Below are 85,986 nucleotides of genomic sequence, written 5' to 3'. Positions count from 1 at the left end.
GCACAGACCGGATCACTTCCGTCTGGTTATGCTTCCACAGGCAGAAGTTCTCTCTGATGCGATGAAACGTATGGGAGAGTTTCTGGATGGTTATGACCAGAGAAAGTCCTTTAAAATAGGGATAAATCAGATGAATATATAAGGTTCATCTATAACAGTCGTGAAACAATGAGAACGAAGGAGGGTATTCTATGTTAAGTTCAGTATTTCAAAATCTAGTCGGGCGGGAATCGCTCATCGCAGCAGAAGATACATGGGCATTACTCGCAATCATGTGTCTTGGTGTTGCTTTTTCTATCTACTTAGAGCAAAAGTACAATTGGGCATCGAAAGTTTCCGGTGCGATCCTGGCACTGATCATTGCAATGGTACTTGCAAACTTAAGTATCATTCCTATTCACAGTGTACTGTATGACGATATTGTCTGGGGTATGATCGTACCAATGGGTATTCCGTTATTGCTTCTTCAGTGTAACCTTTCCCGTGTATGGAGAGATACCGGTAAGATGTTGATCGTATTCCTGATCGGTGCAGTTGGTACAGTATGTGGTGCAATTATTGCATTCTTTGCACTGCGTGGACCATTCGGTGATGCAAGCGGACTCGCAAAAGTAGCAAGTATGATGACCGGTTCTTATATCGGTGGTGGTGTAAACTTTGCAGCAATGGCATCACAGTATGCGGCAGGTGAAGATTTAACAGCGGCAGCAACAGTTGCAGATAACCTTTTGATGGCTGCATATTTCTTCGTATTGATTGCATTTGCAGGTATGAAATTCTTCCGTTCACACTTCGCACATCCACATATTGACGAAGTAGAAGCGGGAATTTCAAAAGACGCTGCTCAGACACAGGCTGCAGCATTTTGGAGCCGTAAAGATATCTCTTTGAAGGATATCGCTTACAATGTTGCATATTCTGTAACAATCGTATGGGTTTCACAGTTTATCGCTGGAACGATCAGCGGAGCTGTTGGTGAGAATGCAACTGGATTTATGGATTTCATCGGTAAATTCTTCGGAAGCCAGTATGTATGGATCACAACATTCTCAGTAATCGTTGCAACATTCTTCCATAAACAGGTAGAAGAGAATCTGCATGGATCACAGGAGATTGGTACTTTTTTAATCTACTTATTCCTGTTTGTAATCGGTGTTCCAGCAAACATTATCACAGTAGTTACAAAGTCACCTCTGCTTCTTGTACTTACAGCTATCATGGTTTGTGTAAACATGTTATTCTGTTTCATCGGAGCAAAGATCTTCAAATGCGATTTGGAAGATGCGATTATTGCCTCCAATGCAAATATCGGTGGACCGACAACAGCTGCCGGTATGGCTATTTCACAGGGATGGAGCCGTCTGGTTGGACCTGCAATGTTAGTAGGTACTCTCGGATATGTAATCGGTAACTACCTTGGAACTATGATTGGAGTTCTCTTAGGAGCATAAGAATTACATAATATATTGAAAGCGACTGGTAAACGGCGCGTTCCCGTAAAAGGGGACGCGCCGATTATAAAAAATGGGATTTTATAAATGTCGGAACTGAAAGCAGAATGGATTAGACAATGTAAGAAAGGATGGTAGATTATGTATTTTGACGCACATTCGGATATTTGGTGTGATGTAACCGCACGTAGATTAAAGGGCGAAACCGATGTATTACGCAGACGTCATCTGGAGAGGCTTAGAAAAGGCGGCGTAGAAGGAAGCATTTTTGTAATCTGGGTAGATCCGCCGTATGATGTAGATTATGTAAAGAGAACAAAAGAGATTATGCAATGTGCAAAAGCGGAGGCTGAGGAATGTGATGAAATCCGTATTGTACATAACTACGCAGAGATGATGCAGGCGAAAGCTGATGGCAAGATTTATGTATTTCATGGAATTGAAGGACTCGCAGCAATCGGGGAAGATATTTCTAAGATCGATGAATATTATGATTTTGGCTGCAGGCATGCAATCCTTACGTGGAATGAAGCAAATGCACTTGGCGCAGGCGCAAACTCCGGCGAATCCTACGGACTTACGGAAACAGGTAAGAAAGCTGCCAGAAAAGTACAGGATAAGGGCATGATCCTTGATATGTCACATCTGAATGAAGCTGGTTTCTGGGACTGCATGAAGCTTGCTACGAAGCCAATCATTGCTTCTCATTCAAACTGCCGTGCGCTCTGTGATGTGCCACGTAACCTGACAGATGATCAGCTTCGTGCCATCCGTGATGTAGACGGTGTTGTCGGACTTAATTCTTTCAAAGACTTCATTGATCCGAGAGGACCGGAACAGACCGTTGAGAATCTTGCAAGACATGCAGATCATATGATCAATGTAATGGGCATCGATCATGTTGGCTGTGGATTTGATTTCTTTGAGTTTATCAATGATGAGGCGATGGGAACTATGACAGAAGATTCCAGCCCGGCAGCACACGGTATGAAGGATGCTTCAGAGATTCCGAATCTCTTTAGCTGTTTCGAGAAGATGGGAATGACCAAAGAAGAGATGGATAAGATTGCCAGAGTTAATTTCCAGAATCTTGTTAAACGGACAATTGGATAATAAAAAAATTTAAAAACATGCAATTCGAAGGCTCCCTTTTCAGGGAGCCCTTTTTAGGTTACCATAATAACCAGTGAAAGCTGCCAGTGACAGGTTATGAAGTGATTTGGGAAAAAATACTTCCTATTTACCAATGTGTTCAATTTGTGGTACAATTAAACGAGTGTATGCAAAGAGAACATTTAAAAACCAAGGAGTAACCATGAGAAAATTAGCATTAACTGATGATATATTGATGAAGATCGAGAAGCCGGCGCGCTATATCGGAAACGAAGTGAATTCGGTCATGAAAGATAAGACGAAAGTCGATATCCGGTTTGCCATGTGTTTCCCGGATGTGTACGAGATTGGAATGTCACATCTTGGAATCCAGATTCTCTATGATATGTTTAACCGTAGAGAGGATGTCTGGTGTGAGAGAGTTTATTCACCGTGGACAGATCTGGATGCGGTTATGCGCGAGAAGAAGATTCCGTTGTTTGCGCTGGAATCGCAGGATCCGATCAAAAATTTTGATTTCTTAGGCATTACGATCCAGTATGAGATGTGTTATACGAACATTTTACAGATTCTGGATCTGTCCGGGATCCCGATAAAAACAAAAGACAGAACAGAAGAAGATCCGATCGTGATCGGTGGTGGTCCATGCACGTACAATCCGGAGCCACTGGCAGATTTCTTTGACCTGTTTTATATGGGTGAAGGCGAAACCGTTTATGATGAATTACTGGATCTTTACAAGAAGAATAAAGCAGCAGGAGGCTCCAGATGGGATTTCCTTGAGATGGCTGCAGAAGTAGAAGGAATATACATTCCGTCTTTTTATGATGTAGAATATAAGGAAGATGGTACCATCCTCTCTTTTACACCGAACAATGTTCATGCAAAAGAGAAGATTAAGAAGCAGGTTGTAATGGATATGTCTAGTGCGCCATATCCGGAAAAACCGGTTGTACCTTTTATTAAAGCAACACAGGATCGTGTCGTACTGGAGATCCAGCGCGGTTGTATCCGTGGCTGCCGCTTCTGCCAGGCAGGAATGCTATATCGCCCGACAAGAGAAAAAGACGTAGAAGTTTTAAAAGATTATGCATATAAGATGCTGAAAAATACAGGACACGAAGAAATCTCTCTAAGTTCTTTAAGTTCCAGTGATTATAGTCATTTAAAAGAGCTGGTCACATTTTTGATTGATGAGTTTAAGTCCAAGGGAATTAACATCAGTCTGCCATCGCTTCGAATAGATGCATTTTCGCTGGATGTAATGGGACAGGTGCAGGATATCCGCAAGAGCAGCCTGACATTTGCGCCGGAGGCTGGGTCCCAACGTATGCGTGATGTCATCAACAAAGGACTGACAGAGGAGATTATTTTAGATGGCGCAGGACAGGCTTTTGAAGGAGGCTGGAATAAGGTAAAACTTTATTTCATGCTGGGATTACCGACAGAGACCGAAGATGATATGCGTGCTATTCCAGAGCTGGCAGATAAAATTGCAAGACGTTATTACGAGATCCCGAAGGATCAGCGGAACGGAAAATGCCAGATTACGACAAGTACATCGTTCTTTATACCGAAACCGTTTACTCCGTTCCAGTGGGCGAGAATGTATACGAATGAAGAATACATCTCCAGAGCTGCGATTGTAAAACACGCATTTAACGATCAGTTGAACCGGAAGAGTCTGAAATATAACTGGCATGATGCAGAAGTAACGGTATTGGAAGGTGTTTTTGCCAGAGGAGACCGTAAGACTTCCGCAGTTATCGAAGAAGCTTATCGTCTGGGATGTCTGTATGATTCCTGGAGCGATCAGTTTGATAATAATAAATGGATGCAAGCGTTTGAAAATACAGGACTGGATATTGCATTTTATAATCACAGAGAGCGTTCACTTGAGGAAGTGTTCCCGTGGGATTTCATAGACATTGGCGTGACGAAAGATTTCCTGAAACGGGAATGGAATCATGCAATGAACGCAGAAGTCACACCGAATTGCCGGATGAAATGTTCCGGTTGTGGTGTGGCAAAATGGAAAGGAGGTGTCTGTATTGAAAGCAAGAATTAAATTCCGTAAATATGGAGTAATGCGTTTTATTGGACACCTGGATGTGATGCGTTTCTTTCAGAAAGCGATCCGCAGGGCAGAGATCCCGATTGCATTTACGAGTGGATACAGCCCACATATGATCATGTCATTTGCGCAGCCGCTTGGTGTCGGTGTGACAAGTGACGGAGAATATTTTGATATTGAGTTGACAGAAGCAATCGCCTCAGAGCAGGCAGTTGCACAGTTAAATGCTGTGATGGTCGAGGGAATTGAAGTTACCGGTTTCCGTGAGATCTCTTCGGATAAAAAAGCAAGCGGTATGACGATCGTAGCTGCGGCAGATTACAAAGTGACTCAGCCACAGACTTTTCAGCATGCGGAAGATATAAGAGTACTTTCGGAAAAATGGAAAGACAGTGTGTGTGCATTTATGAAAGAACCGCAGATCATCGTATGGAAGAAAACAAAACGAAGTGAGAAAGAAGTCGATATCAAACCGATGATTTACGATATGCATGCAGAGGATGACGGCATTTTTCTGTTCCTTGCAACAGGTAGTGAGCAGAATTTGAAACCGGATCTCGTAATGAAAGCGTTCCTGCGCTTCATCGGTGAAAATCCGGAGGAAGTACCGCTTCATTTCCACCGCTTGGAAGTATATGCGAAGAATCCGGAATCAGCAGGTGGAACAACAAAAAACGATTTCATTTCGTTGGAAGACCTGGGAAAAGACATTGTAACCACTTAAATATGTGTGCTTATACAGATATAAACATGAATGATATAAAGGAGTGAACTTCTTATGAGCAAGAAGGAATTAAAGACAAATGCCATGCGTATGCTGGACCGCATGAAGATTCCTTATGAATATGAAACTTATGAATGTGAAGACTTCACGGATGGTATTGAAACTGCAGATAAACTTGGATATGACCATGCGCTTGTATACAAGACGCTTGTGACGACCGGCAAGAGCGGTGAACATTATGTGTTTGTCATTCCAATCGAAGCAGAGATTGATTTTAAGAAGGCAGCAAAAGCGGTCGGTGAGAAATCGCTGGAGATGCTGCATTTAAAAAATCTGACAAAAGTAACCGGATATGTGCGTGGCGGCTGTACGGCAATTGGAATGAAAAAACAGTTTCCGACAGTCATACAAAAAGATGCGGAAGAACTTACGCAGATGCATGTCAGTGGCGGTAAATTAGGAATGCAGTTAAAACTTGCTCCGGCGGATCTTAAGAAGGCAGCAAAAGCACAGTTTGCAGACGTTATCCGCGATCATTAAAAATCTGCGGATATATGGGAAATATTTCCGTATACAGTTTTTGGAAACAAAGTACAATCAAGAAGAGAAGGAAGAAAAAATGATACCTGAATTAAGGGAGAATACCAATACAGTTATTTTTGATATTGGAAATGTATTAATTTATTTTGCGTGGAAAGAATATCTGGAATCATTAGGATTTTCAGAAGAGACGACCAAGCATGTGGCGGATGCTATGTTTTGTAATAAAGACTGGGATGCAGGAGATTCCGGTCTGGTAACAACCGAAGAATGGCTGGAACTTTTTATAGAAAATGATCCGGCGTATGAGAAAGAGATACGGACAACCTTTGCTGGATTCGGAGCATCTATCGTACCATTTCCTTTTATTGAAGAATGGTTTGCATATTTTCGCGAAAAAGGAATGAAGCTTTATTATCTGTCTAATTATTCGGATGAAATGTTCCGTCAGTCAGAAGAAAAGCTTGCGTTTTTAAAGAGTTTTGACGGCGGTGTGTTTTCATGGCAAGAAAAATGTATGAAACCGGATTCAAAGATTTATCAGATATTATTAGACCGATATAACATAGATCCAAAACATACAGTATTTTTTGATGACCGTGTCGCGAATGTGGAAGCTGCCGAGAAATTCGGCATACAGGGCATCCTGTTTCATACAGATATTCCATTGCAGATGATGGGAAAATAAGGTAATATAGTAGCAGCAAAAGAAAAGGCAACCTGGAGGAATACAAAAATGTTAATTAAAGTTGTTAAATTCGGAGGAAGTTCACTGGCAAGCGCCGAACAGTTTGAAAAAGTCGGTGCGATCATCAGAAAAGATTCCAGCAGACGTTATGTGATTCCGTCTGCGCCGGGAAAACGTACCTCTGACGATACAAAAGTAACGGATATGCTGTACAGTTGTTATGGACAGGCAATCCTTGCATATGACGACGAAGAAAAAGAAGAACACATGGAGAATTTTGAGAATCTTCTGACTGCGATCAAAGCACGTTATCAGTCAATTATTGACGGACTTGGACTTAAAATTTCGCTGGAGGAAGATTTCAAGATTATCCGTAAGAATTTTCTTGCCAAGATTGGAAGAGATTATGCGGCATCCCGCGGTGAATTTCTGAATGGTAAGATTATGGCTGAATATCTCGGATATACATTCATTGACGCAGCCGAAGTTGTTTTCTTTGATGAAGAAGGTAATTTTGATGCAGAAAAGACCGATGAGGTGTTGACTGCAAAACTTGCAGATATAGAACGTGCGGTAATTCCGGGATTTTACGGTTCTGAACCGGATGGAAGTGTGAAAACATTTTCCCGTGGTGGATCGGATATTACCGGATCTATCGTTGCAAAAGCGGTTCATGCAGAGATGTATGAAAACTGGACAGATGTATCCGGATTCCTGATTACGGATCCAAGAATCATTCCGAATCCGAAACCGATCGATGTGATCACATACCGCGAACTTCGTGAGCTGTCCTATATGGGCGCTACGGTTCTTCACGAAGATGCCATTTTCCCGGTGCGCAAGGAAGGTATCCCGATCAATATCCGCAATACGAATGCACCGGAGGATAAAGGAACTCTGATTGTGGAAGCAACATGTCAGAAACCACGTTTTGTTATTACCGGTATTGCAGGTAAGAAGGATTTCGCTTCTGTAACTGTGGAGAAAGCGATGATGAACTCTCAGGTTGGGTTCTGCCGTAAAGTGTTGGAAGTTTTTGAAGAGAACCATGTTTCTATCGAACATATGCCATCCGGAATTGATACGATGACAATTTTTGTTCACCAGGAAGAATTTGAAGAAAAAGAGCAGAAAGTGATCGCAGGCATTCACAGAGAAGTGGAACCGGATTATCTGGAACTGGAATCTGACCTTGCACTGATCGCAGTTGTAGGACGTGGAATGAGAGCAACCAGAGGTACTTCCGGACGTATTTTCTCTGCGCTTGCACATGCAAATATTAACGTCCGTATGATCGACCAGGGTTCCAGTGAGCTGAATATTATCATTGGTGTCAGCAACCATGATTTTGAAGGTGCGATCAAAGCAATTTATGATATTTTTGTAACTACACAAATTTAGGAGGCTGTTCAAAAGATGAATATTTTATTTTTCCTGAAGCCAAAGAGTGAACTTGCATTTATTTATGATTATCATACACTCAGACAGGCTTTGGAAATTATGGAACACTACAGATATACATGTGTCCCGATTTTGAATAAAGAGGGAAAATATGTCGGCAGTATCACAGAAGGTGATCTTTTGTGGGCTGTCAAAAAATTAAAACTATTGAATCTTAAAGATGCTGAGAATATCAGTATCATGAAAATTGACAGAAGAAATGATTACCAGTGTGTCAATGCCGAATCTAAGATGGAAGACCTGATCGGACGTGCAATGGAGCAGAACTTTGTGCCGGTTGTGGATGATCAGGAACATTTTATCGGAATGATCACAAGACGTGATATTATCAAATATTGTTACGACAAGATAAAAGAGTATGAAAAAAATGGTAATTGATTTTCATACACATATGTTTCCAGATAAGATTGCTGACAAGACGATTACATTTCTGGCAGAGGTCTGTCAGATGCCACCGCAGACAGATGGAACATACACGGGACTTTCAGAGTCTGCGAAAAAGGGTGGTGTAGACTTAAGTATTGCACTTCCGGCTATGACAAAGCCTTCCCAGTTTGATTCGGTCAATACATTTGCCGCTGCACATCAGGAAGGAAATGTCATCTCTTTCGGAGGCATCCATCCGGCGACAGAACATTACCGAGAAGAACTCCGGCATATAAAAGAACTGGGACTTAAAGGGATCAAATTACATCCGGATTATCAGGATATGTATTTTAATGATATCCGTTATAAAAGACTGGTAGATTATGCCACAGAACTTGGACTTATCATTGTCGTCCATGCGGGACTTGACCCGAAATGCCCGGATGACGTTCACTGTACACCGGAGATGGCTGCAGAAGTTATAGATGAGGTTCACCCTGCGAACCTTGTCCTTGCCCATCTCGGCGGCAATGAGATGTGGGATGATGTAGAAAAATACCTGGTCGGAAAAGATGTATATTTGGACACTGCCGTGGTACTTGATGTGATAAAAGAAGATCAGTTTCTTCGGATCGTGCGTAATCACGGTGCTGATAAGATCCTTTTCGGAACCGATGTTCCGTGGCGGGATCAGGGGGCATTTGTACATCTGTTAAATGATTCTAAACTTACACAGGAAGAAAAAAATAAGATTTTTTATAAAAATGCTTGTAAACTGCTTGATTTTCAGGGAAACATGTGCTAATATACAATAGTATGCCGCACAATGAGGTTGAAGTTCTGCCATAATTCATGTGACAGACACCGTAATTGGCGAGTAATGATAATAGGAGGTGCCATATGTACGCAATTATAGCAACAGGTGGTAAACAGTACAAAGTAGCCGAAGGCGATATCATTAAAGTAGAAAAGCTTGGTGTAGAAGCCGGAGAGACTTTTACATTTGACCAGGTGCTTGCAGTAAGTGACAACGGATTAAAGATCGGTAATCCTACAGTTGAAGGTGCAACTGTTGAAGCTTCTGTAGTTGAAAACGGAAAAGCTAAAAAAGTAATCGTTTACAAGTACAAGAGAAAAACAGGATACCACAAGAAAAATGGTCACAGACAGCAGTACACAGCAGTAAAGATTGAAAAAATCAATGCTTAATATTGGAGAATATCCATGTTTCATGTAACAGTATATGTGAATTCAGCAAAAGAATACATCGGTTTTCAGACATCAGGTCATGCAGGATATGCACCGGAGGGAAAGGACATTGTCTGTGCAGCAGCGTCGGTTCTCACGATTAATACAATAAATGCGATTGATCAGTTTACAGGTGATCGTGCAATACTTGAGGCAGAACAGACGGAAGGATACATTTCCTACCGGATTGATGGAGAAGTGTCTGCGGATGCGGAACTTCTTCTTAAGTCGATGGTTCTCGGATTGACAGAGATGTCACATGATGAAGACTATGCACAATATATTGATCTAACATTCGAGGAGGTGTAACAACCATGATGAAATTAAACCTTCAGTTTTTCGCTCATAAGAAAGGTGTTGGTTCTACAAAGAACGGTAGAGATTCTGAGTCTAAAAGACTTGGCGCCAAGAGAGCTGACGGACAGTTTGTAAAAGCTGGTAACATCCTTTACAGACAGCGCGGAACAAAGATTCACCCAGGTGTTAACGTTGGACGCGGTGGTGATGATACATTATTCGCACTTGTTGATGGTGTAGTTAAATTTGAGAGAAAAGGAAGAGATAAGAAACAGGTTTCTATCTATCCAGTTGCTCAATAATTAAGAATCAGAGGAGAGTGTTGCGATATAACTGATCACAGTTATGAGGCAGCACTCTTTTTAAATAACAGAAAATTGCATTGTAACCGATTAGACAGGTTTTTATATATTTAAGGAGAAAGATTTATGTTTGCAGACAGAGCAAAGATATTTATCAGATCAGGAAAAGGCGGAGACGGACATGTCAGCTTCCGCCGGGAGCTCTATGTCCCGAACGGCGGTCCGGATGGCGGTGATGGCGGCCGCGGTGGCGATGTCATCTTTGAAGTTGATGAAGGTCTTAACACACTTCAGGATTTCAGACATCGCAAAAAATTCTCTGCAAAAGACGGAGAACAGGGCGGCAAGAGACGCTGCCATGGAAAAGATGCTGAAGATATCATTTTAAGAGTACCGGAAGGTACTGTGATCAAAGAGTCTGAGTCCGGAAAAGTAATCGCAGATATGTCCGGAGATAATCGCAGACAGATTGTTTTAAAAGGTGGCAAAGGCGGTCTGGGAAATCAGCATTTTGCAACAGCTACAATGCAGATTCCCAAGTATGCACAGCCTGGTCAGCCTGCACAGGAGCTCTGGGTGAATCTGGAGCTGAAAGTAATTGCTGATGTGGGACTTGTCGGATTTCCAAATGTAGGCAAATCTACATTGTTATCCAGAGTAACAAATGCGCAACCGAAAATTGCAAATTATCATTTCACAACACTGAATCCAAATCTTGGTGTTGTCGATCTGGAAGGAGCAAGCGGTTTTGTAATCGCAGATATTCCAGGATTGATCGAAGGCGCTTCTGAAGGAGTCGGTCTTGGGCATGAATTCCTTCGCCACATCGAGAGAACAAAGATGATGATCCATGTAGTAGACGCTGCCGGAAGTGAAGGACGTGATCCGGTTGATGATATTCATAAGATCAATGCCGAACTTGAAGCTTACAATCCTGAGATTGCAGCTCGTCCGCAGGTTATTGCTGCAAATAAGACGGATCTGATATACAGCGAAGACGAAGATCCGGTTGCAAGATTAAAGGCCGAATTTGAACCAAAAGGAATTCGTGTATTTCCAATCTCAGGTGCAACCGGAGTCGGTATTTCAGAGCTTTTATATTATGTATCCGGCGAAATTGCCAAGCTGGATAATACACCGATTGTATTTGAACAGGAATATTTCCCTGAGGAAGAACTTTTATATATCGATCTTCCATATACCGTTGAAAAGGAAGATAATGTATATGTTGTAGAAGGGCCAAAGATTGAGAAGATGCTTGGTTATACAAACCTGGATTCTGAGAAGGGATTTGCATTCTTCCAGAAATTCCTGAAAGACACCGGTATTTTAGATGAACTGGAAGAAGCCGGTATCCAGGAAGGTGATACAGTAAGAATGTATGGATTGCAGTTTGATTATTATAAATAAATGATAACAAAATAGGAGAGAAAGCATGACAACGAAACAGAGAGCTTATTTAAAAAGTCTTGCCATGACAATGGATCCGATCTTCCAGGTCGGGAAAAACAGCATGACACCGGAATTTACAAAAGCGATTGCTGAAGCTTTGGAAGCACGCGAACTAATTAAGATCAGTGTGCTGAAAAACTGTGCAGATGATCCGAAAGAACTGGCGTCACTGCTTGCTGAACGTACACGCTCCCAGGTTGTACAGGTGATCGGCAAGAAGATAGTCCTTTACAAAGAAGGAAAAGATAAAAACAAAAAAATACAGCTTCCATAGTGAAATTGAAAAACAGCGGAACAAAGTAAGCAGGAGAGAAGCAACCATGAAAATAGGTATTATGGGTGGTACGTTTGATCCAATCCATAACGGACATTTAATGCTCGGAGATACGGCAAGAGATCAGTTCGGTCTGGACGTTATATGGTTTATGCCAAACGGACGTCCTCCGCACAAGGCATTAGATTCTATAGGATCAGACACAGATATGCGTGCAAAGATGGTGGAACTGGCTATCAAAGATCACAAATCATTTGAATTACAGGATTATGAACTAAAAAGAAAAGAAGTCTCCTATTCGTATGAGACACTGGAATATTTTCATGCAGTATATCCGGAAGATGAATTTTATTTTATTATTGGTGCGGACTCTCTTCGTGATATTGAAAAATGGGTGCATCCAGAGCGGTTGCTTGCGGTCTGCCACGTGCTGGCTGCTTACAGGGATGAGTGGAATACCAGACAGACAATGCTGGAACATATTTCTTACCTGAATGATAAATACCATGCACGTATCAAGCTTTTACAGTCTCCGCTGATTGCAATATCTTCTCACGAATTGCGTGCAAAGATAAGAGCAGGAGAGCCTATTACCGGGCTTGTTCCTGCGGAAGTGGAAGCATTTATTGCAAAGGAAGGTTTGTATGAATCATAAAGTACGTAAAATACGCAAAAAATTAAAGTCAGAACTGGACACAGACCGTTATGAACATACATTGGGCGTTATGTATACAGCTTCATCGCTCGCTATGTGCCATGGCGAAGATATTGAGAAGGCATTGCTTGCCGGACTCCTGCATGATTGCGCCAAATGCATTCCTTCAGAAACCAAGATCCGTCTCTGTGACAAATATCACCTGAGCATATCTGAAGTAGAGATGAAGAATCCAAGTCTCCTCCATGCGAAACTGGGCGCCTTTCTGGCTGCCAGAAATTATCATGTTGAGAATCGGGAGATTGTAGATGCAATTGCCTGTCATACGACAGGAAGACCGCATATGTCCCGTCTGGATAAGATTTTGTATATTGCCGACTACATTGAGCCTGGGCGCAGGGAATTGCCGAATATGGCGGATGTGCGGAAAATGGCATTTCAGGATCTTGATGAATGTCTCTACAGAATTTTAAAAGATTCGCTGGTATATTTAAACAGCCGGAATCTTCCACTGGATCCAATGACGGAAAAGACATATTTATATTATAAAGAAAAACTCGGAAAGGAGAGTTGACGATGGATCAGGCATTAGACATGGCTAAAATCGCTTATGAAGCACTTGACGAAAAAAAAGGCGAGGCGATCAAAGTAATCGATATCTCACAGATATCTGTAATTGCTGATTACTTTATCATCACAAACGGTACCAGTGACAGTCAGGTGAAGGCACTGGTCGAAAATGTACAGGAAAAACTGGCAAGAGTCGGTCATCATCCAAAGCAGACAGAAGGAAATAGAAGCGGAACTTGGGTACTGCTGGATTATGGTGATATTATCGTACATGTATTTGATAAAGAGAACCGTTCTTTCTACAATCTGGAGCGCACCTGGAGCGATGGGACAGAGGTAGAGATGTAAAATAACAATTCTTTTAAAGGATTTAAAAGGCGTTTGTGAAAATAATTATAGAATAAAGAATAGAAATGATAAAAGGCCTGCAAGTGCGTCTGTTAAAGTCAGCGCTTGCAGGCTTTTTTGTTATGACGACGCTTAAAATGCATGCACTCGTACAGATGCAGCCTCAAACCGCCAGCGAATCAATGATAAAATTATTAATCTTAGCGCATAAAGCGGAACACACCGATAACTTTACCTAAGATCGTACAGTCCGGAACAATGATTGGATCCATAAAATCATTCTCCGGCTGCAGACGAATGACACCTTCCTCTTTATAAAAGGTTTTAACTGTAGCACCATCTTCAATCATAGCAACAACCATATCACCATTGTGTGCAGTATTCTCTTCCTGAGCAAGAACATAATCCCCATTCAGAATTCCGGCATTAATCATACTTTCACCACAGACTTTTAGAAGAAATGTCTGCTTATTCGGCATAAATTCCATTGGGATAGGAAAGTATTCTTCAATATTCTGTTCTGCGAGAAGTGGTTCTCCGGCTGCGACACGCCCTACGATCGGGACGTTGACCATCTCACGTCTTGTAAAGTTAAATGCTTCATCTAAAATCTCAATCGCACGAGGCTTTGTCGAATCACGGCGGATATATCCGTTCTTCTCCAGTGTTTCTAAGTGGGAGTGTACAGAAGAAGTAGATTTTAAATGAACAGCCTCGCAGATATCACGAACGGCAGGTGGAAAACCACGTTCCAGAATCTGTGACTTAATGTAATCCAGAATCTCCTGTTGTTTTGCGCTTATCTTTCCCTGTGCCATATGTCATTGCCTCCGTATTCTATAATATATTATATAAGATATCAAAGCAAAATCCTCCGCCGTGATACCTGTAGTTCGTTATATGTCAGGAACTTTCTAATACCTAAAAATATTTTATCATAGAGATATTTAAAAAGCAAACAAATGTTTAGAAAATATGTTCGATTATTTGAAATAAATCTATTGACAACCGAACATTTGTTTTATATAATGCATTTAGAACAAATGTTCAGGAACATATATTCGAAACTGTACAGAGGGGGAATCAGTTATGCGTAAGGGAAGTAATCGTAGAACAGTAAAGAGAAGAAGAGAAGTGTTTTTGAAAAAAATATGTATTACGCTTGCACTGGCAGGTATTGTATTAACCGGTAGTATTGTCGGTGGAAGCCGGCTTGTATCAGCACATGATAACGCAGCGAAGGAATCTGTTGAATATAAGTACTACAAGAGCATTGAAGTTTCCAGAGGAGACAGTTTATGGAGCATTGCAAAAGAATATATGAGTCAGAACTATGATTCCATTTACGATTATATAGATGAATTAAAGCAGATGAATCATCTGGATTCGGATGATATTCATGCAGGACAGTATTTGACAGTATCATATTATGAGGCGAATTTCCAGTAATCAGGTAAGGATGTTTAATTGTCATAGCATCTTGAGAAAGTTGTCAGTTGCAAGTCTTGTAAGTTATTAATCCCGTGGATTTCAAAGGATTAGTAATTAGTAACCTATTTTGATATATAAGGGAAACCCTATCTTATATATATTATACTCACCAAAAGAACAGATTTTGATAATGGTATTTCGTTATCTGAATTTGTTCTTTTTTATTTTAATTTTTCAAAATGTTGTTTATTTTCGCAAAAAGATGTATAATGAATTTAGAATTTCAATACGGATATAGAGATAATAAATATACAAAACGTCAATGAAAAAAGACGTTAATATAAAAGAGGAGGAATGTTACAATGAAAAAACAACTTTTTGATGCACATGGGGATATCTGGTCAGATGTTACAATTCACAGTCTGAAAGGAGAACGCGATATTTTCAGAAAGTACCATTTGGATAAGTTCAAAGAAGGTAATGTTTTTGGTGGTACGTTTGTAATGTGGATTGATCCACCATATGATGAAGATCCAAAGAAACGTATCAAACAAATTGAAGCTGCCGTACGTCAGGAGATTGAAGACTCAAAAGATATTCTGAATATCGTTAAAAAGTATGAGGATTTTGAGAAAGGTACAGCGGAGGGTAAGATTAATGTATTGATGGGACTGGAAGGTTTATCTTACATAGGCGAAGATATTGATCAGATTAATTATTATTATGACGAATTTGGTGTACGTGATATCATGGTAACATGGAATGAAGAGAATGCTCTTGGTTCCGGATGGCCGGGGGACAAGAACAGAGGCTTAACTCCAAAAGGGAAAGAAGCAATCAAACGTATGAATGAACTTGGTATTGTTCTGGATGTTTCTCATCTGAATGACAAAGGTTTCTGGGATATTATTGAATTATCAGACGGACATCCGGTTATTGCATCCCACAGTAACGCAAGAGCATTATCTGCACATGGACGAAACTTAAGTGATGAGATGATCAAAGCTTTAGCTGCAACCGGCGGTGTAATGGGAATGAACCGTCTGGATGCATTTATCAGTCCTGATAAAGCAAAACAGTCCGTAGAAGGTCTGGCAGAACATGTAGATTATATCGTCAATCTGGTAGGTATTGATCATGTCGGATGCGGATTTGATTTTGAAGATTATCTGAGTTCAGATGCACTTTCTAAGAATGGTGCACCTGACGAGAATCCGCTTGGAACAAAAGGCCTGTTATCTGCAGCAGATGCGTGGAACTTCATTGAGACATTGAAGAAAAAAGGCTACAGTGATGAAGATCTTGAAAAGATTGCTTATAAGAACTTCTACAGAGTATACAAACAGGTATTAAAATAAGAGACGCAGATAAAAAATATTTTATTATAATTTAATTTATGAATAAACGCATAATCTCTTCATAATATTTTTTAGCAGGAAGGTCAGGTGATTCTCTATCAACTGACCTTCCTGCTGTATCAAACATCCATCTTTTCTCTTATTATAAAATAAAAGTTTTTATTTTCCATATTCATAATATTATATCTCGTAGTTTGTTATCAAAAAGAGAATATGGTTCATAATATATCTATACGACAAATACCGATTTTTCCAAAAGATATAGACACGAAAATCAAAAATATGGTATAATACAGTTGTCAATATAATACACGGCAATTAAAATTAATCTTGATACTAAGTCTTTTCATATTGATGTTAGTTAGCTTTTAAGTTGAGTATATCTATATTGTGTAAATAAGTTCAAATAGTAAATAAAGTAAATAAATTGTATAATAAGGAGTCACAAGATATATGCAGACCAAAACATACCACGAACAGATTCAGATTGACGAAACGATACGATTAAGAGAAATCCTGCAGACGCTGCCGCCATTTGCCAAAGATTATTTTCGTGCCATAGAGCCCAGATCTTCCGCAAAAACAAGAATGAATTATGCATATGATATCCGGGTTTTCTTTCATTTCCTGATGGAAAATAATTCGTTTTATAAGAATTACACAATCGATCAGTTTAAAGTCAGTGATCTGGAGCGTTTAAAACCGGTAGATATCGAAGAATATATGGAATATTTGAAAGTATATAACCGTGAAGGCGAACGGATCACGAACAGTGAAAAAGGGCTTTCCAGGAAGATGTCAGCTCTGCGTAGCTTTTACCAGTATTATTTCAAACATCAGATGATTGAGAAAAATCCGACATTGCTGGTTGATATGCCCAAATTACATGAAAAAGCGATTATTCGTCTGGATACGGACGAGGTAGCGCTCTTGCTTGACTATGTAGAACATGCAGGCGAACATTTAACCGGTCAATCACTAACATATTACAGGAAAACAAGAGATCGTGATCTGGCAATCCTGACATTGCTTCTTGGCACTGGAATCCGTGTTTCAGAGTGCGTGGGACTGGATCTTACAGATGTAGATTTTAAAAATAATGGAATTACAGTTACACGAAAAGGTGGTAATCAGATGGTTGTTTATTTTGGGTCAGAGGTTGCGAATGCATTGGATACTTACATCTGTGGAGACAGAAAAGCAGCCACACCTCTCTCCGGTCATGAAAATGCACTTTTTTTATCTACTAGGCGCACACGTATGGGTGTTCAAGCTATAGAAAATATGGTGAAAAAATATGCCAGACAGGTGACACCGAACAAAAAAATAACACCGCATAAGCTGCGCAGCACTTATGGTACGGCGCTCTATAAAGAAACCGGTGATATTTATCTTGTTGCGGATGTTCTAGGACACAAAGATGTAAATACGACAAAGAAGCATTATGCCGCAATTGACGAAAACCGGCGTCGTCTTGCCGCTTCTGCTGTAAAATTAAGAGAGAGCTGACCGGCTTTCTCTTTTTCTTGTATTAAGAAAACCACGCGATAGTCGCGTGGTTCTATAATTAAATTCCGATATTACAGCTTCTTATTACTGTCGCGTTCTTTCAGTTCTACAAGTTTCTCAATAGCCTCTGCAGTTCCATCGATACCAAGCACGGAGCTGTCCAGGCTCATATGATAACTTTCTGCAGATCCCCATTTCTTATTGCTGTAGTAATTATAATAGCTTGCACGCTTTTTATCTGTTTTCATGATCATATCTTTTGCTTTTGCATCTGTCAGATCATAGATTCTGGCAATTCTGCGGATCCTTGCATCCAGATCGGCATGAATAAATACACTCAACAAATTCTCATTATCTTCCAATGCGTAATCTGCACATCTTCCTACAAGAATACACGGTCCTTCAGAAGCAATCTTCTTGATCGCATCAAACTGTGCAAGAAATACTTTATGGTTGATTGGCATATCCGCATAACTTCCGGATGAATATCCAAGAGAATAAGTATCCATTACAAGAGAATAAAGGAAACTGTTCGTTGGTTTCTCATCATGTGTCTCAAATAATTCTTCGCAGAGCCCACTTTCTTTTGCCGCTCTTGCAAGCATTTCTTTATCGTACAGCTTAATTCCAAGATCTTTTGCAACTTTATATCCGATCTCACGTCCGGCACTTCCAAATTGTCTTCCTATTGTAATGATTGTATTTGTTTTTTCCATATCCATCACGCTCCTTTTTTATACCTGCGTATACAAGAGAAGCTGAAGATAACAGGTTCTCTGTATATCTATTATTATACAATAATTCAAGTGAAATGTATATAATTTTTAGATAATTTATGCTTTTTTTCTAAGTATATCAAGAAGATTGTTAAAATACTCTGGAATTGGCGCATCTACTTCAATATATTCACCGGAGCGCGGATGAATGAAACCAAGCGTTTTTGCATGAAGTGTCTGACCGGTAAGTCCTGGAAATGGACATTTTTTCGGTCCGTACACCTGATCCCCTAACAGTGGATGTCCGATACTGGACATATGCACGCGGATTTGATGTGTACGTCCGGTCTCCAGCTTACATTGGATATAAGTATAATTGCCGAAACGCTCCAGTACTTTATAATGTGTTACTGCATGCCTGCTTTGCTTTGCATGCGTACTCATTTTTTTCCGGTCAATGGGATGTCTGCCGATCGGAGCATTTACGGTGCCTTCGTCTTCTTTTATATTGCCGTGTACAATTGCAATATAAATCCGGTGGATTGAGTGTTCTTTAAGCTGTTCAGACAGGTTCTGGTGTGCCAGATCGTTTTTACAGACGATCAGAGAGCCTGTCGTATCCATATCGATACGATGGACAATACCAGGTCTTAAATCACCATTGATTCCGGACAACTGATCTTTGCAATGATACAACAATGCGTTTACCAGCGTACCTGTATAATGGCCTGGAGCCGGATGGACAACCATCCCCTTTGGTTTATTTACAACGATAACATCCTTGTCTTCATACAGAATATCCAGTGGAAGTGCCTCAGGGAGGATATCCGGCTCTTTTAGCTCTGGAATGGACAAAGATATTACATCATCTGTAAGAAGCCTGTAATTGGATTTTACAGGCTTCTCATTGACAGTAATATGTGCATCTTTTATTAACTTCTGAATCCGTGATCGGGAAAGCTCCGGTGCTGCATCAGCGAGAAAACGGTCAATCCGAGCCCCGTTATTTTCCTTTTCGATTATGAAAGATCTGCTCAAGGTCTTCCTCCTTATAATAAAATAATAATAAAATAATCAGTCCAAATGCCGAAACCGTTACATAAATATCGGCAACATTAAATATAGGGAAATCAATGAGAGAAAAATAAAAGAAATCCACTACATAATGCCGGATCACACGATCGATCATATTACCGAACGCCCCTGCTAATATAAATACCGCACAGATACGAAGTGGCAAAAAATGTTTCGTCATCGGAACTGTCCTGTAAAAATATATGGAAAAAAACGCAATAAGAGCGACACAGAAAATAAAGAAAAACTGTTTGCCCTGCAGCATTCCAAAAGCAGCGCCTCTGTTTTCAAGATATTCAAGTTCAAATACATTCTTTATAACAATATAAGAATCGTGTCCTTTAAGATGCGTAAGTACCAGCAATTTGGTCCACTGATCAAATAAAACTCCGGCAGCAACTGCGATAATTGCAATGAAATAATGTACCGGACGTGATTGTTCTTTCTTCATAATTTTCCTCTTTTTCTTTTAAATATATTTTCTGACAGTTACCATATAACGCCCTTTTTTCGTAGCAGCAATTGTTTCTTCATACATGATCCTGCCGAGCCCGCGTACGGAAATAAAATCTCCCTCTTTCAGATGGCATCCGTTGCTTGTGATAAGCTTTCCATTTACAAATACTTTCCCAGCTTGAATATAAGCGGTCAGCTTGCTGCGGGACAATGGATATGCCACAGAAAGGATCGTATCCAGTCTTACCGACGGAACCGTCCCCTTTATCTGTTGGTATTTGGGTTCATAGGAAATGTCTCCTGGTTCCTGAATCTTAGTCTGTACTGTAGTGTGACGGATACGTGTCAGATTATCGGCGATAAAGTCAGCAATCTCCGGTTTAACAAATACGATTGCTCTCTGGCCGTCAATGAGAATATCGCCCATACGGCTTCTTTCAATACCAAGATTCATTAAAGCGCCAAGGTAATCTCGATGTGTCAGTGATTCTGAAAAATTCAGATTTAACGGTTCGATTATCACTGTTTTCATTGGATAAAAATATTCATAACAAAGAGCATCAGGTAGAAATGCAACCATCTGACGCTCTGCTGTGTCATACCCACCGTAAGTTTCGTAGGCAACCGGAAACTGATCCTTTGGCGTAGTATGAAGTATATTTAATTCATTCAGATTCAGAAAATCTGAAAATGTTACGATATCTCTCTGATAAGCCTGATTCGATAATTCAATCAGACGTTTTCTTAACATAAGTTCTTCTTTGTTCATAGCTTTGCTGTTAAAGATCCTTAAAATCTTGATCGCATGGAAGAAGCATCAAAAGAAGTATTTAAAAGATCCTGAAGATCACCGGAAATATCTACATCTGTCGGTGTTACCAGGAATATGTAATTTGAAATCTTCTGAAGATTACCGCTGATTGCAAACGCAGCTCCGGAAGTAAAGTCGATAATACGCTGAGCCACTTCCAGATCCAATCCTTCCAGATTCAGAATTACAGTTCTTCCACTCAGAAGTGTCTCTGTAATCTCGCGTGCATCTTCTACGGAATTTGGTTTGATAACACAAACTTCCATATTAACATTGCTTCTTCTTGCAGGCTGACGCATCGGAGTAACTTTATTGCTTGAATGAACCGGTTTTGTAGATTTTTCCGGAAGATCAAAGTCCTCTTCTGCTTCTTCATCATCAAAATCTTTTCCCTTATTATTTTTTTTGAAAAAGCTCTTTTTCGGTTTTTCTTCAAAATCGTCATCATACTCATCATCATAAAAGTCATCATCGTAATCTTCGTCATCGCTTAACTTCATGATGTCTAAAAACTTATCTAATACTCCCATTTTCAATAATCTCCTATCTTCCGTTTATACTTGAGCATAATTGCGCGCACCGAAAATACCTGTTCCGACACGAACCATTGTTGCCCCCTCTTCTACGGCTACTTGATAATCATTCGTCATACCCATAGAAAGTATACTCACATTAACATTATCAACGTTTTTCTTTGCAATGTCAACAGATAATTTACGTAAATCAGCGAAAACTGTACGATTTTTTTCTGGATTTTCTACAAATGGAGCAATTGTCATAAGTCCTTTTACCTGAATATGTTTTAAGTTTGCAATTTCATCAATGAAGCCGTCTACTTCTTCCGGCATAAGTCCGAATTTGCTTTCTTCTTTTGCAACATTGACTTCTACAAGAATGTTTGCGATCAGATCATGTTTCTGCGCTTCTTTGTCAATTGTCTCAGCAAGACGGATGGAATCTACAGAGTGGATCAGATCTACTTTATCAATAATATATTTGACTTTATTGCGCTGCAGATGACCGATCATATGCCAGTGTATATCTTTTGGAAGTGAGTCGTATTTTTCTGTCAGTTCCTGTACTTTGTTCTCTCCGAAGACACGGACACCAAGATCATAAGCTTCCTGAAGTGTCTCTACAGGTTTTGTTTTACTGACCGCGATCAGTGTTACATCCTCTCTGTTACGACCACTTTTTTTACATGCTTCCTGAATTTTTTCTTCTACGCTTTCCAGATTTTCTTTTAACATGTTGTACCTCCTTTATTCAAAGACGATATCATTATCCTGAACAGATTTACCGTCTAATGCAATATGGTCATAATTAGACAGACCATAATCGTTTCCCTCTTCCACAATGTAATATTCATCGCTCTTACATAAAATATTGATCTGTTTGAATACAGCATAACCTTTGTTAATATTATAAACGCCTTTCAGCGATTTTGTCTCACTTAATGTATATTTCTGTGTAGAATCCGGCTTGATTAGTACAGCCCCTTCTTTAAAATCAGCTGGATTCAGATAAACAAGTCCCTTTTTCGAATCGCGGTAATAAATCGTTTCGACCTGAAATTCCGCATTCTCCGATCCATTATCCAGCAGGACGCCCGTACTCTTGCTGTTGCCGCCCTGTGTCAGGTAATCTTCCGGAACTGCATAAAAATCTTTGGAAACAACAGAGGATTTTGGAATCTTAAGTCCTGATTCGTCTTCCAGTATAAGTTCCAGGTCAAGGAATCGTTCATCTGCATAACGGATCATCCCATTCCGGAAACTTAAATATGCAAGATAGCCTCCATCTTTCTCTTTGATCGTGAGACCTGCGGAAGCTGTTTCATTATCTTTCAGAAACCGCACTTTGACCATGGACTGCTTTTTCAGAGAATCTGCAGTTGTGGAATCCAGCGGAATGATCACTGTCCAGGAATCTCCTGTAACAAGACGGTATACCGGATTCTGCGCTTTTACATACTGGTTATTGGATAAAATCTTTTTTTCATAAGATTTACCGGAAATCATCTGCTCCGTGACCTGGTTCGCCGTCGTGCTTTCATATCCGTCATAAGAATAAAAAACAACGCCGTCCTTCGTTCCCTTATATACACTCACGGTTCCGGTATTGGAAGTCAGAATATCCGACAACTGTGCCTGACGATTCTGACTGGATTTGTTGTCCAGTACGGATTTTACAGAATCCTTTACGGAATATACATCCCGAAAAGAATCTTCTTTGAAATTCTCGCTGAAATTCTGAATCTTTACAAGCATCGCCTCTTCTTCTTCACTGCTCAGTTCATTTGTTTCAGTGGAAGTACTGTTATTTAGATTTAATTTCTTCGCAGATGATGTATAAACACTGGTTCTTGCACCGACTTTGCTCTCCTCCGGAGCAAAATAATTCACGTAGCCATCCCGGTCTGCGGTGATGGTACTCTCCTCACGAATTACAAATCCGGTATAAGTATTATCTTTTACAATGGATCCCTCTCTTACTTCATAAGCAGAAACATGCTTATTGGTCAGATACATCAGTACCGTTGCAAACAGGTAAATGAAAACAGCACCAAATATAATGATCCCGATATTTATATGTGTTTTTTTGCGGTAAACCGCAATATTTGTCATTTTGTTATCTGCCAAAATACAGCCCCCTATTTTTCATTTAGTGCAGCACCGTCAAGATATCCGGATAATCTTCCCTGATAATGCTCTCCGGCTATCATATGTGCTTCAAGTTCGTCTTTTAATTTCCACCAGCTTGTCTGCCAGTTGCAGAATACAGCATCTTTTTCCGGAATACGGCTGAAAAGCCGCTCTACTGCAATGCGTGGTTTCAGATACTCAAGAAATACCGTTACACGCCGGAAATATTCTTCTTTGGAACACAAAGTTATTGTACCATTTTCGTATTCTTCACACAACCGCGTGTTTTTTGCAATGTAAAGGGAATGTACCTTCACGCAATCATTAGAAAGAGCACTTAAGATTTTTGCGGTTTCGATGCTGTCTGTGATCGTATCTCCCGGCAGATTTAGTATTACATGTGTGCAAAGATCAAAACCGTATCGTTTTATCTGTATTGCGGCATCAATATATTCTGCAAGTGTATGTCCACGGTCAATCTTCAAAAGTGTATGATAATTTGCGGTCTGCAGTCCTAGTTCAATCGTGATATTGCAGTGGTATTGTTCAGAAACACTACGTAAAACATCAAGATATTCCACTTTGATACAATCCGGTCTTGTAGAGACAGCAAGCTCTGTAATATCTGGAAACTGTGCTGCTTCTTCCATATATTTCCGGAAATCATTAAGTGGAAGAAATGTATTTGTATAATTCTGGAAATAAGCGATATACTTCTTCGCTTTGTATTTCTTTGCAATATGTTCCTGATTTTTTGCAAGCTGTTCGGTAACGGTATAAACTGCATCTAAAGATTCAAATCCGGTTCCACATTCTGCGCAGAAGCTGCAGCCACGTTTGCCGTTTAAACGGTTTGGACAGGTGATTGGCAGATTAATTGGAAGCTTGTATACTTTCTCTCCATATTTATTTTTTAAATAATCCGAATAAGGATAGTATAACGGTGATTCTTTTACCATTTTGAATTTCGTCCCTCTAAAATAGAATAAAATGACAGATCCTGTATATTTTCCGTCATATTAGTAATACTAGCAAAAAGGAGGTATTTCTAATATGAAATGGTTTGACAATACATCATTAACACTTGTCATTATTGGCGCCGTCAATTGGCTTCTGATCGGTATTTTTCGCTTTGACTTTGTGGCATTTCTTTTTGGAAATCTGACATGGCTTTCCAGAATTATCTATACACTGGTAGGTCTCTGCGGGCTGTATCTGATCAGTCTGTATGGAAGAATCGGTTCCATGTCCGATTAATCATACACACAAAAGGGGCAATCATTTCTGGCTGCCCCTTACATATAAATTCTAATTTGTATTTGGTATCTGATCAATAATGGATGACATATCTTTATATAACAATTCTTTTGATGTAGCCCCCATTATAATCGATATATATGGTGCCTTCTCATCTGTCTGGTCAAGAAGAACAAGGCAGTTTCCAGCTTTTGCGGTAGTTCCGGTCTTACCGCCTACTACAGTCGCTCCTGATGGGCGTTTAGCTTCTCCGGTTGCATAGTAGTTCGTCGGTTTCCAGGTTACTTTTCGTGTTGTTCCATTGGCACTCTGAATGTCCGCAGTATAAGATGATCTTCCGATGATATCTGTAAACTCTTTGTGTTTGACACATTCATTGAAGATCAGATAAATATCATAGGCAGTCGTATAATGGTTCTCATCATGTAATCCGCTTGGATTTGCAAAATGAGTGTTAGTAGCCATTAATTCCTGTGCTTTCTTATTCATCATATCTGCGAAGCCTTCGATACTTCCGCCAATGTAATAAGCGATTGCCTCTGCATTGTCATTGCCGGAATACAGAAGTAATCCGTTTAACAACGCTTCCAGTGTCAGTTTATCTCCTTTGTGGATTCCGCAGGTCTGTTCATCGGCTGCAAAATCTGAGGAATCTACTTCTACGGTGACCTCTTCGGATAGATCTGCACTCTCTATTGCAACAAGAGCCGTCATAATCTTCGTAATACTTGCAGGATACATCTTTGCAGTTGCATTATATGCATACGTGGTCTTAGAATTGTTCACATCAAACAGCGCCGCAGCTTTATACGTGGAACTGTCCGGAGCACCGGACATCTCTGTATCGCCATTCACAAGACACAGATCCTTTGCAAATAATTCACCGGTATATATTGCTTTATTATACTGCTTCTTTTCATAGGCATAGACAAGCTGTTTCGTTCCCATTCCGCCGGAAATGATAAGATAGCCGGCAACAACACATAACACAAGAAAGATTCCTGTCATCAGGCGCAGTGTCCGCTGACGTTGTCTTCTCCTTCTGGAATATGATTTCTTTTTTCTGTTATTATCGGTACATTTCACGCCAGTCAAGATCTCCTCTGTCAATTGATAAAATAATAAGTTCAGCCGTAGCAAGATTCGTTGCTAACGGAATATTATAAGTATCGCACATCCGAATCACATCATTAAGATCCGGATCGTTTGGCTTCGGTGCATATGGTTCTCTTAAGAAAATCAGTGCATCGATATCATTCTGTGCGATCTGTGCTCCTAACTGCTGCTGTCCCCCCAGGGAACCTGCAAGATATTTGTGAATATTAAGATTCGTCACTTCCTCGATCAAACGTCCGGTCGTCCCGGTTGCATATAAATGATGTCTGCTTAAAATACCTCTGTATGCGATACAAAAATTCTGCATTAATGTTTTCTTTGAATCGTGTGCAATTAGACCTATGTTCATTGTATTCTCTCCTTATTTGTATTTTTTCGGCTGTAAACCAACATTCAATACAATTCCGATACCAATGTACAGACTGACAAGAGAAGTCATTCCGTAACTGACAAACGGAAGTGGAACTCCTGTGTTCGGAATCAATCCTGTCGCAACACCGATATTGATAAAGCTCTGGACTCCTATGAGTCCGCCTACCCCGCAGCAGATGATCCTCCCTGCGAGGTCCTTCGCTCGAATTCCTATCAGAATACATTGTAGCACAATTAATAATAATAAAGCAATAACAACGCAACTTCCAATGAAACCTAATTCTTCACCTATGATCGCAAAAATAAAATCAGTCTGTGGCTCCAGAATAAAGTTACCATTTTTTACAGAGGTTGTTGTATTATTATTCAGTCCTTTTCCGGAAAGCTGTCCGGAACCAATTGCCATAACAGAGTTGTTCTGCTGATAGGCTCCATCATCTGCATATTTATCCGGTTCAAGGAAGGAAAGAATACGTTCCTGCTGGTAATCTTTCAGGAATGGCTGGTTCGGCTGCACAACAATGCTCAAAAAGATAATTGCTGTCGGAATCAGAATTATCAAAACAGTTCCGATAAAGCGGTAACTGAGTCCTGCAATATAAATCAGAAAACAGATTACCACAGCAGTACAGATCGTTGTGGAAAGGTTTGGCTCCATAATGATAAGCGCCAACGGTAATCCCGCAAGAATCGCATATTTGCAAAGTGTGCTACGGTCGTTTACATCCCGTTCATGTTCCATCAGGAACTTTGCGAAAAAAAGTATCAGCAGGATCTTTGCCATCTCAGATGGCTGGAAGGTAGTAAATCCCAGATCGATCCATCTAGTCGCTCCGCCGACCTTTTTACCTGCAACAAGTACCAGCCCCAGTATAAAAATAGAAAAGCCATAGAAAAACCAGTAAAAATCAAGCAGCCAGACATAATCAATGAATGTGACGATCATCATAAAGACAATTCCGATCATGACCCCCAGTACCTGACGGCTTTGATATACCTGCTTGGCACTTCCTACAACAAGTATTCCAATTACAGATAAGATAAAAACAAGTGTAACTAATGTAAAATTGTAATCTCTTAACCGATACGGTTTCGTAAATTTTGGTAATTTCACTCTTCTTCTCCTGAAAAACTAATTAAAATTTGTGTTCTGAATATTTCTACTTTAAAATCCTCTTCTGTAAATTCCATATACTTGGAAAGCGTCTCATACAATTCCCGACATATTTTATCATAAGAATCTGGTGTGCATTTCACCCTGTCGCTGGTAACCAGTGCTTTTAAACGGTTTTTTGCAACAAAAACAGAAGATTTTTTTAACATAGGCTCTGCCTCCTACCCTTTCCGGAAAATTCCAGAAAGCTTTGAAAAGAATTTGTGGCTGCTGTTAAGATCCATAAATGGAACATCTTCACCCATAATTCTTCTGCTGATATTACGATACGCTTTTCCAGCCAGAGAGTCAATTCCGATGACGGGTTCTCCCTGGTTTGTGCCAATGACGACGTGTTCATCATCCGGCAATGCACCGATCAGAGGGATCGACAGAATCTCTGTCACATCATCCACGGACATCATATCGCCGCGTCTGACCATATCCATGCGGATCCGGTTAATGATCAATGCGTTATCCCTGAGACCGCTTTTTTCCAGCAGTCCGATGATACGGTCTGCGTCACGGATCGCAGACACTTCCGGAGTTGTGACTACAAGTGCGCGGTCAGCACCTGCGATCGCATTATGGAAGCCCTGCTCAATTCCCGCCGGGCAATCCAGCAGGATATAATCAAAATCTTCTTTTAATTCAGAAGTCAGCTTTTTCATTTGTCCCGGTGATATTGCCGACTTGTCCTTCGTCTGTGCAGAAGGCAGAAGATATAGATTCTCATATCGTTTATCTCTTATAAGCGCCTGTTTTAAGCGGCAGGAGCCTTCGATCACATCTACCAGGTTGTATACGATGAGATTTTCCAGTCCCATGACTACATCCAGGTTCCGAAGGCCGAGATCGGTATCGATCACGACAACCTTCTTGCCGGCTTCTGATAAGCCGGCACCGATATTTGCTGTTGTAGTTGTTTTACCTACACCGCCTTTTCCTGAAGTAATTACAATAACCTCGCCCATGAATAACTTCCTCCTATTACTGGTTTTACTTCGATCTCACCGATTCGAAGCAATTCTGGCTTCATATCAATTGCTGCGATCATCGCATTATAATCTCCAGTTGCGCCTGCAATGACTGTTCCGTATATCGTCCCGGTCACTGTAACGCTGCCCTTACATATGACAGTTGCGCCTGTCTCAATATCTCCAACAATTACAATGCTTTTATCCGCTTCAAGGATGGCACGTCCTCTCAGATTGCCTCTGTAGAACAGTCCATACTCTGTGTGTATTGTCTCTGCGGAGTCATAAGCTTCACCTGCTGTATCATTAGAAGTATTGTCTCTTGTCTTACGGCACAGATGTCTGCCAGACACCGGAGTATCTGTTATAGTATGTGTTTCCTGTGTATTATCTTCCGTGTCTGTCAGGCACAGAATCTGAATCCCGGCAGATTCTTCAATTGTCTCTGCCATTGCCTGTTCTTCCTCTTTCGTAAACGTACGCCCTTCAAAAGTTACTACCATACATGCATGATTAAAAAAATGAGTAAATGCATGCAGTTTTTCGTGAACCCGTTCTCTTAACAGATCAAACGGAAGTTCCGGATCAAAACGAAGAGTCATACCATATCTGTTACTTTTGATCAGAACAGGATCTTTCACATAGAACCACCTCTTTCTTTTAGTCGCCTCCGGAACCGCTTCCAATCGTTGCAGCTTCTCCGGTGATGATCTTCTTCTTGTCGCCTTTGTTGTAATAGTATTTCATAACATCTCTTCCGACTTCGGCCGCACGGGAAGAGCTGTATCCGTTTGCAATACGGATTGCCCATGCGACTTCCGGAGAATTGCTTGGCGCAAATCCGACAAACAATCCATGATCCGGATGTGTCTTTCCCTGCTGTGCAGTACCGGTTTTACCGGAAATTGCGAGATTTGTATGATTCAGGCTCGAGAAAATATCATTATGTTCCAGAAGTACCACATTACGCATACCTGTGTGTACTGCACTCCAAGTGGAATCCGGAACATCTGTGATCTTATTCTTTACTTTGGCTTTGTAAGATTTGATCCTCTTTCCTTTAACATTGGTTACTTTATCAAGAACTGTCAAATTGTATACAGTTCCTTTATTTGCAACAGTTGTAATATATCTTGCAAGCTGGCTGGTCGTGTAGTTATTTGTACCTTGTCCAATTGCTGACGGAACAGAAGAATCATCAGAAATCTGTGGCTGCGCCTCCGGAATCTCAATACCGGAAGTACTTCCAAGTCCGAATTTTTTCGCATATTTCTTCAGTACATTAAGTCCACGGTCGCTGGAATAATAAGAAGAAGTTGCTTTTCCTTCTGCATTGTCTGACTGTATCTGATTCAGTCCATTCTGTTTCAGACTCAGACGGTATCCGACTTCATAGAAGAAGCTGTTGCAGGAATGCTGGATTGCCTGTGAGACGTTCAGACTTCCATGCGCACTCGGATAAGCCCAGCATTTTGGATTCGGTGTTACTTTCTTATAAATACCGGAACAATTAATAATAGATGATGTTGTAATAACACCTTCCGATAATCCGGCAATTGCAGACAGTGGCTTGTATGTGGAACCGGGCGCTGTCTTTTCCTGCGTTGCACTGTTATATAACGGTCTGGAACTGTCATTTAACAGCTTGCTGTAATAATTGGAATCCATTGTATTTGCCAGCTTGTTATTGTCATATCCCGGATAAGATACACATGCCAGCACATCTCCATTATTTGGATCCGTCATGACAAGTGAGCCTGTAGATGGTTCCAGTCCCAGCTCGCCCGGCGTGATTTCCAGTTTCTTGATCTTTGCACGGATAAAATCATAAGAGCCAAGACTACCGGCTTTTAACTGTGCATACTGTGCATCACTCTTCTTCAGCACATTCTGCTCATATAACATCAGACAAATCTGGCGTCCGGTGATTGTACCGGCTTTGATCATGTACTTGTATATCATCTTATCAAAACTGCTGTTTGATTTCAGTCCGTCCATGATATACGAAACAAGTGCTTTGTATAGCTCTGTAGAATCCGAATATTTTCCGCTCTTCGGCATATAATTTGTTAATTTTGAAGTATCAATCCAGTTCTTGGAAATCGCATAGTTCAGATACTTTTTAATGTTGATTGTCTCAGAATCATGCCATGCTTTGTAAGTTTTGTCACTGGAATCGATTTTTCCTGAAAGCAGTACTTTATTATTGCTTGTCAGCATATCATTAACAAGGTAACTCAAGTATGCCTGATATTCCTTTGACTGATCTTTATATGCGGCAGCACCTGAACTGTTTAACATTTTTTTGAGCTTTTTAAGCACGGCTTTTTTATTGGATGAAAATGTTTTGTGAACTGCCTTTTCTGTAGACTTGGCATCATCATCCGAAAAATGTGTCATATCCAGAATATCATTGGAAATGAAGGAATTATATACATCACCAACCGGAATGATCACATCACTTCCGTCGGATACCTTCGTACGGTCATAATTCAAAGTATTCTGCAATTTACTTAATATAATTCCGGCAAGTTCCTGTTCCAGAATATTATAAGCTGCAACCTGCAGATCCGCATCAATTGTAAGATAAAGGTCGTTTCCTGCTTTTGCCTTCTTGCCCTGAACAGTATCCAGAACTTTACCTACGTTATTAACATACAGCTTGACTGTTCCTTTTTTACCTTTTAAGGTTGTATCCATTGTTTTTTCAATACCGGCTTTACCAACGGTATCGGTCTTATCGTATTCTTTCTGTTTTTTTTGGCTCAACGCATCGTATTCTTCCGTAGAAATCTGTCCGGTATAACCGATCAGATTGGCGAAACATTTGCTGTTCGTATATTTACGGAGTGATTTCTCATCGATATTGACTCCCTGTAAATGATCCATATTTTCCATTACATCTGCAACGGTATCATCGCTGACATCTTCTGCAATCGTTGTTGCAATGTATTTCTGATAACTGTTCAAAGCGATCGCATAGCGAATATTGATCAGCTTAAGAACACTCTGCTTATCCAGCTTCTTCTCATTGATTCCGTAACCACTCCGCTTGTCTGTGCAGAGGTAATGGATAATATCTGCAGCAGATTCATTTTTCTGCTCTTTGCTGAGCTCATCGATCGTCCTCTTGCCGTAAACATCGGCAACAAAACGAAGTCTCTGTGTATCTGATTCTGCGGCAAATACATATTCTTTATCCTTGTCAAGAATAATACCAAAGTTATTGATCACCGTATCACTATTTGATTCAACCATCTTGATTACCGTTGTGATGATCTTGTTCAGAGCTTTGTTCTTTTCTTTTAAAGTATCATACTCTCCGTTATCTTCAATCGTAACAGAATATGCCAGTTCATTATAAGCAAGCAGCTTTCCGTTACGGTCATAAATATTCCCGCGGGTACCTTCAACATCTTTTGTTTTCTGGATTTGCAGTTTATAGTTATCCAGATATTCCTGCCCTTTTACAATCTGCAAATAAAAGACACGCTGTACCAAAACCGCAGACATAATACAGAATACAACAACGGCAACAAATATTCTGGATTTAAATATTTCTGCAATACGATCTCTCAATCGTTCGAATAAATTAGACAAATTTACTAGCACTCCTTTGTTCTTCTGATTCAAGTTTTCGGTTAATATGAAGGATCACCTGATAAAGGATCAGGGTTACCAGTATGGTGTATACAAGTTCCGGTATAATAATACTGAACAGGTATGTTCCAAATGCAAAGTCTCCCTGCAGCATATATACAAATACATAGATACAGATTCCATATAAGAATTCGCTTGCGGAGATCAGTACGATCGGAAGTTTGATATCTTCATCGTAAAAAAGGCGCTCAAACGAACCGTTCAGATATCCGATCACGGTATATAGCAGTGTATGAAATCCAAGGAGCTGTCCCCAGAATATATCTACTAAAAGTCCGGATATGGCACCGACAGCTATTCCGGATTTGCGTCCTCTCATAAATCCGAAGGAGGACGTTACTACGAGCATAAGATTCGGACTTACTGCACCGAATTTCAGTTTGACAAATAGCGTACTTTGCAAAAGGAAACTGATTAATATGATGAAAAAAGTAATTACTTTTCTTTTCATGAATCCTTACTCCTTCTTACTTCTTTTTTGACCGGCTGCTGATCATCTCCTGCTTGGTTTTTGTAATGACAAGCACTTCCTGGATCTTGCTGTAATCAACAGCTGGTGTAATATAACCAGAACGCGTCAGATTGTTGGAATCTACCTTCACTTCACTGACATATCCGATAAACAGTCCCTGTAAGTAGCGGTCACTGACGTGGGATGTGACAACCTGCTCTCCCACTTCAATCTTATTGTCGTTATTGGCAAGTTTTTCAAAACGGAGTCGTCCGTCAGAGGCAAGTTTTAAATCTCCGCGGACAATACAGGTATCTGAAGTAGAAAGCATCATTGCACTGACATTGCTTGCATCATCAATCAATGCACGAACTCTTGCATAATGTGGTCCGACTTCTGTGACAATACCGACCAGACCGCTTCCGGCAAGAACGTTGCAGTTCTTTTTGATACCGTCTTTGCTTCCCTTATCAATTATAAAATCACTGAACCAGTTCGTGCCATTATCGGCAATGACATGCGCTCCGATTTTCTTATAATCCGAGTAGTTTTCATCCAGTTTGTATAACTGCTTGAGCCTGTCCAGTTCATACTGTTCCTGACGGAGCCTTGTATTATCGGTTGTAAGCTCATCTACTTTTTTCTGTAATTTTTTGTTTTCCTTCGTCATATCTTTCATTGTCTGAAAGTTTTTGGATACGTCACTCATCCATGTACCGGCATAGCTGATCCCTTTTTCCATTGGAATAACCGTATAGTTGGCAACAAAAGTAACCGGACCGGCATGGCCGGTAAAATGTTCAATTCCCATCAGAAGTATACAGACAACCGCTATGATCAGAAGCCAGTATTTGCTTGGAAGTGACGATTGATTCTTTATCTTCATATTATCTCATCCACCTATAATTTTGATCTAACATTGAGTATGCAAGTTTGCTTAATTCTTTTGATTTAATGATTTTCTCTAATCCGTTTACGACACAAATGTCCGGTTCCGACGACGTCGATGTATGGATACCGGTTGCCTTCTCGATATAGGTCTCAAGTCCCGGCATATATGCCATGCCACCAGTCAGGTAGATCCCGTTCTCATGAATCGCTTTGCGTACTTCCGGTGGTGTCCTGTCAAGTAAGGAATGAATGGCGCGTACGCAGTCCAGCAAAGGATCACGAAGCGCTGCACGGATCAATGTATAAGAAATTGTCTTACGCATTGGAAGTCCTGTGATTAGATCACGTCCTGCAACAGACAGTGCTGCATCTTTCTCGCCGGTAAAAACGCCGAAACGTTTTCTTAAGATCTCAGCTGTATGATGACCGATCAGGAAATCATGGCTGTGCCGCACCAGATTAACGATTGCCTGGTCATAGGCTGTTCCGCCGAGCTTTAACAGCCGGTTCAAAACCATACCGCCTTCTGCAAGAACCGATAGTTCTGTCGTCTCACCGCCAAAATTCACGATAAGCACACCCTTTGTCTCTTTGACATCAAGTCCGAGCCCGACTGCATCTGCAATGGAACGCTCCACGATATTTACTTCTTTTGCCTTTGCAGTAGAATGGATCACCAGGTCAAAGAATGCCTTTTTCTCAACTTCTGTCACATCCGTCGGAACTGCGATTACATATTCCGAACCTCTGGCGAACTGTCTTCCTTTCTTCAACAGATTCTGGAGCAAAAACTGCATATCATTAAAATGGGAAATTACACCCTCCTTCATTGGAAATACAACATTAATGTTGTCCGGTGCTTTCTCATACATGCCATATGCATCATCTCCGACAGCGAAAATCTCCGTACCGTCTTTGATCGCAATTACATCTTTTTCTTTCCAGATCGTATCTTTTTTCTTATCATATACCTTGATCTCATAAGATCCAAGATCCAGTCCGTAAGTATTTCTTGCCATCTGATATTTATCCTTTCTCAAGCATTTTCTAATAGTCCTTCTTCGCGAAAGCTCATATAACAATGATTGCCAATAATAATATGATCTAACAAATCAATTCCAACCAGCGCTCCTGCCTGTGCGATACGACCTGTGATCAGTCGGTCATCCGCGCTCGGAGTCGGATCTCCGCTCGGATGATTATGTAACAGCACAATGGATACAGCTTCCTGTTTCAAAGCTTCCACAAAAAGCTCTCGCGGCGTAATGATCGATGCTTTCACTGTTCCTTTTGAAATGTTTCGTTCACAGATCAGTTCCGCTTTTGTATTCAGCATCAGAAGTTTCATAACTTCCTGACTCTCATGCCGTAAATCTTCCATATAATAATCAGCTATTGATGTGGGGGATGAAAATCTGAGATGCTCTTTCGCAGACGCTTTTGCCAATCGTTTTGCCAGCTCTGACAGACACAGAATCTGTATGGCTTTCACTTTCCCTATTCCCTTAAGCTTAAGAAGCCTGGGTAAGGAAAAATGGTGAATACCCAGAATCCCGTTCTGACCGGAATCATATAAGATCCTTTTCGCCAGTTCAACAGCATTCTCACCTTTGGTCCCCGTACGGAGAAACACTGCCAGAAGTTCGATATCTGTCAAACTCTCCGGTCCCATCTCCACACATTTCTCATAAGGCCGTTCCACACTTGGAATTTCTTTCATGGTATTTGATTGATTCATCTCATCTTTAGATTCGTACGACGATCCCTTTAAAATCTTAAATTAAAGGAAACGATAAATGAAAATTGCTACAATCACGCCAATGATGCTTGCAATGGTAATTTTAATTGTAAGTCCGAATGTCACAACAAGCAGTCCCAGATTCAGAACCACCGGATCATCCAGTCCGAACGTCTGTCCATAGCTGAGCCAGTTCAGTGAAGATACACCGTCTGCCAGCATGCCAATAAAACCACCAAGAACAATCCCTGCCAGTAATAGCAGAAATAAAGCCCAGGCGTTTTTGCCTCCTTTTCCCTTCATAATATGTACTCCTCCTCGTGTTTATCTCTTCGAAAAACTCAATACATTTTATCATATTTCCGAAAAAGTGTATAGAGTTATCCCATTAATTTTTTCTTAACATGTACCAGATATGTCGAAAGGACGGTAAACCCGGCTGATTGCTTCGGCTGTCTTAAGCCCGTCCATTGCAGCGGAAGTAATTCCTCCGGCATACCCTGCGCCCTCTCCGCAAGGGTAAAGTCCGCGCACGCTGCTCTGCAGTGTCTCATCCCGCAGAATGCGTACCGGAGAGGATGTCCTGCTCTCCACTCCTGAAAGCACCGTATCCGCATCCGCATATCCCTTTATCTTCTGATCAAACGAGCGTATCCCCTCTTCCAGTGAATCAGCGATCACTTCCGGGAATACCGGACGCAGGTTCGTCCAGTGATATGCACCTTTCATCTGTGGGGTAACTCTGCCTTCTGCTTCAGAAGCTTTGTCTTCACAGAAATCTCCGAATAACTGCACCGGGATTTTCCCTTCTCCTGCTCTGTATGCGGCTTCCTCGAGTTTCCGCTGAAATGCCATTCCTGCAAGTACATCATCCGTGCCGTAATCTTCCGGTGTTACCGTGACAATAACTGCACTGTTCGCATTTTGACCATCTCTGCCACTGTAACTCATTCCATTTACGGCAAGTCTTCCGGCTTCCGAAGATGCATTCACGACATATCCGCCCGGACACATACAGAAAGTATAGACGCCTCTTCCATTTTCCAGATTGACAGTCAATTTATATGGAGCTGCCGGAAGTCCATCCGGCTGTGCGCTTCCATACTGATTTTCATTGATCATGGACTGTTTATGTTCCACACGGACACCAACCGCAAAAGCCTTTGTTGTCATCGGAATTTCTTTTCTTTTCAGCATTTCAAATGTATCTCTTGCACTGTGTCCGATTGCAAGGACAAGTGCCTGCGTTGGCTTGTCTGTCACTTCGCCACTATGTGTATCCTGAAGTTTTATTCCGGTAAGCTTTCCCTCTTCTGTTAAAAGTTCTGTTACCTGTGTATGAAAATGGACTTGTCCGCCCAGACGGCAGATTTCTTCTCTCATACGTTTTACAACAACAGCAAGAATATCTGTCCCTACATGTGGTTTATTATCATAAAGAATTTTTTTAGGCGCTCCGAATTTTACAAATGTTTCCAGAACAGCTCTGCCTCTGCCCTCTTTATCGTGAACCAACGTATTCAGTTTTCCGTCTGAAAACGTTCCGGCTCCACCTTCTCCGAACTGGACATTGGAATTGGGCTTTAAAGAGCCTCCGTTCCAGAACGCTTCTACATCCTGCATTCGTGTATCCACATCTTCTCCCCGCTCTACAAGAACCGGTGCATAGCCCATTTTTGCCAGGCTATATGCACAGAATAATCCTGCCGGTCCGCTTCCGGCGATTATCGGCGCATGTGCAAGTGTTTCTGTGCCGGTTGGAACCGGTGCATATATCGGCTTTGCTTTGCAGACGTTTACATTTTTCGGCAGATTTTTCTTCTGTAATCCTGCTTCGTTTTTTACTGACAGTTCCAGTGTATAGACATAATACAACACCGGCTTTTTCCGTGCATCCAGAGAACGTTTTGCAATCCGGAATCCGATAAGGTCCTGCTCGCGGATGTGCAGTTGTTTCAAAGCTTTTTCCTTAAGACGCTTTGTTGTATGTGGAATCTGTAGTTTCAGATTTGAAATTTGGATCATCCGTTTTAACTCCTGTTATTTTATTACTTTTATTTTCCGGTGTTTTTCTTACCTGCGGCAGCACATCCGGCAAGATACCCACTTGCCCATGCCCATTGCAGATTGTAGCCTCCGCAGATGCCGTCAACATCCAGCAGCTCTCCGGCAAGATACAGGTCCTTACAGATACGCGACTCCATTGTATCAGATGCAATCTCTGTAAGATTTACACCTCCGGCGCAAACCTGTGCATTGTCAAACCCATTCGTGTCAGAAATGACAAGTTCCAACCTCTTTAATGTAGAAATAAGTCTATCCCAATCCGGTGTTTTCAACTTTTTCACATACAGTTTTTCCGGTATTCCGGCCGTTTTTAAAAGCACTGTGATTAGTTTCTGATTCAGAAGACCGAGTAGAAATTCGGAAACCATATAAGTTTCACGGTTCTGTGTACGTTTCTGTAAATAGGATTTTAATTCTTCTTCAGACATTCCAGGAAAGAAATCTATCCGTACAACCGGCGTCTTTTTCTCATACAAAAGTTTTGCCGCCAGACGGCTGATCTGAAATACCGGTATACCGGAAATGCCATAAGCAGTGATCTGAACTTCTCCGGTGTCGCTTCCGAGAATTACGGGGTGATTGTTCATATCGCTTCCATCAAAGATTTCAACTTTTGTTTCTGTGCGCACACCGGAAGCCTTTGCCAGTGGATGCGATTTTACTTTTAACTGCACAAGTGCCGGAACAACCGGAACAAGCGAATGTCCAAGCATCTTTGCAAGTGTATATCCGCTTCCGTCTGAACCAAGAACAGCCGCTGCGCGTCCACCACATGCGAGAATCAACCGATCGGCATGAATACTCATTCCCGGTGTATCTGTAAAAATGCGGAATCCTTTTTTATTTCGCTGCACTTCGGTTACATGAATGTCTGTCTTATATGTTACGCCCAGTGCTTTTAATTCAAGAATCAACAGCTGCTGGATTGTCTGTGCCTGATCCGATCTCGGATAGTAATAACCGTTCCGGTCTTTCGGATATACACCTAATTTTCGAAAGAAATCCAGCGTCTCATCTGTTCCGAATTTATCAAGAACACATGGTATCACATCTTTTGAATCACTGTAAAAACATTCTTTTTCCATATAAGCATTTGTGAAATTACAGCGACCGTTTCCGGTAGATAATAATTTCTTTCCTAATTGATTTTTATGTTCTAATATAAGAATCTCATGAGACGGATCTGTCCAGGCTGCTGCGATCGCTGCCGTCATGCCTGCCGCACCGCCTCCGATGATTACGATCTTTGCCATAAATACTCCTTATATTTATTGCTTATAATTTTACAATACCGGCTCTTACAAGATGTTCCAGAGACATCAGGATTCCAAGTTTTGCGCTTGGCCATGTTAAACCGCCCTGGAAATAAACCGCATACGGCGGTTTGATTGGTCCGTCTGCGCTCAGCTCAATCGAAGAGCCCTGTACAAATGTACCCGCCGCCATAATTACATCACTGTCATATCCCGGCATTGCCCACGGTTCCGGAGCAACATAGGAATCTACCGGTGCGGCCGCCTGGATACCATGACAAAAGGCAATCATTGCCTCGGCAGAGCCAAGTTCTACTGCCTGGATAATATCATGACGGCTTTCCGTTCCGTTTGGTACAACCGGGTACCCCAGTTTTTCATAAATTTTTGCCGCAAGAATAGCACCCTTTAATGCACTTGCTACAACTGTCGGGGCAAGGAACAGTCCCTGATAGAATGACTGCATGATTCCGAGAGATGCGCCGACTTCTTTTCCAAGTCCTGGAGAAGTCAGACGATATGCACAGTTTTCAATCAGTTCTTCTTTACCGGCAATATAGCCGCCGATCGGCGCAAGTCCGCCTCCCGGATTTTTGATCAGAGAACCGACAACCATATCCGCACCTACATCACTTGGCTCGATTTCTTCTACAAATTCTCCGTAGCAGTTATCAACCATGCAGATCACTCCTGGTTTGATCTCTTTGACAAAACGGATCACTTCCCCGATCTGTGCAACAGAAAAGCTCGGACGCGTCTGGTAACCTTTGGAACGTTGTACCGTAACCATCTTTGTTTTTTCATTGATTGCTTCACGGATGGAATCAAAATCAAATGTCCCATCTTCCAGAAGGTCTACCTGTCTGTAAGAAATCCCATATTCTGCAAGCGATCCTTTGGAAGGGCGGATACCGATTACTTCCTCCAGTGTGTCGTAAGGCTTGCCGCCAGCCGCCAAAAGCTCGTCTCCCGGGCGTAAATTCGCTGCAAGAGAAAGTGCCAGCGCATGTGTTCCACAGGTAATCTGTGGGCGAACCAGTGCACTTTCTGTATGGAAGACATCTGCGTAAATTTTCTCCAGTGTATCTCTTCCATGATCGTCATATCCATATCCGCTGACATAGTTAAAGCAGTCTGCACTTACGTGATTTTTCTGCATAGCGTGCAATACTTTTAACTGATTGTACTCGGCACGCTGATCAATCTCGTCAAAACGTTCTTTTAAATCTTTTTCAATAGTATTTCCAAATTTCAGTACTTCCGGGCGAATACCCATTTTTTCATACATATTTGTAATCTCTGACATGTTCTTACCCTCTCATTATATATATTATTTTTCTTCTGCCTTCCACGGGAGTTTTGAAAGCATTTCGTCTAAAATCTGCTCCGCCTCATAACCAAATGATTGTTTGTTGATCCAGATTACATCCCGCTCTCTCTTAAACCAGGTGAGCTGACGTTTGGCGAAATGCCTTGTATCTCGTTTAATTGTATAAATAGCTTCTTCCAGCGTACAATTGCCATCCAGATAATCCAGAATTTCTTTGTAGCCAAGTCCCTGCATGGAAACAAGCTGCTTTGTATAGCCCTTGTCTTTTAAAGCCTGTACTTCATTTACCAGACCTTCCTCAATCATTTGATCGACACGCCGGTTAATACGTTCGTACAGATGTGCTCTGTCATCTGTCAGCACAAAATAGGCAAATGCATACGGGGACTCCCTTTGACGCTGTGTCTCGTTGTGTTCGGAAATTCGTTTTCCGGTCTGCTCATAAAATTCCAGCGCACGTATCACACGCTTGATGTTATTTGGATGAATCATTTCAGCAGATGCCGGATCAACCAAAGCAAGCTTCTCATGCAAAGCTTCTGCTCCATGTTCTCTGGCATAAGCTTCCAGTTCTTTCCGGCATGCATCTTCTTTTTCATTTTCATCAAAATCAATATCATAAAGCAATGCCTGGATATAGAAGCCGGTTCCACCGGTAACGATCGGGATATGCCCGCGTTCCCAGATTTCCCGCATCGCTTTTTTGGCAAGCTGCTGAAATTTTACAACATGAAATTCATCATCCGGCTCCAGTACATCAATCAGGTGATGCGGTATGCCTTCCATCTCTTCTGGTTTTATCTTCGCAGAACCGATATCCATATGCCGGTAAACCTGCATCGAGTCAGCAGAAATAATCTCGCCGTCAACTGCTTTTGCAAGTCCGATGGAGGCCTTTGTCTTGCCAACGGCCGTCGGACCGGTAAGAATGATCAATGGTTTTTTCTTCATTATACAATCCTCTTAAATTTCTTTTCTAACTCCCGTTTAGTCATGGAAATAATCGTCGGTCTTCCGTGTGGACAATGATACGGATTATCCAGAAGAAGCAGTTCGCCGATCAAGGTGTCGACTTCTGCAGCAGAAAGACTCATATTGCCTTTTACAGCCGCTTTGCAGGACATAGACGCAATCTTCTCATCAATCAGGTCGGACGGCTGGTTTCTGTTAAGCTCATCCGATAAATGGTCAATCATTTCCAGAAGCAGATCTTTTTTGGCAATGCTGAACAGATTATCCGGAACACTTCTTACCGCAAAAGAATCCTGCCCGAATTCTTCAAACTCAAATCCAATTCTTGTAAAGCGATCCATGTACTGTCTGAGCAGCTCCGCCTCTTGCATCGTCAGGTTCAGAATGATCGGCGGGCTGATCATCTGGGATGTGAATTCCCGGTTTTTCATTTCCCGCAATGTCCGTTCATACAGAACTCTTTCATGTGCTGCATGCTGGTCGATAATATACAGACTATTTTCGAACTGGACAAGCCAGTAGGTATCGAAAATCTGCCCAATCAACGTATAATCTGCTTTTCGTTCTTTGTCAAGAAAACGATCTTCAAAGAGATCCATCTGTTCCGGTTTTTCATTTGCTTTGATGTCAATACCTTGTTCATTTGCTGTTGTCTTTTCAGTCGTTGTTTTAGCAGTTCCCGGTATTTCTGGTGTTACATCTGTCTTTTTAGGAAACTCTTGTTTTTTCGCATCCCTTGCAGTCGCTTTGTACTGCGACACCGCTTCTCTTATCCGGTCTGCCTGCCGTTCAGGCTTAAAAATATCTGACCGGCTCTTTACTTCCGCAGATGAATTCTGCTGGTGATAAGATGTTACACGCTTTTTCATCTGTTCCATGAAATAATCCAGATTCCTCTCTTCTTTCGGCGGTATTTTCGATTTTTGTTTCACCGGTGTCTGCACCCCAGCCCACATTTCTGATTGCGCTGCCTGTTTTGTCATATTCCCGGCAGTTGATGCAAAGCTGACCGAAGATCCGGTTGTACGGAAATTTTGCTTTTCCTTCGTTACCGGCACAACCTCTGCCCTCGGCACTTTCGGCTCATCTAGTGTCACCTTCGGAATCAGTTCTCTTCCGTGAAGTGCCGAGTCGATTGCTTCATAGAGTGTATTATACACTTCCTGCTGATTGTTAAACCGAAGCTCCATCTTTGTTGGATGGACATTCACATCTACATGTTCTCCATCAATCGTAATGTGAAAGACAGTAAATGGGAACTTATGCTGCATGGAAAAATCTTTATATGCATCTTCAATGGCACGGTAAATAATATTACTTTTCACGTAGCGGCCATTAATAAAATAATTTTCAAAATTACGGTTTCCTCTGGAAATGAGCGGCGCTCCAATGTAGCCGCTTAAGGAAAGCCCGTTATTCTTATATTCCAGAGGAATGAGATTAGCAGTAATCTCTCTTCCATATACGTGATAAATGACATCTTTTAAATTTCCATTTCCGGATGTATGCAGTCTGGACTGCCCGTTATTGATGAACTGGAAAGAAATCTCCGGGTGCGACAGTGCAAGTCTCGTCATCAGATCGCCGACATGGCTTGCTTCGGTGATCGGTGTCTTCAAAAATTTCCGTCTTGCCGGTACATTATAAAAAAGCTGACGGATCAGAAATGTTGTTCCATCCGAAGCTCCGGTATCTTCCAGTTCTTCTTCTTTCCCACCGGCGATCTGGTAACGCGTTCCAAGAAGCTGTTCCTTTGTTTTTGTAATCATCTCGACCTGTGAGACAGCCGCAATACTGGACAACGCTTCACCACGAAAGCCTAAAGATGCAATATGTTCCAGATCTTCGGCAGCGCGGATCTTGCTCGTAGAATGTCTGAGAAATGCATTCTGAACATCGTCCCGTGCAATTCCGCAGCCGTTGTCAGCAATGCGCATATAAGAAATGCCGCCTTCTTTGATCTCTACAGTCACAGAACCGGAACCGGCATCAATGGCATTTTCTACCAGCTCTTTTACAACAGAAGCCGGACGTTCAATCACTTCTCCGGCTGCGATCTTATCAATTGTTATCTGATCTAATACATGTATGTTTGACATAAACTACCACCTGTTTTTTAACTTGTTCTGCAACTGATACAGTGTATTCAGTGCGTCAATCGGCGTCAGATTCGTTACATCCAGGTTTTTGAGTTCCTGAAGTACATCATCATCTTTGACGGTATCAAACAATGACATCTGTGCCAGATCCACATCATCATATTTCTTTGCTTTGTGTTTCGACTCACTTCCTGCCACTGCAATATCTTTGATCCGTGACGTGATGTCTGCCTGCACCAGTTCTTCTACAATTTCTTTTGCACGGTCTGTAACAGAAGCTGGGACACCGGCAAGACGCGCCACCTGAATACCATAACTTTTGTCCGCACCACCGCTTACGATTTTACGAAGGAAGATAATGTCATCGCCTTTTTCTTTCACGGCAATGCAGTAATTATTCACGTTATCAATCTTTCCTTCCAGTTCCGTCAGCTCATGATAATGCGTTGCAAATAATGTCTTTGCTCCCAGCAGTTTACTGTTGCTGATATGCTCAATCACTGCCCACGCAATACTCAGTCCGTCAAAGGTACTTGTTCCACGCCCAATCTCATCAAGGATCAGGAGACTCTTGCTTGTCGCATTTCGTAAAATATTCGCGACTTCTGTCATCTCTACCATAAAGGTACTCTGTCCGGAAGCCAGATCATCCGATGCTCCCACTCGGGTGAAAATACGGTCAACAAGTCCGATATTTGCCGAAGATGCCGGAACGTAGGATCCAATCTGTGCCATCAGTACGATCAAGGCTGTCTGGCGCATATAAGTTGACTTTCCAGCCATGTTCGGTCCGGTGATGATAGAAATTCTTTTCTTCTTATCATTCAGATAAGTATCATTTGTAATGAACATATCATTCGGAATCATCTTCTCTACGACCGGATGTCTGCCGTCTTTGATATCAATGACACCTTTCTCATTGATCTTCGGACGCACATAATTATTACGTTCAGCGACCAGTGCCAGAGAAGCCAGAGTATCAATCTTCGCAACCGCTTTCGCTGTTGTCTGGATACGCACAACTTCTTTTGCAATCGTGTCACGCACCTCACAGTAGAGCTGATATTCCAGCGCATACAGCTTATCTTCTGCACCGAGGATCGTGTCTTCCAGTTCTTTTAATTCTGGAATAATGTAGCGTTCCGCATTGGCAAGTGTCTGTTTCCTTGTATAGTACTCCGGCACCAGATTCTTGAAAGAATTAGTTACTTCCAGATAATAGCCGAATACTTTATTATATTTGATTTTGAGATTCTTGATTCCGGTCTTTTCCCGCTCGTCTTCTTCCAACTTGGCAAGCCATTCTTTTCCGTCAGACTTGGCATGTCTTAACTTGTCTACTTCTGCATTGTAACCATCCCGGATGATGCCACCCTCTTTCATGGCAAGCGGTGGCTCATCCTTAATTGCCTTTTTCACCAATGTACACAGATCTTCCAGTGGATCTAACGCATCGTACAGTTCCCGGTTCAGGGTACTTTGCATATCACTTAAGATCGTCTTTACATGTGGCAACATGGAGAGGGAACTCTCAAAAGCAGTCAGATCTCTTGGATTGGCAGACTGGTATGTAATCTTGCTGACGAGACGTTCCAGGTCATAGACCGGTGTCAGGTATTCTCGGATCTCTTCTCTTGCGATCGCATTGTTTTTAAATTCCTCTACCGCATCCAGTCTCTCATCAATTTCTTTTTTATGTAACAATGGCTGTTCAATATACTTGCGCAGTGTCCGCGCTCCCATCGCAGTTTTCGTCTTATCGAGAACCCAGAGTAGGGAACCTCTTTTCTGCTTCTCACGCATTGTTTCACAAAGTTCCAGATTCCGTCTTGTAGAACTGTCGAGAAGCATATATTTGCCATTCGTATACGGTATCAGTCTGGACATATGTGTCAGTGCATTCTTCTGCGTCTCCTTCAGATACTGGAACAGTGCACCTGCCGCTACAATACCGCAGTCATAATCCGCAAGTCCAAGCCCTTCCAGTGTTGCACAGTGGAAATGTTCTTCCAGCGTCTTCGTGCAGATTTCATCATCAAAATACCATGCATCCAGCGAGTAAACGGTGATACCAAGACGTTCTCTTAAATCATCAAAATCCATGCCACTCATATAAAAAGCCTCATTGCAAATAAGCTCTGAGGGCATAAATTTGTAAATTTCATCAAATAACTTTTCACTGTCTTCTATCTCGGTCACAAAATAATCTCCGGTTGTCACATCCGCAACCGATACACCATACCGGTCTGCAATGTATGCGACACACATAAGATAATTGTTCTTCGTCTCATCCAATGCCTGGGTATCCAGATTCGTACCCGGTGTTGCGATCCTGACAACTTCTCTCTTTACAATTCCTTTCGCTGTCGCAGGATCTTCCACCTGTTCACAGATTGCAACTTTATATCCTTTGGACACAAGCCGGTTCAGGTAACTGTCCACAGCGTGATAAGGTACTCCACACATTGGTGCCCGTTCCTCCAGCCCGCAGTTCTTCCCTGTCAGGGTGATCTCCAGTTCTTTTGATGCTGTGATTGCATCGTCAAAGAACATTTCATAAAAATCTCCCAGTCTATAAAACAAGATACAGTCTTTGTATTCTTCTTTTGTTTTCATGTATTGCTGCATCATTGGTGTTAATTCAGCCACATCTATTCTCCTTTGTATCGATTCTAAATTTACATTTCATTATAACATTATTTTTCCGGTGGGAAAAGATAGAATTTCTCATCTCAGAACATGAAAAACAGGTTTTTCTTCGCCGAACAGGTAACAGGCAAGGTAGCTGGAAAGAAAAATTCCAACCGCACAGAGTCCTGCAAAAATGATTGCAAAAGGCAGACAGATCTGCCCTAAGATCTGAAATGGCATATCTGTATAATCCCATACATTCATATGCCACATACAGTTTACAACGATTCCTGTCATAAATTCCATGGAAACTACAAAAATATCACATCTCAAGATCTGTTTCCACAGTGGTTCATCCCATCCAATCTTGCTGCCCTGCAGATAAATAAACAGGAAACAAATTCCACCAAGCAGAAACATACTCCAGTGCGAAAATCCACGAAACAATTGTTCAAATACATAATACAGACTGCCTCCGATTCCGATGAGGCAGAGATATTTTCCGGTTCTACCCATAAAAACGCCCTCACTATCCTTCTTACCAGATAGTTTGAGCGTTTTTGTATCTCTTTATAGGTGGAAGATATTGCAAATGATTTTATTCTGCAAGTTCTCCCAGATAATAGAATCCTTTACATTCTGTCAGGTGTGCATTGACATAGCTTCCGATCATAGAGGCCTCTCCTTTTAAATGTACAAGCAGGTTATTACTCATACGTCCGGTCACCATAGTCGAATCATGATCGCTGACAGACTCAATCAATACTTCCTGTGTTGTTCCTTCATGAACCGCACATACTTCAGCTGCGATGGATTGAACTTCATGAAGAAGGCGGTCAAATCTCTTTTTCACAACATCTGCCGGTACCTGGTTTTCCATTTTTGCGGCAGGTGTTCCGGTACGTTTGGAATAAATAAATGTAAATGCGCTGTCATAGCGGACTTTTCTTACAACGTCCAGCGTCTCTTCAAAATCTTCTTCTGTCTCCCCCGGAAATCCGACGATAATATCTGTGGTAAGAGAAATATCCGGCACTTTCGCACGCAGCTTTTCTACCAGTTCCAGATAAGATTCTTTCGTATAATGACGGTTCATTTTCTTTAAGATTTCTGTACTTCCTGACTGTACCGGAAGGTGCAAATGCTTACAGATTTTCTTTGAAGTTGCCATTACATCGATCAGTTCATCAGAAAGATCCTTTGGATGGGAAGTCATAAATCGGATACGTTTAAGTCCTTCAATCTTTTGAATTTTCTGCAATAACTGCGCAAAACTTATTGGCTCATCCAGTGTCTTTCCATAGGAATTGACATTCTGTCCGAGAAGCATAACTTCCGTGACACCGTCTGAAACAAGGCGCTCAATCTCCCGGATAATATCTTCCGGCTTTCTGCTTCGCTCACGGCCTCTTACATATGGTACAATGCAGTAGCTACAGAAGTTATTACAACCGAACATAATATTGATTCCCGATTTGAATGAATATTTTCTCTTATTCGGAAGATCTTCTACGATTTTATCGGTATCTTTCCAAATATCGACAACCATCTTACCGCTTTCATAGCGCTGGCATATAAGCTCTGCAAATTTGTAAATATTGTGCGTTCCAAATACAAGATCCACAAATGAATAGCTCTTCTTTAATTTTTCAATAACTTCCGGCTCCTGCATCATACAGCCACAGAGTCCAATCTTCATATGTGAATTTTTCTTCTTATGAGGCTTTAACTGTCCCAGTCTTCCGTACACACGGGTATTGGCATTTTCACGCACGGTACATGTATTGAAGATTACAAAATCTGCTTCGTCTTCAGGTGCTTCCATATATCCGATATCCAGTAAGATTCCCCTTAATTTTTCAGAATCTCTTGCGTTCATCTGACATCCAAAAGTAGTAATACATGCAGTCAGTGGACGTCCTGCTTCCTCAGACTCTTTCTGTACATATTTTTTTGCTTTTTCTATGTAATAATACTGTCTCGCAGTATCTTCCTCTGGTGGAGTTTGCATAAGATCGATGTTGTATTTCATATGATCTGACATATTGTTTCCTTTCTTCTATACAAATTGATTGGTATTTTCGTCGTAAGTGTAATCAATGTTCTGTAATTTAGTTTCCATCTTTTCTCTGTCTGCCTGCATATCCTCACACAACGCATCAAGAGATGTATACTGGTCGCGCAGTTTTGTATTCACGACGCTTAAAAGCAGCATCGGATCTTTTGGTAAATTCATTATTCATATATCCTTTCTTCTGTGATCAGTTTCTGTGGACGGATATCATTCGCCTCTGTCGGCACACCTTCCACAATCTGAAATCCGAATGCAACCGCAGCCGTAAAAAGCTCCGGATATAGTTCCAGATATTTATCATAGTAACCACCGCCGAAGCCGATGCGGTTTCTGTCTGCATCAAAAGCAACACCCGGCACAACCATGAAGCCATCTCTTGCTTCTTCTTTCCCGGCTTTATTCTCGCCTTTTGGCTCCAGGATTCCGTATGCTCCGATCTCAAAGTCATCTTTCGATCTGACCCGGAAGAAATCCATAATATCACCGTTCACTCTCGGAAGCCAGAGATTCTTGCCAAGTCGGAGAGATTCTTTCAGTATCATTTCTGTCTTTACTTCCCCCGAAAAATCCATATATGCGTAAATATTCTTCGCTTTCCGGTATTCCGGCAGGGCAAGCAGTTTTTCGGCGATCACCATGCTTGATTTCTCGCATGTCTCTTTGGACTGTGCTCTCCGCTGTTTTAAAATGCAGGATCTAATTTCCTTTTTTGTTTCCATATTTTTCTGCATGTCTTTTTCCCAGATCTGTAACACTTCCGTCATGTTCTTTGATAGAAATATTATTAAGCTGACCGCGCAGGTTCATCCGGACAGAATCAATATATTCGCGGCGCAGGATCTGCTGTTCCTTTCTCTCTTCTTCAGTAAGTGTTCCTTCTTTTGATTTATGATATAATTCGTTAATTCTTGCGATTTTCTTCTCGTCCATTCTCTTTTGTCCTTTCCGTCATTTATCTGTATTCATTTAAATCTTTTCATTTTCTATGGTTTCAGCTGGAATAATTTTCCAGAAATCCGTACAGATCTGCCTGGGAACGGATATATTTTCCATAGCGGATCTCATTGCGGACCTTCTCCGGCAGATCATCATAAGCAATATCTGTATATTCATATACAGTTTTACGATCACTGGCATATACAACCAGGAATCCGCCTTCCTCTATCAGATAATATCCTTCTTTTTTATTTGCATCCGCAGGAACTGTCTGCGTCTCTCTTTTTACTTCCGCTTCTTCCTGTGCATGTTCTCTTGCCTTCTGGAAACTGAACTGATAGGCAAATGTCAGGATCAGCACTGCCAGAACTGCTGTCGTGAAAAAGCCAATACCATACTTATTCATAATAAGGACAACTCCTTTTTAGTATAGTATTGGCATGTAAAATCTTTTTTATACGCTCCTAAGACGGAAACAGACGGCATTTTTTACAAACGGCAACCAGTTTTGTTCCCATCGGCATCTGCCGCATTTCTGCTTCGGTAAGACCGCCAAGCAGGATGATTGCTGTACCATAAACAGCTACCGCCGCAAGAAGTGCCAGAATTGTAGCAATATGTGTTCCAAGGAACAACTCAAAGAACAGGTGTACAACTAATGCCACAACACCCATGATCACAGAGGCAATCGCAGGTATAATAAATGTCTTCTTGCGTTCCTGTACAAAGCCAGCATATTCTCTTAAGGCATGTGCATTGAAAATACAAGCAGTAACAGAGAATACAATCTTACTTAATACAACAGCATAAATGCCCCACTTAAATACAACCATCATAATAAACAATGAAATAATATGTACAACAAGTGCTGCCGCTGCACTGTATACCGGTGTCATCATACGATCCATGCCCTGTAACGCCGCATTTGTGATTGTTGACAAACAGTAGAAAATAACTGACAATGCTCCAAACTGCAGTGTCACGGCTGCAATCCGGTTATCTTCTGTAAAGAAAATAAGATCCAGAAGCGGTTTTGCCAGCACGATAAATCCTACTGCACTTGGAAGTGCCACAACCATTGTAAAACGGCTGAAAAGTTCAATCTTATTATGTAACTGTTTGCGGCTTCTGTTCTTAACTGCCGCTACAATACTCGGCATCATCGCAGATGCGATCGCACTGGAAAAGGCAAGTGGAACGTTGATCAGCGTATCGTACTTACCACTGATGATTCCAAGAAGTGCTGCGTATTCACTCTCCTTGTGCCCCTGTGCTGCCATGATCTTGCCAAACATTGCATTGTCAATAACACCACAGATATTATATACCGTCGCACTTAAAATAACCGGTGCGATCGTCAAAAGCAGAACCCGGAATATCTCTTCATAAGTTTCCTTGTGCCTGCTTCTGTCTTTTTTCATTTTTTTCTTTACAACTCTCTGGTAAACGAGAAAGATAAAGACTACAAGCACAAGTGCTGCGGCTGCACCGGCAACTGTTCCTAATGTACCACCGGCCGCACCATAAGCTTCTCCGTAAGAAGAATCACCTCTTGTCTTTCCAACCGCACGTCCTGCTTTTAATAAGACATAAGCGCCACCGATGCTGACAACCGCATTGATGATCTGCTCTAAGATCTGCGAGATTGCCGTCGGCATCATAGAGCCGTTGCCCTGAAAGAAACCACGGAATACACCAAGAATCGCTACAATCAGAATACAGGGTGCAAGTACGCGAAGTGCATAGACACTCATGCTCATCGCCATAATATTTTTGGCAATGACTCCCGCGCCGAAGAATATAATCAGTGCTGCCGTTCCTCCTACTGTGATTGCAAATGCAAGCGCACCACGGAATACTTTATATGCATTTTTATATTCGCCGACTGCAACTCTGGCGGATACCAGTTTGGAAACAGCAACTGGGAGACTGTACGAAGTCAGTGTCAGCGCAATCGCATAGATCTGGAACGCAACACCGTAATATCCCAGTCCTTTATCACCAAGAATACCAACCAGCGGAACTCTGTATACCGCACCGATGATCTTGGTAATCACTCCTGCGGCTGCCAGAATTGTCCCCTGGATCAGCAGATTTTTTTCGCTTTGTTGTTTTTCCGACATGTTCTACTCCATCTTAACGTAATATTTCTAATTTTTCTAAAATCTCTCTTTGCTTCTGTTCCATAACGAGGCGTTCTTCCTCCTCCATATGGTCATATCCACATAAGTGTAACACAGAATGTGCAATTAAAAAAGCATATTCTCTACGGGGAGAATGTCCGTATTCTTCAGCCTGTGCGAGAACTTTTTCCTTTGATATGACAATATCTCCAAGAACAAGCTCTCCGCTTTCCGGATCAAAAGCTTCCGCACAGTCTTCAAGAAAATCAAAATTACCTGCCTCTTCATAATCAAGCATCGGAAATGACAGGACATCCGTCGGTCTGTCAATCTCTCGGAATTCAAGATTCATCTCATGGATTTGTTCATTCATGGTAAGAAGCAGATTCACCTCCGCTTCATAAGGACATCCGATATAATCCAGTGCTCCTTCCACGACTTCTTCGGCAATCTCTTTTGCATTTACAGGCAATGTGAGGGCACCCTCTTCTTCAAAGTAAACCGTCATTATTTTCTCCTTTTTTCACGTCCGCGTACCTTGGCGGCATTTGCTTTATTTTCATATTCTTCATAAGCTTTTACAATCTTCTGTACAAGTGGATGACGCACAACATCCTTGCTTGACAAGCGGCAGATGCTGATATCATTAATGTTTTTTACAACTTTTACAGCTGTATCCAGACCGGAAATCTGACCGGACGGCAGGTCTTTCTGCGTCTCATCTCCGGTGATAATGACTTTGGAGCCAAAACCGATACGGGTAAGGAACATCTTCATCTGTGCCGGAGTTGTATTCTGCGCTTCATCCAGAATAATAAATGCATTGTCCAGTGTACGACCGCGCATGTAAGCAAGTGGCGCCACCTCGATCAGACCTTTTTCAGAATTTTTCAGAAAGCTCTCCGCCCCCATGATCTGATACAGTGCATCATACAGTGGCCTTAAATAAGGATCGATCTTGCTCTGCAGATCTCCAGGAAGAAATCCAAGTTTTTCTCCTGCTTCAATTGCCGGTCTTGTAAGAATGATACGTCCTACTTCATTATTTTTAAATGCCGTGATCGCCATCGCCATTGCAAGGTAGGTCTTTCCCGTTCCTGCTGGTCCGAGACCGAAGGTAATCATCTGCTTACGGATCGCATCGACGTATTTTTTTTGTCCCAGCGTCTTTGGCTTGATCGGCTTACCCTGGATCGTATGACAGATAATATCTTTATCAATCTCCAATACACTGTCTTCGCTGTCTTCCATTGCAAGTGAAAGTGTATAATCTACCTGCTGTTCTGTGATACCACCACCACGTTCGGACAGTTTTACCAGATTCGCAAGTACGCTTTTTGCTTTCTCAACGCGGGCAGCTTCACCCATGATCTTTACATGTTCATCTCTTGCTATAAGTGTGACATGTAAAGATCTTTCAATTTTTTTCGCATAAACATCGAACTGACCGAACACATTCTGCTCATGCTCGGTCGGAATCTCAATGACTGTTTCCATCATGCCCATCTATATTCTCTCCTTGTTGCGATTTTGAATTTCGCGGAATCTTTTTTATCTTCGACGGTCTTAAAACACCGATACTCCTGACTGCAGTGATCGTGCCTCTCGCACTGGCGTTTCCTGACCCTGTGTATATTTTAACATCATTCTCCAGAATTTCTACCCCTTTTTTCTCCAAATCACGGCAATATTGTGAAAATGTATGGCTTAAAAGCTGCTGTTTTTCCTTTGTTGTATGATTTTTCTGACTTATTCTGTAAAAAACTGTTGTTTTCGTGCCATAAGAAACCGGCAGTTTGATGCGGTCAAAAAGGCAGAGTGGATGATTTGTGATATAAATTTCCTGTTTTTTCGTCTGTTCTGTCTGTTTTTCGGGGAAAATATCTCCGGCCTGAAACTGCCAGTCTGCAATCCTTATATAGTCTTCTTTCTTCTTTATTGTTCCATAAACTTTTTTCGTATAACTGTTTGCTAAAACCTCTTTATATGGAATCTTTACTTCCGCTTTGATATCCGCATCTGCCCTGTGATACTGGTAATCGATCACTGTCTGACTGTCATCCTTTACCGGAACCTGACCGGACACAAGCACCTGTCCCTTTCTGACCTTCTTTCCTTTCCGGATTCTGGGAATACCTTCCCTTGGAACAATTTCTGTGATCACACCATCTGTATCTGCGACAAGATCATAAGGGGACACGGCTTTCTCTTTTCTATTTTCCGTCAGTTTCTTTGTCTTACTTCTGTATGCATCCATATTTTCCCGGACACGGATACAGAGCCGATTGCCGTCAATGCTCGCTGAAACCCATATGATATTTTTATAATTCCTTCTAAGATCTGCTGCAATCTTGCCGCAGTTTACTTTCGATTTCACCATTCCGGTATGTACCTTATTATTTTCCAAATAATGAAGAATCTGCTCTCTCGTATAGATCTGATTTCCCGACAGATCAATATCCCAGATAAAACGTGTCAGCATGACCAGTAATGCAAAACACAGTACACATCCCGTAAAAAATAATTTTCTCCTGCGATAGCGGAGCAGAAAAAAAGGAAGACCAATACGCTTCACGATCGTGACTTTCGTACCGGTCTTTCGAAGAATCGTTTTCAGTTTTTTGAAATCGCATACGAACATATTTACTTCATATGCGCCATTTACCACCTGCAGATTCCAGAGACGGATGTTCCTGTGACGACAGCCATTAATAAAACGCTCGGTTCCGGAGCCTGTAATACGGATTCTTAAATATCCCCGGGTATATCTCCACAAACGGATCAGCATCTTTTCCGACACCTCCTTATTCACTGCAATGATATTCGATATCCCGGATCCATCCGGTCATTTTCATCTCATCATTCGTATAATAGGAGATCATCAGATGCTCTCCGGTAACTTTTAACTGGCCGCCTTTTACCTGCACCCGGACAAGTTCGCCTGTATATTCCAGAATCCCACGGTAGTTCTCCAGCGTAAGCTCCACATTACCGGTTACTGTCAGAACCGACAGCCCCGGAAGTACATCTTTCGGTATCTCTGCAAACTCCATACACACCGACTGCCTTCTTATGGATGTTATTGTAATCTATGCAGATCTTTATTTCAATATGCTCACATCCACGCAAAAAACTTTACTGATCGTTGGTTGCATCCCCGTCTCCGCTCACCGGGATCGCTTCTCCAAGATATGTCGGTTTTGTCTTGCGCAATACCGATACAACGTCTTTATCTCTTGCCAGAAGTTCCCGCAGATCCCGGTACATCTGTCCTGCATAGCGCGTTTCCTTTGCCGGAACTCCGGTCACCTTCATTCCAAGCCCCTTGCCACTGTACAGTGCACGATACAGATGATATTTCTGTGACACAACGATCATATTCTTTACCTGAAAAACCGCCTTTGCACGATACATACTCTCATAAGTGGAAAATCCGGCATGATCCATAAAAATATCTGAAGACGGAATCCCTTTGTCTATGGCATAATCTTTCATAACCTGTACTTCGTCATAGTCTTTTCTGCCATGATCGCCACTCATAATGATCTTGGATGCTGCTCCTTCTTCATAAAGTCTGCATGCCGTCTCCAGACGGTCCCGTAACATAAGCGACGGTGAATTGTCCTTGTGTACGCCTGCTCCAAGTACAAGGATACAGTCTGCTTTTGAAGATTTCACTTCAGATTCCTTTTTGATCAGACCTTTCGTGCTTCCGATCACCCATGCATTTCCAAGAAGTGCTGCAAGAATAACAAACAATCCGATACAGATCAGATTTCTGAAAATACGCAGTATCAATCTTTTTTTCTTTTGTCTTTTCATATACTTCCCCATTTCTTTTTTACTTAACTACAATTCTTTGTCGCCATAGCATCTGAAGAAAACTGCCAATAGCAAATTTTGCATGTGCTGTATTTTAACGTTCCTTAATCATTTGATAATAATCAAGTCCTTCATATCCAAGCCTTTTGTATAACGCGATTGCTTTTTCATTGCACGGTGTTGCCTCCAGGCGGTATCTCTTAGCATCCGGGTATTCTTCTTCTACCCATGCAAATACTTTTGTTCCATAACCTTTGCCTCTCGCTTCCGGTTTGAAGAAAAGTTCTTCTAAGAGAACTGTCTGTCCTCCCGCCTCGTTGCTCCAAGTAAGAGACATATTAAAATATCCGACAACGCCGGTTTCATCTTCCAGCATCAACATTCTCGCATACTGTCGGCTGCGCAGGCATTCCTTAAGTGTTGCCTCAAAATTTTCTTCCGGAACCGTGTGGTCACACGCCGGTCCTTCATAAAATTCCTTCTCCATCGCAAAAAGGACTTCTCTGTCTGTCTCTTTAACATCTCTGATTGTAAACATAAAAACCTCCGATACTTTTCTTATTTCACATCTGTTATATACAGATTCCATACGAATTGTTTCGTACTTCGTACTCTCACAATTCTACCCAATATTCGCATATCGTGAAGCTTACGCTCCACTTTTATGCTCATATCGGGGCGGGGCATTAAGCCCTAAAACTACTCATGTGCAAGCACATCGTAGTTTTAGGCTTTTGCCCCTGGCATCTAACATTATACATGAGTTTATTCCGCCTGTATAGTCTCTTAGACCTTGCATTCTGATTTCTGGATGCTATAATAGTACAAGATATGCATTTACCGAATGAAGGAGGAACTATTTTATGAAATTTATATATCCTGCCATCTTCCGTCAGACTGAAGAAGGCAGCTACAAAGGTTATTTCCCGGACCTGGAATATTGTTACGGAGAAGGGGAGACTCTGGATGACGCCATCGACAGTATCAACGATGCCGGAAAAGACTGGTTGACACTGGAATTATCCGAAGACGAACCACTCATCCCATATGTCAGTGATCTGGAAGATCTGACTTTGGAAGAAGGCGATATTGTCCGCAACATTTCCATGAACATCCGTTTTTATGAAGGATGGGATGAATAAAGAGATAACAGAAAGCATGTAAGATAAAAATCTCTGGAAATAAAGAGCGTGACTGCTCCTGTTTTCCCAGAGATTTTCTTTTATTATTATTTCGTTCAGCGAACTCTTTCACACAATGTTTTGTAAATTTATTTCTGATTTTATTCTTTGAGAATGTAATTTCCATCCGCGTTTGCTTTTATGTGCGTTTGATAAAATTCCTGTATGGCACGTATCATAGAATCCACATCTTTGACACCGGCTGTCTCATATGCGGAATGCATGCCAAGCTGTGGCAGCCCGATATCAACTGTGTTCATGGACACCTGAGCCATAGCAAGATTACCAAGCGTACTGCCACCTGCTTCATCCGAACGGTTTGCGAAAAACTGTACCGGAACACCTGCTTTTTCACAGATCATCTTAAATACCGCAATACTGACCGCATCACTTGTATATTTCTGACCGGCATGTGATTTCACAACAATTCCTTCGTTCATATAAGTACAGTTCGTCGTATCTGTTTTCTGCCTGTAATTCGGATGCACAGCATGTGCATTGTCGCAGCTTAACAGAAAGCTTCCTGCAAGTGCACGGTAAAAATCTTCTTCGCTGTATCCCAGTGCTTGATTTGTGCGCCACAATACATCAAAAAGGAAGGTAGACTTGGCTCCTTGTTTCGTTCCGGAACCGACTTCTTCATTATCAAAGCAGGCAAAGACATTGATATTTTTCTGATTACCGGCTGTCAGGAATGCTTTTGCAGAAGTAAATGCACACTCTAAATCATCCAGTCTCGGACATCCAATAAATTCTTCTTCACTTCCCCAGCGTACCGCTTTCATACGGTTATATAAGAAAAGATCCATTCCATAAATATCCTCTGTTTCTACATCCAGTTCTTTTGCAATGATCGCTTTTATCTCGCCGGATTCTTTTACACTGCCGGACAGAACCGGAAGCATGTCGATCTGTTTGTTGTAGGATTTTCCATCGTTTACTTTGCGGTCCATATGAATGGCAAGACTTGGGATCATAAGCAGATCACGATTAATTTTCACTAATTTTGTTTCAATACTGTTTCCATCTTTTACCATAACACGGCCTGCCAACGAAAGCGGTCTGTCGAACCATGTAGAACAGATCATACCGCCGTATCCTTCTGTGTTGAGCACGGTATACTTTCCAGCGACATTTATCTCGATATTTTCTTTTAATTTGAATGTCGGTGAATCGCTGTGGGATGCCGTCACATGAAAGCTGTATTCATCCAAAGCATTTCCTATTTTCAATGCAATAATGCTGGAATTATTTCTTGTGACATAGTATTTTCCGTCTGGTTCCAGATGCCATTTTTCAGCTTCCTTTAATTCCTGGAATCCATCTTTATCCAGCATGGTTTTCAAATTTTGTACCGCATGGAAAGCGGTCGGTGACTGCTCTATAAAATCCGTTAATTCAGTTATCCTGTTTATTTCCATTTTATTATGCCCTCTCTAATTTTTATTATATACACATCATACAGCAGATCGCATTTTCTCACAAGGACTATTCCCAGACGCAATATATGCTTTCCTTATCTGTAAATCATTTTTATGTTTCACTTGACATCTCACTACTATGTGTTACAATATAGTCAATAGCTACTATGTATTGTAAGGTAGTAAATAAAGAATTTGAAAAAAGGATGGTGATTACAATATGTATGACAAGTCACAGCTTATGCGCGGGACACTGGAAGGTTGTATTTTACAGATTCTGTCTCGGGAAACCACTTACGGCTACCAGATTGTAACCAGCCTTACAGAGTATGGTTTTGAGGATATTAAAGAAGGAACGATTTATCCACTTCTCGTCAGATTGGAGAAGAAGAATTATATTAGTTCAACTCTGCGTCCGTCTCCTCTTGGACCAAGGCGCAAATACTATTCCATTACCGACGAAGGACTTACCTATCTGCATGGATTTATAAACTGTTGGAATCAGGTGCAGAAATCAGTAAATGAAATCTTAAATATGGAGGAATCATTATGAAACTAACAAAGGAAAATGAAAAAATTATGAGAAAAGCAAAACGATATATCCGTACGTTCCCTCTTTCTACTGAAGAGATTCGTCAGATTGAAGAGGACATTACTGGAATGGCATTAGAATCACAGGAACGAGGGGAAGATTTTATGGAGGTTATCGGAAAACCGATTCGGGAATTCTGTGAAGATCTTGTATATTCCATCGGCGGAATGCAGGCACTTGGCGGCAGAAAATTATTGCGAATCAGCGGAATCTATTTTCAGCTTTATGGACTTCTCCCAATCTCAATGGGACTGGTGGCTGTATTTGGTGGTCTTTCTGCGACGGAAATTATTTATTATAATATATTTGCAGCTTATGCTTTCTTTATGGGATATTATGCCGAACATGGCTGTAATACACCAGAAAAGGGAAATAAAATCCTTGCACTTGGACTTATTTTCCTCATATTCATAGCCGGAAATGACATTTATAATGCCATTATGAGTATTGACAGCCCGATTGAAACGGGTGATTGTATTATTTTCCTTTTCGGGTTGATATTAGATTATCCGATGACGCTTATCTATATCATCGGAGCCAGACGTAACCGAGCACACTCTCCAAATGAAATTTAATATACTGCAACGTATAATCTGCTAATGACAGATTATGCATCCGATTCAAAAAGGCGCCTAGATTGCTCTAAGCGCCTTTTTGAATCGAACAGAAAATAAAATTGCCGTAAATGTAACTGCGATCAAATCTGCGACCGGCTCTGCCATATAAACCGCTGTTGTCTGATCCGCGCGGAAGATCTGCGGAATAATATAGATAAGCGGAATCAGAAGCACGAACTTACGTACAACTGCAACGATAATGGATTCCACAGCTCTTCCAAGTGAATTAAACGCCATCTGGCAGGAAATCTGGATACCGAACAGGAACATCACTGCAAGATATACACGGAGCGCTTTTGCTGTAAATGCAACCAGTGCCGTATCTGTTGTGAAGATTCCGGCAAAAATCTGCGGGAAGAACATGACGCAGCCCCATAAAATAACTGCATAGATCATACTGATCTTTAATAGTAATAAAAAGGCGGCTTTTACACGCTTTACATTTTTTGCGCCGTAATTGTAACTCATGATTGGCTGTGCCCCCTGGCCGAATCCCTGAAGCGGAAGCATTGCAAACTGCATGACGCTTGTAAGGATTGTCATAGCTCCAACTGCCATATCTCCGCCGTATTTCTGAAGCGAAGAATTGAAGCATACCGAAATAACGCTCTCACTTGCCTGCATAATAAATGTTGCAGATCCAAGTGCAAGACACGGTAAAATTACTTTCGGTATCAGTTTCAGATTCTCTTTCCGGATACGGATAAATGTCTTCTTCCCACACAGAAAACTCACGACCCAGATGCAGGAAAGAGCCTGCGAAAGTATTGTAGCAAGCGCCGCTCCTCTCACTCCCATACCCAGTAAAAAGATAAACACAGGATCCAGGATGATATTGGCAACTGCACCAATCAAAACGGAATACATTCCAGTCTTAGCAAATCCCTGTGTCGTAATAAATGCGTTCATACCAAGTGTCAGTTCTACAAACAGCGTTCCAAGTGCATAAAGATTCATATAGCTGTTCGCATAGGGAATTGTATTTTCACTGGCACCGAATGCAAGCAGAAGATCCCGATTCCAGATAATCAAAACTGCTGTCAGTATCAGCGATACAAGAATCTGCATTGTAAAGCAGTTTCCTAAAATCTTCTCTGCCGATTCAACATCTTTCTTTCCGAGATAAATGGATGCTCTCGGCGAACCTCCATATCCGACCAGTGCCGCAAATGCAGACACGATCATAATCAGTGGCATGCAGACACCGACTCCTGTCAGTGCCGCCGCACCTACATGTGGGATATGCCCGATATAAATACGGTCCACAATATTGTACAGCATATTGATAATCTGAGCCGCTAGGGTTGGAAGCGCCAGTCTTAATAATAATTTTCCAATTGGTTCTGTTCCTAAAAATTCTTTATCTTCGTTCATGTTCTAACCTTCTGTTCTATATAATCTATATAATGTTGATGTTGTGATGTCTGCAGATAATTACGTACTATGCACTTTCACCACACCTTATCTGATATCATCTTATTTATGATACGGCTCTCCATTGATAATGCGATAACTTCTGTAAATCTGCTCCAGCAAAATGACGCGCATAAGCTGATGCGGAAATGTCATTTTGGAAAAACTGAGTGCATAGTCGGAACGCCTTAACACTTCTCTTCCAAGTCCGATCGATCCGCCGATCACGAATACCAGGTGGCTTTTCCCCTGGATTCCAAGTGTCTCGATCCGGTCTGCCAGTTCCTCGGAAGTTAACATCTTTCCGCTGATTTCCAGCGTGATGACATATGCGTCCTCTTTGATCAGCTTTAAAATCCGTTCGCCTTCTTTTTCGCGGATATTCTCTTCTACTATCTCACTTGCACCATCCGGTGTCTTCTCATCAGCAACTTCCAGAATTTCCAGTTTGCAGTAACGGCTGAGCCGTTTGCTGTATTCTGCAATTGCATCTTTCAGATATTTTTCTTTTATTTTCCCTACGGTTATCACTGTTATTTTCATAGATTTCTTATCTCTCCTTATATCTGATAGACAAAAAGTTCATGCAGCGCCCTTGTCGCACTGATGTAAGCCGCCTGCTTGTAAAGTGGATTGTCACGATGGAAAAATGCAGTGAATACCTGGTCAAATTCCAGCCCTTTTGCCAGATAAAAGGTTGTCACGGTAAGCCCTTTTTCAAACGCAGATGTATTACGGTCAATATAATGATAATTTTCTTCCCTGTCCTTCAAAATCTGACAGACGGTTAAAGCATCTTCTTCTGTCAGTGTTAAAATGGCAGCAGTCTCGTATTTTTCCAGGTTTACATCTATAAGAACCTGATCCAGCAACGCTTCTTTTGAAACAAATGTCTGTTCTGTAACACCCTGTCCATGACGCATCAGAAGTTCCAGCTCCTGATCGCCGCTCAGTGCTCTTGCATACTCTGCGATCTCGACAGTATTACGATAACTTTTATTCATCTCCAGTTTCCTTACTTTCCGGTCAAAAATCTTCGGAAGAAACCGGGTGACATCCTGTTGCTTTTCATCCATTGTCTGCATGCGGTCGCCGAGGATCGTCATTCTGCACGGGAATAACATGGCAAGAATACTGTACTGCAGATAAGAATAATCCTGCATCTCATCGATGACAAGATGTTTGACATTTTTATGCTGTGTGGCTCCGCACAGGCGGTATTTTAAATATAACATCGGATAGACATCTTCATAAGAAAGGATCCTTTTTTCATATGGCAGATCTGGTAATGTTTCATAACCTGCAAACTCCAGAAAGCGGTTATAAATATGATAAATATCACGTTCCATATACATCTGCCCTGCCTTTTCTTTCAGATATTCCTCTTCTTCCTCGGAGAGTTCCCTGCCTCTTAAAGTCACAAATTCATCTTTAAAATAATCCATGACTGCATCCATTCTTGCGAGCAGCGGTGTATTCTGGAATTTGAAATAAAAGAGAGAGATAATTTCACTCTCTGACTTAGTATATCCTTTATAAGAGATCTCTTTCAGATCAACCAGCTCTTCTTCCAAAAGTGCAAGAAATGCCTCCATCATTCCGATGATCTCCGGTGACTGTTTCAATTCATACTGCTTCTTTGCAGCTGCGTCCGGGAACTGCATCTGATGTTCCAGTTCGTCATAGCGGTCTTCACAGTCATTTACAATACTATGCAGTTCTTTGTATGCAAAAAGATCAAAGCTCATCTCCCGGATGTTTTCTTCTCCAAGTTCCGGCAGAATATGTGAAATATAATCTGAAAACACACTGTTCGGCGATAAAATCAGCACATTTGACGCTTTCAGATGTTCTCTGTCATGATACAGAAGATATGCCACTCGATGAAGCGCTACCGATGTCTTGCCACTTCCTGCCACACCCTGGATCACAAGAATCTGGTCTTTGCGGTTACGGATGATTGCGTTCTGTTCCTTCTGGATCGTGCGCACAATATTCTTTAACTGTACATCGCTGTTGCTTCCAAGCTCCTGTTTTAAAATCTCATCATCAATCTTCGTATCGCTCTCAAAGGCATAGATCATTTTTCCCTTACGGATCTTATACTGCCACTTGGATGCAATCTTTCCTGTGATCGTACCGGATGGCGCCTCATAGGAAGCTTCTCCGGCATCATAATCATAGAAAAGTCCGCAGACCGGCGCACGCCAGTCATAGATCAGCGGACACATACCCGCTTCCGGCGCAAAATTTCCGATTCCAATATAAAATGGCTCCGATTCGTCTTCTCCATCATAGATGAAATCCACTCGTCCAAAAAAAGGGGCATCCATGAGCCTTGCAATTCTCTGCTGCATGCGCAGTTTTTCCTGATTTGCATTCACCTGATGCAAAAGTGCCTGCTGATTATCATAATCTTCATATCCATACTGGTCCATCTCGGTATAATTTTCCCAGTAATAGTCATGCATCTGGCGGATCTCCTGTTCCCCGGCAGTCAGATCCTCTTTCAGTTCATCCATCTTTTTATGTAATTTTTCTAATACGTCTTCTAAAAAAAGTTCTCCGTCAAAGCGGATATCCTCAAGGTTCTGTCCCATAGCTGTTCGTGTCCTTTTATTTATTGTAACTTTCTGATATACAGCACTTTTATCCCAGTGCCACATCCAGAATCATCATTAATACGAATCCTGCTGCAAATCCGATGGTTCCAATATTACTGTGTTCACCTTCCGCTGCCTCCGGAATCAATTCCTCAACGACAACATAGATCATCGCCCCTGCCGCAAATGCAAGCAGATACGGCAATCCCGGTGTAATAAAAGAAGCAAATAATACAGTAATCCCACCCGCGATCGGTTCAACGATTCCAGAAAGCATACCATAGAAAAATGCCTTTCCACGTCCATTTTCACTTCTTATTGGCAGAGAGACAATAAATCCCTCCGGAAGATTCTGGATTGCAATACCAATAGACAGAGCAAATGCTCCCGCCAGAGTTATATTGGTATTGCCGCTGACGATGCCGGCAAATATGGCACCGCTGGATATTCCTTCCGGAATATTATGAATCGTTACAGCAAGAATCAGCATCGTTGATTTTTTCAGACTGCATACCGGGCCTTCTGCCTCCTCGCATCCGATGTGCAGATGTGGAATAGCCCGGTCCAGAATCAGCAAAAACAGGATCCCGATAATGAATCCAACCGCAGCCGGGAGAAATGCAAGCCTGCCCATTGACCCGCTCATCTCCATTGCAGGTATCAGAAGAGACCACACAGAGGCTGCAACCATTACTCCCGCTGCGAATCCGAGCAGCGATTTCTGGATCAACGGTTTTAATTCATTTTTCACAAAAAATACGCAAACTGCGCCAAGAGTTGTTCCGATAAAAGGAATGATAAGTCCTAAAAATACAGTCATAAATACTCCTTTCTGCTTGCTGTTTTCATCACGTCATATTTCAAAATTATACCACACCCAGAAAAAAAGACAAGGCACAGAATTACCTGCCCTTGTCTTTTCGTCTTCATAATCTTAATGATTGATATCTGTATAAAACTTTAAGATTTTTATATGTTCTATTTGGATAATGCTTCGTGGATACCTTTTGCTCCCGCTTTACCAGCTCCCATAGCAAGGATAACTGTAGCAGCTCCTGTAACGGCATCTCCGCCGGCAAATACAAATGCTTTGGAAGTCTGTCCGTTGTCTTCTTCGGCAACGATGCATCTTCTCTTGTTTGTCTCCAGACCTTTTGTTGTAGAAGCAATCAGTGGGTTCGGAGAAGTGCCAAGAGACATGATCACTGTATCCAGGTCAATATCATACTCAGATCCAGGAATCTCAACCGGACGTCTTCTTCCGGATGCATCAGGCTCACCAAGTTCCATCTTCACAACTTTCATACCTTTCACCCAACCGTTCTCATCAACGAGAATCTCTTTCGGATTGGTAAGAAGATCAAAGATGATACCTTCTTCTTTTGCATGGTGAACTTCTTCTGCTCTTGCCGGAAGCTCTGCTTCGCTTCGACGATATACAACATGTACTTCTGCGCCAAGACGAAGTGCCGTTCTCGCAGCATCCATAGCTACGTTACCACCACCGACAACTGCAACTTTCTTGCCTGCTGCGATCGGTGTATCATAAGAATCATCAAATGCTTTCATCAGGTTACTTCTTGTCAGATATTCATTTGCAGAGAATACGCCATTTGCAGTTTCTCCCGGAATACCCATAAACATTGGAAGTCCGGCTCCTGATCCGATGAATACTGCTTCGAAGTTCTCTTCTTCCATTAACTGGTCAATCGTTGTAGATTTACCGATTACAACGTTTGTCTCGAACTTAACACCGAGTTCTTTTACTTTCTCGATCTCTTTCTTAACAACTTTCTGCTTTGGAAGACGGAATTCAGGAATACCATATACAAGCACACCCCCGAGTTCGTGAAGTGCCTCAAATACAGTTACTTCATATCCTAATTTGGCAAGATCTCCTGCGCAGGTAAGTCCGGACGGACCGGAACCGATCACTGCAACTTTGTGACCATTGGTCTTCTCAGCTTTTTCAGGTTTAATATCATGTTCCAGTGCATAATCTGCAACGAATCTTTCCAGTTTACCTATAGATACGGCGTCGCCTTTGATTCCACGAATACATTTGCACTCACACTGTGATTCCTGTGGACATACACGTCCGCAGATTGCAGGAAGTGCAGAAGACTCACCGATTACTTTATATGCGCCTTCGATATCTCCTTCTTTTACTTTTGAGATAAATCCCGGAATGTTGATCGATACCGGACATCCCTGGATACATCTTGCATTCTTACAGTTCAGGCAACGTGTAGCTTCTTCCATTGCCTCTTCCTGATTATATCCATAACAAACTTCTTCGAAATTCGTAGCTCTTACTTTTGGATCCTGTTCTCTGACAGGCACTCTTTTTAATACATCTGCCATTAGTTCTCACCTCCGCACTGGCCACATCCACCGTGATGGGTGTCACCTTCCTGTAATTTTAACATCGCACGACCTTCCTGTGTCTTATACATCTGCTGTCTCTTCATAGCGTTGTCAAAATCAACGAGATGTCCGTCAAATTCCGGTCCGTCTACGCATGCGAATTTTACTTCTCCGCCTACAATCAGACGACAGGCTCCACACATACCGGTTCCGTCTACCATGATCGGATTCATACTTACAACTGTCGGGATCTCCAGTTTCTTTGTAAGCAGGCATACGAATTTCATCATGATCATTGGTCCGATTGCGATACAGACATCGTATTTGTTGCCTTCTTCTACAAGCTGTTCGATCTTTGTTGTAACCATACCTGCATGACCATAAGATCCATCATCTGTACATGGATAATAATTTCCTGCAGCTGCCTCCATCTGGTCTTCCAGAATTAAGAGGTCTTTTGTCTTGGAGCCGATGATAACATCCACATCGATTCCATGCTCTTTCATCCATTTTACCTGTGGGTATACCGGTGCGGCTCCGACACCACCACCGACAAATAAGATTTTCTTCTTTTTCAGTTCTTCCAGATCTTCATGAATAAATTCAGATGGACATCCAAGCGGTCCTGTGAAATCGCGGAAATAATCTCCGGCTTTCATCTCTGTCATCTTTGTTGTAGATGCTCCTACCGGCTGGAATACAATTGTAATCGTTCCGGCTTCTCTGTCATAATCACAAATTGTAAGTGGAATACGTTCCCCTTTTTCATCCATCTTAACGATAACGAACTGTCCCGGTTCACAGTGACGTGCAACACGTGGAGCTTCGACATCCATAAGATAAATGTTCGCAGCCAATTTCTCAGCTTTCAATATCTTGTACATCTTTCTTCCTCCTCGAATATAATCCTTTTATCATAATAAAATATTTTTAGAAAAATAGCAAGCAATACATCCTGTTTTTGTACAATTGTTTTGCAGTAATTCTCTTCTTTTGACTATTTATTATAATTATATACTTGTAGATAAACATTTAACATTCATCAAATGCAGCCTGACGGACACATAAATGTTATATTTTTTATATTGCCCTGACGGCGATAAAAGAAGGAAGCGGAGTCAGGTTCCGCTTCCTTCCTTATGTATGGTAATTGGAAAAATGCCGAATTAAAAGTCAACTTCTGTTCCGTAATAAATGCATGTAAATAACTTTTCCATTGTTGCCGGATCGATGGCTCTTGGGTTAGATCCTGTACAGGCATCACCAACAGCATTTTCAGCGATTGTAGCAATCTTCTCTTTGAATTCATCTTCTTTGATTCCGAACTCTTTTAATGTTGCCGGAATGTTAAGTTTTACATTGAATGCCTGGATCTTCTCACACAAACTATTGATCAGTGCCTTTTCTGAAGCTCCCGGAAGTCCTACTTTACGTGCGATCTCCGCATAACGTTTTGCTGCGATCGGATCTTTTGCATTGTATTTGATTACATATGGCAGATACATTGCATTCGCAAGACCATGTGTGATATGACCGGTTGAGAAAACTGCACCCGTCTTATGTGCCATAGAGTGGACAATTCCAAGTAATGCATTGGAAAATGCCATTCCTGCGAGACACTGTGCGTCATGCATCTGTGCTCTTGCTTCCATATTTCCGTTGTAAGATGCCGGCAGGTAATCGAATACCATTTCAATTGCCTGGATTGCAAGTGGATCTGTATATACACAGTTCAGAGTAGATACATAAGCTTCAATCGCATGTGTCAGTGCATCCATTCCTGTATATGCAACCTGTTTTGCCGGAAGTCCTTCTACCAGTTCTGAATCAACGATTGCTACATCTGGTGTGATATTGAAATCTGCCAGAGGGTATTTGATTCCTTTTGCATAATCTGTGATAACGGAGAATGCCGTAACCTCTGTTGCCGTTCCCGATGTAGACGGAATCGCTGCAAATTTTGCTTTCTGTCTTAATTCCGGGAAACTGAACGGTGTGATCAGATCTTCAAATGTAATGTCCGGATATTCATAAAATGCCCACATTGCTTTTGCAGCATCGATTGGTGATCCTCCACCCATAGCAACGATCCAGTCCGGTTCGAACTCCTGCATTGCTTTTGCACCTTTCATTACAGTTTCTACAGATGGATCAGGTTCTACACCTTCAAACAACTGGACTTCCATACCAGCTTCTTTCAAATAACCGACAGCCTTGTCCAGAAATCCCTGTCGCTTCATAGAACCGCCGCCTACTACGAGGATTGCTTTTTTACCTTTTAAATTCTTAAGTTCTTCCAAACATCCTTTGCCGTGATATACGTCTCTTGGTAATGTAAATCTTGCCATTGTTCGCATCTCCTTTTCTTAAGATATATTATTTTGTTAATTCTTTAACGCAATTATATATCTGTTAAAAAAATAACGCAATAGTTTTTTTATAACTTTTTGCACTTATTTTCGTACAATCTTTTTTTCATATCGTCATAACAAAATAGAATGTGCCAAGGCATTTTCTTGCGATGAGTGCTGTTGCTTATTACACTCTGCCATTTCACGTGAGTGCGCATCCTTCTGGAGAGTTTTTACGTAGTAGAAACGAAACTATTACACAAAAAAGGACACATGATAAGCTTCACTTTCCATGTGTCCCTGCTCATTTCTTATATTATCTTTTTGCTTTATTCTGACATCGGTCCTACTCAGAAGCTCCTCCCTTTCCGGTGATCACACGGTTGGAACGGCTTCCGGTTGTTGTATCTGTTCCCAATCCGTCAGTATTACTGTCGGACGTAGATATATCCGAAGAATCGCTGTTGCTTCCGGATATATTGGATGAGGTATCTGAATTGCCCTTCGAGCTGCTGAGATCCAGCACGTAATTACGTGTTGTAACACCACTTGAACGTCCGTCACTGTTTACAAGAATCGCCTTAAACAATGTCTCGCCCTCCGGCATCTTAATCGGCCCGGTATATTTCTTTGAGGATGTTGTCGGTGTCTTTCCATTCATCGTATAGTATGCCGTATATCCATCCGGTACTTTAATTTCAATCGTCTGACTACTTTCGTACTGTCCGGTAGACGGTGAAATAGCCGGTGCTTCCTCAATCGGGAACACAATCTTATACACCTTCTGTGCAGTGCTGCTCGGTATCCCTTTTTTATTGACAGCAATTGCACGCACGTCATTTTCCCCTTCTTCAAGCTGAATCGGTTCTTTGTATTTGTCGCTGTCAAATGTCGGATCCGTTCCATCGGTTGTATAATAAATCGTCATTCCTTTACCGGCGGTAAGTGTCACCTGCTGTACATCATCATATGTCTTTTTATCATCCAGACTGTATGTTGGTCTGTCAATATCATATTCTGACAACTGTTCCTGTACAGAATCATCAGCGTCATCGAAAAGTTCCGGAATCTTAAGTGTCTGGTCTGTATCCAGATAAAACTGGAAACAGGCATCATAAAGGTCCGCATTTCCTGACTGCGAATCAATCGCGTCCAGGAATACATTCTCTGCCTTGTCATCTTCATCCTGACCGAGATATGTCTTTGCAAGACCGCTATAAGCCTCCGGCCGTTGCTTATTCTTTTTGATCGCTCTTTTAAAATAACTTTCCGCTTTTGAATATTCCTGATTCTTAAGTGCATTATTACCACTTCTTACAATTCCCGTATAGGAATTGATGTAAAGTGCATAACTGATACCAGCGATCGCAGCAATACAAAGAATAAGAACAAGAATGACAATCCGGCGCTTTCTCCTAAGTCTTGCCATCTTCTGTTCTTTCTTCTTACGACTCACAGACCTTTTACCGCCTCCGGTACGGTCTGCGATCTGACCGGTACGTCCGGTTCTGCCTGTATTTCCTGTTCTTCCGGTCTGGCGAAGCACCGTAGTTTTACCGGTTGCCCGGATAGATGTATCGCCCGTCACACGCGTATTCATCGTTCGTCTTGTCGTGCGGGCAGATACTCCTGTTATTCTACCGGTTGCGCCAGATCTTCCACTGGTACGTCCACCCGTATTACTTCGGACATCCACCCGGGTACGGTCATATGCCAGATAATCCGGATCTTCTTTCCCTTCATTTTGTTCATCTATCGAAAACCGAACCTGCTCGGTTAACATATCATCAAGAGGATTATAATCAGGAACAATACGGACTTCATTCCCACATGCATCACAATACAACACACCATCCGGTATCTCATGTCCGCAGTATTTACATTTCATGATTCATCATGTCCTCCTCCCTGTATATTTTCTCGAAACTCCACTATTATACTTCAAAGTTTTTCTGCTTGCAACTGGAAACTTATGATTTTTTTGTGATATACTGCTCAAATTCCTCCGCAGACATCAAAATCTTTCGTGGTTTCGTGCCTTCTTCGCCGCCTACAACTCCAGCTTCACAAAGCTGATCCATAATGCGCGCTGCACGATTAAATCCAATCTTAAACGTACGCTGCAACATACCAATAGACGCCTTGTCCTTTTCAATGATCAGTCTTCCGGCCTCTATAAAATGCACATCCGTCTCCCCGGTATCTGCACTTCCGATGCTTCCACTTCCGATCTCCGAAGTATTCACATGGTTTACAACGTTTTCATCATATCCGGAATCATCATTATGTGATTTCAGATACTCCACAACATCCTGCACTTCTTTATCCGTTACAAACGCACCCTGTACTCTGGCTGGTTTCTGATAACCGGACGGGTAGAAAAGCATATCACCTTTTCCAAGCAGTTTCTCTGCTCCGTTCATATCGATGATTGTTCTGGAATCAACACCGGACGATACGGAAAATGCAATTCTTGACGGCATATTTGCCTTGATCAGTCCGGTAATAACATTTACGGATGGACGCTGTGTTGCAACAACCAGATGGATTCCGGCTGCACGGGCAAGCTGCGCCAGACGGCAGATTGCTTCTTCTACATCTCCCGGCGCTACCATCATCAGATCTGCAAGCTCATCTACGATAATGACAATCTGTGGCATCAGAACCGGTTTTGCCGGTTCACCCTCAGCTGGTTCCGGCATTGCTTCTACTTTCGCATTGTAGCCTTTCATATCACGTACATTGTATTCTGCGAATGCCTGATATCTTCGCGTCATCTCCGCAACCGCCCAGTTAAGAGCACCTGCTGCTTTCTTCGGATCGGTCACAACCGGAATCATCAGATGCGGAATCCCGTTATATACACTTAACTCTACAACTTTCGGATCAATCATGATAAGCTTCACTTCATCTGGTCTTGCTTTATATAAAATACTCATAATGATTGTGTTGATGCAGACAGATTTACCGGAACCGGTTGCACCTGCGATCAGAAGATGTGGCATCTTTGCAATATCCGTCACAACAACTTTGCCACCGATATCTTTTCCAGCTGCAAATGAAATATTTGACGGACTGTTCTGGAACTCTGCGGTCTCTAAGAGATCACGGAGCATAACTGCGGAATTTTCCTTATTCGGAACTTCAATTCCGACTGCTGCTTTTCCAGGAATCGGCGCCTCGATACGAATGTCTGCCGCTGCAAGATTCAGTTTGATATCATCGGCAAGCCCAACGATCTTACTAACTTTAACCCCCATCTCCGGCTGTAACTCGTACCGTGTTACTGCAGGACCGCAGCTTACATTCGTCACTGTAACCTGGACTCCGAAATTCTGCAGTGTCTGTTGTAACTTCATTGCGGTCTCTCTAAGGCTTGCATCAGATTCTCCACCTTTATTCTTTCCCCGTTTCAAAAGTGAGATTGGTGGGAACTGATATGCTTTCTTTGATTTTCTCTCTCCGGAAGCAACCGTAGCCGCAACCTGTGCAGTCTCCTTCGCCAGTTCTGCAGCCGCTTCACGTGTTTTGCGCCTGCGCGGTTTCTCTTCCTGAACATCTGCGTCTGCCACTGACGGCATCTCGTTTTTATCAGCCGGCATAGACGCATCATCCCCGCGGTGGATCACGAACTGTGGTTCTGCTGAAACTTCATGCATATCTTCGTGTGCCGGTGTTTGTCCGCCGCCAAGTGTTGTATCAAACGAAACACCTTCCACATGCTTCTCACTGCGCTTACTTTTTCCGACACTCTTTGGTGGTTTCTCTGCCTGGAATTTCTTCTGTTCTAGCACTTCTTTTGCTTTCTGTTCACGCAGTCGCTCCCGCTCTTTACTGCGTTCTTCCCGGCGCTCTTTTGCAATCTTCCTTCTTCTGGCAGAATCTTCTTTTGCTTTGCCGTATGCTCGGTCTCCACTTTCTTTTACTCCCTTAAGCAAAGACTTTCCAGTCATAATGACAAAACAAATGATCATGAAAATAAGAACAACAACATATGTACCTGCGACTCCGATAACCGGTGCCAGTACATTCGTAATCTTTTCGCCGATGATACCTCCGATCTTGTCCACCAGTTCCAGAAGTGCGCAGGTCAGGACAACAAATATAAGTCCTGCCGCTGTCTTTAAATATGCATTTACATTCCCTTTGTTTGAGATAAGAAATGCAACAATTCCAAATAATAGAAACGGAACTACATAGGCAACTGCTCCAAATGCATAATATAATCCGTGGGAAGCCTTTGCTCCCGCCGAGCCGCCCAGGCCGAAATTACTGAGCATGATCAGAATGCTGACTGCCAGTGTCAGCCAGATTGTCACTTCATCCCGCAGGAAACTCTGTTCCTGTTTTTTCTTTTTGGTCTGCCTTGTACTCCTCTTTTTCCTTGACTTTGCAGCCATTTATATTCCCCCTTATTCTTGGCAATACTATTATTAGTATAGCATTATTAAGAAGGGATGTCATTACGTTATTTTGCTCTTTTTTGCTTCTCCTGCGCGATCATTTCATGCAGTTTGCCAAGTGCATCCTTAAGACCCCCAACCGCATCGATCAGACCTTCCCTCACAGCATCTTCACCTTCCAGCAAAGTACCGACATCTTTTACAAGTTCTGTAGGATTGAGCATTAATTTTTCAATTCTCTCCTGACTCATTTTCGAATGATCTGAAAGAAATCGGGTGATCCGATCCTGTGTTTTCAGCATATTGCGAAGGCTCTGTTCCACGCCGATAAACATGCCGTTCGTACGCACCGGATGAACAACCATCGTGCCGCTTGGAACAATAAAAGAATATCTGGCTGATACTGCAAGCGGTCCGCCGATAGAATGGCTGCCTCCAAGAACAAGCGATACGGTAGGCTTGCTGAGCGATGCGATCATCTCTGCAATAGAAAGCCCCGCTTCCACGTCACCGCCCAGTGTGTGCAGAAGCACAAGCAGTCCATCAATCTCTTCGCTGTCTTCTATTTCCGCAAGCACCGGGAGAAGATGCTCATATTTCGTTGCCTTTGTATTGCCTGATACTGCCTCATGACCTTCGATCTCGCCAATAATCGTCAGTAATTTAATCCTGTCTTTCTCTTTATTTGTTCCCAGATCAAGACTCCCCATTTCTTTGATCTGTTCTCTCTCTTCTGACTGCTTCTGATCCATAAAAAACACCTCCATACTTCTTTATTGTTAGTATGAAGGTGTCCTGTTATTTTTATTCGTAAATCAGAAAATTAAGCCTGCTCAAGAGCCTGTGCAAGATCCGCAATAATATCTTCTGCATTCTCGATTCCGACGCTGAAACGGATCAGATCCGGCTGTACGCCAGCTTCTTTCAGTTCCTCATCATTCATCTGTCTATGTGTGTGGCTTGCCGGATGCAGCACACAACTTCTCGCATCCGCTACATGTGTCACGATCGCAATCATCTTCAGGCTGTCCATCATGCGTACAGCAGCATCTCTTCCGCCTTTTAAGCCGAATGTGATTACACCACAGGTTCCGTTCGGCATATACTTGGATGCCAGATCGTAGTATTTGTCACCTGGCATGGACGGGCAGCAAACCCATGCAACCTTTTCGTGGTTTTTCAGATATTCAGCTGCTTTTAAAGCATTCTCACAATGTCTCGGTACACGCAGATGTAAAGTCTCCAGTCCGATGTTCAGAAGAAATGCATTCTGCGGTGCCTGGATTGAACCAAGGTCACGCATTAACTGAGACGTTGCTTTTGTAATATAGGCGCCTTTTCCAAATCTCTCTGTATAGACAATTCCATGATACGTCTCATCCGGCGCAGTCAGTCCCGGGAATTTGTCTTTGTGCGCTTCCCAGTCAAAATTACCACTGTCTACGATTGCCCCACCGACGCAGGATGCATGTCCATCCATGTACTTTGTTGTAGAATGTGTAACGATATCTGCTCCCCACTCAAACGGGCGGCAGTTGACTGGAGTTGCAAATGTATTATCCACGATAAATGGAACTCCATGTGAATGTGCAGCTTTGGCAAATTTCTCCAGATCAAGTACAACAAGCGCCGGATTGGCGATCGTCTCACCGAATACAACTTTTGTATTCTCCTGGAATGCTGCATTTAACTCTTCTTCGGAACATTCCGGATCAACAAATGTTGCATCCACACCCATTTTCTTAATCGTATGGGCATACAGGTTATAGGTGCCTCCATAAAGCGCAGATGCGCATACGATATGGTCTCCTGCTTCTACAATATTCATAATTGCGTAAAAGTTTGCAGCCTGTCCGGATGAAGTCAGCATTGCGGCAACACCGCCTTCCAGATCACAGATCTTTGCTGCTACAGCATCATTTGTCGGATTCTGCAGACGTGTATAAAAATATCCGGATTCCTCCAGATCAAACAGTCTGCCCATCTGCTCACTGCTGTTATACTTAAATGTTGTGCTCTGATAAATCGGAAGCACTCTCGGTTCCCCATTTCCCGGTTCATAACCGGACTGAATACATTTGGTTTCCAGTTTGTAATCACTCATTTCCTTTTCCTCCCGACTATACCTTATAATATTCTGATATTTAGATATACTGCATTTTAAGATTCTGTACCATCTGCATATATAATGCCTGGCACTGTGCTTTCTTCCCTTGCTCGATCAGTTGCACGCATGGTAGCAAATATTTACAATACAGTTGCTTATAGATGGCAGCTGCATCTTTCTGCATATTTAAAATCATCACAATTCCCGGCGCGACCTCATAGTAGTCCTTTATAATACTACGTCCTTCATCCGTCTGCATCAGATATTCATCTCGGAATCTGCGCATCACTTGCATTTCATAGCAGTCGTCTTCTTTCTGCATATGTTCACACACTGCTGTAGTGATATAACATAGTTTGCTGCGAAATCCTTCCGCAATATCATCATAAGAAGAATGAGAAAGTGTTAAGGATGTAACCTTCTTCTCATTCCATACTTCTACAATGCGACGGGACAATTTCTCGCAGTCTTCATTTCTGGAGTAATTCAGAAACGGAATAACATATACTGCCATATTCATATTATAATCTACACCCAGACGCTCTCTGTTTTTTTTCGCTTCTTTCTGCATCTTATCATACGCATAAGCTGGAATCACCTGCGAAAGTTTTTCTATTAGCGCATCTTTCTCCTCATCTTCTGTCTCAGCTAAAAGCTGCTCAAGACTTACAAGTACAGGGCGGTATTTCAAATATCCTTTTTCAAAAACTCCGTTGTATGTTTTTCTGCGAAAGCCTTTGACATGTGTCAACATCTCGTCAAACAGCTCTTGCAGTGTCTTTTCTATATTGTCCATGCTTCTCCTCCGAAGTTTCCAGATATCCTATTCATCCCAGTTGTGATATACATCCTGTACATCATCGTCATCATCCAGCATATCCAGTGTCTTCTGAATGCTTGCAATATCTTTTGCATCTGTCAGTTCTACATATGTCTGCGGGATCATAGTTACTTCTGCGGAAGCCATAGCGATTCCTGCATCTTCAAGAGACTGACGTACTTCACTGAATGTATCCGGATCTGTAACAACTTCATAGCTGTCTTCCTCTTCTATAAAATCATCTGCACCCGCATCCAGTGCCTGCATCATCAGCTCATCTGCGTCCCCTTCGTATTCCTCTTTATCAATGATAATCTGACCTTTGCGGTCAAACATGAAGGATACACATCCAGGAGTTCCGACATTACCGTTTCCTTTAGTAAATGCATTCTTAACATTCGTAGCTGTACGGTTTCTGTTATCTGTCAGTGTCTCTACAATAATAGCTGTTCCGTTTGGTCCATATCCTTCATATGTAATATGCTCATAATTCGCTGCATTGGCATCTCCGGATGCTTTCTTGATATTTCTGTCGATTGTATCATTCGGCATATTATTAGCTTTTGCTTTAGCAATAACATCACGAAGTCTGCTGTTATTAGCAGGATCTGAACTTCCTCCTTCTTTTACTGCAACGGCAAGCTCTTTACCGATTTTTGTAAAAATCTTTCCCTTTGCTGCATCATTTTTCTCTTTCTTATGTTTGATATTGGCAAATTTTGAATGTCCAGACATAAATCTTATCTCTCCTTGTATCTATTCTTAATTATTTCACATCGTTTTATTCTAGCACTATTCAAGTACTTTTTCAATCTTAACTCTCTGTATTGTATTATTATCTACGGATAAGATTGTAAATCGGTAGGAATTGTAGAGAACTGAGCAGTTTTCATCCTCTCCGGGAATACGTTCAAGTTGCCGGATCAGGAATCCATTTAACGTGTCACATTCCTCTTCCTCAAAAGAAATCTGCAGAATATCTTCCAGATCTTCCAGTTCCGTCAGCCCATCCACAAGGTAGCTTCCGTCCAACTGCGCATGGATCATCTCTTCTTCTTCGTCGTATTCGTCCAGAATATTTCCAACAATCTCTTCCAGAATATCTTCCATCGCAACAAGACCGGAAGTCTGTCCATATTCATCCAGAACGATAACAATGTGATTTTTCTTTGTCTGCATTTCTTTAAATAATTTATCAATACTTTTCGTCTCTGGTATGAAGGAAACCGACCTTATATATGTATCCAATTCTTTTACCGGACGTTTTCTGAGCGATTCATCCAAATAACAGGTTGCCGCCTCCCGCAGATGGATAAAACCGATGATCTGGTCTATATCCTCCTCGTAAATCGGGAAGCGGGAATAGCTCTCTCCCAGCATGAACTGAAATGCATTTTCCAGTGTTTCTGTCGCATCAATCGCAACGATATTTTTCCGGTGTGTCATAATATCCTTTGCATCTTTGTCCATATAACGGAAGATATTACGGATCAGACCTGCCGCCTTTCGTATCTGTGCTTCGTCCATCTCGTCATCGAGTTTGAGACTCTGCCTGATCCGTTGAAATAAACTTTTCTTTTCCATAGTAAATTATCTTGTACTCCTTTTCTATGTATGAAGACTGAGACTGATTTTCAGTGCTTCATCAACTTTTGTCATAATATTTTTATCCAAGTGGCATACCAGATCTTTTAACCGCTGCTTATCGATCGTGCGAATCTGTTCCAGAAGGATTACTGAATTTTTCACTAGCTGGTACTGCCTTGCATCAATCTCCACATGCGTAGGAAGTTTTGCCTTATTCATCCTGGACGTGATCGCTGCACAGATCACAGTCGGACTGTGCCTGTTACCTGTGTCATTCTGAATAATTAAAACCGGCCGGATTCCTCCCTGTTCTGATCCAACAACCGGACTTAGATCCGCATAATATATATCACCGCGTCTTACCTGCACGTCTTCTTCACACTCCGCTCAAATTAAGATACTTTCAGTATTCCCATATTTTTCGGATGTATGCTTTTGTTTTATATTATGCGAAACAATCAGCCTGCTCTACAACTTTTCCGTCACGGATATATTCTCTCGGAATCCGCTTTCCGAGGTCACATACAAATTCATAGTTAAATCTTCCTGACAGCTCACTTAATGTCTCTACCGGCAGGAATTCGTCTCCGTCATGTCCGACAAGTGTAATCTTATCACCAAATTTCACGTCATCAATCTCTGTCGCATCCACCATAAACTGATCCATGCAGACACGTCCGATGATCGGTGCTTTCTTTCCGTGGATCAGGACATAACCTTTGTTGGACAGACTTCTCGGATAACCGTCTCCGTAGCCGACCGGAACCGTAACAATCTTTGTCCTTTTTGTTGTCCTATAAGTTCCGCCATAACTTATCAACTCATCCGGATCTTCCCATTTTACATATGCAACGTGACTGATCAGTTCCAATGCCGGCATCAACGCAACATTTTCCTTATGAACTTCCTCAGACGGATACATACCATAAGTGGAAATACCTGCACGAACAAGGCTCAGATTATCTTCTTTGCAGTCAATGATTCCTGCACTGTTGCAGCAGTGATAATAAGTAAAATATACTTTCTTTTCATCCAGTGCATGTTTCATCCGCATATATTTCTCAAACTGACTGTTTGTATATGTCTTATCTGTCTCATCAGCTTTGGAGAAATGTGTAAACATTCCTTCCAGTACAAGTCCCGGAAGTTTGCTGATTCTTTCAATCGTATCAGCGCTTTCGTCATTGATTTTGAATCCGATTCTTCCCATACCGGTATCCAGTTTGATATGTACATAAGCTTTTTTGCCAAGTTTCACGGCAAGATCAGACAGTTCTTTTGCCATCTCTTCTGTATATACTGTCATTCGAATCTCGTTATTGATAAGATCTTCTCTCTGATCCTGGAAGACGCATCCAAGAATCAAGATCGGTTTTGTCACATCTGCTTTACGAAGTAATACTGCTTCATCTAATGTAGCAACTGCAAATCCCCATACATAAGATTTTGGCTCCAGAAGATGTGCTACCTGAGCAGCACCGTGTCCATACGCATCTGTCTTAATAACAACGATCATCGGAACATTTTCCTGTAAATTATTCTTCATATTCTCTACGTTTGATTCAATTGCATCCAGATTGATTCTTGCACACACTCTTGTATAATTTTTCATTGTTCTTCCTCCTTATAAATTACTATTTGTAATGTCCGTTGTTGCAAGGCTCTCAAGCAGATCCCTTGCCAGAATACTGTAACTGTTTTTCTTTCTCGCAGCTGTTTCACCACTTAATCCATGTATATAAGTTCCGAGAGTTGCCGCCTCGAATGTACTGATTCCTTGTGCCAGAAGTCCGGCGATCACACCGCAAAGCACATCTCCGGAACCGCCTTTTGCCAGCGCCTGACAGCCACTTGTATTGACACAGGTCCGTTTTCCGGCTTCTCCGATCAACGTTCTTGAATCTTTCAGGACACAGGTAACGTTCCATTCTTCCGTCAGAGATTCCAGCACCTGCTGTCTGTTAGCTCTGATTTCAGGAACAGAAAGTCCGGTCAGTCTGGACATCTCTTTCATATGCGGAGTCAGGATAAAACTTCCTTCTGTAAGATATTCTGTATATTTCAAATGCTCCGCAAGCAGATTCAGTCCATCTGCATCGATCACACATGCTACTTCCACATTGGACAATACGGTTTTTAAAATCTTCTTTGCAGTCTTGGATCTGCTAAGTCCGGAACCAATGCATACCGCATCTGCGTGGCTTAAAAGCCGTTTCACTTCTTCCTTGTCAAATTCTGTATAGGTTGTGATGATTGCTTCCGGCAGGAGTGCCTGTAAAATGATCCGATTCGATTCCTCCGTATAAATCTGCACCAGTCCGGCTCCCATCCGATAAGCTGCCATTGCATTAAGAAATGCAGCTCCGCTCATCCCTTTACTTCCGGCGATCACAAGCAGCCTTCCATAAGTACCCTTATTGGAATCTTCCGGTCTGTCCGGCAGCATTCTGATATATTCCTCTCTGTCCGGCAGATATGCAATGTTCTTGTTCTTCTCCATCGTCCGGAGTGATATTCCGATATCTGTCACTGTGACTTTACCTGCATATTCTTTTCCAGGATAAAAGATAAGTCCGATCTTCTCAACCTGAAACGTCACTGTATAATCTGCGCGGAATGCAATACCAAGCACACAACCATTTCCGGCATTGATTCCCGATGGAATATCCACTGCAACTTTTGTTCCGGACGCTTCATTCATCCACTCAATAACTTCCCGGTAATGCCCGGTTACTTCACGACTCAGACCAACACCGAATATAGCATCAATGATCAGGCTGTATGTGCCATCCGGGTAGTGGTCGCGGATCGATCCTCCAATGCTTTCAAAAAGCTTCCACTGATATCGGCATTCCGCACTTAAATGTGCCGGATTCCCCGCCATAAAAACAGTAACCGCACATCCTTCTTCTTTTAAAAGTCTCGCGATAGCAAAACCATCTCCGCCATTATTTCCCGATCCACAGACAATCAGAACATCTGTAAAATCCAGCTTTTCCTTTTTCATGGAATCAATACAACTCCTCGCCGCACGTTCCATCAGTTCCAGTGATGGGATACCGAGATTCTCTATCGTATCCTTATCTGCCGCCTTCATACTGTCTCCATCCGGTAAAAACCTCATATGCTCATCTCCCTAATATAATCGTACTTATGACACCTGCGGAGTCACAAAACCTTACATCCGCTTACTGACAAGCTCACATGAATGCAGGCTTTTCTGCTCTGGTATCATATAAAAAGGACGTATAAAAACAAGCCTGTATACACATGCCTGTTTCTATACGTCTGCTTTTACTAGTTCTTTCCTTTTTTGCGCTGGTCTTCATTATAACGACTGATGTTATAAGATAACTGCATCAGACTCTCTGACAAATGCACATTCTCAACAATGATGTTATCCGGCAGATTGAGGTCTGTATGTGCAAAGTTCCAAATCGCGCGCACGCCGTTCTCCACAAGCATATTCGCAACTTCGATTGCCTTCTCTTTTGGAATTGTAAGTACAGCAATCTCTACATCATTCTTCTGGACAAAGGACTTCAACTCGTCCATCATGCGGATCGGCACTCCACGAATCGCAACTCCCTCCAGACGCGGATTTACATCAAAAATTCCGGTCAGGATAAATCCACGTTTTTCAAACGCTGCATAATTTGCAAGTGCCTGTCCCAAATTACCTGCACCAATGATTATGATCTTATGATCTTCTTCCAGTCCCAGGATTTTGCCGATCTCTGTATATAGATATTTGACATTATAGCCGTATCCCTGCTGTCCGAATCCTCCGAAATTGTTAAGATCCTGACGAATCTGAGACGCAGTAACCTTCATCCTTTTGCTCAGATCGTTAGAAGAAATACGTTCTACCCCATTTTCAAGGAGTTCTCCTAAATATCTATAATATCGCGGCAAACGTCGGATGACTGCCTGTGATATTCCTCGATTATCCAATTTTTTCACCTTCCCATATGTATTCTAACTGTTATTATATAAAATTGTATGAATAAAGTCAATTTTTTAGTAGTTTTTTTATTACGTTTTCGCTATAATAAGAACGTATGTGAACAGATAAGGAGGAATTTTTTATGATACTCGCCTGTCATGGAATTAACAAAGCATTTGGTGAAGAAATCATTGTGAAAGATGGTTCTTTTCATATAGAAGATCATGAGAAAGCTGCCCTTGTAGGCCCGAACGGAGCCGGCAAATCTACTATTTTCAAGATAATTGCCGGAGAACTGCCGTCAGATGGTGGTTCCGTCATCCTGACCAAAGGAAAGACTATGGGATATCTCGCCCAGCATCAGGACATGAATACAGATCGTTCGATCTACGAAGAAGTGCGCACGGCAAAAGCAGATATCATTGCCATGGAACAGAAGATCCGTCAGTTGGAACTGGAGATGAAGGACTTAAGTGGAGACTCTCTGGAAGACCACATGGACTCCTACAACCGGCTGACCGCAGCATTTGAACGCGAAAATGGATATGCTTATGAAAGCGAACTGACTGGCGTCTTAAAGGGACTAGGTTTTCAGGAAGAAGAATTTACCAAGCCGGTGAATACGCTCTCCGGAGGACAGAAAACCCGTGTTTCTCTCGGCAAACTTCTGCTTACTAAACCGGATATCCTGCTTCTGGACGAGCCGACCAACCACCTGGATCTGAATTCAATCACGTGGCTGGAAACTTACATATTAAATTATCCGGGTGCAGTACTGATCGTCTCACACGACCGTTATTTTCTGAACCGGATTGTTACGAAAGTCATCGAAATAGAAAACGGTGAACTGATGACTTATTCTGGTAATTATACTGATTACTCTCAGAAAAAACAGCAGATCCGCGAAGCGCGTATCAAAGAATATCTCAACCAACAGCAAGAGATCAAGCATCAGGAAGCTGTTATTGAAAAGCTCCGCTCTTTCAACCGCGAGAAATCAATCAAACGGGCGGAAAGCCGTGAGAAAATGCTTGAGAAGATCAAGCCGGTAGAAAAACCGATAGAAACAAACAAAGACTTTCAGTTAAAGCTTGAACCTGCAACCATCAGCGGTAATGATGTACTGACGGTAGAACATTTAAGTAAAGCCTTTCCACCACAGACGTTATTTTCAGATATCAGTTTTGAGATCAAGCGTGGCGAACACGTTGCGATCATCGGCGATAATGGAACCGGCAAGACGACTCTGCTTAAGATTTTAAATCAGGTTCTCCCTGCAGACAACGGAACTTTCACCCTTGGTACGAATGTCCAGATTGGCTACTACGATCAGGAACACCATGTGCTCCATATGGAAAAGACAATCTTTGAAGAGATTTCGGATGATTACCCGACTCTTACAAATACGCAGATCCGGAACATGCTTGCAGCATTCTTATTTACCGGAGACGATGTCTTTAAACGGATTTCCGATTTAAGCGGTGGTGAAAGAGGACGTGTTTCTCTTGCAAAGCTTATGCTCTCTGAAGCAAACTTCCTGATCCTCGATGAGCCGACCAACCATTTAGACATTACCTCAAAAGAAATTCTGGAAAAAGCGCTGAATAATTATACCGGAACACTGCTCTATGTTTCGCATGACCGTTATTTCATCAATCAGACTGCCACAAGAATCCTGGATCTTACGCATCATACGTTTGTCAATTACATTGGAAATTACGATTATTATCTGGAGAAAAAGGAAGAACTCACAGCTGCATATACAGAAAATATCGATATGACTTCTGATTCTTCCACCGATTCCGGTGAAGTCTCCGCTTCCAAATTAAGCTGGCAGGAACAAAAAGAACTGCAGGCTAAGGAACGCAAACGCCAGAATGAATTAAAAAAGACGGAAGAACGCATCAGCGTACTCGAAGACCGCGACCGGGAAATTGATGATCTTATGGTGCAAGAAGAGATTTTCACAAACTCTGTCAAATGCCAGGAACTCGCCAAAGAGAAAGTACAGATTGCGGAAGAGTTGGAAACTCTTTATAAAAACTGGGAAATTCTTGCTGAAGACTAAATTATCTTAGTCAAAACTACTGTTCTTATCGCATAAGATAAATAATACAAAAAGGCTTTGACTGCGAGAAGTTAAAGCCTTTTTTACTTAACGGTGCAATTCCAATTATATAATCATACCGAATCATCACTTCATCTTTATTCGATTGTCCATCTCATTATGATTCTGCCGTTTCCGTTTTCACCTGTGGCTGCTCTTTTTTTCCGGCTTTTTTATAAGCCTCCTCATAAAAATATTCCTGGGCAGAAAGTGGCTCTTTGTCATTCCTTATTCTTGTATAATTTCCATCCGGGTTCATTTTCCGCGCCTGGACATTGTCATTTAACATAATCCGGAAATCTTTAAGCAGACATTCCTTCAATCTTACATCCTCCACCGGCGCAGCTACCTCCACGCGGCGTACCGTATTTCTTGTCATAAAATCCGCCGATGCGATATAAACTTTACTGCGCTCTTCTGTTCCGAAAATATAAATACGGGAATGTTCCAGAAAACGTCCTACAATACTGATCACGCGGATATTTTCTGTCTTTTCCGGAACTCCCGGCAGCAGACAACAGATTCCACGTATTACAAGATCAATTTTTACACCTGCTTTTGACGCTTCCGCCAGTTTATCAATGATTTTCTTATCTGTCAGCGAATTTAATTTCACACCGACATATGCCGGTTCTTCATGTCTGGCGTGTTCAATTTCCTCATCAATCATTTCCAGCACACGGTTCTGCAGGCATTTTGGTGCGACAAGAAGTTTCTCTGACTGTTCAACAACTTCACCTTTCAGAAGTGCCTGGAATACATTGGATGCTTCCAGACCAATTGCAGGATCTGATGTCATCAGGGATAAATCTGTATACAGTCTGGATGTTTTCTCATTATAATTTCCCGTTCCGATCTGTGTAAAATATTCCACATGATTATCATTTTTTCTTGTAATCAAACACAGCTTGGAATGCACTTTATATCCATCCAGCCCATAGATTACCTGACATCCGGCATCTTCCAGTCTTCTGGACCATTCAATATTATTTTCTTCATCAAATCTTGCACGCAGCTCTACAAGAACAATAACCTCTTTTCCATTCTCTGCCGCCTCTACCAGTGCTTCCACGACTTTGCTCTGCTTTGCAAGGCGGTACAGAGTCATTTTTATTGAAATAACATCCGGATCTTCTGCCGCCTCATTTAACATATGAAGAAATGGGCGGATAGACTCATATGGATAGGAAAGTAACTTATCTTCCCTGCGTATCTGCGCAAGAATACTCTCACCATCCTGAAACATCGGTGATTTCTGCGGCACCTTTTTCTCATAAAACAGTTCCGGATTTTTTCTCAGACGATCCTGGATTTCAAATACAAATGAGAGATCCAGCGGTGCATCCGACAAAAACACATGCGTCTTGTCCATTTCCAGATATTTACACAATGTTGCAACAACATTTTTATTCATTTCTCTTGAAAATTCTATGCGAACCGGAGTCAGTTTTTTACGCTTTTTGATAAGATCTGCCATAAAATCACGATAATCCAGATCTTCATCATACAATGCATCCGCATCGATATCCGCATTTCTTGTAATACGAATCACAGATTTTGCCTTGATACGGTATCCTTTAAATACTTCCGGCACATAATGCAGGATAAATTCTTCTGACAGCATAAAAGTGCCCGGATGATCCGGCAGTTCGATCAGACGTTTAAACACATTGTTTGAGCACGGAATGATACCGAGACGCTCTTTTTTACTCTTCGTTTCCAGTACTGCAACAATATAGATATCTTTGTTCCTAAGAAATGGAAACGGCTGTCTCTTGCTGATGATCGTAGGCGAAATGAGAGGTGCAATCTCTGTCTTAAAATATCGTTCCAGTCTCTGACTGGCTCCCTCGTCGATATGCCGGAAATCTACAAAACGTACGCCATACGCTTCCAGTTCCTGCAAAAGATTTTCGAAAGCTTTCCCGTGTCTTTTGCCAAGCCGCTTTACTTCTTCCAGAATTGCCTCGATCTGTTCTTTGGCTGTCTTCTTTGTTTTGTTGTCACGGATTTCTTTGTGCAGTAACATCTGATCCTGCAGCGATCCGACTCTGACCATAAAAAATTCATCCAGATTTGTCTGAAAAATAGAGGCAAAGGTAAGACGTTCACATAATGGAACGTCTTTACTCTCTGCCTCTTCTAATACACGTTCATTAAACTTTAACCACGATAATTCCCGATTACAATATATATTCTTCATAACAGTACTCCTTTTACTTTTTTGCCTTTTACAAAAATACCATAGTTCTGTTTGAAGTATATCTGTTTTCCGTAAAATCTATGTAAAGTTTAGTCCTCTTTTAATTTTTCTGCAATTGCTTTAATAAAGTCTTCGCTGTTCAGCACAGTCGGATTCTCAAGTGTTGTAATAAGTGCCAGGTCTTTTGTCATTTTGCCGCTTTCAATTGTATCAATCGTCGCTTTTTCCAGCTTGTCTGCAAATGCCATCAGCTCTTTGTTTCCATCCATCTCACCACGTTTACGTAGTGCTCCTGTCCATGCAAAAATTGTTGCCACAGAGTTTGTGGATGTCTCTTCACCTTTCAGATGTTTGTAATAGTGGCGCTGTACGGTTCCGTGTGCTGCCTCGTACTCATAATATCCTTCCGGAGACACAAGCACAGATGTCATCATTGCAAGTGAACCAAATGCAGATGATACCATGTCACTCATAACATCTCCGTCATAATTCTTGCATGCCCAGATATAACCACCCTCGGATTTCATAACACGGGCAACCGCATCGTCGATCAGTGTGTAGAAATAAGTGATTCCTGCTTCTTCAAATTTGTCTTTATAATCCGCATCGTAGATATCCTGGAAAATATCTTTGAATGTATGGTCATATTTTTTTGAAATTGTATCTTTCGTAGCAAACCAGAGATCCTGTTTTGTATCCAGTGCATAATTGAAACAGCTTCTTGCAAAGCTCTCAATCGAATGATTGATATTATGCATTCCCTGTACAACTCCGGCACTGTCAAAATTATGTACGAGTTCTCTTGTCTCACTGCCATCTTCTGCAGTATAAACAAGCTCTACCTTTCCTGCTCCCGGAATCTTCATCTCAGAACCTTTATACACATCTCCATATGCATGTCTTGCGATGGTGATCGGCTTCTTCCAGTTTTTTACACAAGGTTCAATGCCCTTTACAACGATCGGTGCACGGAATACCGTTCCATCTAAGATAGCACGGATCGTTCCATTCGGGCTCTTCCACATTTCTTTTAAGTTATATTCTTTTACGCGGGCGGCATTCGGTGTGATTGTTGCACATTTTACAGCGACTTTGTATTTTTTCGTCGCATTTGCCGAATCGATCGTCACCTGATCATCTGTCTCGTTTCTGTGTTCCAGTCCGAGATCATAATATTCAGTATTTAACTCTATGAAAGGTTCCAGAAGATTTTCCTTAATCATCTTCCAAAGGATTCTTGTCATCTCATCTCCGTCCATTTCCACAATTGGTACTGTCATTTTAATCTTAGCCATGTTCTTCTCCCTTTCTACGTTATTTTCTATATTCTATCTGATTGTTATTCTTCCAGATGCAGGTTCTGCATTACATTTTTGATATGCTGATTCGCAAGTTCTTCTGCCTTGTCTGCGTCTTTCTGTTTGATTGCTTCCAGAATCGCCCGGTGTTCCTGAATGGATTTTTCGGCCCGGTGTTCTTCGCCAACAGAAGTCTTTCTTGCCAGCTTCACATACTTATGAAAATCTGTCAGGACATGCTCTAATATACGGCTGTCCGATGCTTCGTAAAGAACTCTGTGAAATCTTCCGTCAAGTTCGGATACATGTTCTGCGACAGAACTCTGCTCCTTTTTCAGACGAAATTCTGACAGAAGAAGCATCTCTTCCAGCTCTTCAATCTGTTCATCCGTAATATGCTCAGTTGCCCATCTGGCGCACAGACCTTCTAACATCGAGCGGATCTTAAAGATGTCTGCTACATCTTTTCTTGTAATTCCGGTCAC

Annotated in this window: 87 protein-coding genes (1 of these 87 running past the window's edge); 25 read left to right on the top strand and 62 right to left on the bottom strand. The window is 41.8% G+C overall.

What is annotated here, in order from left to right:
* Positions 1–191 precede the first annotated feature (191 nt).
* The 17 genes from H8S07_RS02640 (at position 192) to rsfS (ending at position 13,563) form a co-directional block, all read left to right on the top strand.
* A complete protein-coding gene (locus H8S07_RS02640; protein WP_021860961.1) occupies positions 192–1,451 on the top strand; it encodes a DUF819 family protein in 1,260 nt (419 codons plus the stop codon).
* A 141-nt stretch (positions 1,452–1,592) separates the two neighbouring features.
* Positions 1,593–2,564 carry a dipeptidase gene (locus H8S07_RS02635; protein ID WP_021860962.1) on the top strand — a complete coding sequence of 324 codons (972 nt, stop codon included), beginning with the start codon at positions 1,593–1,595 and terminating at the stop codon, positions 2,562–2,564.
* Between the two features lie 202 nt (positions 2,565–2,766).
* A complete protein-coding gene (locus H8S07_RS02630; protein ID WP_118519361.1) occupies positions 2,767–4,632 on the top strand; it encodes a TIGR03960 family B12-binding radical SAM protein in 1,866 nt (621 codons plus the stop codon).
* A 19-nt stretch (positions 4,633–4,651) separates the two neighbouring features.
* Positions 4,652–5,362 (top strand): TIGR03936 family radical SAM-associated protein, encoded by a 711-nt coding sequence (locus tag H8S07_RS02625; RefSeq protein ID WP_243060357.1) that lies wholly within the window; start codon positions 4,652–4,654, stop codon positions 5,360–5,362.
* A gap of 54 nt (positions 5,363–5,416) precedes the next feature.
* Positions 5,417–5,902, top strand: a complete 486-nt coding sequence (gene ybaK, locus H8S07_RS02620) for a Cys-tRNA(Pro) deacylase (RefSeq protein ID WP_021860965.1) — start codon at positions 5,417–5,419, stop codon at positions 5,900–5,902.
* A gap of 79 nt (positions 5,903–5,981) precedes the next feature.
* A complete protein-coding gene (locus H8S07_RS02615) occupies positions 5,982–6,590 on the top strand; it encodes an HAD family hydrolase (protein ID WP_118519431.1) in 609 nt (202 codons plus the stop codon).
* Positions 6,591–6,638: 48 nt separating this feature from the next.
* Positions 6,639–7,991, top strand: a complete 1,353-nt coding sequence (locus H8S07_RS02610; RefSeq protein WP_021860967.1) for an aspartate kinase — start codon at positions 6,639–6,641, stop codon at positions 7,989–7,991.
* 15 nt (positions 7,992–8,006) lie between these two features.
* On the top strand, positions 8,007–8,429 hold the full coding sequence (locus tag H8S07_RS02605) for a CBS domain-containing protein (protein ID WP_118519359.1): 423 nt from the start codon (positions 8,007–8,009) through the stop codon (positions 8,427–8,429).
* Positions 8,419–9,222, top strand: coding sequence for an amidohydrolase family protein (locus H8S07_RS02600; protein ID WP_118519358.1), 804 nt, complete (start codon positions 8,419–8,421; stop codon positions 9,220–9,222). The genes H8S07_RS02605 and H8S07_RS02600 overlap by 11 nt, the downstream gene beginning before the upstream one ends.
* Positions 9,223–9,317: 95 nt before the next feature.
* Complete coding sequence (gene rplU, locus H8S07_RS02595) at positions 9,318–9,626, top strand: 50S ribosomal protein L21 (protein ID WP_021860970.1); 309 nt, start codon at positions 9,318–9,320, stop codon at positions 9,624–9,626.
* 15 nt (positions 9,627–9,641) lie between these two features.
* The gene (locus H8S07_RS02590; protein ID WP_118519357.1) at positions 9,642–9,974 is read left to right on the top strand and encodes a ribosomal-processing cysteine protease Prp; all 333 of its coding nucleotides are present in this window, start codon (positions 9,642–9,644) and stop codon (positions 9,972–9,974) included.
* Positions 9,975–9,979: 5 nt separating this feature from the next.
* The gene (gene rpmA / locus H8S07_RS02585) at positions 9,980–10,264 is read left to right on the top strand and encodes a 50S ribosomal protein L27 (RefSeq protein ID WP_021860972.1); all 285 of its coding nucleotides are present in this window, start codon (positions 9,980–9,982) and stop codon (positions 10,262–10,264) included.
* 126 nt (positions 10,265–10,390) lie between these two features.
* Positions 10,391–11,674: a GTPase ObgE gene (gene obgE / locus H8S07_RS02580; protein ID WP_118519356.1), complete on the top strand. Its 1,284-nt coding sequence runs from the start codon at positions 10,391–10,393 to the stop codon at positions 11,672–11,674.
* A 25-nt stretch (positions 11,675–11,699) separates the two neighbouring features.
* Complete coding sequence (yhbY, locus tag H8S07_RS02575; protein WP_021860974.1) at positions 11,700–11,990, top strand: ribosome assembly RNA-binding protein YhbY; 291 nt, start codon at positions 11,700–11,702, stop codon at positions 11,988–11,990.
* 46 nt (positions 11,991–12,036) lie between these two features.
* Positions 12,037–12,645, top strand: coding sequence for a nicotinate-nucleotide adenylyltransferase (gene nadD / locus H8S07_RS02570; RefSeq protein WP_118519355.1), 609 nt, complete (start codon positions 12,037–12,039; stop codon positions 12,643–12,645).
* Positions 12,635–13,219, top strand: a complete 585-nt coding sequence (gene yqeK / locus H8S07_RS02565; RefSeq protein ID WP_021860976.1) for a bis(5'-nucleosyl)-tetraphosphatase (symmetrical) YqeK — start codon at positions 12,635–12,637, stop codon at positions 13,217–13,219. The genes nadD and yqeK overlap by 11 nt, the downstream gene beginning before the upstream one ends.
* Positions 13,220–13,221: 2 nt before the next feature.
* Positions 13,222–13,563 carry a ribosome silencing factor gene (rsfS, locus tag H8S07_RS02560; protein WP_021860977.1) on the top strand — a complete coding sequence of 114 codons (342 nt, stop codon included), beginning with the start codon at positions 13,222–13,224 and terminating at the stop codon, positions 13,561–13,563.
* A gap of 200 nt (positions 13,564–13,763) precedes the next feature.
* Here the strand turns inward: rsfS and lexA are convergent, their stop codons facing one another.
* A complete protein-coding gene (lexA, locus tag H8S07_RS02555; protein WP_021860978.1) occupies positions 13,764–14,381 on the bottom strand; it encodes a transcriptional repressor LexA in 618 nt (205 codons plus the stop codon).
* Positions 14,382–14,652: 271 nt separating this feature from the next.
* On the opposite strand from lexA, the gene H8S07_RS02550 reads away from it, so the two are divergent.
* From H8S07_RS02550 to H8S07_RS02540, 3 genes are all read left to right on the top strand, one after another.
* Positions 14,653–15,012 carry a LysM peptidoglycan-binding domain-containing protein gene (locus H8S07_RS02550; protein ID WP_186855357.1) on the top strand — a complete coding sequence of 120 codons (360 nt, stop codon included), beginning with the start codon at positions 14,653–14,655 and terminating at the stop codon, positions 15,010–15,012.
* A 344-nt stretch (positions 15,013–15,356) separates the two neighbouring features.
* Entirely contained in the window at positions 15,357–16,352 is a 996-nt protein-coding gene (locus H8S07_RS02545) for a dipeptidase (protein ID WP_186855356.1), read from the top strand.
* Positions 16,353–16,805: 453 nt separating this feature from the next.
* Positions 16,806–17,861 (top strand): tyrosine-type recombinase/integrase, encoded by a 1,056-nt coding sequence (locus H8S07_RS02540; RefSeq protein ID WP_021860981.1) that lies wholly within the window; start codon positions 16,806–16,808, stop codon positions 17,859–17,861.
* Positions 17,862–17,932: 71 nt separating this feature from the next.
* On the opposite strand, the gene H8S07_RS02535 is transcribed toward H8S07_RS02540, so the two are convergent.
* The 8 genes from H8S07_RS02535 to H8S07_RS02500 form a co-directional block, all read right to left on the bottom strand.
* Complete coding sequence (locus H8S07_RS02535) at positions 17,933–18,577, bottom strand: cytidylate kinase-like family protein (protein WP_021860982.1); 645 nt, start codon at positions 18,575–18,577, stop codon at positions 17,933–17,935.
* 117 nt (positions 18,578–18,694) lie between these two features.
* Positions 18,695–19,615: an RluA family pseudouridine synthase gene (locus H8S07_RS02530; RefSeq protein ID WP_118287870.1), complete on the bottom strand. Its 921-nt coding sequence runs from the start codon at positions 19,613–19,615 to the stop codon at positions 18,695–18,697.
* The gene (gene lspA, locus H8S07_RS02525; protein WP_118287871.1) at positions 19,581–20,102 is read right to left on the bottom strand and encodes a signal peptidase II; all 522 of its coding nucleotides are present in this window, start codon (positions 20,100–20,102) and stop codon (positions 19,581–19,583) included. The genes H8S07_RS02530 and lspA overlap by 35 nt, the downstream gene beginning before the upstream one ends.
* 18 nt (positions 20,103–20,120) lie before the next feature.
* Entirely contained in the window at positions 20,121–20,876 is a 756-nt protein-coding gene (locus tag H8S07_RS02520; protein WP_118287872.1) for a YlmH family RNA-binding protein, read from the bottom strand.
* A 20-nt stretch (positions 20,877–20,896) separates the two neighbouring features.
* On the bottom strand, positions 20,897–21,448 hold the full coding sequence (locus H8S07_RS02515) for a cell division protein SepF (protein WP_021860986.1): 552 nt from the start codon (positions 21,446–21,448) through the stop codon (positions 20,897–20,899).
* A 24-nt stretch (positions 21,449–21,472) separates the two neighbouring features.
* Positions 21,473–22,168 carry a YggS family pyridoxal phosphate-dependent enzyme gene (locus H8S07_RS02510; RefSeq protein ID WP_021860987.1) on the bottom strand — a complete coding sequence of 232 codons (696 nt, stop codon included), beginning with the start codon at positions 22,166–22,168 and terminating at the stop codon, positions 21,473–21,475.
* 12 nt (positions 22,169–22,180) lie between these two features.
* Complete coding sequence (locus tag H8S07_RS02505) at positions 22,181–23,560, bottom strand: HlyD family efflux transporter periplasmic adaptor subunit (RefSeq protein WP_118287873.1); 1,380 nt, start codon at positions 23,558–23,560, stop codon at positions 22,181–22,183.
* Between the two features lie 11 nt (positions 23,561–23,571).
* Positions 23,572–24,522, bottom strand: a complete 951-nt coding sequence (locus H8S07_RS02500) for a TIGR01212 family radical SAM protein (RefSeq protein ID WP_118287874.1) — start codon at positions 24,520–24,522, stop codon at positions 23,572–23,574.
* 94 nt (positions 24,523–24,616) lie between these two features.
* Here H8S07_RS02500 and H8S07_RS02495 point away from each other — a divergent pair, with 94 nt between their 5' ends.
* Positions 24,617–24,820: a DUF378 domain-containing protein gene (locus H8S07_RS02495; protein ID WP_021860990.1), complete on the top strand. Its 204-nt coding sequence runs from the start codon at positions 24,617–24,619 to the stop codon at positions 24,818–24,820.
* A 51-nt stretch (positions 24,821–24,871) separates the two neighbouring features.
* On the opposite strand, the gene H8S07_RS02490 is transcribed toward H8S07_RS02495, so the two are convergent.
* From H8S07_RS02490 to H8S07_RS02345, 31 genes are all read right to left on the bottom strand, one after another.
* Positions 24,872–25,906: a D-alanyl-D-alanine carboxypeptidase family protein gene (locus tag H8S07_RS02490; RefSeq protein WP_021860991.1), complete on the bottom strand. Its 1,035-nt coding sequence runs from the start codon at positions 25,904–25,906 to the stop codon at positions 24,872–24,874.
* Positions 25,890–26,285, bottom strand: a complete 396-nt coding sequence (mgsA, locus tag H8S07_RS02485; RefSeq protein ID WP_021860992.1) for a methylglyoxal synthase — start codon at positions 26,283–26,285, stop codon at positions 25,890–25,892. The genes H8S07_RS02490 and mgsA overlap by 17 nt, the downstream gene beginning before the upstream one ends.
* A gap of 12 nt (positions 26,286–26,297) precedes the next feature.
* Positions 26,298–27,422, bottom strand: coding sequence for an FtsW/RodA/SpoVE family cell cycle protein (locus tag H8S07_RS02480; RefSeq protein WP_118287875.1), 1,125 nt, complete (start codon positions 27,420–27,422; stop codon positions 26,298–26,300).
* Positions 27,419–27,631, bottom strand: coding sequence for a cell division topological specificity factor MinE (locus H8S07_RS02475; RefSeq protein ID WP_118287876.1), 213 nt, complete (start codon positions 27,629–27,631; stop codon positions 27,419–27,421). The genes H8S07_RS02480 and H8S07_RS02475 overlap by 4 nt, the downstream gene beginning before the upstream one ends.
* A 12-nt stretch (positions 27,632–27,643) precedes the next feature.
* The gene (gene minD / locus H8S07_RS02470; RefSeq protein ID WP_021860995.1) at positions 27,644–28,435 is read right to left on the bottom strand and encodes a septum site-determining protein MinD; all 792 of its coding nucleotides are present in this window, start codon (positions 28,433–28,435) and stop codon (positions 27,644–27,646) included.
* Positions 28,417–29,079 (bottom strand): septum site-determining protein MinC, encoded by a 663-nt coding sequence (locus H8S07_RS02465; protein WP_021860996.1) that lies wholly within the window; start codon positions 29,077–29,079, stop codon positions 28,417–28,419. The genes minD and H8S07_RS02465 overlap by 19 nt, the downstream gene beginning before the upstream one ends.
* Positions 29,080–29,098: 19 nt before the next feature.
* Positions 29,099–32,038, bottom strand: coding sequence for a penicillin-binding transpeptidase domain-containing protein (locus H8S07_RS02460; protein WP_186855355.1), 2,940 nt, complete (start codon positions 32,036–32,038; stop codon positions 29,099–29,101).
* Complete coding sequence (gene mreD / locus H8S07_RS02455; RefSeq protein WP_021860998.1) at positions 32,031–32,549, bottom strand: rod shape-determining protein MreD; 519 nt, start codon at positions 32,547–32,549, stop codon at positions 32,031–32,033. Before mreD ends, H8S07_RS02460 begins: the two co-directional genes overlap by 8 nt.
* Positions 32,550–32,565: 16 nt before the next feature.
* The gene (gene mreC / locus H8S07_RS02450; protein WP_021860999.1) at positions 32,566–33,435 is read right to left on the bottom strand and encodes a rod shape-determining protein MreC; all 870 of its coding nucleotides are present in this window, start codon (positions 33,433–33,435) and stop codon (positions 32,566–32,568) included.
* A 1-nt stretch (position 33,436) separates the two neighbouring features.
* A complete protein-coding gene (locus tag H8S07_RS02445; RefSeq protein WP_021861000.1) occupies positions 33,437–34,459 on the bottom strand; it encodes a rod shape-determining protein in 1,023 nt (340 codons plus the stop codon).
* A gap of 17 nt (positions 34,460–34,476) precedes the next feature.
* Positions 34,477–35,178: a RadC family protein gene (radC, locus tag H8S07_RS02440; protein WP_117537200.1), complete on the bottom strand. Its 702-nt coding sequence runs from the start codon at positions 35,176–35,178 to the stop codon at positions 34,477–34,479.
* Positions 35,179–35,220: 42 nt separating this feature from the next.
* Entirely contained in the window at positions 35,221–35,481 is a 261-nt protein-coding gene (locus H8S07_RS02435; protein ID WP_021861002.1) for a DUF4321 domain-containing protein, read from the bottom strand.
* 96 nt (positions 35,482–35,577) lie between these two features.
* Positions 35,578–37,203 (bottom strand): NAD(P)/FAD-dependent oxidoreductase, encoded by a 1,626-nt coding sequence (locus H8S07_RS02430; RefSeq protein ID WP_021861003.1) that lies wholly within the window; start codon positions 37,201–37,203, stop codon positions 35,578–35,580.
* Between the two features lie 29 nt (positions 37,204–37,232).
* A complete protein-coding gene (locus H8S07_RS02425; protein ID WP_118287878.1) occupies positions 37,233–38,498 on the bottom strand; it encodes a BaiN/RdsA family NAD(P)/FAD-dependent oxidoreductase in 1,266 nt (421 codons plus the stop codon).
* Between the two features lie 22 nt (positions 38,499–38,520).
* Positions 38,521–39,804 (bottom strand): methionine gamma-lyase family protein, encoded by a 1,284-nt coding sequence (locus H8S07_RS02420; protein ID WP_118287879.1) that lies wholly within the window; start codon positions 39,802–39,804, stop codon positions 38,521–38,523.
* A 24-nt stretch (positions 39,805–39,828) separates the two neighbouring features.
* Entirely contained in the window at positions 39,829–40,779 is a 951-nt protein-coding gene (gene miaA / locus H8S07_RS02415; protein WP_118287880.1) for a tRNA (adenosine(37)-N6)-dimethylallyltransferase MiaA, read from the bottom strand.
* A complete protein-coding gene (gene mutL, locus H8S07_RS02410; RefSeq protein WP_118287881.1) occupies positions 40,779–42,899 on the bottom strand; it encodes a DNA mismatch repair endonuclease MutL in 2,121 nt (706 codons plus the stop codon). Before mutL ends, miaA begins: the two co-directional genes overlap by 1 nt.
* A gap of 3 nt (positions 42,900–42,902) precedes the next feature.
* The gene (gene mutS, locus H8S07_RS02405; protein WP_021861008.1) at positions 42,903–45,548 is read right to left on the bottom strand and encodes a DNA mismatch repair protein MutS; all 2,646 of its coding nucleotides are present in this window, start codon (positions 45,546–45,548) and stop codon (positions 42,903–42,905) included.
* Positions 45,549–45,626: 78 nt separating this feature from the next.
* A complete protein-coding gene (locus H8S07_RS02400) occupies positions 45,627–46,046 on the bottom strand; it encodes a putative ABC transporter permease (protein WP_021861009.1) in 420 nt (139 codons plus the stop codon).
* Between the two features lie 82 nt (positions 46,047–46,128).
* Positions 46,129–47,574: a tRNA (N6-isopentenyl adenosine(37)-C2)-methylthiotransferase MiaB gene (gene miaB, locus H8S07_RS02395; RefSeq protein WP_186855354.1), complete on the bottom strand. Its 1,446-nt coding sequence runs from the start codon at positions 47,572–47,574 to the stop codon at positions 46,129–46,131.
* Positions 47,575–47,589: 15 nt separating this feature from the next.
* A complete protein-coding gene (locus H8S07_RS02390) occupies positions 47,590–47,766 on the bottom strand; it encodes a DUF4250 domain-containing protein (protein WP_021861011.1) in 177 nt (58 codons plus the stop codon).
* Positions 47,766–48,323 carry a 5-formyltetrahydrofolate cyclo-ligase gene (locus tag H8S07_RS02385; protein WP_243175948.1) on the bottom strand — a complete coding sequence of 186 codons (558 nt, stop codon included), beginning with the start codon at positions 48,321–48,323 and terminating at the stop codon, positions 47,766–47,768. The genes H8S07_RS02390 and H8S07_RS02385 overlap by 1 nt, the downstream gene beginning before the upstream one ends.
* Entirely contained in the window at positions 48,301–48,534 is a 234-nt protein-coding gene (locus tag H8S07_RS14355; protein WP_021861013.1) for a DUF896 domain-containing protein, read from the bottom strand. The genes H8S07_RS02385 and H8S07_RS14355 overlap by 23 nt, the downstream gene beginning before the upstream one ends.
* A gap of 61 nt (positions 48,535–48,595) precedes the next feature.
* Complete coding sequence (locus H8S07_RS02380) at positions 48,596–48,946, bottom strand: hypothetical protein (protein WP_207722375.1); 351 nt, start codon at positions 48,944–48,946, stop codon at positions 48,596–48,598.
* Positions 48,947–49,004: 58 nt separating this feature from the next.
* Positions 49,005–50,663 (bottom strand): putative polysaccharide biosynthesis protein, encoded by a 1,659-nt coding sequence (locus H8S07_RS02375; protein WP_021861015.1) that lies wholly within the window; start codon positions 50,661–50,663, stop codon positions 49,005–49,007.
* Between the two features lie 13 nt (positions 50,664–50,676).
* Entirely contained in the window at positions 50,677–51,171 is a 495-nt protein-coding gene (gene ybeY, locus H8S07_RS02370) for an rRNA maturation RNase YbeY (RefSeq protein ID WP_118659746.1), read from the bottom strand.
* Positions 51,171–52,169 carry a PhoH family protein gene (locus tag H8S07_RS02365; RefSeq protein WP_021861017.1) on the bottom strand — a complete coding sequence of 333 codons (999 nt, stop codon included), beginning with the start codon at positions 52,167–52,169 and terminating at the stop codon, positions 51,171–51,173. The genes ybeY and H8S07_RS02365 overlap by 1 nt, the downstream gene beginning before the upstream one ends.
* A complete protein-coding gene (locus H8S07_RS02360) occupies positions 52,144–53,451 on the bottom strand; it encodes a sporulation protein YqfD (protein WP_186855353.1) in 1,308 nt (435 codons plus the stop codon). Before H8S07_RS02360 ends, H8S07_RS02365 begins: the two co-directional genes overlap by 26 nt.
* 16 nt (positions 53,452–53,467) lie before the next feature.
* Positions 53,468–53,716 carry a YabP/YqfC family sporulation protein gene (locus H8S07_RS02355; protein ID WP_021861019.1) on the bottom strand — a complete coding sequence of 83 codons (249 nt, stop codon included), beginning with the start codon at positions 53,714–53,716 and terminating at the stop codon, positions 53,468–53,470.
* Between the two features lie 82 nt (positions 53,717–53,798).
* Entirely contained in the window at positions 53,799–54,485 is a 687-nt protein-coding gene (locus tag H8S07_RS02350) for a SanA/YdcF family protein (RefSeq protein WP_118519346.1), read from the bottom strand.
* A gap of 94 nt (positions 54,486–54,579) precedes the next feature.
* Complete coding sequence (locus tag H8S07_RS02345) at positions 54,580–55,023, bottom strand: GNAT family N-acetyltransferase (RefSeq protein WP_021861021.1); 444 nt, start codon at positions 55,021–55,023, stop codon at positions 54,580–54,582.
* Positions 55,024–55,348: 325 nt separating this feature from the next.
* Here H8S07_RS02345 and H8S07_RS02340 point away from each other — a divergent pair, with 325 nt between their 5' ends.
* On the top strand, positions 55,349–55,627 hold the full coding sequence (locus H8S07_RS02340; RefSeq protein ID WP_021861022.1) for a type II toxin-antitoxin system HicB family antitoxin: 279 nt from the start codon (positions 55,349–55,351) through the stop codon (positions 55,625–55,627).
* A gap of 140 nt (positions 55,628–55,767) precedes the next feature.
* On the opposite strand, the gene H8S07_RS02335 is transcribed toward H8S07_RS02340, so the two are convergent.
* The gene (locus H8S07_RS02335; protein WP_021861023.1) at positions 55,768–57,087 is read right to left on the bottom strand and encodes a M18 family aminopeptidase; all 1,320 of its coding nucleotides are present in this window, start codon (positions 57,085–57,087) and stop codon (positions 55,768–55,770) included.
* A gap of 220 nt (positions 57,088–57,307) precedes the next feature.
* Here H8S07_RS02335 and H8S07_RS02330 point away from each other — a divergent pair, with 220 nt between their 5' ends.
* Complete coding sequence (locus tag H8S07_RS02330) at positions 57,308–57,640, top strand: PadR family transcriptional regulator (RefSeq protein WP_021861024.1); 333 nt, start codon at positions 57,308–57,310, stop codon at positions 57,638–57,640.
* Positions 57,637–58,254, top strand: a complete 618-nt coding sequence (locus tag H8S07_RS02325) for a DUF1129 domain-containing protein (protein WP_117537207.1) — start codon at positions 57,637–57,639, stop codon at positions 58,252–58,254. The genes H8S07_RS02330 and H8S07_RS02325 overlap by 4 nt, the downstream gene beginning before the upstream one ends.
* Positions 58,255–58,311: 57 nt before the next feature.
* Here H8S07_RS02325 and H8S07_RS02320 read toward each other — a convergent pair whose 3' ends face one another.
* From H8S07_RS02320 to H8S07_RS02235, 18 genes are all read right to left on the bottom strand, one after another.
* The gene (locus H8S07_RS02320; RefSeq protein ID WP_118659742.1) at positions 58,312–59,670 is read right to left on the bottom strand and encodes an MATE family efflux transporter; all 1,359 of its coding nucleotides are present in this window, start codon (positions 59,668–59,670) and stop codon (positions 58,312–58,314) included.
* A 102-nt stretch (positions 59,671–59,772) separates the two neighbouring features.
* Complete coding sequence (rlmH, locus tag H8S07_RS02315) at positions 59,773–60,252, bottom strand: 23S rRNA (pseudouridine(1915)-N(3))-methyltransferase RlmH (RefSeq protein ID WP_021861027.1); 480 nt, start codon at positions 60,250–60,252, stop codon at positions 59,773–59,775.
* 17 nt (positions 60,253–60,269) lie between these two features.
* Entirely contained in the window at positions 60,270–62,309 is a 2,040-nt protein-coding gene (locus H8S07_RS02310; protein WP_186855352.1) for a HelD family protein, read from the bottom strand.
* A 49-nt stretch (positions 62,310–62,358) separates the two neighbouring features.
* Entirely contained in the window at positions 62,359–63,132 is a 774-nt protein-coding gene (locus tag H8S07_RS02305) for a ZIP family metal transporter (protein ID WP_186855351.1), read from the bottom strand.
* A 158-nt stretch (positions 63,133–63,290) separates the two neighbouring features.
* Positions 63,291–64,676: an NADPH-dependent glutamate synthase gene (gltA, locus tag H8S07_RS02300; protein WP_021861030.1), complete on the bottom strand. Its 1,386-nt coding sequence runs from the start codon at positions 64,674–64,676 to the stop codon at positions 63,291–63,293.
* Entirely contained in the window at positions 64,676–65,563 is an 888-nt protein-coding gene (locus H8S07_RS02295; RefSeq protein WP_021861031.1) for a sulfide/dihydroorotate dehydrogenase-like FAD/NAD-binding protein, read from the bottom strand. The genes gltA and H8S07_RS02295 overlap by 1 nt, the downstream gene beginning before the upstream one ends.
* Positions 65,564–65,845: 282 nt before the next feature.
* Positions 65,846–67,027, bottom strand: coding sequence for an iron-containing alcohol dehydrogenase (locus H8S07_RS02290; protein WP_021861032.1), 1,182 nt, complete (start codon positions 67,025–67,027; stop codon positions 65,846–65,848).
* A 349-nt stretch (positions 67,028–67,376) separates the two neighbouring features.
* On the bottom strand, positions 67,377–68,918 hold the full coding sequence (locus H8S07_RS02285) for a chitobiase/beta-hexosaminidase C-terminal domain-containing protein (RefSeq protein ID WP_186855350.1): 1,542 nt from the start codon (positions 68,916–68,918) through the stop codon (positions 67,377–67,379).
* An 82-nt stretch (positions 68,919–69,000) separates the two neighbouring features.
* Positions 69,001–71,430 carry an FtsK/SpoIIIE family DNA translocase gene (locus H8S07_RS02280; RefSeq protein WP_186855349.1) on the bottom strand — a complete coding sequence of 810 codons (2,430 nt, stop codon included), beginning with the start codon at positions 71,428–71,430 and terminating at the stop codon, positions 69,001–69,003.
* Positions 71,431–71,498: 68 nt separating this feature from the next.
* On the bottom strand, positions 71,499–72,185 hold the full coding sequence (locus H8S07_RS02275) for a ClpP family protease (RefSeq protein WP_186855348.1): 687 nt from the start codon (positions 72,183–72,185) through the stop codon (positions 71,499–71,501).
* Between the two features lie 71 nt (positions 72,186–72,256).
* Entirely contained in the window at positions 72,257–73,537 is a 1,281-nt protein-coding gene (locus H8S07_RS02270) for an O-acetylhomoserine aminocarboxypropyltransferase/cysteine synthase family protein (protein WP_117537210.1), read from the bottom strand.
* Positions 73,538–73,577: 40 nt separating this feature from the next.
* Positions 73,578–74,336, bottom strand: a complete 759-nt coding sequence (locus tag H8S07_RS02265; RefSeq protein WP_207722374.1) for a CFI-box-CTERM domain-containing protein — start codon at positions 74,334–74,336, stop codon at positions 73,578–73,580.
* Positions 74,337–74,363: 27 nt separating this feature from the next.
* Positions 74,364–75,095, bottom strand: a complete 732-nt coding sequence (locus tag H8S07_RS02260) for a YebC/PmpR family DNA-binding transcriptional regulator (protein ID WP_117537212.1) — start codon at positions 75,093–75,095, stop codon at positions 74,364–74,366.
* A 57-nt stretch (positions 75,096–75,152) separates the two neighbouring features.
* Entirely contained in the window at positions 75,153–75,944 is a 792-nt protein-coding gene (locus H8S07_RS02255) for a hemolysin family protein (RefSeq protein WP_021861094.1), read from the bottom strand.
* 24 nt (positions 75,945–75,968) lie between these two features.
* On the bottom strand, positions 75,969–76,316 hold the full coding sequence (locus H8S07_RS02250; protein ID WP_021861095.1) for a type II toxin-antitoxin system PemK/MazF family toxin: 348 nt from the start codon (positions 76,314–76,316) through the stop codon (positions 75,969–75,971).
* Between the two features lie 76 nt (positions 76,317–76,392).
* Positions 76,393–77,559 (bottom strand): alanine racemase, encoded by a 1,167-nt coding sequence (alr, locus tag H8S07_RS02245; protein ID WP_117537213.1) that lies wholly within the window; start codon positions 77,557–77,559, stop codon positions 76,393–76,395.
* 12 nt (positions 77,560–77,571) lie between these two features.
* Entirely contained in the window at positions 77,572–79,071 is a 1,500-nt protein-coding gene (locus H8S07_RS02240; RefSeq protein ID WP_186855347.1) for an NAD(P)H-hydrate dehydratase, read from the bottom strand.
* Between the two features lie 173 nt (positions 79,072–79,244).
* Positions 79,245–79,901 (bottom strand): redox-sensing transcriptional repressor Rex, encoded by a 657-nt coding sequence (locus tag H8S07_RS02235; protein WP_118519335.1) that lies wholly within the window; start codon positions 79,899–79,901, stop codon positions 79,245–79,247.
* Between the two features lie 134 nt (positions 79,902–80,035).
* On the opposite strand from H8S07_RS02235, the gene abc-f reads away from it, so the two are divergent.
* On the top strand, positions 80,036–81,961 hold the full coding sequence (abc-f, locus tag H8S07_RS02230; protein WP_186855346.1) for a ribosomal protection-like ABC-F family protein: 1,926 nt from the start codon (positions 80,036–80,038) through the stop codon (positions 81,959–81,961).
* A 157-nt stretch (positions 81,962–82,118) separates the two neighbouring features.
* Here the strand turns inward: abc-f and ppk1 are convergent, their stop codons facing one another.
* From ppk1 to H8S07_RS02215, 3 genes are all read right to left on the bottom strand, one after another.
* Positions 82,119–84,203 carry a polyphosphate kinase 1 gene (gene ppk1, locus H8S07_RS02225; protein ID WP_186855345.1) on the bottom strand — a complete coding sequence of 695 codons (2,085 nt, stop codon included), beginning with the start codon at positions 84,201–84,203 and terminating at the stop codon, positions 82,119–82,121.
* Between the two features lie 89 nt (positions 84,204–84,292).
* Positions 84,293–85,498: an NADP-dependent isocitrate dehydrogenase gene (locus tag H8S07_RS02220; protein ID WP_117537217.1), complete on the bottom strand. Its 1,206-nt coding sequence runs from the start codon at positions 85,496–85,498 to the stop codon at positions 84,293–84,295.
* Positions 85,499–85,542: 44 nt separating this feature from the next.
* Positions 85,543–85,986, bottom strand: partial view of a GntR family transcriptional regulator gene (locus H8S07_RS02215; protein WP_186855344.1) — the 3' portion only. It continues 210 nt past the right edge of the window; 444 of the gene's 654 nt are visible here — the last part of the coding sequence; the start codon falls outside the window, past its right edge — the gene reads right to left on this strand; the stop codon is at positions 85,543–85,545.

This window comes from Dorea hominis (assembly GCF_014287705.1).
GTDB classification, from domain to species: domain Bacteria; phylum Bacillota; class Clostridia; order Lachnospirales; family Lachnospiraceae; genus Dorea_D; species Dorea_D hominis.
This window is presented reverse-complemented; position numbering and strand designations above follow the sequence as displayed.

Coding starts and splice junctions, on each gene's coding strand:
- H8S07_RS02640 (WP_021860961.1), top strand. CDS start 192: ATGTTAAGTTCAGTATTTCAAAATCTAGTCGGGCGGGAATCGCTCATC.
- H8S07_RS02635 (WP_021860962.1), top strand. CDS start 1,593: ATGTATTTTGACGCACATTCGGATATTTGGTGTGATGTAACCGCACGT.
- H8S07_RS02630 (WP_118519361.1), top strand. CDS start 2,767: ATGAGAAAATTAGCATTAACTGATGATATATTGATGAAGATCGAGAAG.
- H8S07_RS02625 (WP_243060357.1), top strand. CDS start 4,652: ATGCGTTTTATTGGACACCTGGATGTGATGCGTTTCTTTCAGAAAGCG.
- ybaK (WP_021860965.1), top strand. CDS start 5,417: ATGAGCAAGAAGGAATTAAAGACAAATGCCATGCGTATGCTGGACCGC.
- H8S07_RS02615 (WP_118519431.1), top strand. CDS start 5,982: ATGATACCTGAATTAAGGGAGAATACCAATACAGTTATTTTTGATATT.
- H8S07_RS02610 (WP_021860967.1), top strand. CDS start 6,639: ATGTTAATTAAAGTTGTTAAATTCGGAGGAAGTTCACTGGCAAGCGCC.
- H8S07_RS02605 (WP_118519359.1), top strand. CDS start 8,007: ATGAATATTTTATTTTTCCTGAAGCCAAAGAGTGAACTTGCATTTATT.
- H8S07_RS02600 (WP_118519358.1), top strand. CDS start 8,419: ATGGTAATTGATTTTCATACACATATGTTTCCAGATAAGATTGCTGAC.
- rplU (WP_021860970.1), top strand. CDS start 9,318: ATGTACGCAATTATAGCAACAGGTGGTAAACAGTACAAAGTAGCCGAA.
- H8S07_RS02590 (WP_118519357.1), top strand. CDS start 9,642: ATGTTTCATGTAACAGTATATGTGAATTCAGCAAAAGAATACATCGGT.
- rpmA (WP_021860972.1), top strand. CDS start 9,980: ATGATGAAATTAAACCTTCAGTTTTTCGCTCATAAGAAAGGTGTTGGT.
- obgE (WP_118519356.1), top strand. CDS start 10,391: ATGTTTGCAGACAGAGCAAAGATATTTATCAGATCAGGAAAAGGCGGA.
- yhbY (WP_021860974.1), top strand. CDS start 11,700: ATGACAACGAAACAGAGAGCTTATTTAAAAAGTCTTGCCATGACAATG.
- nadD (WP_118519355.1), top strand. CDS start 12,037: ATGAAAATAGGTATTATGGGTGGTACGTTTGATCCAATCCATAACGGA.
- yqeK (WP_021860976.1), top strand. CDS start 12,635: ATGAATCATAAAGTACGTAAAATACGCAAAAAATTAAAGTCAGAACTG.
- rsfS (WP_021860977.1), top strand. CDS start 13,222: ATGGATCAGGCATTAGACATGGCTAAAATCGCTTATGAAGCACTTGAC.
- lexA (WP_021860978.1), bottom strand. CDS start 14,381: ATGGCACAGGGAAAGATAAGCGCAAAACAACAGGAGATTCTGGATTAC.
- H8S07_RS02550 (WP_186855357.1), top strand. CDS start 14,653: ATGCGTAAGGGAAGTAATCGTAGAACAGTAAAGAGAAGAAGAGAAGTG.
- H8S07_RS02545 (WP_186855356.1), top strand. CDS start 15,357: ATGAAAAAACAACTTTTTGATGCACATGGGGATATCTGGTCAGATGTT.
- H8S07_RS02540 (WP_021860981.1), top strand. CDS start 16,806: ATGCAGACCAAAACATACCACGAACAGATTCAGATTGACGAAACGATA.
- H8S07_RS02535 (WP_021860982.1), bottom strand. CDS start 18,577: ATGGAAAAAACAAATACAATCATTACAATAGGAAGACAATTTGGAAGT.
- lspA (WP_118287871.1), bottom strand. CDS start 20,102: ATGAAGAAAGAACAATCACGTCCGGTACATTATTTCATTGCAATTATC.
- H8S07_RS02520 (WP_118287872.1), bottom strand. CDS start 20,876: ATGAACAAAGAAGAACTTATGTTAAGAAAACGTCTGATTGAATTATCG.
- H8S07_RS02515 (WP_021860986.1), bottom strand. CDS start 21,448: ATGGGAGTATTAGATAAGTTTTTAGACATCATGAAGTTAAGCGATGAC.
- H8S07_RS02510 (WP_021860987.1), bottom strand. CDS start 22,168: ATGTTAAAAGAAAATCTGGAAAGCGTAGAAGAAAAAATTCAGGAAGCA.
- H8S07_RS02500 (WP_118287874.1), bottom strand. CDS start 24,522: ATGGTAAAAGAATCACCGTTATACTATCCTTATTCGGATTATTTAAAA.
- H8S07_RS02495 (WP_021860990.1), top strand. CDS start 24,617: ATGAAATGGTTTGACAATACATCATTAACACTTGTCATTATTGGCGCC.
- mgsA (WP_021860992.1), bottom strand. CDS start 26,285: ATGAACATAGGTCTAATTGCACACGATTCAAAGAAAACATTAATGCAG.
- H8S07_RS02475 (WP_118287876.1), bottom strand. CDS start 27,631: ATGTTAAAAAAATCTTCTGTTTTTGTTGCAAAAAACCGTTTAAAAGCA.
- minD (WP_021860995.1), bottom strand. CDS start 28,435: ATGGGCGAGGTTATTGTAATTACTTCAGGAAAAGGCGGTGTAGGTAAA.
- mreD (WP_021860998.1), bottom strand. CDS start 32,549: ATGAAAAGAAAAGTAATTACTTTTTTCATCATATTAATCAGTTTCCTT.
- mreC (WP_021860999.1), bottom strand. CDS start 33,435: ATGAAGATAAAGAATCAATCGTCACTTCCAAGCAAATACTGGCTTCTG.
- H8S07_RS02445 (WP_021861000.1), bottom strand. CDS start 34,459: ATGGCAAGAAATACTTACGGACTGGATCTTGGATCTTATGAGATCAAG.
- radC (WP_117537200.1), bottom strand. CDS start 35,178: ATGAATCAATCAAATACCATGAAAGAAATTCCAAGTGTGGAACGGCCT.
- H8S07_RS02435 (WP_021861002.1), bottom strand. CDS start 35,481: ATGAAGGGAAAAGGAGGCAAAAACGCCTGGGCTTTATTTCTGCTATTA.
- H8S07_RS02430 (WP_021861003.1), bottom strand. CDS start 37,203: ATGATCCAAATTTCAAATCTGAAACTACAGATTCCACATACAACAAAG.
- H8S07_RS02425 (WP_118287878.1), bottom strand. CDS start 38,498: ATGGCAAAGATCGTAATCATCGGAGGCGGTGCGGCAGGCATGACGGCA.
- H8S07_RS02420 (WP_118287879.1), bottom strand. CDS start 39,804: ATGTCAGAGATTACAAATATGTATGAAAAAATGGGTATTCGCCCGGAA.
- miaA (WP_118287880.1), bottom strand. CDS start 40,779: ATGAAGAAAAAACCATTGATCATTCTTACCGGTCCGACGGCCGTTGGC.
- mutL (WP_118287881.1), bottom strand. CDS start 42,899: ATGTCAAACATACATGTATTAGATCAGATAACAATTGATAAGATCGCA.
- H8S07_RS02400 (WP_021861009.1), bottom strand. CDS start 46,046: ATGGGTAGAACCGGAAAATATCTCTGCCTCATCGGAATCGGAGGCAGT.
- miaB (WP_186855354.1), bottom strand. CDS start 47,574: ATGTCAGATCATATGAAATACAACATCGATCTTATGCAAACTCCACCA.
- H8S07_RS02390 (WP_021861011.1), bottom strand. CDS start 47,766: ATGAATTTACCAAAAGATCCGATGCTGCTTTTAAGCGTCGTGAATACA.
- H8S07_RS02385 (WP_243175948.1), bottom strand. CDS start 48,323: ATGGAAACAAAAAAGGAAATTAGATCCTGCATTTTAAAACAGCGGAGA.
- H8S07_RS14355 (WP_021861013.1), bottom strand. CDS start 48,534: ATGGACGAGAAGAAAATCGCAAGAATTAACGAATTATATCATAAATCA.
- H8S07_RS02380 (WP_207722375.1), bottom strand. CDS start 48,946: ATGAATAAGTATGGTATTGGCTTTTTCACGACAGCAGTTCTGGCAGTG.
- H8S07_RS02375 (WP_021861015.1), bottom strand. CDS start 50,663: ATGTCGGAAAAACAACAAAGCGAAAAAAATCTGCTGATCCAGGGGACA.
- ybeY (WP_118659746.1), bottom strand. CDS start 51,171: ATGACGGTTTACTTTGAAGAAGAGGGTGCCCTCACATTGCCTGTAAAT.
- H8S07_RS02365 (WP_021861017.1), bottom strand. CDS start 52,169: ATGGGCATGATGGAAACAGTCATTGAGATTCCGACCGAGCATGAGCAG.
- H8S07_RS02360 (WP_186855353.1), bottom strand. CDS start 53,451: ATGCTGATCCGTTTGTGGAGATATACCCGGGGATATTTAAGAATCCGT.
- H8S07_RS02355 (WP_021861019.1), bottom strand. CDS start 53,716: ATGGAGTTTGCAGAGATACCGAAAGATGTACTTCCGGGGCTGTCGGTT.
- H8S07_RS02350 (WP_118519346.1), bottom strand. CDS start 54,485: ATGAAAAGACAAAAGAAAAAAAGATTGATACTGCGTATTTTCAGAAAT.
- H8S07_RS02345 (WP_021861021.1), bottom strand. CDS start 55,023: ATGTTTACAATCAGAGATGTTAAAGAGACAGACAGAGAAGTCCTTTTT.
- H8S07_RS02340 (WP_021861022.1), top strand. CDS start 55,349: ATGAAATTTATATATCCTGCCATCTTCCGTCAGACTGAAGAAGGCAGC.
- H8S07_RS02335 (WP_021861023.1), bottom strand. CDS start 57,087: ATGGAAATAAACAGGATAACTGAATTAACGGATTTTATAGAGCAGTCA.
- H8S07_RS02330 (WP_021861024.1), top strand. CDS start 57,308: ATGTATGACAAGTCACAGCTTATGCGCGGGACACTGGAAGGTTGTATT.
- H8S07_RS02325 (WP_117537207.1), top strand. CDS start 57,637: ATGAAACTAACAAAGGAAAATGAAAAAATTATGAGAAAAGCAAAACGA.
- H8S07_RS02320 (WP_118659742.1), bottom strand. CDS start 59,670: ATGAACGAAGATAAAGAATTTTTAGGAACAGAACCAATTGGAAAATTA.
- rlmH (WP_021861027.1), bottom strand. CDS start 60,252: ATGAAAATAACAGTGATAACCGTAGGGAAAATAAAAGAAAAATATCTG.
- H8S07_RS02310 (WP_186855352.1), bottom strand. CDS start 62,309: ATGGGACAGAACCTTGAGGATATCCGCTTTGACGGAGAACTTTTTTTA.
- H8S07_RS02305 (WP_186855351.1), bottom strand. CDS start 63,132: ATGACTGTATTTTTAGGACTTATCATTCCTTTTATCGGAACAACTCTT.
- gltA (WP_021861030.1), bottom strand. CDS start 64,676: ATGGCAGATGTATTAAAAAGAGTGCCTGTCAGAGAACAGGATCCAAAA.
- H8S07_RS02295 (WP_021861031.1), bottom strand. CDS start 65,563: ATGTACAAGATATTGAAAGCTGAGAAATTGGCTGCGAACATTTATCTT.
- H8S07_RS02290 (WP_021861032.1), bottom strand. CDS start 67,027: ATGGCAAGATTTACATTACCAAGAGACGTATATCACGGCAAAGGATGT.
- H8S07_RS02285 (WP_186855350.1), bottom strand. CDS start 68,918: ATGAAATGTAAATACTGCGGACATGAGATACCGGATGGTGTGTTGTAT.
- H8S07_RS02280 (WP_186855349.1), bottom strand. CDS start 71,430: ATGGCTGCAAAGTCAAGGAAAAAGAGGAGTACAAGGCAGACCAAAAAG.
- H8S07_RS02275 (WP_186855348.1), bottom strand. CDS start 72,185: ATGGATCAGAAGCAGTCAGAAGAGAGAGAACAGATCAAAGAAATGGGG.
- H8S07_RS02270 (WP_117537210.1), bottom strand. CDS start 73,537: ATGAGTGATTACAAACTGGAAACCAAATGTATTCAGTCCGGTTATGAA.
- H8S07_RS02265 (WP_207722374.1), bottom strand. CDS start 74,336: ATGGACAATATAGAAAAGACACTGCAAGAGCTGTTTGACGAGATGTTG.
- H8S07_RS02260 (WP_117537212.1), bottom strand. CDS start 75,095: ATGTCTGGACATTCAAAATTTGCCAATATCAAACATAAGAAAGAGAAA.
- H8S07_RS02255 (WP_021861094.1), bottom strand. CDS start 75,944: ATGGAAAAGAAAAGTTTATTTCAACGGATCAGGCAGAGTCTCAAACTC.
- alr (WP_117537213.1), bottom strand. CDS start 77,559: ATGAAAAATTATACAAGAGTGTGTGCAAGAATCAATCTGGATGCAATT.
- H8S07_RS02240 (WP_186855347.1), bottom strand. CDS start 79,071: ATGAGGTTTTTACCGGATGGAGACAGTATGAAGGCGGCAGATAAGGAT.
- abc-f (WP_186855346.1), top strand. CDS start 80,036: ATGATACTCGCCTGTCATGGAATTAACAAAGCATTTGGTGAAGAAATC.
- ppk1 (WP_186855345.1), bottom strand. CDS start 84,203: ATGAAGAATATATATTGTAATCGGGAATTATCGTGGTTAAAGTTTAAT.
- H8S07_RS02220 (WP_117537217.1), bottom strand. CDS start 85,498: ATGGCTAAGATTAAAATGACAGTACCAATTGTGGAAATGGACGGAGAT.